This window comes from Pseudomonas sp. DE0157 (genome assembly GCF_007678615.1).
Classification (GTDB): Bacteria; Pseudomonadota; Gammaproteobacteria; order Pseudomonadales; family Pseudomonadaceae; genus Aquipseudomonas; species Aquipseudomonas parafulva_B.
Genome location: NZ_VEJN01000005.1, coordinates 1 through 115343, shown reverse-complemented (window position 1 = coordinate 115343; position 115343 = coordinate 1). Strand labels below are relative to the sequence as shown.

Below are 115343 nucleotides of genomic sequence, written 5' to 3'. Positions count from 1 at the left end.
TGTGGCCAGACACAGTCAGTGGGCTGGTTGCCGATGGAGCCGAAATCTATGAGCCGAGCCTTGCCGCCGGTATCGAGCATCACGTTCCATACCCGGACATCGTCGTGATAGAAACCATGCTGTTCCAGCAAGGCCAGCTGCCTGAGTACATCCAGCAATACCGCCTGCTTGTTCAGCGGCTCACCTCTGGCAATCACGTCGAGTAGCAATTGCCCCTGGATCCGGTCAGTCACCAGCCAGCTTTCTGTAGCGTTCGCGCCACTGACATGATGGGCCGGGGCGTCGAACCCTGCAGGCGGATGCAGAAGAAACTGCGCCTCGCGCTCCAGTTCAGTTCGGTTTCGAGCACCGAATGTGCCATCGACCCGAAAGACTTTGACGAAATAGTCATCACTCTCGTAATAACGGCGTGCGCCCTGGTGCGCACCATCTGCCAGTGCGTGAGAGTCGGGGGTCCAAGAGCTGATACGCTGACCGATCCCTTCGAGGTACCAGATCTGGTTACTGGCAACATAGAGGGGGCGCTGGATCTCGGCCAGGTGGGTGGAGTGTCGCGCAAGCTCATGCAGGAAGGCGCTGTTTTCGAGCAAATAGCGTGGGTCTTCCGGTTGGGCCGGGCCCCAGTACAACGGCTCTTCAGCCACTGCAAACTCACCCACGAAAACCACGACTTTGTGCAGCAACTGCTCAAGCAGCGCCTTTATGTGCTCTTTGCCCAAGTCGTATACCAAATGGTGGAACACACTCAGGCCCAACACCATATCAAACTGCCCAGGCTCGACCGTTTCGAGGAAGTCCTGCACCTTGCCGAACGTGAACTGAGCCTTGTACTCGGGGTGTTCGGCCAACAGGGCGCGACATACCTGGACGTTCTGCTCCAGATAGTCGATGCCGTGCACCTGCGCGCCCAGAGCTGCCAGGTTGAGGCTGAAAAAACCTTGTGCACAGCCCAGGTCAAGCACTTTCAGCGGGCGGCCCTGGATACGTTCCACCACCTTGTAGATACCCACTATATGCGCCAGGCGGTCATGGCTGGTGCGCGAGCTGCCTTCGGATAATTCGGGGTGGCCAAAAATGGGCTGATACAGCTCCGGCAGACTGGCTACCTGCGACTCGATAGTGCTCATTTGGAGGGTACCTCAAGGTGCTTTCCGCATTCTGAGAATGCAGATTGCATATCAACAATTCCTGAAAACTGCATTGGCCTGGTGACATTCAGCAAAACAGAATCGTAACGGCGGTCCAGCGGTTGCAAGTCATGCAGCGGATCACCGGCCGAGACGCCGAAGGACACCAGGTAGTGACCTGCATTCAGGTGCATGGGCACCGAGAAGCGAAACACCTTGATGTCACCGGCACGTGCGCGAATGGTGTCGGCACTTTTACCCGCCAGGAAGGAGTTCGTGCCGTACAGGAAAATGCCTTCCAGCGTTTTGAGCAGAAAGCCCGGGACTACGCTGTCGTAGTCCTGATCGAAGCGAACCTTGAAATAGAAGTCCACCGGGCTGTTGCTTTCAATCTGCGAAGGGTACTGCACGCCATCGGCGACTATCAGGTAATCGAGAATGGTCGCGCCCGTGTGCCCCCACCGGTATTCTTCCTTGCGGTAACCAGGACGGGTATGGAAGTCGTCCGTTGCGCCTTCGAGCATCTTCGAGCTCAATTGCTGTTCCACTTCTGCGCTCACCGCCTTCAGCACTGGCGCTTTTCCGAACAACTCGTCCAGGTAACGGTTGGTGACGTCGCGCGCACTACCGTCCATCTCGACGCGGCCGTCCTTGAGCATGATGGCACGCTCGCAGTGCTTCACGACGTCGCCTGGGCTGTGCGAAACAAGAATCAAGGCCGTGCCCTGCTTCTTGAATTCGGCAATGCGCGTGTAGCACTTGGCCTGGAAGTAGGCATCGCCCACCGAAAGTGCCTCGTCCACGATCAACACATCAGGGCGAAACGCCGTGGCCACTGCAAAGGCGATACGCATCTGCATGCCACTCGAATAGGTGCGCACGTGGGTATCGAAGTATTCGCCAATTTCGGCAAACGCTTCGATCTCGGGCATCACGCGATCGATTTCTTCAGAGCTGAAGCCCATCAGGCCGGCCACGTGCCGCACGTTCTGCCGCCCCGTAAGCTCGGGGTTGAACCCCATGCCCAATTCCAGGATAGCGGAGATGCGCCCGTTGATGCGCACTTCACCCTGCGTGGGTTGGAGCGTACCTGTGATCATTTTCAGCAGGGTCGACTTACCGGCACCGTTCTTGCCGACAATGCCGATAGCTTCGCCCGCTTCGATCGTGAAGCTGACGTCGTTCAGGATCCAGTGCTCGGCCGAGGGCTTGAGCGGCACAAAGAACCAACGGGCAATACGCTGCCATTCGGAGCGGTAACTTCTGTAGGCTTTCCCCAGGTTACTGACTTTCACAAGGCTCATAGGGAATCCACCATCTCTGCCGACGCACGCCGGAACATGAACAGGCCGATGACCATCAGGCCCACGGCGACGGCGGTGATCATGCCGGTTTCATCCAGGTTCGGTGTACGGTTGTAGACCAGTACGTTGTGATACCCGGTCACGATCGGGTACATCGGGTTCATTTGCAGCACGCCCTTCATGTACTCCGGGATGATGTTCACCGAGTAAACGATCGGGGTAAACCAGAACCAGACCTGCAGAATGATAGGCACCACTTGCCCGATATCCCGCAAAAACACGTTGAGCACACCAAGAATCAGGCCAATGCCCACAGCCAGGGCCACCACTGCAAACGTCAAGGGCAGCAACCACAAGGCTTGCAACGTCGGCGGCTGGCCAAATGCAGTGAACACCGCGACCACTGCAACGAACAGCAACAGGTTGTTGAGCAACGCCGTACCTACCACGATCACTGGCAAGGTAATGCGCGGGAAGCTCATTTTCTTCATCAGGTTGCCCTGCTCGATAAAGAGCGTGAGGCATCGGCTGACAACCTCAGCGAACAGGTTCCACGCCAGCATCCCTGCCATCAGATACAGGGCGTACGCGTACTTGTTGTCTAAGCCGGGCAGCTTGGCGCCTAGTACATTGGACAGAATCAGCGCATAGATCGCCACTTGCGCCAGTGGATGAATGATCATCCACAGACCGCCTAACTTCGATCGCGAAAAACGAGCGATAAATTCGTTGCGGATCGACGTAACCACGAAGTTACGGTAGCTCCACAAACCTCTCAACATGCCTAGCATGGTTACTCCTGAATCAGACGCTCGATTTCCGCAACACGCTCATCCACCAGCGCCTGTTGGGCACGGCTTTCTACGTTCAGACGCAATAGAGGCTCGGTATTGGAGCCACGCAAACTGAATCGCCAGTCGGCAAACTCCACACTGATGCCATCGGTCCTGTCGACCGTCGGCTGTTGTGGCAGGTAGTACGCCAGGATCTTTTCGATGCTGCTGTTGACGTCATCGACCTGGTAGTTGATTTCGCCGCTGCACGGGAAGGCGGCGATGCGCTCGTCCACCAACTGAGCGAGGGTCTTGCCGGTCTGCGACATCAAGGCTGCTACGAGCAGCCAAGGGATCATGCCACTGTCGCAGTAGGCAAAATCACGGAAGTAATGGTGTGCGCTCATCTCGCCGCCATAGACGGCGTCTTCTGCACGCATGCGCTCCTTGATGAAGGCGTGACCGGTCTTGCTCTGGATGGCAATACCGCCGGCAGATTCGACTTGCTCGATAGTGTTCCAGGTCAGGCGAGGGTCGTGAATGATTTTGCTGCCTGGCTGCTGCCTGAGCAGCATTTCGGCCAGCAGGCCGACCAGGTAATAGCCCTCGATGAACCGCCCGCTGGCGTCGAAGAAGAAGCACCGGTCAAAGTCACCGTCCCAGGCCAATGCCATGTCGGCACCTGCGTCAAGCAGCGCCTGGCGGGTAAGCTCACGGTTTTCTGGCAGCAAGGGGTTAGGCACGCCGTTGGGGAAATGGCCATCGGGCTCGGCGTTGATCATCACCCATTCGATGGGCAAGCGCGCAGCCAATGCCTGCACCACCGGCCCGGCGGCACCATTGCCTGGGTCGGCGACAATCTTCAGTGGCTTGAGCGATGCCACATCGACGTAGGTAAGCAGGTGGTCTAGATAGGCAGTCTTGTCGAACGCTTCACGCACGCTACCTGATGTCGGGCTGACCTGGCCCAGGTCGCCGGCTTCAACACGCTGTTTCACGGCGCCAAGACCAGTGTCGCCACTGATCGGGCGTGATTGGGCCCTGACCAGTTTCATGCCGTTATAGCCCTTAGGGTTATGACTGGCTGTAACCATTATCCCGCCATCGGCCTGGTAGTGGCTGGTGGCAAAGTAAACCTCTTCGGTGCCACAAAGACCGATGTCGATGACATCAGCACCGGCATCGACGATACCGCGGGTCAGCGCCGCCGCCAGGCCTGGGCTTTCCAGGCGCATGTCGCGGCCAACGACAAAGGCCTTGCCGCTCAATTCCAGCACCAGCGCTCGACCGATGCGGTAGGCAATATCGTCGTTCAGTTGAGAAGGAACCTGGCCTCGGATGTCATAGGCCTTGAAGCATTGGGTCTGGATGGGATCGAACATTGTCTTCCAACTCAAGTGCCGAGGCCACCCTTAGGTGGCCATCGGTGGAGAATGAAACGCGAGCCGTCCCCGCGCCGTTGCGAGCCCGTATGGCAACAAAGATCGGCGCAGGTTCAGTGACGGCTAGTTAGTGCAGCGGCCGTAATTGTCTTCGAAGCGGACAATATCGTCTTCGCCCAGGTAGTCACCGCTCTGGACTTCGATCAGCACCAGATCGATGACCCCGGGGTTTTTCAGGCGGTGCTTATGGCCAGCACGGATGAACGTGGATTCATTGGTGTTGAGCATCAGCTCCTGGTTGTCGTTGACCACGACGGCCATGCCACTGACCACGATCCAGTGCTCACTGCGGTGGTGATGCATTTGCAATGACAGGGATGCCCCCGGCTTGACGACGATACGCTTGATCTTGAAACGCTCACCGTTTTCCAACGTGGTGTAGGTGCCCCACGGACGGTGTACCGTCTGGTGCAGGAGATGAGCCGTATGGGATTGTGCCTTGAGCTGCCCGACGATGTGCTTGACGTCCTGGGCGTGATCCTTGTGAGCGACCAGCACCGCATCGGGTGTATCGATGACCAGCAAATCCTTTACACCAACCAACGCCGTCAGACGACCTTCGCTGTTGACGTAGTTGTTGCTAGCGCCATGAGCGAGGACTTCGCCTTCGAAACGGTTGCCGTCCTGGTCGACCGAGGTCAGTTCGCTGACCGCATTCCAGGAGCCGATGTCGTTCCAGCCGATGTCGCACGGTACTGTCGCTACCTTGCTGGAGCGCTCCATCAGCGCGTAGTCGATGGAGATGTCCGGGGCCTTGGCAAACTGCTCAGTGTCCAGCGTGAGCCAACTGTCGGCACCGCTGGTGGCCAGGCGCGAGGCTGCCAGTGTTTGCTGGGCCACTTCCAGCACCTCTGGCGCGTGCTGGTGCAGCTCGGCCAGTACGGTACCAACCCGGAAGCAGAACATGCCCGAGTTCCAGAAATAGTTACCGGCGGCGATATAGCCTTCGGCCGTTTTCAGGTCGGGTTTTTCGACGAAGCGGGCGACGGTGAGGCCGCCGGACTCACCACAGCTGTGGGAGGCCTCGATGTAGCCAAACCCTGTTTCAGGGTATTGAGGCTGAATACCGAACGTCACCAGCCAGCCCTCGGCGGCCAGCTGTTGTGCGGTGGCAACCGCGCGGGCAAATGCCTGCTCGTCCTGGATCAGATGGTCTGCGGCCAGCACCAGCATCTGTGCGTCGTCACCTTGGGCCTTCTGCAGCTGCAGCGCAGCCATGGCAACAGCGGCTGCCGTGTTACGGCCGAAAGGCTCCAGAATGTAGCTTTGCGCATGGCCGCTCTGGTTGACCGTGCGGTATTCGTCTTCAGTCTTGAACAACAGTTCACGGTTGGTGACCGTCATCACCTGGGAAACTCCTGGCAGCCGCGAGGCGCGCAGGAAGGTTTTTTGAATGAGGTTCTGACCACCAGGCAGCGTCATGAATGGCTTGGGGTGCGCTTCTCGCGACACGGGCCATAGCCGGCTGCCGACGCCACCTGAAAGAATTACCGGGACCAGGTCCATATATCTAATCCTTAGTTGCCACTCTCATGGCATCTGACAATTTACTGAAGAAGCCTGAATCATCGTGATGATAACGTTGCTTCATGTTTTTGCTTGCTCTGCCATGCGGCGAAGCGCGTAAGCCAGCACCAGTCCGTGTGCCGAAAGAATATCAGGAAACTCCCCTACCAGTCTTGCCTGCCCCGAACCATCACACCCGGTATCGCCAGGGCTTGACGACCATCCAAGGTAGGAACGGCGGGCCACCGGGGGCCCGCCATAGACAATGCTCACTGTGCAGCAGCACGCGATGATTGCAGGGCCGGATACTGCCCGCTCGGCTGCACCCTGATACGCGAAATACCCAGGCCTAAAAGGCGCTCGTCACTGCTGGCACCCAGCGCACTGGGGCTGATGGGCGAGGGAGGTAAAATTTCGATGCTGTTGCCTTGAACGCCTTCGAAGGTGATCTCGCGGGTACTTTGATCAGCGCCGAACACGACCTGGCGTTTGACACCCCCTGCACTGACCGTGACAGGCGCACCGGCGTTCGGCCCATAAGCCAAGGCGCTGATCTGGAGAACGAAGTCCCGTGGCAGAGGCTGCTCGAAGGTGAGGCTGACAGGCCCCAGATGAGCGTCGGTCCAGCGCCCCCAACTTTCAGCCTGGGAGAAGCCGGAAACCTTGGTAAGAAAGTCTGGAATGCCGGTCTTGCCCAAATCGATGCCTTGCTCCAGCGATGCCGGGTAGCGGCCCAATCGAGGCTCGATGAAAGCGGTGAAGGCTGGGAGCAACACCATGTTGCCATGCCCGCTCAGGTGGTCACCGTCAAGAAACAGCGGCTTGTCTCCATCAAAGGCACTGCAGGTATCACCCGGACACAGGGTAGGGAACGGGTCCCATACTTCGACATTAGGCAGCCGTGCGGCAATGTTGGCATAGCTGGAAAGCACTGGCGCCCTGAACGCCTCCATCATGCTTCGGGGCATTTCAAAACCTGGCGCACAAATAGGATTACTTTTGTCGAACCAGTCGGCGCAACGGAACGGTGGCGCCTTGTACAGGGGTTTCGGCCCTTCGAAAACGACGCGAACGCCTATGTCAGTGAACTCTTTGAGTACTGACACAGCGTAGTCTTCCGCCCGCTTGCGACCGGCTTCTGCCGCTGGGCCGAACATCTGGGAGCGTGCCGCCTGCTCGCCGAAGTACGCCCACTGATCAGCAAAGCGCGGCAAACGAAGTGACGCCAGGAACAAGATATCGCCTGGTTTAATGCGCTTTCGCAAGTCAGCCAACGCAGCATCGGTGTTGCGCCTGCACTCGCTGTTGTCCATATCGCGTGCGGGCTGCAGGCTGATGAACGGGCAGCCGCCGTTGTTGTACGCATTGATTTGCGTGGCGTGACGAATGGCGTACTGTTTGAACAGGCTGGAATAAGCAAGTGCATGGGAGTCGCCTATCACATAGACACTGGCGTCATTGCGCGGTCGATTGTCCTGGCACCCCAACGGGTTATAGCTCAACATCACCCCCCCGCCCACTAGGTGGAAGTCAGGGCCTGCGACGCAACCTGGGTAGTTGGGGTCGAGTGGATAGCCGTCTGGGTACCAGACGTCAGCGTGCTTGGCCACTTGGCTCAGCGAAAGCTTGGGCGCGGCATGGTTGATGCCCATGGCCAGCCAGCACGACAGGCCGATGACGGCAATACCACCTACGATGATGCCCGACTGCGGGACCTTGCGCATGGCGCCGGACTGGCGCACAGGCGTTTCAACAAAGCGATAGGACAGCCACGCTAGAGCGAAGGCGATCACAACAGCGCTCATCCATTGGGCCGGCGCATCCAGGCCGTAGGTCCAGCGGAACAATACGAATACCGGCCAATGCCACAGGTAAAGCGAATAAGAGATGCGCCCTATTCCTACCATCGGTGCACTGCCAATCAGGCGATGCATGAGGCGCAACTCAGGATGATGGTGCAGGCTGTAGATCAAGCCAAGCGTTCCCAACACCGCCATCAATGCACCGGGCATGGGGAAATGTTCGGGCCGGGAAACCCAGAAAGCGACAAGCAGCGCTGCCAGAGAAACTACAGCCAGCACTGCGCGCCACCATTGGACAGGGCTTTGGGCTGTGAGCTCAACAGGTTTACGACTGATGAACTGGTACAGCAGCACCCCGCTTGCCAGCTCCCAGAACCGGCCTGGGCTCAGGAAGAACGCCTGAGTAGGGTTGACCTGACTTTGCCAGGCCGAATAGATAATCGAGGCTACCAGCCCGATACCGAATAACGCTGACGAGCGCCAGCGTGTGTGAGTACCTCCCAACCATGCCAGGTAGAGAATCGGGAACACGAGGTAGAATTGCTCCTCGACTGCCAAGGACCAGGTATGTGTATAAGGGTTGAACTCGGTGGTGGGAGCAAAGTAATTGCGCCCGGTACTGGCCAGTACGAAGTTACTCAAGCCCAGGAATGCGTACAGCCCGGTCCGCTGATTGACGTCGCTGAGCCATGAGGACGGGATAAACAGCGCCGACATGTAAGCGGTGAACAGCAAACAAACGATGAGCGCAGGGAAAATGCGCTTGATACGTCGGGCATAGAAAAATGCGAAGAACTGTAAAAATGAGCTGCTTCGGTAATTCGCGATGGAAGCGCTTACAATGAAGCCCGAAATGACGAAAAAGACGTCAACGCCGACGAAACCGCCGGGAAGCCATGCGGCATGCAGGTGATAGATCACTACCGACAAAACGGCAAATGCACGTAAGCCGTCTATATAGGGGTAGTAGGAACCATGAGCGCTTTGCCCCGGCACTTTCTGGATCATGTTGTGTCCTAAACTGCTGAATCGTCTGTGAGGAGAGAAATTGGCGTCTTGTTCTCATACGGCCGGGCTGGTCCCAAGCGGTGCTTAAAATAGCACGGGGGCTGGTTTTTTGGACGGCAACGGCCCATGGATGAGCCCCGCACGATGCACCGGCTAAGGTGGACTGCGCGCAACCCTCGCAAATACTCACCTGCGACGTGACTGCAAACCGTGCCATCAGAGTTCAAACCCAGAAAATAATTCACCCCTGTCTGCCTAATCTTCCGGAATGCTGATCTTCGTGGGCCATTGCAGGCGCCGATAGCAGCGTGCCAGTGCCTTGGACAAGGCAACCTTTGCTGTGCGCTCGCCGTGCACCAGCACCACCGCATGGGGTGCTTGCATCATCCCCGTTGCAAACGCCACTAACCCCGCCTGGTCGGCATGCCCCGAGTACCCCGACGCGTTCAGGACTTTGGCTGCGATAGCGTAACCCCGCCCCTCCAGTTCCACCTGCACCACACCCGGCGCCCTACAGCTGGCCTGAATCACCGCCCCAGGCGTCCCCTTGGCCTGGTGGCCTACGAACATCACTTCATGCCTGGGGTCGCCCAGCATGCCCTTGAGGTAATTGACGATGCGCCCGCCCGAGCACATGCCATTGCCTGCAATGACGATGGCGGGCCGGCCGGTGCTTTTGAGGTAGTTGACCACCTGCTGGTGACGGGCGTGGGTGTCTACGCTGATCAGCTGGCCGAATGCGAGCGGATCGCGGCCACCTGCCAAGCGCGCCCTGGCCTGCTCGTTCCAATAAGGGTGCAGGTCGCGGTAGGCCTGGGTGATGCGCTGGGCCAGGGGCGAATCGAGAATGATCGGCAGCTGCGACCAATCCACGGGTTCGCCTTGTGGCGAGGGGCCCGTCTTGCCCAGCAGGGCCTTGCGGTGCAGGACATCTTCAAGATCATGGAGCAGTGCCTGGGTGCGCCCCAGGCTGAAGGCCGGGATCAGCAAGGTGCCGTGATCGGCCAGCGCGCGGTCGATGGCCGCTTCCAATCGCTGAATGCGATCACCCGTGGGTGGGTGAAGGCGGTCGCCATAGGTGCTTTCCAGCACCAGCACATCGGCACGCTCCGGGGGCTGCAAGGGGCGCAGCAAGGGATCGTTGCCGGGGCCCAGGTCACCTGAAAATACATAGCGCGTGTTGTTTGGCCCGTGCTGGATGTCGCATTCGACGTAGGCAGAACCCAAAAGGTGACCGGTACGCTGCAAGCGGATGGCGCAGGCCACCTGCGGGTGCTGAACCACGGCGTGCCAGTGCCCGAAGGGCAAGGGCACGATCAGACTATGCACCAGGGCGATGTAGCGGGCTACCTGGGCAGGTGCGCTGTCGATGCCGAGTTTGAAGGCGTCTTCGAGCACCAGGGGCAGTAACTTGGCAGAGGGCTCGCTGCAATAGATAAGGCCGCGGTACCCCTTGGCCAGCAATGCCGGAATGCGGCCTACGTGGTCCAGGTGCACGTGCGTGACGATCAGGGCCTGGATGCCGGTGATGTCGAACCCAAGCGCGCTGCCCTGCGCGCCCGGCATCACATCGGCGCCCTGCTCGGCACCGCAGTCGACCAGCAGGCTGACGCCAGGGCCAAGATGAAGCTGATGGCAGGAACCCGTCACGCCGCGTACAGCGCCATGGTGGGTTAGGCCGGGGTAATCCATGCTGCGCACTCTCGCCGGGGCTAAAACGAAGTGGGCAATTAGTCCATGGTGACCGTGGCTTTAATAGGCAGACATTTCCTAAAGCACTATAAGAAAAATCCTCACCTGCCGCTCAGCGCCGCTTCGCGGGCCGAAGCCCGGATTTTGCGCTTGCTGCGCTGCACACCATAGGCGCCCAGCAAAGGCCCAACGGCCAGACCAATGATCAACGCGGCCAGCACCACCACTGCCACCGGCACCTGTGGCGCAACCCAGCCAAACAGGGTCAAGGCTACGGTCTGCTGGTTTTCCAGCACGAAGAACAGCACTACAGCCGCCAGCAGCAGGACGAAGACAGCTGCCAGTGCACGCTTGAGGTTACGCATCGGGTTGCTCCTAGGGAATCAGGTATGGGCCTCGTCTTCTTCATTGACCCGATCACGCAATTCCTTGCCGGGTTTGAAGTGCGGAACGAACTTGCCTTCGAGGCTGACCGACTGGCCGGTCTTGGGGTTGCGACCTACCCGTGGTGCCCGATAATGCAGCGAGAAGCTGCCAAAACCGCGGATCTCGATGCGATCACCGGTAGCAAGGCATTGTGACATCTGTTCAAGCATGGTCTTGATGGCCAGCTCTACGTCCTTGGACGAGAGTAGCCCTTGATGGGTGACAATACGTTCGATCAGCTCCGACTTCGTCATGATTTTCCCTTCGTTATCAAGCAGCTAGATCATTGCTTAACCAGTTTGTAGCACGGTGCGAGGGATTTGAACAGGTCGGTTCTTGACTTATTCGAAGAATGTTGGTCCAGCCTGCCGGGCAAGAGTGGACAGCAACGCGTCGTGCCTGGGCGCAGCCAAAGGCCTGGGACCGATGTGCAGCATATAGATAGCACCGAGTGCCGTGGCACGCTTGGAACATTGTGGAAAGAACCCACAAGGAGCTCCACGCATGCCCTCTGCCCTCCCCTCTCCACCTGCACATGACCTCAATCGTGCCGTCGCCCTGCGCTTTGCAAGCCGCCCCACCTTGCGCCAGGTGGTAGGTGAGCAACTGATGAACCTTATCATCGCGCATTACCCCAAGGTGGCTGTTCACCGCCCCGACATGAAGTGTGCTGAGCCACTGAAATTTCTTCGCTGGCACATTGACGGCTACTGGACAGTCACCCCGCTTGTCGACGTTGTACTGCAACACTTTCTTGATAATGCGCCGGTGGACTTTTCCAGCCAGGACCGCTTCAGCCTTAAACCACCGCTTCGTTTTTTTGCCATCCCCGACGCGTGCGAAACAGCCGATGATGACCTCGTCGACCCCGGCACGCTGAACGACGCATTCAACGCGTTTCTACCGACCCTTCATGCGTGCTTTGAACAGGCTCAGATCGATTACTGGAATGCAGGCAACGGCAATGATCACGACACTTGGGTTCAACAGGTGCTTCGCGCTGGGCTTCTGAGTGGGCTGACCGATCAGACATTGACCGCCGATGAGCGCCGGTGCTTGAACGATCTGCTTCTCGAAAGAACTGAAGGTTTCGCTGTGCACGCCGTACGCATACATCGGCGCCTCGACCAAGGCAGCACCCGTGAACTGCTGCCTGGGCTGCTGGTGAGCGCCAGTAGCGAAGTGGCCAACGTGACACTCTGGTGCACGAGCGCAGGCGGTGTGAAAGGCTTCAGTTCACTAGACGCTTTTGGTGCCTACTTGCAGACGCAACACAGGCTGACGGAGACCGACGACGGTTTTTCGTGGGCGCTTTACGAAGCCGACGGCAACGCGTTTGCCTTGTTGTCCAGCGTGCTGCTCGAAATCCTGTTGTCGCGATTGAACCGCGTACGGTTGAGCGATCTGAACACGGTAGATGAGTTGGCCTCGGCCTACCAGGCCGTGGTCGACCCCTCGCCGTTCTTCGCCCAATTGGCCGATCTGCCCATTCAGAAGCTGGCCATAGAGTTGCCTGAGAAGCTCTTGAACGCCGACTTCAACGGGCAGAGCCGCTATCTGCAGGCGCTGCTGGACGTCTGTGTGTTACAAGCTTCCCAGGGCAATGCCCAGTGCCCCACAGAACCGGACGACCTGCATACCTACGCACGGCACACGTTGCGTGAACAGATGCTGGCCGATCATCCTGCTGACGGCGCCTTCGACGCGGACGAGTTGATACTGACCGTCAATACCTACGCCAATGACGGCCATGGGCTGGGGTTCCCACAGCTGATAGAAAGCAAAACGCTGACCTTGACCGAGTACGCCATCGGTCGCCTTGAGGCAACCGGCGCGAGCCCTGTGGCAGCTGTAGCACATCGCACTCATGAAGAGCTCCCTGCCTGGCTTGACCCCGAGTACTTGCGCCAATTGGTTGCCACTGTTGACATAGGCGGCAACTACCCGCGCTACCTCGATGGCTTGCTTGGGGATGAACAGTACAAAGCCACGCACCTCGCCGCCTTTACCGCGCAATGGCGAAGGGGGCTGATGCTCGATGCCGCCTACGCACTCTGTGCCCGGCATATCGACCCACACAGCTATGAGGCAGTGGCCAGTTTCTGCCGTGTACCCGCAAGCGATGAGCAAGCATTGGCCATCGCGCCCCTGGCCTTCAAGCGCTCGCCCGACTCGCAGCTGATCGACAAGGCGCACGGTTTCTTTGTCATTCAGGTGGCCGATAGCGGCGCGCTGTTGCTGTATTGCCCGATGTACAAAGGTGCGCTCAAACAGTTCAAGAACCCGCAAGCCCTCATGCAGGAGATTGCCCGGCCCGGCCGCGTGCAGGAAGGCGTGCTGGCTTGGCTGGACCAAACGCACCGCGACGTGTACGACAACGGTGGCTTCAAAGAGCCTCACCTGCCGCACTGGGTGTTCGACCCGTATGAGCACCTGGACAAACCGGCCCCGGTCGAACCCGCCCTGACGTTCTGGACCGATGACATTGATGCGAACCTGTTCGAAGCCAGGCGCGCGATGCTGCTCGAACTGGCCGATCGCAGTGCCATGAGCAACAGTGAGGTACGCTGGCGGTCGATCAAGACGTTCGCCTGGCAATTGCTTAACGTGGTCGCGCCCGTGCTCCCGGGGCCGATCTCTTCGATTGCTTTGCTGTACATCGGTATAAATGCCATAGCCGAAGACCTGAAATTGCTGCTTGAAGGCAGCGCTACGGATCGAACCCAAGCTGTGGTGGATCTGCTCAACAACACACTGATGGTGTTGATCCATGCACAGCTGCCCAAAACCGAGCCGCCGCATGCCGGGGCAACTGCACTGACGGTCGATGCAGCTTCGATCCGCTTGGGCGGCGATGCCGATCCGTTGCCGCTGCCTGAGCCGGGCAGTGTGGCTCCTGTCGAGGCGCTGCAGGCCCAAGCGACCACTCAACTCGATTTTTCGTGGCGGGGCGCTCAGGGTTTCGACGCGCTGTCCGGCGCTCAACGCACGCAACTGCACGCCATGGCGGCCTCGGTAAGCCTGGAGGGCCAATCGGCGATCGAGCAAGGGCCTCTCGACGGGCTGTATGAACTTGAGCATGGGCTCTATGTGCGGCTGCAAGGACAAGTTTATGCGGTCGAGTCTGCCGATGGGCTTACCCGCATCATCGGCCCGGATGGCAGGCAGGGGCCACCGATCAGGCGTGACTCACAAGGTTGGCGTATCGACACGCGACTGCGAGGCGGCGGGGACCGACCCGGCTCAAGCACCCGGCAGCGATTGCGCGAACGCTTGGTAACCCGGATCCGGGCGGCGCAGCAGGCAGTCGAACAAAGTCTCGACAACGCTGACAGAGGCACCGCTGAATATGAAAGCTTGCGCCAACGTATCGAGGCTGCTCGTGCGCAATGGCTGAAAGTGGAGGAGCGGCTCAAGCAACCGCCGCCGCAAGATCCTGAACAGCGTGCTCAGTTCGAGCGGGCAACCAGTCTGTTTGCCAAACGGCATACGGAGTTGCTGGACCAGATAAAGGACTTGCGTCACCAGCGTATCGAATCCGCTGTAGGCATTTTCCAGAACTTCCTTGAGGCCGAGCGCAACATGATTGCGCTGCTTGATGACCGTAGCTATATGGCAAGCACCCGCAATGCACCAGAACAGCGGCGAGCGTTGGCAGATGTAAGGCGCAATTTGATTGGTTATGCGCAGTTCATCATCGAAGAGCAGCTGTATACCGGCAGGTTCGCCGAGTACGATCGACTGACCACGGCGCTCAATGACGCCTTGCCGCAGGAGCGGCAAGCTGCGTATGAGCAGTACCGTGAAGTACTTGAAAGCATGGTTATCGACCAGCCTTTGATCATTGAATATACAGCGGCGCTTGATCGGCTGCTTGCCGTTACCGATCTGGACATGACGGCACCGAGCATTCGAAAAACGGACAGGACCGTTGCCCAGATCATCGAAACGCGCACCACTACCACGGTAAACATACGGTTCTTCCAGGCCATGGGTTTGGTTGAGCTGGCGCTGCGTTTTGAAGCCTTGCAAGACTATTCGCACTATGCGGTGTTCAGGGCTGCACTCGCTGGGGAGCGCCTGCGGGTGGCCGCTAATTCTCACCACCTGTCCATGTTCGCCGATCTGCAGACTGCTCAGCGTATCGACATTCTGCAGAGTGCCTGGGATGAATATTCGGCGGCCATCCTCAACAGTCAGCGCATTGCCCAGCTGGGCAGCGAACTTGTGGATATCGGGCGCCTGGAGGCGTATCGGCAGCAAATGGTCGAGCTCAAGACCATGGCGGGCGACGCGCTGGTTACCGCATTGCGGGAGCAGGCCGTCGGCCAGCAGCACTCCACCACCCGGCCGGTCTATCCCCGCCAGGCGTTACAAGTGGCTACAACAGCGAACGGCCAGACGGTGATCGGTTCGGAGTCGATCGTAGAGGGGCGGCCTGTGCTGCAAGTTCGCGGGACCTTCAGCAAGACTGTACTGCATACCTTTACCCGGGAAAGTGGCACGTGGGTCGAAAGATTGCCAGCTGCTGGCACCTCATCGCCACCCAGAGCGCCTACACCGGAGAGCGAGCGTCAGGAACAAGCGCTGGCTGAAGGCATGCTTGCTCAGAATCAGAACGTACTTGCCAACGCGCGCAAGCTGGTTGAAGAAGATGTCGATAGCCATTCATTGACGTCAATGCTCGATGCCCAGATCGGGGAAGTGCAGACACTGCGGGATCAGCTCGCCGACAGCGAAGCTGAATCTGAACTGCTGCAGCGCCTGGACGATGCCCTGGTGAGCTTGCGCGAGGGTAAACGCGAGATGCTGGTCAAACTGCACAGCACCACACGCTTTCCTAGCGCAGAAGGCTTGCACTACTTGCACAAGCAAGGGCTGTTACGTGTGACCTATCAGGGGCCGCGGCAGCCACTGGCCGAAGATTATCTTGATGAATACCGCATCGATGTGCTCGAAGCGCCGGGCAGCGAGCGCGGCAAGCCGCTGTGGGCCGCGCACTTTCACTTCAATGATGCGGGTGCCGCGCCGACGGCGTTCGGCAAAGGTCATCTGAAACTGTGGCGGCAGCGCAAGCTGGGTTACAGGGAACAGGTCAGAAGCGCTGCCATGGGCGAGGAGTTACGTATTCACCGTGGCAACCTGACCTACGCTCAGGCACGTGGGGTGATTCCTTTCAACTGACCAGTCGCCGACGTGCCTTGACGGCTGCGAGCAATCGGGGCTAGCGCGCAGCCAGTTCGGCGCCCCGGCAAAGCCGCTTAGCGGCCGGTGGATGCTGCTGGGCCGGAGAGCCTTGATAGGCACGACGCTCTGCTAAACCCGCAAATGCTTGACGAAATTGCAAGGCCGATGCCGGGCGTCGAGCTGTTCGGCAAGAATGCCTTCCCAGGCAGTACGACAGGCCCCGGTATAACCTGACAGACAACAGACCAGCGTGCGATTGCTCAGCCCTGCCAAGGCGCGGCTGTGCACGGTCGAGGCGCCGACATCCAGAATGGACAGCGCACGGAACAACTCGCCGAACCCGTCCACGCGCCGTTCGAGCAGGCATTCGACCGCCTCCGGGGTGCTGTCCCTGCCACTAAAGCCTGTTCCACCGGTGATCAACACTGCCTGCACCTGCTCGTCGGCAATCCAGGTCGCCACCTGGGCGCGTATCTTGTAGACGTCATCCTTGAGCAGAACCCGTGCAATCAGGCGGTGCCCCACCTGCACCAAGCGATCCGCCAGCAGTGCACCTGATGTGTCGTTCTCGACAGTGCGGGTATCGCTGACGGTCAAGACAGCGATGTTGAGCGGCACGAAAACCGCATTGGGTTGAACACGCACAGCACAGCTCCTTGCAGTGGGGTTACGGCCACGCTAGTAACAGGCGCTGCCAGCGTCCAATCGATAGCGCAAACGGCTCGATCGATGGCATCTATCGCCACGGTACGTTACTGTCGGCGTAACCCTTTAGCAGGCGCAGGCATGGATATCAAGCAACTGAAGTTTCTCATCGCCCTGGACCAGACTCGCCATTTTGGCCAGGCGGCTGCGTTGTGCCACATCACCCAGCCCACGCTGTCCATGCGCCTGCGTAACCTGGAAGACGAACTGGACCTGGTGCTGGTCAAGCGCGGTCAGCGGTTCGAAGGGTTCACCGAGGCGGGCGAACGCATTCTGGCCTGGGCGCGGACCCTGCTGGCCGCCCATGACGGTTTGCACGCCGAAGCTGCCCATTGCCGCGGTCAGGTGGTCGGGAGCCTGCGCCTGGGCACGGTGCCGCTGGCCAGTTTCAACCCGATGCAACTGCTGTTGCCGTTGCGGGCCAAGTACCCGGGCCTGCACTTCGAACTCAGTTCCCTAAGCTCCGAGCAGGTGATCGACGGTCTGAGCCGTAATCAACTGGACTTGGGCATCTGCTACCTGGACCAGGTCAACACGCAGTTTTTCGACGTCATCGAGCTGGGTACCACTACCATGGGCCTGCTGCACGATACCCGGCATTTTCAGTTCGAGGTCCAAAGCCTGCGCTGGGACCAACTGGGCGATACTCCGCTGGGCCTGTTGAGCAAGGGCATGCATTACCGGCAGTCGCTGGACTTGAGCTTCCGTAGCCGCGGCCTGGAACCGAATGCTGTACTGGAAAGCGACTCCAGCTTCCAGCTGATCCAGGCCATCACCACTGGCCTGTGCTGCGCCATCATGCCGCTGGGGTGCGGCCTGGAAGGCCTTAGCGAGCACCTGCGCATCGTGCCGGTCACCGATGCTGCCATCCACAGCCCGGTGGGCCTGTTATTGCGCCGCAGCGAGCCCCGCTCGGCGATTGCCGAGCAGTGCTTCGCCGAGGCGCAGGAGGCACTTCAAACGCCCTGACCGCGACCCTTAGCGATACCGTTCAAGCCAGTGTGCATAGGGCGCTGGCAAGGTCCATGCAGCTTTCTCCACCCCCAGCTCCTTGGCCGCGAAATAAGCCCAGTGCGGGTCAGCCAGATGCGCACGCCCGACCGAGACCAGGTCCAGTTGTTCGGCACGTACGGCCGCTTCTGCCAATTGCGGTTTGCCAAAGCCCCATGCCGAGGTGACGGGGATACCCGCTTCGCGGCGCACGCGTTCGGCAATCGGGCCCATGAAGGCTGGGCCCCATGGAATGTTGGTGTCGGGGATGGTGAAGCCCACGCTTACGCTGAGCAGGTCCAGGCCGCCCGCCTTGAAGCGGCGCGCCAGCTCGATCGACTCTTCCAGGGTTTGCTCGTCACGACCATCGTATTCCAGCACCCCGAAGCGAGCGGTCAACGGCAGGTGCTCAGGCCACACTTCGCGTACCGCTGCCAGGGTTTCGAGCAGGAACCGACTGCGGTTCTCGAAGCTGCCACCGTAGGCATCGGTGCGCTGGTTGGAGTGCTCGGAGAAGAAGCTCTGGCCCAGGTAACCATGAGCAAAGTGCAGCTCGATCCACTCAAAGCCGGCGTCGCGCGCGCGGCGCGCTGCATCGACGAAGTCCTGCTTGACCCGAGCGATGTCGTCCAGGGTCATGGCGCGCGGCACCTTGGGCAGGTTGGCACCGAAGGCGATGGCCGACGGGGCGATGGTTTCCCAGCCGCGTGGATCATCGACCGCGATGTGATCATCGCCTTCCCATGGGCGGTTGGCGCTGGCCTTGCGTCCGGCGTGGGCGATCTGGATGCCTGGCACGGAGCCCGCCGCCTTGATCGCCTGCACCACAGGCACGAACGCCTGGGCGTGGGCATCGCTCCAGATACCGGCGCAGCCTGGGGTAATGCGGCCTTCGGGCGATACTGCCGTGGCCTCGACTACCAATAGACCGGCACCGCCCCGGGCCATGCCAGCCAGGTGCACGTGGTGCCAGTCGTTGATCATGCCGTCTTCAGCGCGGTATTGGCACATCGGCGGGATGGCGATGCGGTTGCGCAGGGTGACGTCTTTGAGGGTATAGGGTTCGAACAGGGCTGCCATGGAACACTCCAGGATCATTGAATACTGTAGTTCGATCATAATCGAACTATGGCAATAATGAAAAGCCCCGGTATCATGCAGACCATGCGAGCCTACAAACATCCCAATCCTGATGATCTAATTCTCGAACGCGTGCTGTACGCCTTGAGCGACCCAGTGCGCCTGGGCATCGTCCGCCATCTTGCCGGGGTGACCGAGGCCAGCTGCGGCGAGCTGGACGGAGGGCGGCCCAAGTCGAGCATGTCCCACCATTTTCGTGTGTTGAGGGACGCCGGGCTGGTACACACCCGCAACGTGGGCACCACGCACATGAACTCACTGCGCAGCAAAATGCTCGACGAGCGTTTCCCGGGGTTGCTGGACTGCATTTTGCGGCAGGCCTGAGTGACCTGCGCCCTGCCCAGGTTTCCCCAAGCGATCGCCTCGCGCACCATCAAGGCTGCCGAGTGCCTGCGCGGGCGCGATCTTGGCCAAGCCCTGCCTGTCTAACCGCGCAAAAAAAAACCACGAGGTCACCCCCGTGGCTTTCGATTACGTCAGGGCCGTGAGTTACAGGGCCATGTCGTTCTCAGGCTTGCTTTCAACCGGCTGGCTTGGCGCAACGACGCTGGTGCCGACGCTTTCGTCGATGACCGGCGGCTTGGCCAGCTGCAGCACTTCGGCCGTGTAGTTCCACTCTTTCTGCGTAGCAGCGGCCGAGTCGTTCAGCTTGGTGCCGTAGCTCGGGATGATTTCCTTGATCTTGGCCTGCCACTCTGGCGTAGCGACCTTTTCCTTGAACACGGTTTCCAGCACGTTCAGCATGATCGGCGCAGCAGTCGATGCACCTGGCGAGGCGCCCAGCAGACCGGCAATGGTGCGATCCTGAGAGGCCACCACTTCGGTGCCCAGCTTCAGCACGCCGCCCTTCTCTTCGTCACGCTTGATGATCTGCACGCGCTGACCGGCTTGCCACAGTTTCCAGTCTTCCTTGTTGGCATTCGGGAAGTAGGTGCGCAGGGCGTCGAAACGGTCGTCGTCAGACAGCATCAGCTGGCCTGCGAGGTATTCCACCAGTGGGTACTGGTCGATGCCCACGCGGGTCATTGGCCACAGGTTGTGGGTGGTGGTGCTGCTGAGCAGGTCCAGGTACGAGCCGTTCTTCAGGAACTTGGTCGAGAAGGTCGCGAATGGGCCAAACAGAATCACACGCTTGCCGTCGAGCACGCGGGTGTCCAGGTGGGGTACCGACATGGGCGGCGCACCGGTGGAAGCGATGCCGTAGGCCTTGGCCATGTGCTGCATGGCAATGGTTGGGTTCTCGGTCACCAGGAACGAGCCACCCACAGGGAAGCCTGCATATTCCTTGGCTTCCGGAATGCCGGACTTCTGCAGCAGCTTCAACGCGCCACCGCCAGCACCGATGAACAGGAACTTGGCATCGGTAGCCGACTTGCTACCGTCCTTCAGGTTCTTGTACTCGACGTGCCAGGAGCCGTCCTTGTTGCGGCTGATGTCCTGCACTTCGCTGGACAGCTTCAGGTCGAAGCCTTTTTGGGTCTGCAGGTGACCGACAAACTGGCGGGTGATTTCGCCGAAGTTCACATCGGTGCCGATTGGCGTCCAGGTGACAGCCAGCTTCTGGGCCGGGTCACGACCTTCCATCATCAGCGGGACCCACTTGGCGATCTGCGCGTGATCTTCGGAGTACTGCATCGGACGGAACAGCGGGCTTGCCTGCAGCGCTTCATAGCGCTTCTTCAGGAACTTGATGTTGTCGTCGCCCCACACGAAGCTCATGTGCGGCGTGGTGTTGATGAACGCGCGCGGGTTCTTCAACACGCCCTGGCGTACCTGCCAGGACCAGAACTGACGGGAAATCTGGAAGGCTTCGTTGATTTCGATGGCCTTGGAGATGTTGATGTTGCCGTCTTTGTCTTCGGGGGTGTAGTTCAGCTCGGCCAGTGCGGAGTGACCGGTACCGGCGTTGTTCCAGCCGTTGGAGCTTTCTTCGGCCACGCCGTCGAGGCGCTCGACCATCTCCATCGACCAGCTCGGCTCCAGCTCGTGCAGCCAGACGGCCAGGGTGGAGCTCATGATGCCGCCGCCGACCAACAGTACGTCGACTTTCTTGGTTTCAGCGGCGTGTGCGTGCATGACAGTTGCAGCGACAGCCAGACCCAGCAAGGTCTTGCCAGCTTTCTTGAACATTGATCAATTCCAGTCAGGAGAACGGAGGTGGGCCTGTGGCTGACCCAGGTAACGCGTGTTCTTCAGCGCAGGCTTGTTATTGATCATTGTTCAGCAGCCAGAGAACCGGAAAACGAATCAGGCTTTTGTCGCATTGACCTACATCACTGAATCGTTTTTCCGATTGTAACCGAAATGCCAGCACAAACAAATTGCGCGGCCGAGCGCAAGACGACAGGTTGTCTCAGGCTGAAGGCGCTTCAGGCATTGATCGACTCGAAGGCGTGCATGGGCGCTGTCTTGGGGTAGAACTGAGGAAACTCCTCCTCCACGATCCATGGCTCTTTCATCACCAGGTACACATCGAGGTATTCGGAATACCCTTCCCAGATGTGCAGGTCGTTCGTCTCGGCCACGGCCCGCGACAGCACGCCCATGCCGCCGAAGCTCTTGATCATCGACACGCTGACGATCTCACTGCCGGAATGGAACACGGTAGCTGCCTCGAGCCCGCCGCCCTGGTGATTGGCAAAGCGCGAGAAGATGGAAGCGTACGGGCATTCGGGCAACGGCTTGATGACCACCGAAGGGACGGTGTCGGCACTGACTGAGCAGGCCACCACCTCGATGCGCAGGCCCTTGAGCGAGACCGAGTAGAACCCCTCGGGCATGCTGTCGCCCAGGATCACCACCATGTCGGCTTCGCCCTTGGCCAGCTTGGTGAGGTTGTCGGGGGATTCGGAACAGCTGAAGATGGGGCTGCACCCGGTCAGGTTGCTGGCCACACCGGCCATGATCTGCTGGTTGATTTCCATCGACAGGGTGCTGTTCAGGGCGACCCGCAAGGGCTGGCTCTGGCGCTCGCGCAGCTGTTTGATTTTCAGTTGCATGCGCTCGGAGCAGCGCACGATCTCCAGCACATGGGGCAGGATCCCGACCCCTTCCTGCGTCAACGACACGCCTTTGTTGGTGCGGTCAAAGAGCTTGAAGCCGCAATGGTCCTCCAGCTTTTTCAACTGCGCCGCCAGTGCCTGCACCGTGACGTGGACCTGCTCGGCGGCATCGGTGATCGACCCCGTCCTCGCGACATTGGCGATGTTTCGCAGCACCTTGATATCCATTCGACACCCCTCCCAAGACGTGCTCAAGCCCGCATGCAACAAGGCCTGGAAGGATAACGCACAACCGCCGCCGCTGTCTGCTCGGTACGTCGGCTGGCAACAAGCGGCGGTTGAGGCACCACAAAAAAAAGTGAAGTTTCTGCCATCTTTTCGCCTGCTAGATTGGCGCCCAGATTTCAACGGGAAGAGATGCCAATGCTTACACTCAAACGGAATGTTGATGACGCACTGCGCCTGAACAAGACAGTCAACGTGCTGGGCAACGACTTTGCACTCAACGGCGGTTTTGGCCATTTCGTGGCGTTTTCCAAGAGCTGGGAAACCATGGGCGTAGACAAGTACTACGGCCAGGCCGACAAGGGTACTCGCTACCGCCGCTACAGCGATTTCGACTTCAACCCGGCGACCGGCGAGCTGCAGCAGCTCGAACACCGTGCCTATGAACAGTCCGAGGCCCATAACCAGTATGTGGGCGGCGTGCGGCGCCACTTCGACGATGTGTCCAGCGATGTCTTCAACTCGCCGGTGCTGCGCGCCCTGATCAAGCTGGACTTCGACGTGTACAAGGCCGTGCTGCCTGAAGAACTGCACAACGTGCCTTGGCAGTGCCAGGTTCACCAGATCCGCATCGAGGTCAAACCCGGCGAGCAAATCGAAATCACGCCCGAAGGCATCCATTGCGACGGCTACCCTTTCAGCGGCGTGCACTTCTGGGGCCGTCACAACATCGAAGGCGCCACCAGCAAGGTCTACGACAAACAGTCGAACGTGATCGACTCCGGCACCTACCAGGAAATTCTCGACACCACGTATTTCCTCGACCGCGAGCTGCAGCACTACGTGACACCGGCCACCAACCCCAGCGAATCGGAAATGGGCTATCGGCAGATCATCGCCATCTCCTTCTCCCGGCCGGGGACCGAACATGACATTGTCAAATAGCCTTGAGCAGGCAACGCGCAGCGTTGCCGTGCCCGACCGCATGAACGGCCTGACCATCAAGAAGGCCACGCCGTTTCATGCCTCGCGCCTGGTCAATTTCCTTAAGCGGTTCGACGAGATTGCGTTCTGTGACTGGCAAAACGAGGACCTGCTCAAGGGCCTGTTGAGCCATGACAACACGTTCTGCTACCTGGCGGAAAACCACAGCGGGGCGATCATCGGTGCCGTGGCCGGGGGGTCGATGGGTACGCGCGGTACCATCAACCACCTGGCCGTGTCGCCAGACTATCGCCACAGCCGCATCGGCACGTCGCTGACCACCTCGATCCTCAACGACTTCCGTCAGCATGGCATCCGCCGGGTGTTTCTGTTCATCGACCAGGACAATGCGTCGGCGGTGCGCTTCTGGAACCGGCAGGGCTTCAGCCAGACGCGCGGCGAGATCACCTGCGAGGTCGATCTATGACCGACCTCGCCTTGCACCCGGTCTCGCGCAGGGAAAGCTTCGTCGATGCCTTGCCGGTAATTACCGGCTACTTCGTGGTGAGCTTCGTGTTTGGCGTGATGTGCATCAATGCCGGGCTGCCCTTGTGGCTCCCGGTGGCGATGTGCGTGTTCGTCTACGCAGGCGCCGCGCAGTTTGCGGCGCTGGCGTTGATCACCTCGGGTGCGCCGTTGCTGACCATCGCGTTGTCGACGCTGCTGATCAATTCGCGGCACATGCTCATGGCCATGTACATGGCCAAGCAGAGCGATGGGCTGGGCATCTCCCGGTCGCAAAAGCTGATGTATGCCTTTGGCCTGACCGACGAATCGTTCGCCTTGCACAGCCAACGGCTACAAGCCGGCAAGTACACCCCGCCTGGCTATCTGCTGCAGTTCAACACCTGGTGCCATGCCAGCTGGATTGCCGGCGCCCTGCTCGGCGCCGTGGCCTCCGATGCGCTGAGCCGCTTCTCCGCGTTCAAGCTGGACTACGCGCTGACCGCCATGATGATCTTCGTGCTCGTGTCGCTGTGCAACAGCCGGCCCAAGCTGATCGTCGCCCTGGTGGTGATTGCCGCGACCTGCCTACTCAACGCGCTATACCCCTCCCCTTTGAATGTGTTCGTGGCGACGGCCGTGGGCTGTGGAGTAGGCCTATGCCTGAAGAAAAATACCTGATCGGCGCGGTGGCCTTGATGATGGCCATCACCTACTTCACCCGGGCCACGCCCCTGCTGTTCCGAATGCAGGGCACGCCCAAGGTGTTCAACGATGTCATCGAGTACCTGCCTGTGGCGATCATCGCCAGTATCACCGTGCCTGCGTTGCTGATGGCCAAGGACGGCTCGCTGATGGCAGTGAACGCCGACATGCTGGCCGCAGTGCCGGTGGTGATCGTGGCCTACTTCACCCGAAGTTTGATTTTCAGCGTGGCGGCAGGCATCGCCGCGCACGTCGCCATCACGCTTGTGGCGTGACGTCGACCTCAATTGCGCCTGTGCCTGAGCGCATCGAATCTACAAGGACACCGGCATGAGCCCTGCTCGTAAACACGTGACACTGGAAAACCTGAGCGAGTTTGCCCGCCTCATGCCCAAGGGCTTGCCACAGGAGCAGGTGATCGCGGCACTGGGTGAGCTGTCGCTGGAATGCTCGCTGAACTACCAGCTGAGCAAGACGTTTCTGGCCGACGGCTGGATCGTGGAGTACCGACACCTGCGCGCTGCGGCCCGGCTGAGCACCATCAACGACCTGCTTTTGTTCGCAACCGCCGGTGGCTTGAGGGTCATCAAGGCCGATGGCACGCAGCAGATGATGAAAAGCGGCGACCAGCTTCTGCTGGCAGCGGATACCCAAGTGACGGTATGGCCGGAGGGCGAGGATGGAAATGCGAGTCTGATTGCATTGTCTGTTGAGCTGGATTTGGGGCAGGTGCTTGAGGATGTGGGGGATGAGCGGGTTTGGTAGATGAGTGACGCCCAGGGGGGTAACGGCCGCGATAGACCGCAACGCGGTCTCGGCAATGTTAGCGGCGAGGCTCCAATCCTGGGGCTGCCGCGATGGGGCCGTGAAACGGCCCCGGCATGCTTGCGGTTTGCACAAGGCCCGCCCCGACAACGTCCTAGTTCGTCTCCAGCTCATACGCCTTGCTCACGAACAACGCGGCGTACAGGCTCTTGCCTTCCTTGAAGGTGTAGGTTTCCTCGAAGTCGTCCCCGGCCGCCAGCTTCTGCGCAATGGCGCATTCCGAATCGCTGTGCTGCTTGGCCTTGGTGCCAAAATCGCTGCTCCAGGTTGAAAGCCCTACTTCTTGGCAGAAGTCGGCAAACTTGGCGTTGGGCGTGGTGTGCTGGAAGGCTTCGAATGCCGTACGCATGGGCTTGAACCCGCTATAGCTGACCTCATAGCGCTCCACCTTGGCCTTGCGCGCCAAGTCCGATACTGCGCCGCTGAACATGGCCAGGCCAGATGGCGGGCTGAAGGCGGCGACGATCTGGCCGCCCAGGGCTGCCTTGAACTGTTCCTGCACATCATCGAGTTCGGGCATGGATTGCAAGGTGGCCTTGCGCACGATTTCGCCCACCTTCGAACCGTCGTTGCGGTGAGTGACCACGAACGTCATAACGCCCTCGCCATCGCTTGAACGCTGCAGCGTGAGGTCAAGATCGATCTTGGTCCCGAATTGCCCCGTGCTGTTGACCAGGAAAGCGCCCGTGACCGGCTGGCGCGCCGCCAGGTTCACACCCCAAGGCAGCTTCGCCTGGGACGCGCGCCCGTTGGCCGTCAGCTCGACGCCCGGCTGGATTTCGTCGCTCACATCGCAGACACGGACGATGTCCTGGCCCTGGGCCGCGATATACGGATCGGCCATCTGCATGCCCAGCAACTGGACATGGATTTCGCCGTCCTTGCTGTCACCGCTGTGCGACAGTTTTAACGCATCAGCCTTTAGAAAAACGCCGGTCACGTAGCGTGATTCGAGTGCGTTCATCTGGTACTCGGCCCAGTTGCCCAGGCCCTCCTGCATGTCCATGCCCCGCATCGAGGCCACTAAGCCGGCCATGCTGCGCATGAACTGTTGCGCGCCGTTGGTCTGCACGGCGGCCACACGGATCTCCGGGTCGGCCACTGTCAGGTTACCGGAAAGTGCCGAGTACGAAATGTCGCCTTCAGATAGCACGTCTTCGAGGAAGTAGCGTTCCTTGAAGTCTTCGTAGTAGGCCATGGCTTGCTTCTTGCCACTGCTCGAAACCACGGCATAGGTGACGCCGAGCGCTACCGCCACGACCGCCACACCGCCAATCAACTTCTGCTTTGCGTTCATCTGCTTGATCATGGGTTATGCCTCACTGGACCTGTGCCGACGCGTTGTTCCAGTCGTTCACAAACTGTTGGGAGACTTCGGGCGTCCAGTTGGAGTCGATGCCTGCATTGGGGAATTCCTTGGCCAGCACGGCGCCATAGGACACGCGGTCGGCGCAGCGCTCCTGCTCGCAGGCCTTCGGCTCGCCCACGCTGTAGGCGCGGTAGGTAGGGATGGCGCGACCGTCTTCGAGCGGGTAGTAAGGGGTAGCGTTGGCCACCTGGGCCACGTACCAGCCTTCGGGGTACTGCTGCTCGGCAACCAGACGCCCTTCGCCTGGGTAGTCGAGGGTGTAGAACTCGCTCTTCTTGCCGGTGACATGCACCATCATCGGCGTTACGTTCTGCGACGACGTAGGGTCCTGCTGCTGCAGCGGCGAAGGGTAACGCACCTTGATGCCGGCCATCTGCGCCAGTGCCTCGGTTTCACGCCCCTTGAATTCCCCCATGCGCTCCTGCAATTGCTGGTAACGCTCAAGCACACGGGTGTGTTCCCAGGCCAACTGCTGCTGACGATTGCGGGCTTCCCGCACGCGCTGCTTCTCACGCTGCTGCGCCCAGTTGGCGCCGCTGCGCACATCGAAGTACAAGCCCTGGCGGCTCATGCCGATGCGGTTGCGCACGATCTTCTGGTCATCGTTGCCCCAGATTCTGTTGGAAATGGCCGACAGGTCCTTGACGATGAGCAGGTCTGCCACGTCGGTGGTGCTCGGCGATGCGTTCTTGATCAGGTCGAAAACCTGCAGCGCAGTCTCCTTGTACTTCACCGGGTCCAGGGCGAAGGCGTCGTCCGGGGTTACGGCGACGTAGTACGGGTCGGCGAGGAAAGGCCCCACAGCGCCGTAGGTAGGCCGGGAGAACGCCAGGTATACCTTCATGTTCCGGTCGGGAATTTCGCCCACCAGCAACGCCACCTGGTCCGCTTCGGCCGTGAGGTAGCTAACCGACTTATCCTTGACCGCCGCCTCGTAACGCTTGCTGAACATCAAGGCACTGGGGTGGACGTAGATACGATTCCAGTCGTTGCCGCGGTAGGTACCTTCGGCTTTCCAGCTGATCTTTTCGAAATTGCCCGCACCAAAGCCGGAAGCCGGACAGGGCATGGCCGGCGTGGTGCCGAACGTGAGGGTATCGCCCTCACTGATGATGGTGCTATTGAGCACCCACTTGCAGCCCGCCGCATCGGTGATCTGCATCAGCTTGCTGTTCTTCAGTACCACTGAGCGGCCATAGTCCGAGGTGGGGGCGGCCGCGACGGCTGCGCCGGCTACCTTGGGCGCAACGGCAGGTGCTGCCGCCGGTTCAGGTGCGGGCGTTGGGGTTGGCGTGGGGACAGCGGACGGTTCTGGCTTGTTGGCCGGCGCTGGGGCAGCCGCCACGGCCGGTGCTGGGGCCTCGACAGGCGCAGGCGTAGCGGCAGGTGCGGATGCCTCTGCGGGCGCTGGCGCAGATGATGGCGCTGGCGTTTGAGCCTGCTGGGGGGCTGGCGCCGTGGCTGCGGCAGGTGCAGCAGCCAGGTTCATCAGGCCCAGGTTGCTGGCAGTGCCAGCGCCGCTGGCATACAGCGTGCCCTTGTCATCGACCGCTTTCCAACTGACCTTGGCCGTGGAGCAGTCCTTGGCGAACACGAACGGCAACTTGTTCAGCAAGCCCGAAAGCATGTCTGGGTTGTCCCAGGCAGGCCGGGTGATGGTCAGCTCGACTTCAGGCTTGCACCAGGTCGCGGCCTCACCGGGCACTTCGACCTTGATATTGTCCTTTTTGGAAAACGCCAGCTCGTGGGCGAAAGCCTGCGGTACCAGACCGCAAGCACCGATCACGGCGAGCGCAAGGGCGTGCTTTTTCATGGAGGTTCTCAAATCAGTTCCCAGGTGCCATTGGCCTGTTTGCAGAAGGTGTTCTGTTCCTGTTCGGTCTTGCCTTCCTTGGACTTCAGGCTGACCGTCACAGGGCGACAAGCCGCTTCGGCAGCGACGGTCTGGGTAGGCAGGTTCTGCAGCGTGTCCAAGTCGAAACCTTTGGTTTCGCTACTGGTCGCCACGTCCAGCTCATCCAGGTTCACCGCCGGGGTGACGCGCTTGGCCACGGCCTGTGCCTTGGGCTCGACGTAGTCCTTGTGCACGTAACCGACCGTCACGCCTTTGCGCCCCACCAGCACCCAGTCGCCCGTTGAACCGACGGCCGTGAATTCGGTGTGGTTCTTCAGGCTGCCGACTTTTTCGCCCTTGGCGTTGGGCGCCGCACGCACATTGAGGTTATCGCTGGTGGTCACGTAGGGTTCGTTGATCAGCTTCATCGACGGAACGGCCTGGATCTTCGGCGCACGCTTGACCTCGACCTGCTTGGTCTTGGTGTAGGTCTTGCCCGTCACGATCTGCGCGGTGGCGCCGGAGTGGTCGGACTTCCAGGTCACCGGCTGTGCACTGGCCGTGGCCTGTTGCTGGCTGAGCACTTCCTGGGTGCGCAGGGCTAAGGCCTGCTGGTCTTTTTCATCGAGCATGTTGCCGATGCGGTTACCCACGTAGGCACCGATGCCGCCTGCGATCAAGGCGGCCGCCAGTTTGCCGTTGCCGCTGCCCATGGTCGAACCGATGGCAACACCCGCCAAGCCGCCGATCACGGTGCCGGCCTGTTCCTTGCTGATGCCAAGCTGGGCGCAGGCGGTGGTCGAGGCGATGGCGACGGCCAAGAGGGAGGCGATGAATTTCTTATGCACGTGGATCACTCCATTTTCCAGTGGACGCACAGCCGTGAACCGCAGCCTTCGGGCAGCAGCGTGGGCGTGGTGTGGTGGGTTTGCAGAGGGGCGCCAGTGGCAGCCGCAGAAGGCGACGCCACGGATGAGCGAACAGTGATGGGTAGGTATAGCGAAGCGCAAAGCATCCAACGAATCCATGTCAGGAAGCGTTCATCGCCCGGCGCGCGTAGTCATTACGGCGTGTTGCCCGGGCGTGAGTGGCGAACAGAGGCCGGCATTGTAGCGCAGGTGGTGAATGGCAGATCAAGACAAAATGTTGCGGAGGGTTGAGCGGCAGGGGATCGCTTTGATCGATACTTTTGGGTCTCCGAACTCAGATTAATCCCCTTACTTGTAGGCCGTTTCCGAAACATACTGCCCCGCTGCTCAAACGGTTGCGATGGAGCAGGTCGCCTTCTAGTCTCGGCGGGTCGTTGCAGATCAATGACCGGCTTTGACAGGCAGACCCTTCTCCCCACACGTGCAACCCTTATGGCGGTGGTACGTAGGGCACCTTGTGTGCGCTGAGTCTCCGGAGTCCTCGGTCTGTCAACCCGCGTATCGCTGCCACCCTCTTGTTTGACAGCAAGGCTGTAGCAGCCCGACTGACTCTGTTGAAGCGATGAGTTGTCACAATCCTTCGGTTGACCCAGCGGTGCAGGGAACAGGAATACCGACTGAGGAATTTAGGGATCCTATGAATTCAAGGAAGCCCGCTTAGAGGCTCAAACCAAATATGAACCACTCAATCAGACTCGCCAACCTAGCGGATATTGATGCGATTTTTGATATTCGAACCAGCGTGCACGAAAATCACTTATCCCGTGAGCAGCTAGCCGCAATGGGAATTAGCCCCATTACGGTAAGGCAGGCCATTTTAGAGGCCCCCTGTGCTTGGATTGCCGAGGTCAATGGCGCCCCTGTAGGTTTTTCTATGGCCGATGTCGAGGACGGGTGTGTGTTTGCCGCTTTCGTTCTACCCGGATTTGAGGGAAACGGGCTGGGCCGCAGACTCATGGAGCAAGCAGAGACGTTCCTCTTTCAACACCATCAAACGATCTGGTTAGAGACAGCTCAAGCGAGCCGTGCATGTGGCTTCTATCGGCACCTTGGCTGGCAGCCTGTGAAGAACTTGACTGAGGGTGATGTTCGCTTTGAAAAGTCTCGAAGCTAACAACCAATAAAGGTGCCCTGGATCTCATACCTGGGCGGGCATCCGCCTGATCACGCAAGCTGTGTTCGACAGACGCCTACTGGACTTGCTTGTACAGCCCGTCTCGCAAGCCTTAAAAAAGCTCTCAACAGCACCGCCACCACCCTAGTGATAAATACCATGAGACCGGGAAGCCCTAGCCCGGTTAGAGGTCTAAAAACATTGTCCTAAAATGGCCTGCTGCGTGCTGGAGGGTGAAGTTATTGCCCCAAAAAAAAACCAATATTTTCGAGCACCAATGAAAAAGCCCCCGAAAACTAACGTTTTCGGGGGCTTTGACTACTTCGCGTATGGCGGAGAGATAGGGATTTGAACCCTAGGTACTGTTGCCAGTACAACGGATTTCGAATCCGTCCCGTTCGACCACTCCGGCATCTCTCCAATGCCGCGCATCATACCAGCGAATTCTGAAAACGCAAACCTTTATTTTCAAAAAACCGCGTGGTATCAGGCGCTTGCGTGTGCGGGCGCCTTACAGCGGCACGCCCAGACGCTTGGCAACTTCTTCGTAGGCTTCGATCACATCGCCCAGGCCCTGACGGAAGCGGTCCTTGTCCATCTTCTTACGGGTTTCCTTGTCCCATAGGCGGCAGCCGTCGGGGCTGAACTCGTCGCCCAGCACGATCTGGCCGTGGAAGACACCGAACTCCAGCTTGAAGTCGACCAGCAGCAGGCCGGCGTCGTCGAACAGCTTGGTCAGCACCTCATTGACCTTGAGCGACAGCTTCTTCATTTCGACCAGTTGCTCGGCGGTGCCCCAGCCGAAGGCGACAACGTGGGATTCATTGATGAAGGGGTCGCCCTTCTCGTCATTTTTCAGGAACAGCTCGAAGGTGGACGGCTCCAGCTTGATGCCCTCCTCCACGCCCAAGCGCTTGACCAGGCTGCCGGCTGCGTAGTTACGCACGACGCATTCGACCGGGATCATGTCCAGCTTCTTGACCAGGCACTCGTTGTCGCCCAGCAGTTTGTCGAACTGGGTCGGCACGCCGGCTTCTTCGAGCTTCTGCATGATGAAGGCGTTGAACTTGTTGTTCACCGTGCCCTTGCGGTCCAGCTGCTCGATGCGCTTGCCGTCGAAGGCCGACGTGTCGTTGCGAAACAGCAGGATCAAGCGGTCGGCGTCATCGGTCTTGTAAACCGATTTGGCCTTGCCGCGGTAGAGTTCGTCGCGTTTTTCCATGATTGGGCTCCGCTTGCGTGAGGGGTGGGCTAGGCGATGGCACGCCAGTCGAGCCCGTGTTCCTGATTTGCCACCTCAAGCCAGTCAGGGTCGCACCCAAGGGTGTCGACAAAGCACTGGCGGGCCAGGTGTGGCAGGTTGTTCTTGCTGCTGAGGTGGGCCAGCACCAGATACTGCAGGGTATTCCAGCCCAGCTCATGTACCAGGCTCGCGGCCTGGTGGTTGTTCAAATGCCCGCGCATGCCGCCGACCCGCTGCTTGAGAAAGTAGGGGTAGTGACCACGCGCCAGCATGTCGCGGCAATGATTCGCTTCGATCAACAGCGCATCCAGGTCGCGATAGCAGTTCAGCAGCCGCGCGTCGTACGAGCCCAGGTCCGTCAGCATGCCGAAACGGCGTGTGCCGTCGCTGACCACGTATTGCAACGGTTCATGGGCATCGTGCTCTACGCGCGATGCCGTAACCTCCAGGCTGCCGACGCTCAGGCGCTGGCCGCAAGCCAGGAAACCGGCCACTTCCACCGGCTTTCGCAGCCCGCGCAAAGTGCCCTGACTCAGGTAGACCGGTACATTGTAGCGCCGCGACAGCAGGCCGACCCCATGCACGTGGTCGGCGTGCTCGTGGGTGACCAGCACGGCGCTCAGCTGGGCTGCCGACACACCGAGCAGCGCCAGGCGCCGCTCGGTCTCGCGCAGGGAAAAGCCGCAATCGACCAGGATGTAGGTATCACCACTGGCGATCAGCGTGCCGTTTCCCTGGCTACCGCTTCCAAGTACGGCGAAGCGCACTTAACCCAGGTGGTCCTGAATGGCGCTCAGCACACGGCGAGCGACATCGGCCGGAGCCACGGTGTTGATGTTCTTCTCGACCGTGACCTGCACGTTCTCACCCACTTTGCTCAGGCGCACCTGATAGCGCTCGGCACGGGCTTCGCGCTCTTCCTTGGTGGGCTCGCTGCCGAACACACGACCGAAGAAGCCAGGCTTGTTCTCTTTGTCCTCGGGTTTTTCGGACAGGTTGATGTAGTACAGGCCCAGGCTGCGGTTGATGTCCTCGACCCGCCACTGGCCACCCTGCTCCAGGGCACGGCCCACACTGGACCAGGCGCGATCCAGGTCGGCGCCAACGTTCAGGACCGGGTTGCCGCTGCCGTCTTCGCTCAGGCTGACGCGGTTCGGCACATCGAAATCACGTTCGGCCAGCAGCGACACCGAACCGCCCTTCTCGGCGCTGCGGTTCATGCTGGCGAGCAACTCGTCGACCAGCAGGGCGTCGGCGCCGGTGTTGGTGGAGCTGGACGGGAAGTCAGGTTCGGCGCTGCTGCCAGCCGGACGCTCGACGGTGACCACGTATACCTCGGAGGTGTTGCGCTGCACGCCGGGCTCCATGCGCACACGCACGCGCACTTCGCTGTCGCTGCTGCTGGCAGTGCTGGCCAGGCGCTGGCCAAGGGAGGCCGAGAGCTCGTCGAAACGCTGCCAGGTGGTGCTGAATTCGCCCGTCTGCGGGCGCTCCTCAGCAATACGGAAGCCGTTGTCCTCGAAGAACTGACGCGCCACCGGCCAGACTTCAGCCGGGGCGTGCTGGGCCAGTACCCAACGGTTGCTGCCGCTGCGCTGCAGGCTGTAGTCGTTCGCCTGGCCCGCACCGCCGGTCAGCGGCTGAGGGCGCGGCACTTCGTACTCGCCGCTGACGTTGTCGTCGGCAACATTGCGCGGGATGGGCAGCAGGGGGTCGAGGCGCTTGACGCCGCTGACGTCCGAAGGCAACTGCATGGGCGCGGTCGAGTGCGCCTGCAGGTAATCGCTGCCGCGGTCGCGGAAATAACCATCCTCGCCCCACAGCCAGCCGCACCCACTGGTGCTGGAGATGATCAGGGCAAGGGCAGAAAGGCCAGCCAGTCGCTTCATGCAGGGTACTTCCTCTTAAACCAGTACGCCGGACTGGCGCAGGGCAGTACGGACTTTGTCGTGGCAGCCTTCGCTAAGCCAGGTCAGTGGCAGGCGAATGCCTTTTTTCATCAGGCCCATCTCGACCAGCGCCCATTTGACGGGGATCGGGTTGGACTCGCAGAACAGGTCTTTGTGCAGGGGCATGAGCGTGTCGTTGATTGCGCGGGCCTTCTCGGCATTGCCCTCAAGGGCGGCCTCGCACAGGTCGGCCATTTGCCGCGGGGCGACGTTGGCCGTGACGGAGATGTTGCCCTTGCCGCCCATCAGGATCAGCTCGACGGCGGTTGGATCGTCACCGGACAGCACGATGAAGTCGCTGGCAACGCCCTCGAGGATGGCCTTGGCGCGGGCCATGTCACCGGTGGCTTCCTTGATGCCGATGATGTTGGGCACCGTCGAGAGGCGGATGACGGTTTCGGCCTGCATGTCGCAGGAGGTGCGGCCTGGCACGTTGTACAGGATCTGCGGGATGTCGACCGACTCGGCAACGTGCTTGAAGTGCTGGTACAGGCCTTCCTGGGTCGGCTTGTTGTAGTACGGCACGACCAGCAGGCAGGCATCGGCGCCGGCATTCTTGGCGTTCTGGGTCAGGTGCACGGCTTCGGCAGTGGAGTTGGCACCGGTGCCGGCGATGACCGGGATCGGGCTCTTGCTGCGCTTGACGCGCTCGACCACGTGCTTGATGACCAGGATGTGCTCTTCGACATCCAGCGTGGCGGACTCACCGGTGGTGCCGACGGCGACGATGGCGTGGGTGCCGTTTTCCAGGTGGAAGTCTACAAGTTTGTCGAGGCTGCCCCAGTCAACACGCCCTTGTGCATCCATGGGAGTGACCAGTGCCACCATACTGCCCGCAATCATGTATCTGCTCCTGCCGGAAAAAGAGAGCGGTAATGGTACTGGGGGCATCGGCCTTGCACAAGCGAAGCAGGCGGGCGGAGCATTCCCCTCGGCGCCTTATTTCGCTACCCTTGATGCTTTGATCGGTGCAGCACGGCCCGCCGGGCCGTAGACCCTGCTCCCGGCCAGCGCCCCGGCCCTCGCCTGCGAGTGCCGAGCGCTGCCTACAGGAGGCTTTCGCCCGTCCTGCATCGACCGCTCATCGCTTTAGGAATGCTGCATGTCCACCCCCACTGTCCGCGAACAATTCCTCGTCATCAGCGCCTTGGGGCCCAACCCCATGGAGCTGGCCAATGTACTGAGCCGCGCTGCCTTCGAAAACCGCTGCGCGGTGGTCACCTCGCGCCTGAGCCGCCATGGCGAGACCAGCGCACTGGTTTTGCAGGTCGGCGGCAGCTGGGATGCCCTGGCGCGCCTTGAGGCCATGCTCCCCGGCCTTGGCAAGAAGCACGGCCTGACCCTTGACGTGGTGCGCAGCGCCGACCAGGAAGTACGCCCGCAGGCCCTGCCCTACGTGGCCTATGTCAGCGCCGCCTACCGGCCTGACATCATCAACGAGCTGTGCCAGTTCTTCCTTGACCACCGTGTCGAGCTCGAAGCCATGACGTGCGACACCTACCTGGCACCGCAGACTGGCAGCAGCATGCTCAATGCCCAGTTCACGGTGATCCTGCCGGCCGGCACCCAGATCAGTTGGCTGCGCGACCAGTTCCTGGATTTTGCCGACGCGCTGAACCTCGATGCCCTGATCGAGCCCTGGCGCCCACAAAACCCTGTCTGAGGAGGTTCCCATGGCCGTTGCACTCGACCAACCTGTCCCCGACTTCACCGCCCAGGCCACCAGTGGGCAGACGGTCAGCCTGTCCGCGCTCAAGGGCCGCCAGGTGGTGGTGTATTTCTACCCCAAAGACAGCACGCCAGGCTGCACCACCCAAGGCCAAGGCTTTCGCGATCAACATGGCGCCTTCGAAGCCGCCAATACCGTGGTGCTTGGCGTCTCGCGCGACGGCATGAAGTCCCACGAGAACTTCAAGGCCAAGCAGGGTTTCCCGTTCGAGTTGATCAGCGACAAGGACGAGGCCCTGTGCCAGCTGTTCGATGTGATCAAGCTGAAAAAACTGTACGGCAAGGAATACCTGGGCGTGGATCGCAGCACCTTCCTGATCGATAAGGAGGGCGTGTTGCGCCAAGCGTGGCGGGGGGTGAAAGTGCCTGGCCATGTGGATGCCGTGCTGGCAGCGGCCCAGGCCCTTAACGAGGCCTGATCGGATCAGGCTGCGTCGGTCATCGGCGCAGCCCTATGGCTGTCAGAGCAAGGGCGATACACTGGGCTCCTGACGCGGCCAGGCATCCAGCACGGCCTTGATCAGGGTCGCCAACGGAATGGCGAAGAAGATGCCCCAGAACCCCCACAGCCCACCGAACAGCAAGACCGCGCAGATGATCGCTACCGGGTGCAGGCTGACGGCCTCGGAGAACAGCAGCGGCACCAGCACGTTGCCATCGAGCGCCTGGATGATCGCGTAGACCGTCATCAGGTAGATGAACTGGTCTCCCCATCCCCATTGAAACAACGCGATCAGTGTCACCGGCACGGTCACCACCACCGCCCCTACATAGGGCACGACCACCGATAGCCCAACCAACAGTGCCAGCAACGCGGCGTAGTTCAGGCCCAGGGCGATGAATGCGATGTAGGTGGCAATGCCACAGATCAGAATTTCGATGCCCTTGCCCCGGATGTAGTTGGCGATCTGCCGGTTCATCTCGCTGCCCACACGGTTGAGCAAGGTGCGCTGACGCGGCAGGTAGCCACTGACCCAGCGGCCGATCAGCTCGCGGTCCTTGAGGAAGAAGAACACCAGGATCGGCACCAGTACCAGGTAGATCATGGCGTTGACCAGCAGCGGCAGGCTGGACAGGGAGAACGTCAGGGCCCATTGCCCGAACTTGCCGATCTCGCCACGGACCGACTCGATGGCATGCAGCACCTGCTCGTCCGACACCAGGTGCGGGTAGCGCTCTGGCAGCAGGAGCAGCAGTGACTGCCATTTGCCAAGCATGCCCGGCAGCTCGTTGAACAGGGTGATCAGCTGGTGCCACAGCAGCGGCACCAGCACCAGCATGAACACCGCCAGCGCGCCCATGAACAGGGCAAATACCAGCATGACCGCCAGTCTCGAAGGCACTCGCAGACGCTCCAGGGCGTTGACCAACCCCTGCATGAGAAATGCCAGCACCATGCCGGCCAACACTGGCGCCAGCATCCCGCCCAGCGTGAGCACCGCCGTGAACGCCAGAAACAGCAAGACCGCCAGCACCACCGCTTCTTCATCGGAGAAGTAGCGCTGGACCCAGTCGCGTAGCACTTTGAACATGAACGATCCTTGTAGGACTCAGGCCTTGCGCAGCCAGTAGGTGTAGGTACCGGCCTCGGCCGTTTCGTGCAACAGGCTATGACCGGCCAATTTAGCGAAGGTGCGAAGGTCGCGTTGGGAACCTGCGTCGGTCGCGATGATCTTGAGCACGGCACCACTGGCCAGGCCATTGAGCGCCATCTTGGCCTTGAGCAGCGGTAACGGGCAGTTCAGCCCGCTGGCATCGAGTTCGGCGTCACAGGTCAGGGGGGTGCTCATCAACGGGGCTCTCCAGGGCAATGCCGGCCTACGGCCTGATCGGCCGCCTAGGATAGCGCCACTGGTCGCCAACGTGTGAGCCCGCTACAGTAGCAATCTTTGACCGACGCGAGCTTCGTGCATGAATCTACTGCGCCCTACCCTGCTGACGCTGGCCTGCCTGATGGCCCTGCCTGGCCATGCTGACGACTTGCCGTCGCTGGGTGACGCCAGTTCGGCGATCGTTTCGCCACAGCAGGAACATCAGCTTGGCCGCGCCTGGCTGAGCCTGCTGCGCGGCCAGGTCAACCAACTCAACGACCCGCAGCTCAAGGACTACGTGGAGACCAGCGTGTACCGTCTGGCCGAAACCAGCCAGCTGCAGGATCGTCGCCTGGAGTTCATCCTGATCGACAGCCGCGAACTCAACGCGTTTGCAGCGCCAGGCGGCATCGTGGGTGTCAACGGCGGGTTGTTCCTCAATGCGCAGACCGAAGGCGAGTACGCGTCGGTGCTGGCGCACGAACTGGCGCACTTGTCCCAACGGCACTTTGCCCGGGGCATCGAGGCCCAGCAGCGCATGCAGTTGCCGATGATGGCAGCGTTGCTCACCGGTATCGTGCTGGCGGCCGGTGGCGCCGGTGATGCCGGCATCGGCATGATTGCCGGCACCCAGGCGGCGGCGATTCAGGAACAGCGCAGGTTCTCCCGGCAAAACGAACAGGAAGCCGACCGCATCGGCATCCAGAACCTGGAAAAGGCCGGCTACGATCCGCGCAACATGCCGACCATGTTCGAACGCCTGGCGCGTCAGTACCGTTATGACGCCAAGCCGCCGGAATTTCTTTTGACGCACCCGGTAACCGAGTCGCGGATCGCCGACACCCGTAACCGGGCAGAGCAGGCGCCAAAAGGCGGTGTGGAAGACAGCCTGCGCTATCAGCTGATCCGCGCCCGGGTAGCGCTGACGTATGAAGGTACGCCGGGGCTAGCGGCCAAGCGTTTTCGCGCCCAGCTCGACGAAGACCCCAAACTCGATGCGGCGCGTTATGGGTTGGCGCTGGCGCAGATCAAGGGCGGTCAGCTCAACGAAGCACGGGAGATGCTCAAGCCGCTGCTGGCCAAGGCGCCCAACGACATTACCTACAACCTGGCGCAGATCGACCTGGATATCACCAACAATCGCCTGGCCGATGCACAGCAGCGGGCCGAGCGCATGCAGGGGCTGTACCCAGGCAATTACCCGCTCAAGCAGGTGCGCGCCGACCTGCTGGTCAAGCAGAACAAGCCGGCCGAGGCGGAGAAGGTGTTGAACGATCTGATCAAGAGCCGCCCGGATGATCCGGACGTCTGGTACGACATGGCCGAGGTGCGCGGGCTGTCGGGCAATACCATCGGCCTGCACCGGGCGCGGGCGGAATACTTCACCTTGGTGGGGGACTTTGATCAGGCCATTCAGCAGCTCGACTATGCCAAGCGCCGCGCCGGGGGGAATTTCCCGCTGGCCTCGCAGATCGACCAACGCCAGCGAGAGGTGCTGGAGCAGCAGCGCATGGTGCGGGAGATGATGGGGCGCTGAGGCGTTTCAGGGTCTGGGGCGGGACCGTTTCCAATGTTGAACAACATGCCTGAGCGGTCTCGCCGGGGCGCCGGACCGGCCGCGCCGGCCTGTGATGCGGGGCTGACACCTGAGGGCTGCTGCGCAGCCCATCGCGGCGCGAGGCCGCTCCCACACAAGATCCTCTAGCTCACCGATTCGGCGCAATGTAGGAGCGTCATCTGCCTCGGGCATGGCACCAGGACCTGCATTTCAGCCAGCGCTTACCTCACGCGTTCCCGGAAAGCTTCAACCTGGCCGCCTGGGTGAAATCCAGCATCCGGTTCAGCGGCTTGATGGCCTTGGGCACCAGGGCTGGGTCGACGAAGATCTCGTCCCCGCCACTGCGCAGGCAATGCAGCACGCGCTCCAGGGTGTTCATGGCCATCCACGGGCAGTGGGCACAGCTGCGGCAGGCCGCGCCGTTGCCGGCAGTGGGCGCCTCGATGAAGACCTTGTCGGGGCATAGCTGCTGCATCTTGTAGAAGATGCCGCGGTCGGTGGCGACGATAAAGGTCTTGTTAGGCAGCGTCTGGGCAGCCTTGATCAACTGGCTGGTGGAGCCCACCGCATCGGCCAGGTCGATCACCGACTCCGGCGACTCGGGATGGACCAGCACCGCGGCGTCCGGGTACAGGGCCTTCATGTCGGCGAGCTGACGCGACTTGAACTCCTCATGAACGATGCAGGCACCGTCCCACAGCAGCATGTCGGCACCGGTCTGCTTCTGGATGTAGCGACCCAGGTGCTGATCGGGGCCCCAGATGATGGTCTCGCCGTTATCCATCAGGCTTTCGACGATTTCCAGCGCGCAACTGGAAGTGACCACCCAATCGGCCCGTGCCTTCACGGCAGCGGAGGTGTTGGCGTAAACCACCACGGTACGCTCGGGGTGCTGATCGCAGAAGGCAGAGAATTCTTCGATGGGGCAACCCAGGTCAAGCGAACAGGTCGCTTCAAGCGTGGGCATCAATACGCGTTTGTGAGGAGTGAGAATTTTGGCGGTTTCACCCATGAAACGCACGCCGGCTACTATCACCGTCTCGGCCGGGTGCTGCTTGCCAAAGCGGGCCATTTCCAGCGAGTCGGACACACAGCCGCCGGTTCCCTCCGCCAGGGCCTGGATCACCGGGTCGCAGTAGTAATGGGCAACCAGCACGGCATTCTGCGCCTTGAGCTCGGCAGCGATGGCCGCACGGTATTCGGCCTGCTGCTCGTCCGTCAGCGGGTTGGGCTGCTTGGCGTCGAGGTGAGCCTGTACCAACAGGCGTTCGGAAATCTGGGTCATGATCGCTGGACCTGCAAGCGCGTGCGCGCATCAAATCGAGTGTATCACCCGGCCCTGGCAGATCGGCTAAGGGCGCCGGACGGCGCAGGCCGCCACGGCCCTCTGCGGGCGCGGATTATTATGGAGGCCGAAGGCTACAGAGAAACCCAAGATTTCTAAAGCGGTTTTTATCCAGCCCTTACCCGCCCTCGTACCAGCGGCTCAAGAGCAGGTAAAGCCGGGCACTCAGCGTTGCGGCGAGAGCATTGCCAGCCGTGTATTGACGAACGCGGCAAAGGCTTCGAGCGTCATTTTCTGGCCATTGAAATCGACCATGCCATCGGCATAGTGCAACGAGCTGATCACCTTATCGCCTTCCACCGTAGCCAGGCCGCTCTGCACGCCCATCAAGCCGACCATCTCTCCTGCCTGGCCAGACTGCGTGGCGATGGCCTGGGCATCGGTCTGACCGTCGAGCAGGGCCTGCAAGGTCGCCAGGTCTCCTAGCATTGGCTTGGACAAGGACAGTTTGCTGGTGACCTGCGTCACCATCTGCTTCAACGCCTGATCTTGTGGCAAGTCGAAGGAAGACGGCGCGTCGAAGTCCATGGCCAGGTTGAAGTGGCTCTCGCCATTGGCGGTCTTGAGGCTCAAATCTTCGAGCGCCACCTTGGGTTTTGCGGCCAGCAGCGTGCGCAAGTCACCTTGGAATTTAGCCTTTTCAGCTTCGGTCATGTTGATCTGTGGCGCCGACTGCCCGGCAGCTGCCGCTGCCTCGAACTCAGGCAAATGCGCCGCATACCAGTTACTCAACGCCTGCAGCGCGGGCGCATGAATGGACTTGAAGCCGACGATCATCTGGACCTTGCCGACCGCTCGCCCATCCCAGGTGATGTCCCCAAGTTTGTATTCGACACGCCCGCCAAAGGTGTCGGGACCTTCGAGGCTTTGCAGGGTACTGAGCTCTCCCCCCTTGATGACCAGCGCCTGCTGCCTGGGCCCGAGGATAATCTTGGTCTCGGCCAGATAAAGGTCAGCGTTGCCCGAGAACAGGTTGTCATGCGCAGTCGCCGCCAGCTTGCCACCCAACTTCAGCCCATTGAGCTCGAAGATGACGGGAGGTTGGTCTTCGCTCACCAGCTTCATCAGAAAGTGATCGGCTTCGCCATGGAAGCGCGAATCCTTGCCGTCGCGATCCCCGCTGACCCCAAGCTCCATGCCCGAGAACGCCAGGCTGGTGCCGTTGGCATCGTCGAGCTTGACCGGCGCCAGGCGAACCTGGCTGTCGACACTGCCGCCGTACCCCATGCTGGTCTGGGCGCTGAACGGCACGCGGTCCCCGGCTGCTGCGTACCAGGGCGCCGTGACATCGTCCTTGTCCAGCGTGGTGTTGCTCAGCGCCAGCACTGGCAAAAGCTTGAAGGTCTTGACGCGGGACCATGGAAACGGGCCGTGCTCGATCTGATCGGTCACGCCCACGTCAAAATTCATGACCTGCTGGCTGCTGGCACGCACATCGCGAGCGATCACACGGTAGTGTGCCGTACTGCTGAACCAGCGCTGGTCCAGCGATACCAACTCGATGCGTACGCTGCCACCTGTGTTCACCAGCGACTTTTGCAGCTGCGCGTTGCTCAGGGCCAAGGCATGGTCCAGCTCACTCGGCAGTCGCTTGCCGGTGTACCAGGCGCCGCCAATGACCACTGCGGCAAAGGCCACCGCTACGCCGGACAGAATTGCTACTGAAGTCTTCTTCATGAATAAAACCGATTGATGTCCATAAAGGCTCGCACATCGCCTGCGCAGCCAGGAAAATGCAGCATATCACCGAAGGCCAGGCAGGTTGGCGGCAGTTCCAGGCAGGAAATCGTGCAACCCGTTGCACAGGCCCACTTCAAAGATGTCAATTTTTACGAACACGCTTATGGCCTTAGCAGTGAAAATAAAGACTACAGAGACGCTCGAATGCGTTGATTCCTCGATAAAAAGCGGACCCTCGAAACACCTTGTCACGTTTAACTTGACACCCGAGACCCTATCGTTTTTTATTTTGATCACTTGCGTGATCCCGTCACGCCTCTGCTGCTCCTACATAAAGGTGAACAATATGGAGCCCACCCGCTCGCCGCTGCTGCTTGCGCCCTTCGCTGTGCCTGTCTTTCAAGCCCTCGCCTTGGAGCCACGCCAGCATGCAGCCTGAATCCTACGCACCCGAAGCCGGCCAACTGCGCAAGACCTTGCGTCTGTGGCATGTAATCATCATTGGCCTGGCGTACCTGACGCCCATGACCGTGTTCGACACCTTTGGCATCGTGTCAGGCATCACCGCAGGGCACGTACCGAGCGCCTACATCCTGGCCCTTGCCGGGATCCTGTTCACGGCCGTCAGCTATGGCACCCTGGTCAAGCGCTTTCCTCAGTCGGGCTCGGCCTACACATACACCCAGCGTGCCATCAATCCACACGTGGGCTTTCTTGTGGGCTGGTCCTCTTTGCTGGACTACCTGTTGCTGCCCATGGTCAACGCCTTGCTGGCCAAGCTGTACCTGTCTGCCATGTTTCCCGAGGTGGCGCCGTGGGTCTGGGTCGTGGCCTTCGTGTCCCTGATCAGCCTGATCAACATGCGCAGCGTCAATCTGGTTGCGCATTTCAACCTGCTGTTCGTCGGCGTGCAGGTGGCGATCATCGCAGTGTTCATCTACCTGTGCATACGCGGCCTGGACCAGGGCGAAGGGCTGGGCACGGCATGGAGCCTGTTGCCCTTCGCCGACCAGCAGACCCACCTGAGCGCCCTGGCGGCAGGCGCAACCATTCTGTGCTTCTCATTCCTGGGTTTCGATGCGGTCACGTGCCTGTCCGAAGAAACGCGCGACCCGGGCAAAACCATACCGCGGGCCATTTTCCTCACGGCATTGATCGGCGGCGTTGTATTCATCACCGTTTCCTACTTCATCCAGGCTTATTTCCCCACGATGGCACGCTTTCACGATCAGGAAGCGGCGCTGCCGGAAATCGCCCTGTACGTGGGCGGCAAGCTGTTCCAATCGGTGTTCATCGCGTGCACGGTAATCAACACCATCGCCTCGGGGCTGGCGTCGCAAACCAGCGTGTCGCGCCTGCTGTATGTCATGGGCCGTGACAAGGTCATACCCGCGAGCGTGTTTGCACGGTTGCATTCGCGCTACAAGACACCCGTACTGAACATTGCCGTGGTAGGGGTGATTTCGCTGTCGGCGATCTTCTTCGATCTGGTCACCGCCACCTCCATCATCAACTTCGGTGCATTGGTAGCGTTCAGCTTCGTCAACTTGTCGGTGATTAATCACTGCTACCTGCGAGAGGGCAATCGCCGAGGGCTGGCTAACCAACTTAAGTACCTGGTACTGCCCACCACTGGCTTCTGTATCATCGTTTCGCTGTGGCTGGACCTGAACATGCACTCGCTGCTGTTCGGCGGGATCTGGGCCACGCTAGGCCTGGTGCACCTGGCCTGGTTGACCAAGGCGTTCCGTGCGGCGCCGCCCAACTGTATCGCCGAGGGATGACGCATACCGACCATGCACAGCTCAACCACAACCGGTTTCTTCGACATCACCACTGAGCAGGGCCTGCTGCGCACCTCGATCGCGGTCACGCTGTTCATTGCCAGCATCGGCATTGCCTTTGGCTTGGCGTCGGGCTCGTTTTCCATCGTGTTCGACGGCGTCTACTCGCTGGTCGATGCCAGCATGAGCGGGCTGTCGCTAATGGTGGTCAGGCTGATCACCTCCCATGCCAGCAGCCTGCAGATGTCGCGCAAACTGCGTGAGCGCTTCACCATGGGCTTCTGGCACCTGGAGCCAATGGTGCTGGCACTCAATGGCATCCTGCTCAGCGGGGTCGCCATCTATGCCCTGATCAACGCCGTGAGCAGCCTGCTGGAGGGTGGCCGTCACTTGGAGTTCGGTATCGCCATGGTCTATGCGGCGCTTACCGTCACCGCCTGCGTGACCATCGCGGTGATCGAGGGCAAGGCCAACCGCAAGCTGCGCTCTGATTTCGTCGCCATGGACGTCAAGGGCTGGGTGATGTCCGCCAGCATCACGGCGGCGCTGCTGATCGCCTTCTGCTTTGGCTATGCCGTGCAGGGTACATCGCTTGAATGGGTATCGCCCTACATCGACCCGGCGGTGCTGGCACTGGTCTGTCTGGTGATCGTGCCGCTGCCGATGTCGGTCGTTCGCCAGGCGTTGGCGGATATCTTTCTCGTCACGCCGGGCGATCTCAAGCAGCATGTGGATGTGGTTGCGCAGGCTTTCGTTGAACGCCATGACCTGCAGTCCTACCGCGCCTATGTGGCCAAGGTGGGGCGCTCACGGGAGATTGAGCTGTACTTCATCGTGCCGCCGCAAATGGCGGCCAAGACCATCGAGCAGTGGGATGCCTGGCGCAACGAGATCGGCGAGGCCATCGGCGGCGAAGGGCCCAACCGCTGGCTGACGGTGGTGTTTACCGGCGACCCCGAGTGGGCCGAATAGACATCAGCACTCAGCCACGCAGGCGTTCGATCAGCGGCAGCGCTTCGATTTCAGGCCGGGCGAAATAGTAGCCTTGCATCAGCTCGATACCCAGGGCTGCCAACGCCTGGCACTCGGCTTCTGTTTCCACGCCTTCGGCGACCAGCAGAATGTTCAGCCGCTGCGCCACCAGCACGATGCCTGCCACAATCACCTGGCGCACCGGGTCGGCCCCAAGGTTGCGTGTCAGCGCCATGTCCAGCTTCAGCAGGTCCGGTTGAAACTCGGCAAGCAGGTTCAAGCCCGAGTAGCCTGACCCGAAATCGTCAATGGCCGTGGTGAATCCCTGCCGGTCGTACTCGCGAAAGATGGACTTCAGGTGTTCGGTGTCCTCGACCCGTTCGCCTTCGGTCACTTCGAAGATCAGCCTGTCGGCCGGAAAATCGAACTGCCTGGAGGCCTCGAGCGTTGCACGAATACAGGTGGCGGGACGGTACACGGCGTTGGGCAGGAAGTTGATGCTGAGCTTGCAATCCTGCACCCGATTGAGCCCAAGCTCGGAGGCTTTTTCGATGGCCTTGACCCGGCAGGCCTGGTCGAAGCGATACAGGTTATCGGGTGTGACCTTGGCCAGCACCTGCGCAGCCCCCTCCCCCGCTACACCTCTGACCAGCGCCTCGTAGGCGTACGGTTTACCCGAAGGTTGGTGAACGATAGGTTGGAAGGCCATGGTGATGCCGAAGCCGAGGTCCGCCATCTCACGGCATTGCTTGCAACCCACAGCTTCGAAAGGCTGCGCAAAGATCAAATCAGCCATGGTGTCTCCGGCAGCTTGATGAAGAGAAAGTAGCGCTGGAATAACACGATCGTTAGAACGTCAGGGCAGCGTTGTTGGCACTTTGACAGCATGCTTGCCCAGAGGTGCGGTGCGCAAGGTGAAGACCAGACAAAAAGGCCTGGCAGCTCGGATTCATTGGGCTTGAGCGGGCAACTCGGTACACTGGCGCCCGATATAACAGCTGACGACACGGACAACTTCGACATGACTGTCTTCAACCACCGGGGCGGCGAGTACCTCACCGTCGGTGATGCACGCCTTTATTACGAACAGCTGGGCGCACCTGACGCACCAGTACTAATCCTGCTGCATGGCGGGCTTGGACATATCGAAACCTTCAACGCCATTACTCCGCATTTAGTCCACCGCTGGCGCGTAATCGGCATCGACAGCCGCGGCTAGGGCATGTCCACCTTGGGCAGCGCACCACTCACCTATGAACGCATGCAGCACGACGTAGAGCGGGTGATCGAGCATCTGGCCCTTGAACGCGTCAGCCTGATCGGGCACAGCGATGGCGGAATCGTCGCGTTGCGCATGGCTGCCTCGCAGGCTGTGACGGTCGATAGGCTCGTCACCATCGGGGCTCACTGGGCGCTGGGCGAGAACGACCCTGCGCGGGCCCTCTACGAGGGTATTACCGCCGCGAAGTGGAGCGGCCTGTTTGCCGAAGATGTGGCTCGCTATGAGGCGATCAACCCGCAGCCGGACTTTGCAAGGTTGCTGGAGGCCGTGCGGGGGATGTGGCTCGATGACAGCGAGCACGGTTATCCCGCAGCCAGCGTGGGTGGCATTACCGCGCCATTGCTGGTAGTGCGTGGCGATCGTGATCGCCTGGTTTCACGCGCCAATGCCCTGGAGCTGGTAGAGCAAGTGCCTGGGGCGCAGCTGTTGAACCTGGCGCTGGCTGATCACTCACCTCATGAAACGCACCCGCAATGGCTACTGCCTGTGGTGGAAGCTTTTTTGAATCAGTGATGACGAGAGGCGAAAGCGGTCATCGCTTAACGCCCCTTTGCCCGGTACCTGCTTCCCACTACCGGGCTACGCCTTGGGCGCCATGTCGATGACCGCACAGCGACCATTGGCCCTGACTTTCTGCACCACGTGCGCCCTGTCGACAAAGACGTTGATCTCGCAACTGCCTGAATGCTCTACATCCTGCCAATACTCGCGGTGTACCAATTGGCCATTTTCAGGGCCGGTGTAGGTGCCCGCAGCCTCCCGGGAGATATACGTGCTGTCGCGCACGTACCTGAGCACAACCATGTCCTGATCAGGTGCCACCATGATGACCCTGGGCACACCGAAATAGTCGATCAGCTCACCGACCGGGCGGCCTTTCCACGCACTGGTTGCCTCAAGTGACGAGCAACCGCTAAGCAGGACAGCGCCCAGGCAAAACACGAGCAGACGGATCATGGCTTCTCTCCTTGGTGGCCAGTTACTTGGCAGGCATCTGTGTGAAGGCGTGGTCGATCTGCCTGATGACCTCGGCCCTGAGCGCTTCGCGGTTCGTTATCTCAAATAGCTGGGGGCCAGCGCGGCTCAACTGCGAAGCTGACATCACACCCAGGTGCTCCATTTTGAGCGCTTGGCGCTCAGCTGGCTTGCAGATGAAATTACGGCTTTGCGCCAACCACGCTTGTTGATCGCCCTGCCATTGATTGGAGAACTTGGCCCTGCGCAAGGTATTGGCCACGCTGCTGAAGTCGAGCGCCCCTGTGACACGGGCCCGCTTGTTCTTGCAATCGACTTCGACGTCGTAGACCGTGAAATCGGGCTTGCCGGGCTGCTGGTCAAACAGGTAGACGCCCACGGATTTGGCGCCGCCGGGGCGCTCGTAGATGTTACTGGGGTCGCCATCTGCAAGGTACACCTTGCTCTTGCCCAGGCTGGCTTGATGATGCACTACCCAGTAATCGCCCTTTTGGGCATTGTCCGCATGGACGGATAAGGCACCCAACAGGAGTGCAAGCGACAGCAGTTGTTTCACTGGGGAGCGCATGACTGGCCATCTCTCTGCCATTACTTAGACGGAACATTTTCCCATCCGCAGTAGTGGGCAAAGGGCTATCTAGTACACCTGGAGTAGGGGTCGCCTGCTGAGACTTCATCAGAGGCCACCTTGCACGTGAAACACTGCCCATGAATGAGGCAGTGTCACTGCAGACAGACTACGGCCCAGTACTTTGACCAGAAACGAAAAAGCCCGCCGATGAGGGCGGGCTTTTCGTACAGATTTCACACAGAAGCGAACTGACTGTTCGATCCATACAATTGCTTTACCTGACGCTGACCCGGTGGTCTAGCTTAAGTATTCGCAACCGCTGCGAAGATGGTGGGTCGTGTAGGATTCGAACCTACGACCAATTGGTTAAAAGCCAACTGCTCTACCAACTGAGCTAACGACCCGCTGGATGGCGCGTATAATACTGATTTCTATAGAGAAATCAACACCCCACAATAAAATTTCTTAAAAATAGCGCGTCGGGTCCGCCACGGCGGCTGCCTTGAAGCCGTCAGCGCGCAAGCGGCAGCTGTCGCACTTGCCACAGGCACGCCCGTCGTCATCAGCCTGGTAGCACGACACAGTCAAGCTATAGTCGACCCCATGCGCCACGCCGGCCTGGACGATCTGGGCTTTGCTCATGTTTTGCAAGGGCGCCTGAATGCGGAACCCCTGCCCTTCGACCCCTGCCTTGGTAGCCAGATTGGCCATGCGTTCGAAGGCTTCGACGAATTCGGGGCGGCAGTCCGGGTAGCCGGAATAATCCACGGCATTGACACCGATGAAAATGTCACGGGCTTGCAGCACTTCGGCCCAGCCCAGCGCCAGCGACAGAAACACCGTGTTGCGCGCTGGTACGTAGGTCACCGGGATACCCTCCCCTGGCGTTTCCGGCACATCGATGCTGCTGTCGGTCAGGGCCGAGCCACCGATGCCGTCCAGGTTCAGCCCGATCACCTTGTGCTCTACCACGCCCAGGTCCTGGGCGACCCGTGCCGCGGCGTTGAGCTCGGCGCGGTGACGCTGGCCGTAGTCGAAGCTCATGGTATAGCAGGCATAGCCCTGGGCCTTGGCCATGGCCACTACCGTGGCCGAGTCCAGACCACCGGACAGAAGAATTACTGCGCGTTTATCAGTCATGTCTCACTCTCTTTCTCAGCGGCCAGGTTCGTCGTTCCACAACAGTTTGTGCAGCTGAAGCTGGAAACGCACAGGCAAGTTGTCGGCAACGATCCAGTCGGCCAAATCAGTGGCACTCACTTGGTGGTGGCTGGGCGAGAACAATACTTCGCCGGCGCGCTCGGCCAGGTTGTACTGAATCAACTTGGACACCGCCCAGTCGTAGTCTTCGCGGGAGCAGATGACGAACTTGACCTGGTCGTTGCGCGTCAGGTGCTCGATGTTCTCATAGCGGTTGCGGTGCGATTCTTCCGAACCTGGGGTTTTCAGGTCGACGACGCGGCTGACACGGGTGTCGGTGCCGGCGATATCGAGCGCTCCGCTGGTTTCCAGCGAGACTTCGTAACCGGCGTCGCACAGGCGCTGCAACAGGGGCAAGGCGTTAGGCTGGGCGAGGGGCTCGCCGCCCGTCACGCAGACATAGCGCGGCTTGAAGCCGGCCACCTGTTCAAGGATCGAATCCAGGCTGCGAAGGGTGCCGCCACTGAAGGCATAGGCGCTGTCGCAGTATTGGCAGCGCAGGGGGCAACCGGTGAGCCGCACGAATACCGTGGGCAGCCCAGCCGTTCGTGTTTCACCCTGCAACGAGTAAAAGACTTCGGTGATGCGTAATGTATCTTGCATGATCGCCACGGGCGTGACAGCAAAACAGGCTGCCCGCCTCCGTCAGGCACTGGCACAGACTCGACATAGCGTTATCCGTGACAGCGTGTTTACGAAAAAAGGGCGGTGATTCTAACGAAAAAACCCGCGCCAGGCGCGGGTTTCTTTCGAACGGGGGGCAAGCGCCGCATTACTTCACAGCTTTTGCAGGTCTCGCTGCGCCAGTTGCGCAGCCGATGTGCCCGGGTATTGGGTCACCACCTGCTGAAGAATGCCCTTTACCTTGTCCGTGTGGCCGAGACGACGCTCGACGTCGGCCAGTTTGTACAAGGAGTCTGGCACCTTGCTGTGTTTGGGGTACTTCTGGCTTACCTGGGCAAACGCCTGGCTTGCGCCCTGCAGGTCACCCTTGGCCAGGTTCACTTCGCCCAGCCAATACTGTGCGTTACCGGCATATTGGCTGCTGGGGTACTTGCGCAGGAAGGCGTTGAACGCCTGGCTGGCTTTGTCGAAGTCTTTTTGCTTAATCAGGTCGAAGGCAGCATCGTAGTAGAGCTTCTCCTTGGCCGGATCACCGGGCTCGCTACTGGCGGCCGGTTGTTGGGCAGCAGCACCGGCTGCAGCCCCCGCGGCGGCGCCAGAGGCACCACCGGCGGAAGAATTGTCAGGGGTCGCGGCAGGCGCGGCGCCACTGTTGATGCGACGGTCCAGGTCCTGGTATCGCTCCAGGTTTTCCTGCTTCATGCGAGACACATCGTTTTGCAACTCTTCGATGATGCCTTGCTGGCGGGAAAGCTGATCCTGCATCTGTTGCAGCTGCATGAACAGCTGGCCCTGTGCAGAGGCAGGGGCCGAAGCCCCTGACCCGGCATAGGCGCCGCTCGTGCCATAACCCGCAGGCGGATAGCTGCCTGTGTTGTCATCTACTACAGGGACTGCAGCCCACGCCGAAAGGGGCAGGCTGAGTGCGAGGACGGTTACTGCACGGCGGCACTTGCGCATAGGAACTTACTTACGCAGTTCTACGCGACGGTTTTGAGCCCAGGACTGCTCGTCGTTGCCGGTAGCAACTGGACGCTCTTCACCGTAGGAAACCAATTCCAGCTGAGCAGGGGAAACGCCCTGCAGAACCAGGTAGCGCTGAACGGCCTTGGCACGACGCTCACCCAGAGCCATGTTGTACTCGCGGGTGCCGCGCTCGTCGGTGTTGCCTTCCAGGACAACGCGGTTGCCGTTGGCTTTCAGGTCCTTGGCGTGAACGTCCAGAGCGCGCATGGCTTCTGGCTTCAGGTCCGAGCTGTCGTATTCGAAGTAGAAGGTGGTGATTGCGCGCAGAGCGGCTTCTTCGCTCAGGGAACCGTCGACTGCGCCGGTGTTGGCACCGTAGCCAGCGTTCGGGTCAACGGCGCCAGCGCCTTCACCTGCGTTGTCACCGCCCTTGGAGGAGCAACCTACAGCCACAGCCATGGCCAGAGCCAGCGCAGCGAATTTACCAAACTTCAGCATTTCCATCGTGAAACTCCTAATGAAACCCCAGTGTGTTAAGCAAAACGTATTACGCCGCAATCAGTTCAGGTAAGGGGACCAGGACGGTTCTCTGACTTCGCCTTGAGCGGTAGGAAGTGGGAGCCTCACGCGGCCATTAAGCGACACGAGCATCAAGACTCCCCGGCCCTGCTGGCGGGTGGCGTAGATTAGCATGGTGCCGTTGGGCGCAACAGTGGGAGACTCATCAAGACTTGTTTCCGAGAGAATCTTTACACTTCCGCGTTGCAAGTCCTGGGCGGCAACTTTGAAGTTGGTGAAACCCTGTTGGCGGTGAATCATCACCAGGGTCTTTTCATCCGCCGAGAGTTTAGGGTTGGCGTTGTAGTTACCCACGAAGGTTACGCGCTCGGCGCTGCCGCCACTGACCGACTGTTTGTAGATCTGCGGCTTGCCGCCACGGTCGGACGTGAAGTACAGGGTGTTGCCGTCTTTACCCCAGAATGGCTCGGTATTGATGCCAGGGCCGGCGGTCACGCGGCTGATCTGACGCGAAGCCACGTTCATCACGTAGATGTCCGGGTTGCCATCCTTGGACAGCACGAAGGCCAGGCGCGAACCATCGGGCGACCAGGCAGGTGCGCCATTGAGGCCCTCGAAGTTGGTGACCTGTTCACGGCGACCGGTATCGATGTGCTGGACGAAGATACGCGGGCGCTTCTGCTCGAACGACACATAGGCGATGCGTTTGCCATCGGGCGCAAAGCGCGGCGACAGGATGGGCTCGCGGGACTGCAGCAGGGTCACGGCGCGGGCACCGTCATAGTCCGAACGCTGCAGGGTGTAGCGCGTGTTGTTGGTGGAGAAGCGCTCGGCCGTCACGTACAGCATGCGCGTGGAGAAGGCACCCTTGATACCGGTGAGCTTCTCGAACGACTGGTCGGCGATGTAGTGCGACATGTCGCGCAACTGGTCGGTGCTGCCAGCGACGCTGCCGGTCAGGACCTGCTGCTCGGTGGCGACGTTGAACAGGGCGTATTGCACCTGCAAGCGCCCACCGGAGGGCACGATGCTGCCGACCATCACGTACTGGGCACCCAGCGCCTTCCAGTCGCGGAAGATGACTTCACTGGCCTGGGATGGCTGGCTGATCATGTTCTGGCGCGGGATAGGCGAATAGTAGCCGGAGTTGCGCAGGTCGTTGCCGATGATGTCGGCCATGTCTTCAGGCAGCACACTGCCACCCTGAACAGCGAACGGCACCACCGCAATTGGCGTTGCCCGGTCACTGCCACTGGTGACCAGGATGTTCTTTTCCTCTGCTACGGCCATGCCTGCCACGCAGCACAGCATGACCAGCAGTCCTCTCAGACGTTTAATCACAACGCTAGATCCTCAGGTGTAAATGTCATCTTGAACGAGCGATATTGGTTGAAATCGCTCGGCTTCATGCCCTGCATTTCAGTCAGGCGACCGATGTTTTTCACCGCTGCCACCGCCGAGCTGTCGTAGGGGCCGTCACCGCTTGACCGGGCCACACTGACGCTGGTGATGGTGCCATCGGGCAACATGCTGATCTGCAGTACCACCGTCATGCCTTTACGCGCCGATGGCGGGCGAGCCCAGCCTTCTGCCGCGCGCATGCGGATCAAGTCGTCGAAGTCGCCGGCCACCTGGTCACCCTGCTCATCGGCCAGCGCCTGCTGCCGCTCGGTGGTGTCGGACAAGAGCTCGGCCAGGGCCTGTGCCTTCTTGTCTTCAGCCGCCTTGCGAGCCGCTTCCTGTGCCTTTTTCTTCTGGGCATCGGCCGCGGCCTTCTTCTTGGCGTCTTCGGCTGCCTTCTTCTTCGCTTCTTCGGCCGCTGCCGCCTTCTTCTTGGCGTCTTCGGCCGCTTTTTTCTTCGCATCCTCGGCGGCCTTCTTCTTGGCCTCCTCGGCAGCTTGCTTCTTCGCCTCTTCAGCGGCCTGTTTCTTGGCCTCTTCTTCGGCTTTTTTCTTCGCTTCTTCCTCGGCCTTCTTCTTGGCGATGTCAGCCTGCTGTTTCTCGGCCGCTTTCTTGGCCTCGGCGGCTTTGGCAGCTTCAGCGGCCTTGGCGGCGTCCTCGGCTTTCTTGGCCTCGGCTGCCTCGCGTGCCTCCTGGGCCTTTTGAGCAGCGTCGGCTTTCTTTTGTTCCGCAGCTTTCACCGCTTCCTGCTCGACCTTCTTCTGCTCAAGCTGCTCGACCTCGGTCTGGCGCGAAGCGGTTTTCTTGGCTTCCCCGGCAATCTTCTGATTGGTCTGAGTGGTGGCCTGGCTCTTGGACTTGAGCTGATACAGCGTAGCCTGAACGATCGGCTTGGACGGCGGCAGTTCGGGCGTCATGGCAAAGCTTACGAACAGCATGCCGAATACCAGCACATGCAGGCCGATGGCCCAGATACTGGGCCAGAAGTAGCTTTCCGAGGCAGAGGGCTCGCGCTGTTGCATCAGGGCGCCTCGGTAATCAGGCCGACGTTACCGACACCGGCTTTCTGCAGCCCGCCCATGGCGCCCATGACCGCGCCGTAGTCCACCGCCTTGTCGCCGCGGATGAATACCTGGGTCTGCTTGCCCTGGTCGCGGCCGGCCGCGATGATCTTGGTGACGGCGTCGGTCATGGCCGGCAGGGTCATGGCCTTGTCCATCTGCTTGTCGGTATCGACTTCGCTGCCAAGGTTCCAGTAGTAGGTCTTGTCGGCCTTGATGGAAATGGTAAGGATCTGGACGTTGTTGTCCTGCGGCAAGGCTTCGCTGGAAACCTTGGGCAGGTCGACCTTCACGCCCTGGTTGAGCATGGGCGCCGTCACCATGAAGATGACCAGCAGCACCAGCATCACGTCGATGTAGGGCACCACGTTCATCTCGGCGACGGGCTTGCGTTTGTGGCGAACTCGGGCCATGGGCTTCTACCTGATTACTCTTCGCTGGTGTGCACTTTGCGGTGCAGGATCGCCTGGAATTCGTCGGCGAAGGTGTAGTAACGGCCGATCAGCGTCTCGCTGCGGGCCGCGAAGCGGTTGTACGCAATCACCGCCGGGATGGCCGCGAACAGGCCAATGGCCGTGGCGATCAACGCCTCGGCGATGCCCGGTGCAACGGTGGCGAGCGTGGCTTGCTGGGCGCTGGCCAGGCCGCGGAAGGAGTTCATGATGCCCCATACGGTACCGAACAGGCCGATATAGGGGCTGGTCGAACCCACGGTCGCCAGGAACGGCAAACTTTGCTCGAGCTTTTCTTCTTCGCGGGAAATGGCAACGCGCATGGCACGGCCAACCCCTTCCATCACGGCATCCGGGTCAACGCCGGGTTGCTGGCGCAGGCGGGAAAATTCCTTGAAGCCTGCACGGAAGACCTGCTCCACACCCGAGTCCGGGTCCGGGTTGCTACCGGCCTGGCGGTACAGCTTGGACAGGTCGATACCCGACCAGAAGCGCTCCTCGAAAGCATCGAGCGCACGACGACCGGCGCGCAGCATGGTGCTGCGCTGGAAAATCATGATCCACGAGGTGACCGAGGCGGCCACCAGGGTCAGCATCACCAGCTGCACCACGACGCTGGCGTTACTGACCAGACTCCACATGGAGGTATGGTCGACGACGTTAGCTTCCACGCTTATTCTCCTGCATTCGATTGATTACCCGAGCCGTCTGCCGCAAAGGCGTCGCGCAGCTGGGGAGGTATGGCTCGGGGTTTGAAAGTGTCGGCGCGCACAGCGGCTATCAGGAACCGCCCTTCGCAGAGCAGCGTGTCGTCCCTTTCCCGCCACACTTGCTGCACGAAGTGCAAGCTGGCGCGATTGAGTTCAAGTACGTGCGCGGTCACCCGCAATTCATCGTCCAGCCGCGCCGGCGCGTGGTAGCGCGCTTCGCTGGAATGGACCACGAACAGCAGGTTGTCGTCAGCCAGTTGCGACTGGGAAAAGCCCAGGTGCCGCAAGCGTTCGGTGCGCGCGCGCTCCATGAATTTCAGGTAGTTGACGTAATACACCACGCCACCGGCATCGGTATCTTCGTAATAGACGCGACAACGGTGTGTGAACGGTTCCAGGCCTTTTTGCGCGCGCATACTCTAGTGCTTACTCCTCGGCTTGCCAATCCGCTCTGGCAACTGTTTTTCAACATTCATGTCCAGGTGCCAACGCCCCCGCTGCATGCCAGCGGTAGGACCACGAAAAGCGTGTTTCGATCTGTCATTCATCACCCGGCTCGGAAAAATCCGCGCCCTCCCCCAACCGCCCGGGAACATTCAGGCCGAAGTGCAGGTAGGCGTGCCGAGTCACCACACGGCCACGGGGGGTGCGCATGATGTAGCCCTGCTGGATGAGATAGGGCTCGAGCACGTCCTCGATGGTGTGACGTTCTTCGCTGATGGCGGCGGCAAGGTTGTCGACACCGACCGGGCCACCGTCGAACTTCTCGATCATGGTCAGCAGCAGGCGCCTGTCGGAATGGTCGAAGCCGCGCTCATCGACGTCCAGCAGGTTGAGCGCCATGTCGGCCACGGCCTTGGTGATCTGGCCTTTGCCGCGCACCTCGGCGTAGTCGCGTACCCGCCGCAGCAAGCGGTTGGCAATGCGCGGCGTGCCACGGGCACGGCGTGCGATCTCGTAGGCACCGAGGTCCTCGATGACCAGCCCCAGGATGTTGGCCGAACGGCTGACGATGGTGGCCAGGTCCTTGTCGCTGTAGAACTCCAGCCGCTGCACGATACCGAAACGATCGCGCAGCGGGTTGGTGAGCATGCCGGCGCGCGTCGTGGCCCCGACCAGTGTGAAAGGTGGCAGGTCGAGCTTGATCGAGCGGGCCGCCGGGCCTTCGCCGATCATGATGTCGAGCTGGAAGTCTTCCATGGCTGGGTAGAGCACTTCTTCGACGATCGGCGACAGCCGGTGGATCTCATCGATGAAGAGCACGTCATGAGGCTCAAGGTTGGTCAGCATGGCGGCCAAGTCGCCAGGGCGCTCGAGAATCGGCCCCGAGGTGCTTTTGACCGACACACCCATTTCGTGGGCGATGATGTTGGCCAGGGTGGTCTTGCCCAGGCCTGGCGGCCCGAAGATCAGGGTGTGGTCGAGCGACTCGCTGCGCCCACGCGCCGCCTGGATGAACAACGCCATCTGCTCGCGCACCACGGGCTGGCCGATGTACTCCTCCAGCCGCAATGGCCGGATGGCGCGATCCTGGACTTCTTCGCGGTCGCGGCCACTGGCAGCGATCAGGCGGTCGGCTTCGATCACTTGGTAATCATCCCCTTGAGGCTGCGACGAATCAGCTCTTCACTGGAAAGCCCCGACTTGTCCTTGATCGCGCCGATGGCCTTGCTCGCTTCCTGAGGCTTGTAGCCCAGGGATACCAGGGCGCTGACCGCATCCGCCTCGGCGCTGGACTCGCTGGCGGCCGGCAGTGGGCCATCGGACACCAGCGTGAACATGGCCGGTGACGTTTCCCAGGCCTTGAAGCGGTCCTTGAGCTCGACCAGCAGGCGCTCTGCTGTTTTTTTGCCTACGCCGGGTACGCGTACCAACACCGAGGCGTCCTGGGCCTGCACGCAGCGCACCAGCTCATCGATCTCGAGCCCGGACATCAGTGCCAGGGCCAGCTTGGGGCCTACACCGTTGAGCCGAATGAGTTCGCGGAACAATTCGCGCTCGCGCTTTTCGGCAAAGCCATAGAGCAGGTGGGCGTCTTCGCGCACCACAAGGTGTGTGTGCACTGTCACCGGTTCGCCGACCTTGGGCAGGCGATAAAGCGTCGTCATGGGGACTTCCAGTTCGTAGCCCACGCCATTGACGTCGATGATGAGGTGCGGCGGCTGCTTTTCCGCCAGGGTGCCGCGCAAACGTCCGATCACGTTTCGATCCTTTTCACGGGGAGCTGCTCGATGGCCGCTCAACCCTATCAGCAAATACGGCAGGCGGACGCTCCACCTGCACAAAATGTGTATCAGCGCATGAAGCGCTTACAGACGCAAGCGCCCACCGCGCCGACGCGCCGTCGACAGCCCATGGGGCACCAGACTCGAACGGGTGTGGGCATGGCACAAGGCGATGGCCAGCGCGTCGGAAGCATCGATCTGGGGCTTCTGGGTCAGCTTGAGCAGGTGCATGACCATCATCATCACCTGGTCCTTGTTCGCCCCGCCGGTACCGGCCACCGCCTGCTTGACCTGAGTGGCGCTGTACTCGGCGATTTCCAAGCCTGCTTCAGCCGCGGCGACGATGGCCGCGCCTCGGGCTTGTCCCAGTTTGAGGGCGGAATCGGCGTTGCGGGCCATGAACACCCGCTCGATACCCATGGTCACCGGGCCGTGCTGGCCGATGACTTCGCTGACCCCCCGAAACACGATCTGCAAGCGCTCGTGCAGTTCACCACTGCCTGTGCGGATGCAGCCTGAGGCCACGTACTCGCAACCACGTGCGGTCTGGCGGACGACGCCATAACCTGTGATGCGCGAGCCGGGGTCGATACCTAGAATCAGAGTCATAGCGCCTGTCGTTGAAGTGAAGCGGTGTGCAAACAGTACAGGCCCTTTCGCAGATCAACCCCCTGGCCAGGTCGCATGTGTCGCCACCTGTACCACGGGTGCCCTGCGAAAGGGCCTGTACGACGCCCGGAAGCGTCAGTATGGCGCGCCGGAAAGCCCTCAGCCGAGGTTTTCCATGATCTCGTCGGAAATCTGCGCATTGGAGTAGACGTTCTGTACGTCGTCCAGGTCTTCGAGCATGTCGATCAGCTTGAGTACCTTCTCGGCGCCCTCCTGATCAAGTTCGGCGCTGGTGGTCGGCTGCATCACGATTTCGGCGTCGGCCGCCTTGAAACCGGCCTCTTCCAAGGCATTGCGCACGGCGTAGAAGCTGTTGAACGAGGTGAACACGTCAAACGAGCCGTCCTCGTGGGCCACCACGTCGTCGGCATCGGCCTCCATCGCCGCCTCCATCAAGGCATCCTCCTCCAGGCCCGGTGCAAAACTGATCTGCCCCTTGCGCTCGAACAGGTAGGCGACCGAGCCATCGGTGCCCAGGTTGCCCCCGCACTTGGTAAAGGCATGGCGCACGGCTGCAGCTGTGCGGTTGCGGTTATCGGTCATGGCCTCGACCATGATCGCTACACCGCCCGGCCCGTAACCTTCATAGGTGAGCTCTTCGACGTTGTCGCTTTCGTTCGTGCCGGCGCCACGGGCCACTGCGCGATCGATGATATCGCGGCTCATGTTGGCGCCCAGGGCCTTGTCCAGCGCCAGGCGCAGGCGCGGGTTGGAGGCAGGGTCCGGGCCGCCTTGCTTGGCAGCGACTGTCAGCTCGCGGATCCACTTGGTGAATACCTTGCCCCTCTTGGCATCCTGGCGCTCTTTGCGGTGCTTGATGTTCGCCCACTTGGAATGACCCGCCATAACGACTCCCGATCCGTGTAACAGAAACAGGTTCCGCCCCGAAGGGCGGAACGTGGAAAGACTGCGCCAAAGCGCGTGGGCGCAACCGCCGGCTGCGCCCGGGCCGATTACTCGACCTTGGTCTGCTCGCGCAGACGGATGTGCAGCTCACGCAATGCCTTGGCATCGACCATGCCCGGCGCCTGGGTCATGACACACGCGGCGCTCTGGGTTTTCGGGAAGGCAATCACTTCACGAATCGACTGGGCGCCGGTCATCAGCATGACCAGGCGATCCAGGCCGAAGGCCAGGCCACCGTGAGGCGGTGCACCGAACTTCAGGGCATCGAGCAGGAAGCCGAACTTCTCTTCCTGTTCCGCCGCCTCGATACCCAGCAGGCGGAACACGGCCTGCTGCATTTCCTTGCGGTGGATACGGATCGAGCCGCCACCGAGTTCGGTGCCGTTGAGCACCATGTCATAGGCACGGGACAGGGCCGTGGCCGGGTTGGCTTCCAGTTCCTCGGGCGTGCACTTGGGCGCGGTGAACGGGTGGTGCAGCGCGGTGAAGCTGCCGTCTTCGTTTTCTTCGAACATGGGGAAATCGACGACCCACATCGGCGCCCACTCGCAGGTGAACAGTTCGAAGTCGTGACCCAGACGAATACGCAGGGCGCCCAGCGCTTCGCTGACCACCTTGAACTTGTCGGCACCGAAGAACACGATGTCGCCGTCAACGGCGCCCACGCGGTCGAGGATGGTGTTGAGATTGGCCTCGGGGATGTTCTTGACGATCGGCGACTGCAGACCTTCAACGCCCTTGGCACGCTCGTTGACCTTGATGTAGGCAAGGCCACGGGCACCGTAGATGCCGACGAACTTGGTGTATTCGTCGATCTTGCTGCGCGGCATGCTGGCGCCGCCTGGCAGGCGCAGCGCGGTGACGCGGCATTTAGGATCGTTGGCGGGGCCGGCGAATACCTTGAAGTCCACGTCCTTGAGCTGGTCGGCGACGTCAACCAGCTCCAGCGGGATGCGCAGGTCTGGCTTGTCGGAGCCATAGCGACGCATGGCTTCCTCGAAGGTCATGTGCGGGAATTCGCCGAATTCCAGGTCCAGCACTTCCTTGAACAGCTTGCGGATCATGCTCTCGGTCAGGCCCATGATCTCGGACTCGTCCAGGAAGCTGGTCTCGATGTCGATCTGGGTGAATTCCGGCTGGCGATCGGCACGCAGGTCTTCGTCGCGGAAGCACTTGGCAATCTGGTAGTAACGATCGAAACCGGCGACCATCAGCAACTGCTTGAACAGCTGCGGCGACTGCGGCAGGGCGAAGAAGCTACCGGCGTGGGTACGGCTTGGCACCAGGTAGTCGCGCGCGCCTTCAGGGGTGGCGCGGGTCAGGATCGGCGTTTCCACGTCGAGGAAGCCGTTTTCGTCGAGAAAGCGTCGAATGCTGCTGGTGATGCGCGAACGCAGGCGCAGCTTGTCGGCCATCTCAGGGCGACGCAGGTCGATGAAGCGGTAGCGCAGACGCGTTTCTTCACCAACGTCGGAGTATTCGTTCAGCGGGAACGGCGGGGTTTCGGCTTCGTTCAGCACATTGAGCTGGTAGCCGAGGATTTCGATGGCACCGGAGGCCATGTTGCTGTTCACCGCACCTTCCGGGCGACGGCGGACCTTGCCGGTGATCTGCACGACATACTCGCTGCGCACACGGTCTGCTGCGGCGAAGGTGTCGGCGCGATCCGGATCGAAAACGACCTGGGCCATGCCCTCGCGGTCACGGATGTCGAGGAAGATCACCCCGCCGTGGTCCCGGCGACGATGGACCCAGCCGCAAAGGGTGACTTCCTGGCCGTCCAGGCTCTCGTTCAGTTGGCCGCAATAATGGCTGCGCATCATGATGGTGGTTTCGCTTCTCGTGATTCGTGTATTCGATGGAGGCCTTGGCCGCCCGGAGGGCTAATACTGCAAGACCCGGTCATAGCATTCAACTCAGTCGGCCTTGTCGCCGCCTGCCAGATTCTTTTTCGCACCGGTCTTGAAGTCGGTTTCGTACCAGCCGTTACCGCTCAGGCGAAAGCCGGGTACCGACAGCAGTTTCTTCATCGCCGGCGCCTGGCAGGCCGGGCAATCGGTGAGCGGCGCGGCGCTGATTTTCTGCAGCACTTCCATACGGTGCTCGCAGGACGCACATTGATAGTCGTAAAGGGGCATGGATGTCTCTCGTCAACCATAACGCTGGCTGCCTGGGCAGCAAAAGGCGGGATTATATATGGTTAACCAGCGCTGCGCAGCCCGCCGGGCAATCAGTGCGACGTCGGTGGCTGCTGCAACCAGGCAACGCAGATCACCCGTATCAGCCCGCTGAAGTTGCGCACGCCCCCCTGGCGCAGGTGCACCTCACGGTCGACGTAGGACAACACCGCACTGACCGAGCACTGGTTGGCAGCGGCAATGCGCTCGAGGATACCCCAATACACGGCTTCAAGGCGCAGACAGGTGGAAAAACCATTGAGCCGCACCGAGCGGGAAACAGGCTGGGTCTGCAACATGTCGAAATCTGCCGTGAATGGGTCGACGCATTGTTTGCCGGGCCAGCGCCCCTGACCTGCCGTCCGCTTGCCAGACTGAGCCATCTGCACACCTCCTGATGATTGAACCAAGGGGTGTATCAAGCGCCGAACGCGCCAGTGCAGAGCAGCGGCAAACCCTTCCCGCACAGAAACCGGCAGGCCGGCCCAGTCACCCTGGGCAGGCCTGCCGGCACGGTCCGGCTATTTCTCGTCGAGCAACACGCGCAGCATCCATGCAGTCTTTTCGTGGACCTGCATGCGCTGGGTCAGCAGATCGGCGGTGGGTTCATCGCTGACCTTGTCAACCGCTGGGAAGATACTGCGGGCGGTGCGCACTACCGCTTCCTGCCCTTGCACCAGTTGCCGGATCATCTCGTCGGCTGGGGGAACCCCCTGCTCTTCCTTGATCGAAGAGTGCTTGGCGTAGAACGCGTAGGACCCAGGCGCCGGGAACCCCAGGGCGCGGATGCGCTCGGCAATGGCGTCCACCGCCAGCGCCAGCTCGTTGTACTGCTCCTCGAACATCAGGTGCAGCGTACGGAACGAGGGCCCGGTGACGTTCCAATGGAAGTTGTGGGTTTTCAGATACAGCACGTAGGTATCTGAAAGCAGGCGGGAAAGCCCATCGACGATGGACTTGCGATCTTCTTCACTGATGCCGATATCGATTGCCATGATGCTCCCCTTCGGAAAACGTGAAACCCAAGCGGGTGCCGACCACTTTAGCAACACTCTGAGCGCCGCGCCTCTGTCAGGTGGCCGCAGGCACAGGGCGCCGGGTGCAGTTTGAGTAGCCTGCAGGTTTACGGTTAAATAGGCAGCGTGCCATTCGTGCGGACTGCAATTGCCGAATGCATAGGCTGAAGGCCACGTGTTCGCGCCAACACTTCATGCGCACCGGGCCGTCAGCTCTTCCCGTGATCAGCTTCAATCAATGTGAGCCAATCCCATGTTCAAGATCGTCCACCTGGTGACAGGCGCGGCAGCCTTGCTGCTAGCGTTCATACCCAGTCTTAAAACCGAGGCAACGCCTTTCCTGCAACAACCCGACGCGGTCTACCTGGCCCTGTTCGGCTTGCTCAACCTGATCCTGGCGCCTGTCCTGCCGCTGTACTACCGAGGTGCCAGGCAGCAGCTGCAATACCTGGCCTGCGCCCTGCTGGTGGTGGCCGTGGTGCTGCAGACCCTTACCGTGCTGGCTCGACCGGAGCTTGGCAACCTCGCGGCGCTGGTGTGCGCCGCTCTGGCCGTGGTCCTGCACCTGGGCGCAGGCTTTGCCCAGGGCACGCGCAAGGTACGCAGCAGCCAACAGCCACTGACGGAGGCCGGCAACCGAGATATGGGCACGGTCAAGTGGTTCAATACGTCCAAGGGGTTCGGGTTCATTTCCAGGGACTCAGGCGATGACATCTTCGTGCACTTTCGCGCCATCCGCGGCGAGGGCCATCGCGTCCTGGTAGAGGGTCAACGCGTCGAGTTCTCGGTCATGCACCGCGACAAGGGCCTGCAGGCCGAGGATGTGGTCCCCGTCACGCGCCGCTGACAGGCGAGCAGGCTTCAACACGTTGAAACCAGGCCTGTCGCTTCGCCCATGGGTGCGACAGGCCTGAGGACCAGATGATCAATAGTGAGGCGGCGGCGCCTCTTCACCCTCGCTGCCATACTGACCTGCTATCTCTTCGTAACGTTTGATCAACTCGGCCATCTGCAACTGCAGCCGCTCGATCACGCGCCCTTGCTCGACCACCACATCGTTGAGCGCCTGCAGGGTGTCGTCCTGGAATGCCTGGCGCGTTTCCAGCTCGATCATTCTCGGCTCAAGCGACATCGGCGGCCTCCTGGAAACCTTCGAGGTGTAGATTTCGTACGCGGGCGCGTATCGCCTGTACTTGTGCGTCGGTATAGGCCACGGCCGGGCATTTGCCCCAGACCGGTGCAGGCCAGGCCACATCATCGTGCTGGCGAACGATCACGTGCATGTGCATTTGGCTGACCACATTGCCCAGCGTCGCCACGTTCATCTTGTCAGCCCCGTAGCTGCGCTTGAGCGCCTCGGCAAGCTGCGTGGTTTCCTGCCAGAGCAGGTGCTGGTCATCCAGGCTCAGGTCGAACAGTTCGCTGACCTCGGCACGGCGCGGCACCAGGATGAACCAGGGGTAGTTGGCATCTCGGCTCAGCAGCAACTGGCACAGGGCGAAATCGCCCAGCACCCAAGTGTCCTGCTGCAAGCGTGGATCAAGAACGAACACGGCGTACCTCCTTCAGGCAAAGCGACCCGCACGGGTGGCGGTAAAAACGGCAGCAAGGATACCTTGCGCAATTGCGGTAACACAGCGCTACTTTTCGCACCAATAAGGTGCTTCGCCACGTCAACTGACTCCCTAGCCCACCACAATTGACACCGCATTAACATGTTGCGGTAACACATTGACTTTGATAGCAAGCTAGCCAACTGAATAGCCCGGCCGGGCGGGCTTGAGGTGCAGTCCGACCAACCCCCGTGTTTACGGCGGTTGAAACGAATTCCTGAAAATTTTGTGAAAAATTCATCAATGCCAGCCCAAGTTGAGCACGCTTGTTGCATTGCCTTCACCCCAAGTCGGCATGCTCTCTAAAACACCTGCACACCGGGCGTCACCACCCTCGGATGCGACGCTGAACTGCCCGACAGCGACACGGCCAAAAAGTTCCATCAAGAGTGCTTTACGCCATATCGCCAACGACCTTCAGCGTGCTATACATTTTCGCCGACATAACAAGAAAGAGCTGCACCCTATAACTAGAACACCTGGATGCAGCGGTACTCTTCCTAAAAAAACCAAAGGAGCAAGTCACGATGCGCGTGATGAAGTGGAGCATGATCGCCCTGGCCGTTTCGGCGGGGTCCTCGCAGATGGCACTGGCCTCTTCGCAGGATGAGTCCAAAGGTTTCATTGAAGACAGCAAGCTGAGCGTCAAAACTCGCATGCTGTATTTCAGCCGTGATTTCCGCAACAACGAAGGCGGCCAGAGCCGCCGTGAAGAAACCGGCCTCGGCTTCGTGGGTACTTATGAGTCGGGCTTCACCCAGGGCACCGTGGGCGTGGGTATCGACGCCATTGGTATGCTCGGCCTGAAACTGGACAGCGGCAAGGGCCGTGCTGGCACCGGCCTGTTCCCGAACGGCTCGGACGGCCGTGCACAGGATGACTACTCCAAGGGTGGCGGCGCGGTTAAATTCCGTATCTCCGACACCGTACTGAAAGTCGGCGACCAGTTCACTGCCCTGCCAGTGTTCGCCACCGACGACAGCCGCCTGCTGCCGGAAATCGCCCAGGGCGCGTTGCTGACCAGCAACGACATCAAGGGCCTGACCCTGCACGCGGGTCGCTTCACCAGCCTGACCGGTCAGGAACAGACCAACCGTGACAGCCTGCGCCTGAAAGAAGCCGACGTATTCGGCGGCACCTATGCCTTCACCGACAGCCTGTCCACCAGCCTGTACTACTCCAAGGTCGAAGACTACTGGCGCAAATACTACGCCAACGTCAACTGGGCGCTGCCGCTGTCGGACAAGCAAGGCCTGGTGTTCGACTTCAACTTCTATGACACCAAGAGCGACGGCCAAGGCCTGCAGCGCGCCGAAAAAGACGGCGTGACCAAGCTCGACAACCGTGCGTTCAGCCTGTCCGGTGCGTACAACATCGGCGCCCATACCTTCACCCTGGCCTACCAGAAAGTGACCGGCGACGGCGACTATGGCTACGGCGTCGACGGTGGCGGCACCGTGTTCCTGGCCAACTCCGTGGCCCGTTCCGACTTCAACGCCGAAGGCGAGAAGTCCTGGCAGGCTCGCTACGACCTGAACTTCGCCGAGTACGGCATTCCAGGCCTGAGCTTCATGACCCGCTACGTGCGTGGCAGCGGCGCCGACACCGGCACCACCAGCAACGGCAAGGAATGGGAACGCGACATCGACATCAAGTACGTGATGCAAGAGGGCCCTGCCAAGGACCTGAGCTTCCGCGTTCGTCAAGCCACCTACCGTTCTTCCGATGGCGTCTACTACGGCTCCCCATCGCTGGACGAGCTGCGCCTGATCGTGGAGTACCCGCTGAGCATCCTGTAAGCCTGGCTTGCAACGCTGCGCACCTGAAAAGCCCGGCCACCGCGCCGTAATGCAGTTCACTTAGGGCCGCTTCGCAGCCCATCGCGGCACAAGGCCGCTCCCACACTGACCGCGTGATGCCCTAGTTGGGGTACTCACAGGGCTTGTAGGAGCGGCCTTGTGCCGCGATGGGCCGTGAAACGGCCCCAGCGGTATTGAGTGAACAGCCTTACGGCGACCGTGCCGGGCTTTTTCTTGGCTGACAAGCAGGACGCCCTGGGGCATCCTGTACGCCTTGGCTTCACCCCCGTACAATGCGGGGCTATTTCAACGTCTTAGGCAATCGACACGGCTAACCATGCGCACCAGTCAATATTTGCTCGCCACCCAAAAAGAAACCCCTGCCGACGCAGTGGTCATCAGCCATCAGCTCATGCTGCGTGCCGGCATGATCCGCAAACTGGCTTCGGGCCTATACACCTGGCTGCCGATGGGCCTGCGGGTAATGCGCAAGGTCGAGAACGTGGTGCGCGAGGAAATGAACGCCGCCGGTGCCCTTGAAGTGCTCATGCCCAGCATCCAGCCTGCCGAACTGTGGCAGGAGTCCGGCCGCTGGGAGCAGTACGGCCCCGAGCTGCTGCGGGTCAAGGACCGGCATCAGCGCGATTTCTGCGTGGGCCCAACCCACGAAGAGGTCATCACCGACCTGGCGCGCAACGAGCTGTCGAGCTACAAGCAGCTGCCGTTGAACATGTACCAGATCCAAACCAAATTCCGCGATGAAATCCGCCCGCGCTTCGGCCTGATGCGTGGTCGCGAGTTCATCATGAAAGACGCCTACTCCTTCCATGCCGACCAGGCTTCCCTTCAGGAAACCTATGACCGCATGCACCAGGCGTACACCAATGTGTTCACCCGCCTGGGGCTGGATTTCCGTCCGGTGCAGGCCGACACCGGTTCCATTGGTGGCAGCTACTCCCATGAATTCCACGTCCTGGCGCAGTCCGGTGAGGACGATGTGATCTTCAGCGATAGCTCCGACTATGCTGCCAATATCGAAAAGGCCGAGGCCGTGCCGCGCGAAACCGTGCGCCCTGCTCCAACCGAAGAGCTGCGCCTGGTCGATACGCCCGATGCCAAGACCATCGCCCAGCTGGTCGAAAACTTCGGTCTGCCGATCGAAAAGACCGTCAAGACCTTGATCGTACGCGGCGCCGAGGAAGGCAAGCTGGTCGCCCTGATCGTGCGCGGCGATCACGAGCTCAACGAAATCAAGGCCGCCAAGCTGGAACAGGTGGCTGACCCCCTGGTCATGGCCACCGATGCCGAACTGCGCGAGGCCATCGGTGCTGGGGCAGGCTCGCTGGGCCCGCTGAACCTGCCGCTCGAGTGCGTGATCGACCGTTCGGTCGCCCTGATGAGCGACTTCGGTATCGGTGCCAATATCGACGACAAGCACTATTTCGGGGTCAACTGGGAGCGTGACTTGCCAGTGCCCCAAGTGGCCGACCTGCGCAACGTGGTCGAAGGCGACCCGAGCCCCGATGGCCAGGGTACCCTGGTCATCAAGCGTGGCATCGAGGTGGGTCACATCTTCCAGCTGGGTACCAAGTACAGCGAAGCCCTCAAGTGCCAGGTTCTGGGCGAAAACGGCAAGCCGGTCATGCTGTCCATGGGCTGCTATGGCATCGGCGTATCCCGCGTGGTAGCGGCTGCTATCGAGCAGAACCACGATGAGAAAGGCATCATCTGGAACGACGCCCTGGCGCCCTTCCAGATTGCCCTGGTACCCCTGCGCTATGAAACCGACGTGGTTCGCGAAGCGACCGACAAGCTGTATGCCGAGCTGACGGCGGCAGGTTACGAAGTACTGCTCGACGACCGCGACAAGAAGACCAGCCCCGGCATCAAGTTTGCCGACATGGAGCTGATCGGCATTCCACATCGCATCGTCGTCAGTGATCGCAGCCTGGCCGATGGCAACCTGGAATACAAACACCGTACCGAGCAGGATGCCCAGGTGTTGCCACTCGAAGAAGTGCTGACCTTCCTGCAGGCCCGCGTTCGCCGCTGATAATCAATGCACGAGTGATCATGTCCAAGCGAAGTACCTATAAGCTCAAGGGCGCCGCACTGTGCGGCGCCCTGCTCGTCAGCGGCTGCGCCAACCAGATGCCCCAGCGCAGCGACCACGAGGAGCGCGTCGAGCGCAAACTGCTCGAACACACCCTGCAGATCGACGTTGGCGAGCCGAAGGTGATGGAGCTGCCGCAACGACGTGTACGCGTACATGAGCAGAAGCGTTTCGAGGTCACCGAGTTCGAGGTGACGCGCCACTACGACCGCTACACGCCTTACCAACCCTGGCGGGAAATCTACGAGATTCCGCTGGGCGCCGTGGCGGTTGTAGCAGGCGTGGGTGCCAACGTGGTCAACGTCTTCGCCTTGGGCAACCTGCCCCAGAGCATTACCCACGATTGGCTCAGTTATGGCGTGGACGGCCTTAATCCGTTCATGAACGTGCCTTCCAACGGCCGCGCCCAGCAGAACCTGGCAGGTATCAGCGAAGTGCAGAAAGCCAAGCGCGAAGAGGCCACGAGCATGCCGTGGAGCGAGCGCCTGGTGGAGGTCAAGGCCGGCAAGAACACTTATGAGCTGACCACCGACCGTGCGGGCATCCTGCGCCTGAACCTGCTCGACAGCCCCTTCTCGGAGCAGAACCTCAACCATGTCGGCACCTTGCATCTGCAAGTGGTCGATGAGGACAACGCCGTGCGCGGTGACGCCAGTTTGTTGATCAGCGCCACGCTGCGCAACAAGTTGCGCGAAGCTCACGAGCTGATTTTCGACGACCTCGAAGATGATGAGGTGAGCCAGTGGGTGCACCGAGTCAAGCGGCTGTCCGAGCTGGGCCTCGAGGAGGAAGCCAGTGAGTTGGAGCAGAGCCTGATCGAGCTGACGCGCAACGATCCCGAGTTGCAACAGGAGTTCTTGCAGTCCCTGACCAAGGCCACTGGCCGGCTGGTGGCTGATCCAGGGCATTGACGCCCGCCTGTGACTGACCCGCGCTGGACCCGTGAGGGGCTCAACGCGGGCAACTGAGCACTTTTCTTGCGAGCTATAGCGGCGGAAAAAGCTCCAGCTGTTCATGCGCACCGCGCAAGTCCCGCAATCTCACCCCTACACCTAGCAATCGCACAGGTTTACCACCGCGCGCGAACGCTTGCGCCACCAGCTGCCGGTAACTGTCCAAGTCCCTGCCGGCGCCTGCTTGCTCAAGGGTGGTCTGGGTAAAGTCATGGAACTTGACCTTGACGAAAGGCTTTTCCGGCCGGTAGGTGCTGTCCATCCGCTCGATGCGCTCGTTCAGGCTCTGCAGCAATTCCGGCAACCGTGCCAGGCAACTGGGCAAATCCGGCAGGTCGGTGTCGTAGGTATTCTCGACGCTGACCGACTGCCGCCGGCTGTCGTTTTGAACCACGCGATCATCGATACCACGCGCCAGTCCCCACAACCGCTCGCCAAAGGTGCCGAACTCTCGCACCAGCGCCAGGCGAGACCATTCACGCAACTGCGAGCAGGTCTCGATCCCCAGGCGGGTCAGCTTATCTGCTGTGACCTTGCCCACACCGTGCAGACGGGTGACCGGCAGCGTCGCCACGAACGCTTCTATTTCATCAGGCCTGATCACGAACAGGCCATTGGGCTTTCGCCAGTCGCTGGCGATCTTGGCAAGAAACTTGTTGGGCGCCACCCCGGCCGAGACGGTGATATGCAGGGTACGGGCCACGCGCCGACGGATGTCCTCGGCGATGCGTGTAGCGCTGCCGGCATACCATTGGCTTTCGCTGACATCCAGGTAGGCCTCGTCCAAGGACAGCGGCTCGATCAGGTCGGTGTAGTCACGAAAGATGGCATGTATCTCTCGAGAAGCCTCACGGTAAGCCTCGAAGCGAGGCTTGACGATCAACAGGTCCGGGCACAACTTGAGGGCGTGACGGGACGACATCGCGGAACGTACCCCGTAGGCACGCGCTTCATAATTGCATGTGGCGATGACCCCACGCCTTTCGGCCGACCCGCCCACTGCCATGGGGCGACCTGCAAGACGAGGGTCGTCGCGCATTTCGATGGCAGCATAAAAGCAGTCGCAGTCGACGTGAATGATCTTGCGCAGGGACATGGATGACCATAGGCACTGTAAATTCATACAGATAATAGCGCATGGTTTGGTGTTCAAACAGCATGGACATAGGTTAGACAGCGCCGGCGTTCACCGTAGGCGCGCTACCCCAGCCCACGTGCTACAAGGCTAAAGGTCTGAACAAAAAGGGCTTTTCACACTATTTGCTTGACACGGGGAAACAAATCCGTAGAATTCGATCTCACAGGCGCGGGATGGAGCAGCCTGGTAGCTCGTCGGGCTCATAACCCGAAGGTCGTCGGTTCAAATCCGGCTCCCGCAACCAGATTCGAGAAAAGGCCACTGTTAACGCAGTGGCCTTTTTCTTTGCGCGCGTGCAAAGCAATTCGAAAAAACCTCGTTAAATCAATGAGTAGCACTTGACACCACCTGCTAAGACTGTAGAATCCACCCCACAGACGCGGGATGGAGCAGTCTGGTAGCTCGTCGGGCTCATAACCCGAAGGTCGTCGGTTCAAATCCGGCTCCCGCAACCAACTTCAAGAAAAGGCCACTGTTAACGCAGTGGCCTTTTTCTTTGCCTGTCATACGGCGGCAGGATTAGCACGGATGCGCCCTGCCCTGTTCGAGTGTTGGCCGCGCGCTTCATTGAACACTTGACATCAATGGACTTCGCTGTACAATGCGCACCATCTGACGCGGGATGGAGCAGTCTGGTAGCTCGTCGGGCTCATAACCCGAAGGTCGTCGGTTCAAATCCGGCTCCCGCAACCATATTCGTCAGAACAAACCCCGCACGTAGCGATACGCGCGGGGTTTTTCGTTTCTACCTCCCTTACTTGCAAGCGATGCCTGCATGCCTTGGCGCACCCCCGATTAGCGGCTGGCGCTGCCCTTGCGTGGATGAACTATCTTTAACCCCTGCCGGGCTGTTATGCGCCCATGGCCGGAGTAATATTGGATACGTTTTCCAAAGGGACTTTCACTTGGCCGCGCCTCTTCTTCACCTCGTGCCTGACGCCCGGGGTAATTCATGACCGCTCAGAACCCTGAACCTACGGTGCCGCTGGCCACAGCGTTGCCCGGAGCCGTGCAGCGCCTGCCCTTGCTTGAACGGATAAGCCGCTATCGTCAGCCGATCGGGCTGGCGGTGACGCTGGTGCTGTTCACCATGGCCTTGATCGCCTGCCGCCACCTGCTGAGCGAGCTGGACATCTATGCCTTGCACGATGCCATGCTCGAAGTGCCGGTGCAGTCACTGCTTGGCGCGCTGCTGGCGACCGTGATCGGATTCGTGATTCTGCTGGGCTACGAGTGGTCAGCCAGCCGCTACGCTGGGGTCAAGCTACCTGCGCGAACGTTGATACTGGGCGGTTTCAGCGCCTTCGCCATCGGCAATGCCATCGGCCTGTCCATGCTGTCGGGCGGCTCGGTGCGCTACCGGCTGTATGCACGCCAAGGCGTGGGTGCGGGCGAGGTAGCGCGCATGACCGTCTTCGCGAGCCTTTCACTGGGTTGTGCACTGCCGCCGCTCGCAGCATTGGCCACCCTTAGCAATCTGCCCGCCGCTTCGGCTGCCCTGCGGTTGCCGCAAGGCTTGCTGGCCGGCATCGCGGTTGCCGTCCTGGCCGCCTGCGCACTGTTGGCGGTAGGCCTGTACCGCAAGCGGCTGGCCGAGCAGCCAGTGCCTGACAACCTGCTGGTGCAACTGGGTCGGCGTACGCTGCGACTGCCCGGCGCCCGGCTTACTGGCCTGCAGCTGCTGATCACGGCACTGGACGTCGCCGCCGCCGCTACCGTGCTCTACCTGCTGCTGCCCGAAGCACCCCCGTTCGGTGCCTTCGTACTGGTCTACCTCCTGGCGCTGGCCGCGGGCGTGCTCAGCCATGTACCGGGTGGCGTTGGTGTGTTCGAGGCCATCCTGCTGGCCGCCTTCGCCGATCAATTGGGCGCTGCGCCATTGGCGGCCGCGTTGCTGTTGTACCGCATCATCTATGTGGTGCTGCCGCTTCTGCTGGCCTGCGTGCTGCTGCTGGCCAACGAAGCCCGGCGCTTGCTGTTCGCGCGGCAGGCCATGAAGGCTGCCTCCGGGCTGGCAGCGCCTATCCTGGCCATCATGGTATTTCTCTCCGGGGTGGTACTGCTGTTTTCCGGCGCCACGCCCGAGATCGATACCCGCCTTGAGCACATGGGCTTTCTGATCCCTCATCGGCTGATCGATGCCTCCCACTTCGGCGCCAGCCTGATCGGCGTACTGTGCCTGCTGCTGGCCCAAGGCCTGCGTCGGCGCCTGTCGGCCGCGTGGCTGCTGACCACGGTGCTGTTGCTGGTGGGTGCATTGCTCTCGCTGCTCAAGGGGTTCGACTGGGAAGAAGCCTGCCTGCTGACCTTCACCGCCGCGCTCCTGGCCTTGTTCCGCCGCTCGTTCTATCGGCCCAGCCGTTTGATGGAGCTGCCGTTTTCGCCGGTGTACCTGGTGGCCAGCGCCTGCGCGGTGGGCGCCTCGGTGTGGCTGCTGTTGTTCGCCTACCAGGATGTGCCCTACAGCCATCAGCTGTGGTGGCAGTTCACCCTGGACGCCGATGCCCCCCGTGGGCTGCGTGCGGCGATGGGCAGTGCCTTGCTGCTCGCAGCGCTGGCGCTGACCTGGCTGCTGCGCACCGCACCGCCGGTGATCCACCTGCCCGATGAAGCCGAATTGCAACGTGCCCATCGCATTCTGCAGGCATCCGACCAGCCCGATGGCGGCCTGGCCCTGACCGGCGACAAGGCGCTGCTGTTCCATCCCAGGGACAACGCGTTCCTGATGTATGCCCGCCGTGGTCGCAGCCTGGTAGCGCTCTACGATCCGATCGGGCCGGCCCAGGAGCGTGCCGAGATGATCTGGCAGTTCCGCGACCTGTGCGACCTGCACCACGCCCGACCGGTGTTTTACCAGGTGCGTGCGCAGAACCTGCCGTTCTACATGGATATCGGCCTGACCGCCTTGAAGCTGGGTGAAGAAGCCCGTGTCGACCTGCGCCGCTTCGACCTCGACGCCAAAGGCAAGGAGATGAAAGACCTGCGCTACACGTGGAATCGAGGCGGCCGTGACGGGCTGAGCCTGGAAATCCATGAGCCAGGCCATGCGCCGCTGGCTGAGCTCAAGGAAATTTCCGATGCATGGCTAAGTGGCAAGAACGTTCGCGAAAAGGGTTTTTCGCTGGGCCGTTTCAGCCCGGATTATCTGCAACATTTCCGTATCGCCCTGATTCGTTTCCAGGGCCAACCTGTGGCCTTTGCCAACCTGCTCGAGACCCACAGCAACGAGTTAGCCAGCCTCGACCTGATGCGCGCACACCCGCAGGCGCCCAAGCTGACCATGGAGTTCATGATGGTCGGCTTGATCCTGCATTACAAAAGCCATGACTACGGCCGCTTCAGCCTGGGCATGGTGCCGCTTTCGGGGCTGCAACCACGGCGCGGTGCGCCCCTGACCCAGCGCCTGGGCTCGATGGTGTTCCGCCGTGGCGAGCAACTCTACAACTTCCAGGGGCTGCGCCGGTTCAAGGACAAGTTCCAGCCCGACTGGGAACCTCGCTACATGGCCGTGCCTGCCGGGCTCGACCCGCTGGTGGCTCTGGCCGACACTGCTGCCCTGATTGCCGGTGGCTTGACTGGATTGGTGAAACGCTGATGACCCGACGCTTTTGGCTTTACCTGTTGCTGACCCTGCTGCTGGCCGCCCTGGCCGGCGCCACGGCGTTCTGGTTCTGGACGCGCCCGGCGCCTGATGCACAGCTTGAGCAACTTCAAATCAACGATGCCAGCATCACCCGCGTCACCCCAGGCGTGCATCCTACTGCCTGGGTGGCGATCGGCGTACCGCAGGACCAGGCCCTGACCCACAAGCAACTGCTGGACCTTGCCCAGGCGGCCGAGGCGCAATTGGTGCAAGTGGTGCTGCCTGCCGGTGATTGCACCAAGCAGCAGCAAGCCATGGACACGGCCCTGGCCCAGTTGCCGAGCAAACCGACCCTGGTTGCCGGCATTGGCCCGGGTGCCACCCAAGCCTGGCGCTGGCTGGCCAGCCAGAACGACGACAAGGCCCGGGCCATTTCCGTGGGCTTTACGGTCGAGCAGCCAGGGTGCCAGGCCCCCTTGCCCAAGACCGCGCCCCACGGCCACTGGAGCGTGGCGTGGAACGATAACCCGGACGATGCCAGTGCGGCCTTCGTGCGCGACCAGAGCAATGCCGAAACCAGCATCAGCGACTATGACATCCACCTGCCGCAGGTGCTCAAGGCACAGCTGACCCAGGCCTTGGTGGGCCAGGATGGCAACGCATTGGCGATCCCCGTGGTCGAGGTACCTGCCGGTCAAACCACCGATACCGTCACGTTGTTCTTGTCCGGCGATGGTGGCTGGCGCGACCTGGACCGCGACGTGGCCGGCGAGATGGCCAAGCTGGGCTATCCGGTGGTGGGCATCGATACCCTGCGCTACTACTGGCAGCACAAGACACCGGAGCAGAGCGCTGCCGACCTGTCCGAACTGATGCATCACTACCGGCAGAAGTGGGGGACCAAGCGTTTCGTGCTGACGGGGTACTCGTTCGGTGCAGACGTACTGCCTGCCATCTACAACCGCCTGCCGGCGGAAGACCAGCAACGGGTGGACGCTGTCATGTTGCTGGCCTTTGCCCGCAGCGGCAGCTTCGAGATCGAAGTCGAAGGCTGGCTGGGCAAGGAAGGTCAAGAGGCACCCACCGGGCCTGAGATGGCCAAGCTGCCGGCTGCGAAAGTGGTGTGTGTGTACGGGGTGGAGGAAAGCGACGAAAGCGGCTGCACCGACAAGACCGCCGTGGGCGAACGCCTGAAACTGCCGGGCGGGCACCACTTCGATGAAAACTACCCGGCCTTGGCCAAGCGGCTGATCGATGAGATCGAGACGCGTCAGGGCAAGTCGAGCGTGGCTGAGCAGAACTGAGGGCTATTGGACGTACAGTTTGCAAGGGCCAGGTCGAGCGCTCGGCACTGATAGCGCGGATCGGGGGTTACCCAGCGCCCTGCATGACCTCATGCCGCGATAAGCTGCACAGCAGCCCCAAGATTTCAGCTTCGCAGCGCATATTGCCGGGGCCGCGCTGCGGCCCATCGCGGCACGAGGGCCGCTCCTACAAAGCCCTGTGAAGCTCCTGACTCAGGCGTTATGCGGTCAGTGTAGGGGCGGCCTCGCCGGGGCGCCGGACCGGCCGCGATGAGCTGCGCAGCAGCCCCAGTACCCTCGCGTCGCCGCAAACATCACCAGGCCCTAGGGGAATCCCCTCAGCCGCTCCCCTACCCTGTTTCAGATCTCAACCTGAGTCCCCAACTCGATCACCCGGTTGAGCGGCAGGTTGAAGAACCTCAAATTGCCGTTGGCATTCTTCAGCAAAAACGCGAACAGGTTGCCTCGCCAGCGCGACATGCCTTCAAGCCTGGAGGCGATCACGGTTTCGCGGCTGAGGAAGTAGGTGGTGCGCATGGGCGTGAAGTCCAGCTCGTCCAGGTGGCAGAGTTTCAGCGCCGCCGGCACGTCCGGCTCATCCATGAAGCCGAAATGCAGCACCACCCTGAAGAAGCCATCGCCATAGGCCTCGACCTCGAAGCGCTCCTGCTCAGGCACGCGGGGTCGATCTTCGCTGAGCACCGTCAGCAACACGACCTGGCTATGCAGCACCTGGTTGTGCAGCATGTTGTGCAGCAATGCATGGGGCACGGCATCCGAGCGCGCGGTGAGAAACACTGCCGTGCCCTCCACCCGATGCGGCGGCTGGATGCGAATACTGCTGATGAACAGCGGCAGTGGCAGCGCCCCTTCGTCTATACGTTCGACGAGAATTTGCTTGCCACGTTTCCAGGTGCTCATCAGCAGGAACAGCACACCGCCCGCCAGCACAGGGAAGGCCCCACCCTGGACGATCTTCGGAACGTTGGCGGCAAAGAACAGCCCATCGACGAACAAGAAGCCGAGCAGGAGCGGCACGGCCAGGACCGGTGGCCACTTCCACAGCAACAACATCACCGCCGCCACCAGAATGGTCGTCATCAACATGGTCCCGGTGACAGCCACGCCATAGGCTGCCGCCAGGGCGCCCGAGGACTCGAAGCCGATCACCAGCAGCACCACGCCCACCATCAACGTCCAGTTGACCGCCGCCACGTAGATTTGCCCTTGCTCGTCACTGGAGGTGTGCTGGATGTGCATACGCGGGATGTAGCCCAGCTGGATAGCCTGTCGGGTGAGCGAGAAGGCGCCGGAGATCACCGCCTGCGACGCAATGACGGTGGCCAGCGTGGCAAGGCCGACCAGCGGCAGCAAGGCCCAGCTAGGGGCCAACAGGTAGAACGGGTTGCGCGCGGCCTCGGGGTTTTGCAGCAGCATGGCGCCCTGGCCGAAGTAGTTGAGCACCAGTGCCGGCAGCACCAGGGCGAACCAGGCCCGTGCGATCGGCTTGCGGCCAAAATGCCCCATGTCGGCGTATAGGGCTTCGGCACCGGTCAGCGCCAGCACCACCGCGCCAAGGATGGCCACCCCCATGCCGGGGTGGACGATGAAGAAATTGACTGCCCAACCGGGGTTGAAGGCGCGCAGCACTTCAGGCGTCTGTGCGATGCCATGAACCCCCAGCGCGGCCAGCACCATGAACCAGATGACCATGACCGGGCCGAACAGCTTGCCGATCTTTTCAGTGCCATGGCGCTGCACCAGAAACAGCGCCACCAGCACCACCAGCGACACCGGGACCACCCAATGATCGATGCCATCGAAGGCCAGGCCCAGGCCCTCGACGGCCGAGAGCACCGAAACGGCCGGGGTGATCATGCTGTCGCCATAGAACAGCGAGGCACCGATCAAGCCGCAGATCACCATGAGGGTCCGCAGGCGCGGATGCGCCGCCGTGGCGCGCCGCGCCAGCGCGGTCAGGGCCATGGTGCCGCCCTCCCCCTGGTTGTCGGCACGCAGGATGAACACTACGTACTTGAACGACACCACCCACAGCAGCGACCAGAGGATCAACGACAGGATCCCCAGCACACCGTCGTGATTGACCTGCACCCCGTAACCGCCCGTGAACACTTCCTTCAAGGTATACAGCGGGCTGGTGCCGATATCGCCATAAACCACCCCGACCGCCGCCACCAGCAGGCCCAGCGACCGGGTCGCCCCCTGCTTCGCTGCGTGCCCGCCCTCGGCGTGACTGCTTGCCTGAACCATCGACCACTCCCGCAAAAGGCCCTCACGGCCACTGTTGTCAGCGTGCATGCCAGGTCGCCCATCCGGGCCTGGCGTAACGGCGCGAAGCATAGCGCAGCGTTCGTCGTATTTGTGCTGGTCAATCGACCCATCGCTCGCTAGAATTGCGCACTTTTTGATCAGAGGCGCCAAAAGCGCCCGTCAAGATCGCCCCCGATCACCGCTGGGCGACCTGTATTCAATGCCGAGGTTAGTCATGTCCACCACGCCCGCCACCCCCAAGGTCGGTTTCGTCAGCCTGGGTTGCCCCAAAGCCCTGGTCGATTCCGAGCGCATCCTGACCCAGTTGCGCATGGAAGGCTATGAAGTCGTGCCAACGTACGAGGATGCCGACGTGGTGGTGGTCAACACCTGCGGTTTCATCGACAGCGCCAAGGCCGAATCGCTCGAAGTGATCGGTGAAGCCATCAAGGAAAACGGCAAGGTGATCGTCACCGGCTGCATGGGTGTCGAGGAAGGCAGCATTCGCGATGTGCACCCAAGCGTGCTTTCGGTGACCGGTCCGCAGCAGTACGAGCAGGTGGTCAACGCCGTGCACGAAGTGGTGCCGCCGCGTCAGGACCACAACCCGCTGATCGACCTGGTGCCGCCGCAAGGGGTCAAGCTCACGCCGCGCCACTATGCCTACCTGAAGATTTCCGAAGGCTGCAACCACAGCTGCAGCTTCTGCATCATCCCGTCGATGCGTGGCAAACTGGTCAGCCGCCCGGTGGGCGAGGTGCTGAGCGAGGCCGAGCGCCTGGTCAAGGCCGGGGTCAAGGAAATTCTGGTGATTTCCCAGGACACCAGCGCCTACGGCGTAGACGTCAAGTACAAGACCGACTTCTGGAACGGCCGCCCGGTCAAGACCCGCATGCTCGAGTTGTGCGAGGCCCTGAGCAGCCTGGGTGCGTGGGTGCGCCTGCACTATGTGTATCCGTACCCCAATGTAGACGACGTGATCCCGTTGATGGCTGCCGGCAAGATCCTGCCGTACCTGGACATTCCGTTCCAGCACGCCAGCCCCAAGGTGCTCAAGTCGATGAAGCGCCCGGCCTTCGAAGACCGGACCCTGGCCCGCATCAAGCAGTGGCGCGAGCAGTGCCCGGAGCTGGTCATTCGTTCGACCTTCATCGTCGGCTTCCCAGGGGAAACCGAGGAAGACTTCCAGTACCTGCTGGACTGGCTGACCGAAGCCCAGCTCGACCGCGTGGGCTGCTTCCAGTATTCGCCCGTCGAAGGTGCACCGGCCAATGACCTGGGCCTGGCCGACGTCCCGGACGACATCAAACAGGATCGCTGGGACCGCTTCATGGCCCACCAGCAGGCCATCAGCGCCGCCCGCCTGCAGATGCGCATCGGCAAGGAAATCGACGTGCTCATCGATGAGGTCGAAGAGCAAGGCTCGGTGGGCCGCAGCTTCTTCGACGCGCCAGAAATCGACGGCAGTGTCTTCATCGATGGCAACCATGGCTTCAAGCCTGGCGACAAGGTGCGTTGCCGCGTGGTAGACGCCGACGAATACGACATGTGGGCAGAGCCCATCTGACAGGGCGCCACGCCGGCCTCCTGTCGCAGTGGCGCGGCCCGCCCCGGGTCGCGCCCTCCCCCAGCATCTATCCTTGGTTTGACGGCCACTGGAGCAGGGACCCGATGCATACCTTCTCGACCCTGGAAACGCCCCATCTCAGCGACTACCCCAAGCTGGTCAGCGTGTGGGAAAACGCGGTACGTGCAACGCACGCTTTCCTGCCCGAATACTACATCGTGCTGCTGCGCGACAAGGTGCTGCGGCGCTACCTGGACGCGGTGATGCTGGTCTGTGCCCGTGGGCCTGATCGCAGCATCCAGGGCTTTGTGGGTGTGGCGGGCGGGCGCATCGACATGTTGTTCGTGGACCCGCAATGGCATGGCCGGGGTATCGGCAAACAGCTGCTGCAGCATGCTGTGCAGGCGTTGGACGCCCTGACCCTCGACGTCAACGAGCAGAACACCCAGGCGCTGGGCTTTTATCTGCACCAGGGCTTCGAAATCGTGGGCCGTTCGCCCAAGGACGGCCTGGGCCAGCCGTATCCATTGCTGCACATGCGCCGACGCGGCACGGCCTGATTGACACAGATTCCCGCCCCTCGCCCGGCGGGAAGGGTACAATGCAGCCTTTCATTGCCTTTGCGAATCGTCGTCATGTCCGAACCCGTCCGTCTGTCCAAACGCCTTGTCGAGCAGCTTGGCTGCTCCCGCCGCGAGGCTGAGTTGTATATCGAAGGAGGCTGGGTGACGGTCGATGGCGTGGTGGTCGAGCAGCCGCAGTTCAAGGTCGAGCAGCAGCATGTGGAGCTGCTGCCCGGCGCGCGCGCCGAGAGCCTGGAGCCGGTTACGCTGTTGCTGCACCAAGCTGCGGGCATGGACACCGAAACCGCCCGGCTTGGCATGAGCATGACCAGCCTCAGCGAGGCCCATCGCGAAGGCGTGCGCCCCTTGCACGGGCATTTCACCCGCCAGGCTTGTATAGCACCGCTGGAACCGGGTGCCAGCGGCTTGCAGGTGTTTACCCAGGACTGGCGGGTTACCCGCAAGATCAACGCCGACCTGCGCAAGCTCGAACAGGAATTCGTCGTCCAGGTGCGCGGTGAAGCCAGTGCGCAGATGCTCGAGCGTCTGGCCCGCGGTGTGACCCGCAATGACCGCGAGTTGCCCAAGGCCAAGGCCAGCTGGCAGAACGAAACCCATTTGCGCCTGGTGCTGAAGAACCCGCAACCCGGCCAGATTTCCGAACTGTGCGCCTATCTGCGCCTGGAGTTGCTGGGCATGCGCCGCATACGCCTGGGTGGCGTTTCGATGGGCAAGCTGGCGCTGGGCCAATGGCGCTACCTGATGGGCACCGAACGTTTCTAAGTGAGATGCCGTGCGATGACGTGCGGCACAAGAACAGGATTTTGCAGCAATGAACCACAATGACGTCCTGCGCAGCCTGCGCTACATGTTGAAAGTCAATGACGCCAAGATGGCCGAGATCATCGGTTTGACCGGCCTGGACGTGAACCCTGTCGTCCTGGCGACCTATGTGAAGAAAGAAGAAGAGCAAGGCTTTGTGCGCTGCCCGGACCGGGTCATGGCGCACTTTCTTGACGGCCTGGTCATCTACCGTCGCGGCAAGGACGAAAGCCGTCCGGCACAACCTGTCGAGCTGCCGGTTACCAACAACCAGATCCTGAAGAAGCTGCGCGTGGCCTTCGAACTGAAGGAAGACGACCTGCACGCGATCTTGAAATCGGTCGATTTCCCCGTCAGCAAACCTGAGCTCAGCGCACTGTTTCGCAAGGCCGGCCATGACAACTACCGCCCGTGCGGCGACCAGTTGCTGCGCAATTTCCTCAAGGGCCTGACCCAGCGCGTGCACGGCTGAATGGTCATGCAGCATACGGTGGCGCCGGTGGGGATCGTGCGCTCCTGCTTCATGGAGAAGTTCGCCATTCCGCGCCAGCCGCAGCTGGCACCAGCCGCACGCGGTATGCTGGAACTGCTGCCACCCTTCGACCAACCCGAGGCAGTCGAAGGGCTGGATCAGGTCAGCCACGTCTGGCTGCTGTTTCTGTTCCACCAGGCCCTGGAAGAAAAACCCAGGCTCAAGGTGCGCCCACCGCGCCTGGGGGGCAACAAGAGCATGGGCGTGTTCGCCACCCGCGCCACTCACCGGCCCAACGGCATCGGCCAGTCGGTGGTGCGGCTGGAGAGTGTTGAACCTGGCCGCTTGCTGCTGTCAGGCATCGACCTGCTTGACGGCACGCCGGTGCTGGACATCAAGCCTTACGTACCCTATGCCGACAGTGTCGAGGGTGCCCATAACCACATGGCCAGCGCTGCGCCAGTCGCCATTCCCGTGCAGTGGGCCAACAGCGCCCTGCCCCAGGCCCGCGAGCATGCGTTGCGGCTGGGCGAGCCCCTGGTGGCACTGATCGAGCAATGCCTGGCGCAAGACCCACGGCCGGCCTATCAGGTGCCTGTGGCCGAACGGGTGTATGGAGTGAAGTTCTGGGATGTGCAGGTCAGGTGGCACTACCCGCAGACGGATGTGATCTGCGTGCTTGAGGTGGTGCTGGCTTGAAGGTGCAATAGGGCCGCACCTGGAGGTTGTGCTGCCGCCATCGGCCGCAGGCACGAACTGCCGCCCATGAAAAAGGCGACCCGTCGGGTCGCCTTTTTTTGTGCCGTTACGTTGCGATCAACGCGCAGGACCTTCGGCAACGCCCAGGTCATCGGTTGGACGGGTGTCGATCAGCGGACCGCCACCGGAAGCCAACTCCGACGCCAGCGTGTCGTTGTCCATCTCCTTGACCCACTTGGCCACGACCACGGTGGCAACGGCGTTGCCCACCAGGTTGGTCAAGGCACGTGCTTCGGACATGAAGCGGTCGATACCCAGGATCAGGGCCAGGCCGGCAACCGGCAAGTGGCCAACAGCCGACAGCGTGGCCGCCAGTACGATGAAGCCCGAACCGGTAACACCGGCGGCGCCTTTGGAAGCGACCAGCAGCACCAGCAGCAGGGTGATCTGGTGGGTGATGTCCATCGGGGTGTCGGTGGCCTGGGCGATGAACACCGCAGCCATGGTCAGGTAGATCGAGGTGCCGTCCAGGTTGAACGAATAACCGGTCGGGATGACCAGGCCTACCACGGACTTCTTGGCACCCAGGCGCTCCATCTTGGCCAGCATGCGCGGCAGCGCGGACTCGGACGAGGAGGTGCCCAGCACGATCAGCAGTTCTTCACGGATGTAGCGGATCAGCTTGAGTACGCTGAAACCGTGGGCGCGGCAGATGCCACCGAGCACCACCAGCACGAACAGCAGGCAGGTGATGTAGAAGCACGCCATCAGGTAGCCGAGCTGCACCAGCGAGCCCACGCCGTACTGGCCGATGGTGAAGGCCATGGCGCCGAAGGCACCGATCGGGGCCAGCTTCATGATCATGTTGATGATGTTGAACATGACATGGGCGAAGCGATCGATCATGTCCAGGAACGGCTTGCCGTAGCTGCCCAGGCGATGCAGGGCGAAGCCGAACAGCACCGAGAACATCAGTACTTGCAGGATGTCGCCGTTGGCGAAGGCACCGACCACGGTATTGGGGATGACGTTGAGCAGGAAGCCTACGGTGGTCTGCTGCGCGCCGGCGGCAGCATAGGCGGCCACGCTGCTGGCATTGAGGGTGCTGACGTCGATGTGCATGCCCGCGCCGGGCTTGACCACGTTGACCACCACCAGGCCGATGATCAGCGCGATGGTGGAGACGATTTCGAAATACAGCAACGCATAGCCGCCCGTCTTGCCGACGGATTTCATGCTCTGCATGCCGGCGATACCGCTGACCACGGTGCAGAAGATGATCGGGGCGATGACCATCTTGATCAGTTTGACGAAGCCATCACCCAAGGGTTTGAGGGCAACACCCGTTTCCGGGTAGTAATGGCCGAGCAGAATACCGATGGTGATGGCAACCAACACCTGGACATACAGGGATTTGTAAAGCGGCTGACGTGTCGTCATGGCTGTTTTTCCTCAAGTGTGCCGCGCCACCCTGTTCCAGGGGTGCAGCACCTGAATCGCTAACCCTCCTGCACTTGGAGGGATTTGTCGTTGTGGTAGAGCTGCCTGTTGAGGCCTCTGCCAATAGCGATAGCAAGGGTGATGCCAAAATGCCCAAACCGGGTGCAGGCTGGGCTATTGCTGGCTTTCCATGCCCAACGGCGGGGCGAAACCTGAGCAAGGGTGGCGGGTTTCCGCCCGCTGGCGGAACTGGAGCGGCCCAGATGGCGGAAAACCGCCTGGGCTCATTCCAGATTGAAGGTGATACGGAAGGCGGCGCCACCAAGCGTCGAGTCATCGAGGCTCAGTTCGGCATCGTAGCTGTCGATGATGTCCTTCACCACAGCCAGGCCAATGCCTTGCCCCGGGTGCTGGCTGTCCAGCCGCTCGCCGCGCTCCAGAATGCGCTGGCGCTGATCGGCGGGCACGCCTGGGCCGTCATCTTCGATACACAGGGTCAGCCGTCCGGCTTCTCTGAACAGGCTTACCCTTATCTGGCCCAGGCTCAGGCGGTAGGCGTTTTCCAGAAGGTTACCCAGCAGTTCGAGCAATGCGCCCTGCTCCACGGGCACCCGTGCCTGGTCTGGCACCTGCAAGGTCACCTCCACGTGCTTGTCGCGATAGACCTTGGCCAGCGTGCTGCACAGGCTGTCGAGCAAGGGGCGTAGCACCACGCTATGGCGCACCAGGCCGCTCTTGCGCAGGCTGGCGCGTTGCAGTTGATAGTCGATCTGCTGGCTCATGCGTTCGATCTGGCTCTGCAGGACCCTGGCCTGCTCGCGCTCGCCGTTGTGCTGCTGCAGGCTTTCGCCCACCCCCTGCAACACGGCCAAGGGCGTCTTCAGGCTGTGCGCCAGGTCGTCCAGCGAGTCCCGGTAACGCTGGCGTTGCTCGCGCTCGCTTTGCAGCAGGCGGTTCAGCGAACCGGTCAGGCGCAGCAGTTCGCGGGGGTGCTGGGTACTCAGGCCGTCCCGCGCGCCGGATTCCAGATCGTCGAGCTCGCGGCTGAGCCGGCGCAGCGAGCGCAACCCCCAGGTCAACCCTGCCCAGAGCAGCGCCAGCAGTGCCAGCAAGGCAGCGCCGAAGCCCAGGTAGAGTTTTTCACGCAGGCCGTCGAGGGTGCGCTGGTAGTCGCGTACTGGCTGCAGGGCCACGATGCTGAAGGCAGCACTCTTGCCGCCCAGCAGCTTTATCTCGACGTCATAGACGAAGAATTCCTCACCGTTGGCCTGGTGGATGCGGGCGAACTCGTTTCCGCGGCCATCGTAGCGAGGCTGGTAGTTGATGTTCTGCGCTGCCGTGGCCCGGGACTGCCAGACCAGGTGGCCACTGCGGTCGAAGATGTACCCCAGCAGGCCGGTATAGGGCAGGTTGAAGCGCTCGTCAGGCAACAGCGCCGGCATCTGCAGCTGCCCGTTTTCGATACGCGCCGCCGAGATCAGTGTAGTCACGTCCGAGGCTAGGCGTTGCTCGATCGATTCCTGCAAGGCAAGGCTGAAGGCTTTCTGCAAGGCTGGCAGCAGCGCCAGCATGAACAGCACCGCCAACACGGCAGCGGCCAGCATCAGGCGCACGCGCAGGGATCGAATCATCGGCAGCGCTCGGTGAACAGGTAGCCAAGCCCGCGCACGGTATCGATGGGCTTGAAGCCGCATTCGCCTTCGAGCTTGCGCCGCAAGCGCCCGATGAGCACTTCGATGACGTTCGGATCACGCTCTTCATCGCCAGGGTAGAGCTGCTCCATCAGGCGATCCTTGGCCACCACCTGCTGGTGATGACGCATCAGGTACTCAAGGATGCGGTATTCATAGGCGGTCAGGCCCAGTGGCTGCTCGTCGAGCGTGGCCTGCTTGCGATTGAGGTCCAGGACCAACGGGCCGGCGGCGATGGTTGACTGGGTAAAGCCGCTGGAGCGGCGCAGCAGCGCATTGAGGCGCGCCTCCAGTTCTTCGAACTGGAACGGCTTGACCAGGTAGTCGTCGGCGCCAGCGGCCAGCCCTTCGACCTTGTCCTGCCAGTTGCCGCGGGCAGTGAGGATGAGGATGGGGAAGGTCTTGGCCTGGTTGCGCAGGCGCGTGATCAGCTCCAGACCACTGATGCCCGGCAGCCCCAGGTCGACCACTGCCAGGTCGAAGTGGTACTGCTCGGCCTGGTACAACGCCTCCTCGGCATTGGCGACCGCCTCGACCACGTGGCCACTTTCCCCCAGGCGGGTATAGAGGTGATGGCGAAGCAAGGCTTCGTCCTCGACCACCAGCAGTTTCATGTGCAGCTCCTTGATGGATGTGCCTGTACGGTGCCCAATGCTGACAAGCCAGCCCCACCGCGTGCGCCTACCGGCCCGATGGCCCAGCATGGCACTGGTTGGAGCTGGCTTGCCAGACCTGGGTCGCTACAGGATAACGCGACGGGCAGGTCAGAACTTGTAGGAAGCCGCCAGATAGGTCTGCGCGCTGCTACTCAGGCGCAATGTACCGGCCTTCGGCGCGCCGTGGGGGCTGACTTCGGTGGCGGCATTGGTGCGCAGGTAACGGTAGCCCAGTTCGACCGAGGCCTTGTCGGTAATGTCCTGGATGACGCCTGCCTGCAGGCCGTAGGCGTAACCGTAGTCGGTGTCGCGGCTCAGGCCTGGCGATTCCTGGGACAGCTTGGTCATGCCCAGGGTACCGCCGCCGAACAGCTTGGTGGTATCGCCTACGGGCAGGAACAGGTCATAGCTGCCCAGCAGGTTTTCCTGGCGAAGTTTCAAGCCGCTGTGGTCACCGGAGACGTTGTCGTAGGTCATGTAGTAGCGACCTTGGTCATTGATACGGCCCAGGCGCACGCCCCAGGTACCGTCCTTGGCGATCACGCCGTCGGTGTTGAGGTGGTCGGTGTTGCGCTGCAGCAGGCCTGACTTGCGAACCTTGTCGCTGGTCTGGCCGTAGGTGAGGCTGGCGAAGTTTTCGTCGGCCGCCTGGGCGCTGGTCATGCCAGCGGCGCAGACGGCTACGGCGGCAAGCAGGGTGTTGAATGTTTTCATGGTGAGGTTACTCCAGTCGAGTGCGCTGTTGAGGTCTGGAAGCTAGAGTAAGCAGGGCACACTGAACCTCGACTGAACCCCTGCTGAACATTGACTGAACGAACCGATCGCAATCCAGGAGTAGTCACCATGCGCGCCTTGCTGGCCTTGACCTTGATGTGTACCGCCGCCTTCGCCCAGGCGGCGGTACAGACCCGCGAGATTCCTTATCAGGATGCCGACGGCAACCGGCTGGTGGGCTATTACGCCTATGACGACGCCGTCACCGGCAAGCGGCCTGGCATCGTGGTGGTGCATGAGTGGTGGGGGCTCAATGACTACGCCAAACGGCGCGCCCGGGACTTGGCAGCGCTGGGCTACAACGCCCTGGCCATCGACATGTACGGTGACGGCAAGCACACCGAGCACCCTCAAGACGCCCAGGCGTTCATGGCGGCAGCACTCAAGGACCCCAAGGCTGCTGCCAGGCGTTTCGACGCCGGGCTGGCGTTGCTCAAGCTGCAGCCCAACACCAACAAGCATGACCTGGGCGCTGTGGGGTACTGCTTTGGCGGCAAGGTGGTACTCGATGCCGCCAGGCGCGGCGAGAAGCTTGACGGGGTGGTGAGTTTCCATGGCGCCCTGGCTACCGCTACTCCAGCAAAGCCTGGGGTGGTGAGGGCGGCGATTCTGGTGGAGCACGGCGCGGCAGATAGCATGGTGACGGCCGAACAAGTGCAGGCCTTCAAGGCGGAGATGGACGCGGCGAAGGTGAATTACCGCTTCGTCAGCCTCGATGGGGCCAAGCACGGGTTCACCAACCCTGATGCCGACCGACTGAGCCATGGGGATCACGGCGGCCCGGACATTGGTTATGACAAGGCAGCCGACGACCGCTCCTGGGCAGACATGCAGGCGTTCTTCAAGCAAGTGTTCAATGAGTGATCACACGGGGCAGCCATGATGGGATGCCAGCGCTCACCGTGACAGGTAGGCAACACTGGGCGCGTCTTCATGCTTGTGTTGAAAACTTCGCCCATGTGCCGGGCAGCATCGCCCTGCACCTCCCGCAACCTGTGCTCAGCTGGCACAATACCGCGCATGACTACCCTTCCTGCCTGCTGTACCTCGCTTCGGCAACACTGGCCCTTGCCCCGCCCCCTGCCTGGCGCGGTGCTGGTCAGTTGCGCCTTCGACCCCACAAGCATTACCCCGGACGATTTCGCGCGTGCTGGCATCGTACCCAGTGCGGGCCTGCTACGTTCAGTCGCCAAGCGCCAGGCTGAATATGTCGCCGGACGGGTATGCGCGCGTGCTGCATTGCAGCAGTTGGATGGCCGGGACTACGTGCCCACCACCCACCAAGACCGCTCCCCCATCTGGCCTGCCGGTATCCGGGGCTCGATTACCCACGGTAAAGGCTGGGCGGCGGCGGTGGTTGCCGCCCAAAGCAGCTGTCGCGGGCTGGGGCTGGATCAGGAAGCGCTGCTCGATGACGAGCGCGCCGAGCGCCTGATGGGCGAGATCCTCACGCCGATGGAGCTGGAGCGCCTGGACCACCGGCAATTGGGCCTGGCCGTGACCCTGACCTTCTCGCTGAAGGAAAGCCTGTTCAAGACGCTCTACCCCCTCACTGGTCAGCGCTTTTACTTCGAACATGCCGAGCTGCTCGAATGGTCCGCTGAAGGGCTGGCCACGCTGCGCCTGCTCACCGACCTGTCCGCCCAATGGCGCAAGGGCGATCAATTGCAGGGGCAATTCTGCCTGCAGGACGGCCATTTGCTGAGCCTGGTCAGCGCCTGAGGCCTACAACGGCGCCTGTTGCCGCGGCCAGGCGAGGCTGAAACAGGCGCCTCCCAGGGCCTTGCCATGGCCTACCGTGGCACGGCCTGCGTGCCAATAGATGATACGGCGCACGATCGACAAACCCAGGCCATGGCCACCGGAGGCCCGGGTCCGGCTGTCGTCCAGGCGCATGAACGGCGTGAAGATGCGGTCCCACACCCCTTCCGGGATGCCTGGGCCGTCATCTTCCACATCGATACGGCAGACCTGCGGGCCTAGCTGGTAGCGCACGCGCACCTCATGCTCGGCATGGCGCAGGGCATTGCTCACCAGATTCTGCACGGCGCGGTGCAGGTAGCGGGGTTCTGCCTCGACCCAGGAGGTCTCGCCTTCGACGCCCTGGCAATCGCCTCGCAGCAGGCGTATCTCACGGCGCAGTGGAGCCAATTCGGCAATGACCTGATCGAGTAAGGCATCCAGGTCGATACGCTGGAATGTCAGCGCCGGGGCGCCCTGCTCGAGGCGCGCGTAGGTGAGCATTTCGTCGACCAGCTTGTCCAGGTCCTGGATGTCGCCGTCCATGCCGGCAAGGTGCTTGGCGCGGGCCTGCTCGGTGGCGGCGCTTTCGACCATTTCCAGACCGAAGCGCAAGCGGGCCACGGGGGTGCGCAGCTCGTGCGACACGGCACGCACCAGCTCGCGCTGCATGGACAGCGAGCGCTGCAAGTGCTCGGCCATGCCATTGAATGCAGCGGCCAGGCGCCCGACCGAGTCGGCATCGCCTGCGGGGACGCGTGTGTCCAGGCTGCCCTGGGCGATGCCCGCCGCGGCCAGCGCCAGGCCGGACACGCGCCGCTCCAGTTGGCGCACCAGCAGGTAGACCACCAGGCCAATCAGGCTCAGCCCAACCAGGGTGATCAATACCAGCAACTGGGGTGGGTAAGGGTTGAGCTGGTGCAAGGGCCCGATCTCCAGTACCCACGGCGAGCCGGAGAGCCCGGCGAACACGCGTATGGAATCGCCATCCATGCCCAGCGCCATCACCGTGTCACCCTCCTCCACCCGGCGCCGCTGATCGTCATCCAGGCTGGCCCGCTCGATGCGCTGCAGGGCAACCCCGAACCCGAAGCCCTTGTCGCGCTTGATCTGCTCCAGGCGCTGCTGCTGTTCGGTCACCGGGTAACGCACCAACTCGTCGGCCAGCAAGTAGAGGGTCGCGCGGGCCAGTTGCTCGCTGATCTGCCTGACCTGGGCGACCAGCAGCAGGTCCTGCTGCCCTACCCTGCGCAACACCCGAGCCGCATGCGGGCCGGTCTTTTCGACCACCACGAGGCTGCGGTACAGGCGCGCGCGTTGTGTGCCATCGAGGGCGAAGGCCGACATGGGCTGCAATTGCAGCGGCACCCCCAGCAGCCGCCCCCACAGCAGCAGGGAACGCTTGCGCTCGGTGTCGCTCTGCAAGGCCAGGTTGTCTGCCATGAGGCTGAACGTGCCTTGGGCCAGGCCCTCGCGATGCTGGGCGGCACGTACTTCGTTGACCAGGTGCAGGCTGAGCACCCCCAGCAGCGCCACCAGCACCAGCACCGCCAGCATGCCGCCGTAAATGCGCAGGAAAATGGAGTTCACGGGCATTGGCCCACAAACAGATAGCCTTTGCTGCGCAGGGTCTTGATCAACCGGGGTTGGATGGGGTCGTCGCCGATGCGAGGGCGGATGCGGGAAATGCGTATGTCGATGGAGCGGTCCTGGCCGTCATAGCCGACACCGCGCAGCGCCGTGGATATCTGTTCGCGGGTCAGTACCTTGCCAGCGTTGCTGGCCAGCAGCCACAGCAGGTCGAATTCGGCGCCCGTAAGCTCGATCTGCCGCTCGCCGAGCCACGCCTCACGCACCCGGCTGTCGATGCGCAGCGCGCCGAAGGTCAGGTCCTGGCGCTTGCCCGCAGGCGCCTCGCTGCGACGCAGCAGGGCCTGGATGCGCGCCAGCAACAGCCGGGGGCGTACGGGCTTGCACACGTAGTCGTCTGCGCCGATGTCCAGCCCTTGCACCTGATCCAGCTCGTCGGTGCGTGCCGTGAGCATCAGGATGGGCCCAGGGTATCGGCTGCGCACGCGGCGACAGATGCTCATGCCATCTTCCCCCGGCAACATCACATCCAGCATGACCAGGTCCGGCTGGGTATCGATGATGCGTCGCGCTGCACGCGCACCATCGCCCTCGACACTGACCGCGTACCCTTGGGCGCTCAGGTATTCGGCGGTCAGCTCGGCCAGACGCTGATCGTCTTCGACAATGAGGATGCGCGGTGGCGTTGGATCCATGGCGTAGGGCCTGTTGGTGCTGTTTTTCCCTGGATAGTACGACCAGCGCCCTGCCGAGCCAACCCACTGGATGGTTCTGCGGACAAAGATCCGAGTGCGTTGGCAGCCCCTGAAAAAAACTGCCCAGCGGCAAGCAGACGCAGAAAAATACTTCAAACCAGTGGGCACAAGGCCTACAGCGAATACTTACGTTTCACTCACAAAGTACCCACAAGATATCCACAGCCGCTCGCCTTGCAAACACCCCCATACCGCATTATCTTGTATCGCGATCGCGACGAACCACTAGATATAGGGGTTCGCGCAAAATCACTTACAAAAGTCAACCCGCAAAATCATCGGATTTTTCGGCTGAACTTACGGTGGTTTCAGCAGCCAAACCGCTCCTGCGGAGGCGACCGAGGCAAGCCCTGCCAGGGCCTTGTTCGGGCATGGGTGCACCAGGCGAGCCTGGCACTCATCAGCAACAGATTCCGGCAACCCGGAACTTTTGACTTCGGCCAGGGAGCGGCAAGCCATTGCCCTTATTCCTGAGTCTGTCCCGAAGTCGGTACGCCCGCGCGGACGGATGCGCTTGCGTTGCGCATCCCCGCCAGGCAATCGAGCAAGTGGACGGAACGGTGGGCGCCCAATTGGGCGCCTGATCAATATAGAAACTGTGGAGACACCCACCCATGCAAACCGACACGACTCGCGAGAACCCGCAGGCCAAGGCCCCGCAGGTTGCCGAATCCAATCAGGATCTGGCCGCCACTGCCCCTGGCCAACTGCGCGTGATCAAGCGTAACGGTACTGTCGTCCCTTACACCGACGACAAAATCACCGTGGCCATCACCAAGGCGTTCCTCGCAGTTGAAGGCGGTACCGCCGCCGCTTCGTCGCGCATTCACGACACCGTCGCGCGCCTGACCGAGCAGGTCTCGGCCACGTTCAAGCGTCGCATGCCATCGGGTGGCACCATCCACATCGAAGAAATCCAGGACCAGGTCGAACTGGCCCTGATGCGCGCCGGCGAGCAGAAAGTCGCCCGTGACTACGTCATCTACCGTGAGCAGCGCGCCAAGGAGCGCGCCACCCGCGTCAGCACCGACGCCGTGGTCGAGCCGCACCCAAGCATTCGCATCACCCTGGCCGACGGCAGCCTGGCGCCGCTGGACATGGCGCGCCTGAACACCATCATCAGCGAAGCCTGCGAAGGCCTGGCCGAAGTCGATGGCGACCTGATCCAGCGCGAAACCCTGAAGAACCTGTACGACGGCGTGGCCATCAAGGACGTCAACACCGCCCTGGTGATGACTGCGCGCACCCTGGTCGAGCGTGAGCCGAACTACTCGTTTGTCACCGCTCGCCTGCTGATGGACACCCTGCGCGCCGAAGGCCTGGCCTTCCTGAACGTTGCCGACAGCGCCACGCACCACGAAATGGCCGACTTGTATGCCAAGGCCCTGCCGGCCTACGTCGCCAAGGGTGTGGAGTTCGAGCTGCTCAACCCGGCACTGGCAGCCTATGACCTGGAGCGCCTGGGCAAGGCCATCGATCACGAGCGTGACCAGCAGTTCACCTACCTGGGCCTGCAAACCCTGTACGACCGCTACTTCATCCACAAGGATGGCGTGCGCTTCGAGCTGCCACAGGTGTTCTTCATGCGTGTGGCCATGGGCCTGGCACTGGAAGAAAAGGACAAGGAAGCGCGCGCGATCGAGTTCTACAACCTGTTGTCGTCCTTCGACTACATGGCCTCGACCCCGACCCTGTTCAACGCCGGCACCCTGCGCCCGCAGCTGTCGAGCTGCTACCTGACCACCGTCCCGGACGACCTGTCGGGCATCTACCACGCGATCCATGACAACGCCATGCTGTCCAAATTCGCAGGTGGCCTGGGCAACGACTGGACGCCGGTGCGTGCACTGGGCTCCTACATCAAGGGCACCAATGGCAAGTCCCAGGGCGTCGTGCCGTTCCTCAAAGTCGTGAACGACACCGCTGTTGCGGTCAACCAGGGCGGCAAGCGCAAGGGCGCTGTGTGTGCCTACCTGGAAACCTGGCACCTGGACATCGAAGAATTCATCGAGCTGCGCAAGAACACCGGTGATGATCGCCGTCGTACCCACGACATGAACACTGCCAACTGGATCCCTGACCTGTTCATGAAGCGTGTCTTCGACGACGGCAAGTGGACCCTGTTCTCGCCCTCGGAAGTGCCAGACCTGCACGACCTGACCGGCAAGGCCTTCGAAGAGCGTTACGAGTACTACGAAGCCCTGACCGAGTACAACAAGATCAAGGTGTTCAAGACCATCCAGGCCAAGGACCTGTGGCGCAAGATGCTCTCGATGCTGTTCGAGACCGGCCACCCGTGGCTGACCTTCAAGGACCCGTGCAACCTGCGCTCGCCTCAGCAGCACGTGGGCGTGGTGCACAGCTCGAACCTGTGCACCGAGATCACCTTGAACACCAACAAGGACGAGATCGCGGTCTGCAACCTGGGCTCGATCAACCTGCCGAACCACATTGTCGATGGCAAGCTGGACACCGCCAAACTGCAACGCACCGTCAACACGGCCGTGCGCATGCTCGACAACGTGATCGACATCAACTATTACTCGGTGCCGCAAGCGCGTAACTCGAACCTCAAGCATCGTCCGGTGGGCCTGGGCATCATGGGCTTCCAGGATGCGCTGTACCTGCAGCACATCGCCTATGGCTCCGACGCTGCCGTCGAATTCGCCGACAAGTCGATGGAAGCGGTCAGCTACTTCGCCATCCAGGCCTCCTGCGACCTGGCCGACGAGCGCGGTGCCTACGAGACGTTCCAGGGCTCGCTGTGGTCCAAAGGTATCCTGCCGCTGGACTCGCAACAGATCCTGATCGAGGCCCGTGGCCAGAAGTACATCGACGTCGACCTGAACGAAACCCTGGACTGGGCGCCGGTCCGTGCCCGTGTACAGAAAGGTATTCGTAACTCGAACATCATGGCCATCGCGCCAACCGCGACCATCGCCAACATCACCGGCGTGTCGCAGTCGATCGAGCCGACCTACCAGAACCTATACGTGAAATCGAACCTGTCGGGCGAGTTCACCGTGATCAACCCGTACCTGGTTCGCGACCTCAAGGCCCGTGGCCTGTGGGACTCGGTCATGATCAACGACCTGAAGTACTACGACGGTTCGGTACAGCAGATCGAGCGTATTCCACAAGAGCTCAAGGAGCTGTACGCCACGGCCTTCGAAGTGGAAACCAAGTGGATCGTCGACGCCGCTTCCCGTCGTCAGAAGTGGATCGACCAGGCTCAATCGCTGAACCTGTACATCGCCGGTGCTTCGGGCAAGAAGCTGGACGTGACCTACCGCATGGCCTGGTACCGTGGTCTGAAAACCACCTACTACCTCCGTGCCCTGGCCGCTACCAGCACCGAGAAGTCGACCATCAACACCGGCAAGCTTAACGCCGTGTCCAGCGGTGGCGACAGCGCCCCGGTCCAGGCAGCCGGCCCTGCGCCAGTGCCCAAGGCCTGCGCGATCGACGAGCCGGACTGCGAAGCCTGCCAGTAAGGCCAGGCCGAGGCTTCCTGCGGGAAGCCTCTTTTTTGTAGAGCTGTATGCAAGCCTGCGGGTATGGCGCTGCCGCCCCGCTACTCGATACAAAAGCCGCAGCCGCGCCGCTGGGGCCAGCCCGCCACGGGCACCGCTGATTTGCGTGCACCGCACCGCAACCAAGATCTACCGGCCATACTCCACAGATGGCCCTCGAGCAGGAGACTCTCACCATGCTGAGCTGGGACGAATTCGATAAAGAAGATGACGGCGAAATCGCCGCCAAAGGCAATACCCCTGCGCAGGCACACGCCGCCGCCACCCTCGACAAGCTCGACAGCGCCGGCGGTGCCGCGGCCCTGGAAGCTCGCGCCGCCACGGCCTCGGACTCCGAGGCCGTCAAGCGCGCCAAGGCGGCCCTGGACGCCCTGGACGTTGCCGAAGGCCTGGCTGAGCTGGAAGGCTCCTCTGCCCGTGTGGCGGTGGATGAGAAGCGCATGATCAACTGCCGCGCCGACCTCAACCAGCTGGTCCCGTTCAAGTACGACTGGGCCTGGCAGAAGTACCTCGACGGCTGCGCCAACCACTGGATGCCGCAGGAGGTCAACATGACCGCCGACATCGCCCTGTGGAAGAGCCAGGACGGCCTGACCGAGGACGAGCGCCGCATCGTCATGCGCAACCTGGGCTTCTTCTCCACGGCCGACTCGCTGGTTGCCAACAACCTGGCCCTGGCCGTATACCGCCTGATCACCAACCCCGAGTGCCGCCAGTACATCCTGCGCCAGGCCTTCGAGGAGGCGATCCACACCCACGCCTACCAGTACTGCATCGAGTCGCTGGGCATGGATGAAGGCGAGATCTTCAACATGTACCACGAGATCCCGTCGGTCGCGAAAAAAGCGGCCTGGGGCCTTAAGTACACCCGCGCCATCTCCGATCCGGAATTCAACACCGGCACCGTCGAGACTGACAAGGAACTGCTGCGCAACCTGATCGCCTACTACTGCGTGCTGGAAGGCATCTTCTTCTATTGCGGCTTCACCCAGATCCTGTCCATGGGCCGCCGCAACAAGATGACTGGCGTGGCCGAGCAGTTCCAGTACATCCTGCGTGACGAGTCGATGCACTTGAACTTCGGTATCGACGTGATCAACCAGATCAAGATCGAAAACCCGCACCTGTGGGATGCGGCGATGAAGGAAGAAGCCACCCAGATGATCCTGCAAGGGACCCAGCTGGAGATCGAATACGCCCGTGACACCATGCCACGCGGGGTATTGGGCATGAACGCAGCGATGATGGAGGACTACCTCAAGTTCATCGCCAACCGTCGCCTGACGCAGATCGGCCTGAAGGAAGAGTACCCAGGCACGACCAACCCGTTCCCGTGGATGAGCGAGATCATGGACTTGAAGAAGGAGAAGAACTTCTTCGAGACGCGGGTGATCGAGTATCAGACCGGTGGGGCGTTGAGCTGGGATTGATCCTCAAGCGCGTAGGTTTTCACTTCCGGCTGAAGTTTTTTAACCAACACTAAACTGAACCCTCCTGCTACAAGCGATGTTGATTGAGTGCACAAGGCCCGGATGAGCTCATTGTGCACTCAATCCCTCTGAAATTTTCTTATTCAGCTTTTGTACTGAAATCCAGTCAACGCTGAACCCTTCACTGCACCTCCGACACGTGCTACAGCAGGCGGAAAGTCTACGGCCGATGTAGCGGAGGTCGCTCACCTGTTGCCTGGCGACAAAAACGTTATCTGGTGCCAACGCGGGTTGTACCGGCGTGGAGAAGCAGCCGGAGCCTGGAAAAAGACCAGTGATCTGACAAATCTGCGGCTGAAAATCGGTTCTTTCGTCAAACGATGACCTTTGCGAATGGGTACAAGCGCCTGTTAGCTCTCGTGTCGCGTGAGTGCGCCCTGCGCTGCAGTGATCAGAATGTTTCATTAAGCATTTCAGGATGTGTCCAGCATAATCGAGGCGCTTGACCGCTCAAAAACGAACAGATTTATGCTGGAGAACCGTCTATGCCCGCTTCGCCTCCCGCCCGGTCCAAGGCCGCGGCGGTTCTACGTGTTACATCTGGTAACTTCCTCGAACAATTTGACTTCTTCCTGTTCGGTTTCTACGCCACCCAAATCGCTTCAGCTTTCTTCCCAGCCTCCAGCGAATTCGCCTCGCTGATGATGACCTTCGCGGTGTTCGGCGCCGGTTTCCTCATGCGGCCACTGGGGGCGGTGATTCTGGGCGCTTACATCGACGATGTGGGCCGCCGCAAAGGCCTTATCGTCACGCTGTCAATCATGGCGAGTGGCACGCTGCTCATCGTCCTGGTCCCTGGCTTTGCCACGATCGGCTATTGGGCACCCGCACTCGTACTACTTGGCCGCTTGCTGCAAGGCTTCTCCGCCGGTGCGGAATTGGGCGGCGTGTCGGTCTACCTAGCCGAAATGGCTACACCAGGTCGCAAAGGGTTCTATACCAGCTGGCAATCCGGCAGCCAACAGGTCGCCATCGTGGTCGCCGCTGCGTTGGGTTACGGGCTGAACCAAAGCCTGGCGCCGGCCGAGATCAGCGAGTGGGGCTGGCGAATTCCGTTCGCCGCTGCCTGCCTGATCATCCCGTTCATCTTCTTCCTGCGCCGTAACCTGCAAGAAACCGAAGCGTTCGAGAAGCGTCAGCATCGCCCGACCATGAAGCAAGTGATCGCCACCCTCGGCCGCAACTCATCGGTAGTCATCGCGGGCATGTTGATGGTCGCCATGACCACCAGCGCTTTCTACCTGATCACCGTGTACGCGCCGACCTTTGGTAAGACTGTGCTCAACCTGAGCGCAAACGACGCGCTGCTGGTGACGCTTCTGGTAGGCGTGTCCAACTTTATCTGGCTACCCATCGGCGGCACGCTCAGCGACCGTTTCGGTCGTAAACCAATCCTGATCGCCATGACCGTACTCACCTTGTTCACCGCTTACCCGGCACTGTCTTACCTGGCCCATGCGGCAAGCTTCGCGCACATGCTTGAGGTACTGCTGTGGTTCTCCTTCCTCTATGCGATGTACAACGGTGCGATGATCCCGGCGCTCACGGAAATCATGCCAGTCGAAGTGAAGGTAGCGGGCTTTTCCCTAGCCTACAGTTTGGCTACGGCTCTGTTCGGCGGTTTCACACCGGTCATGTCGACTTGGTTGATCCATGAAACCGGTGACAAAGCAGCGCCTGCTTACTGGGTCGCATTTGCTGCACTGTGTGCGCTGTGCTCGACGGTTGTGTTGTATCGTCGAATGGCAAGGAAGGATCGGGTTCCAATTTGAACCATCGTGAGCCATGAGTTGCCAGGGACCCGTGTCCCTGGCAGTGCCGTTATCCGCCCAGAGTGGGTCGAGCGCTCAGGCCACGCAAGTGGAAAGCAGATGGAAGCGCTAATGGCACCAGAGAGACCGGTGTCACTCCCCCTCAGTCCGCTGTTCACCTTATGGTTGCAGCGCAAGCCGTCACCCACGTCAGTGATCACCACCCGGCTCCACCCGCTGCACGGCAACCTGCTGGCGGGTGGTCATGTCGGCCAGTATCACCTCCCCTTCCTGGTGCGTCGGGGTGATCATCAGCGAGCGGACAAAGTGCTCGTTGCCGCCCTTGCGCTCCTGCACGTTCTCGAACGCCACAACGACCGTATCGTTGCGCCAGTTGCTGATATCGAAGCCGCCGGCGGCAATGAACTCGCGGATGTCGCGCACGTCGTTGAAGGTGTTAGCGGGCAGGATCAGCAAGCGGTCTTTGAGAAATACCTCGTAGTACTGGCGAGACCCAGCAGGCCAGTTGTGCGCTACCACGTGCTCGATGCGCCAGTGATGGACGTCGTTTTCATACACCACGACGCGTTCGACCTTGTGCCCGTTGCAGGCGGCGAGCAAGGGCAACAGCAAACCGCCAAGCCAGGTACGCTTTTGGCGCAGATTCATTCAGATAGCCTCGTTACATCAACACAAAGGTGTCATTTACCGGCTTTCGCTACCCGGCGGTTGAATTTACGGATGTCCCGATACTCCATCAGGCGAACACGCATGTCCCGGTAGCGCTGGCTGTTGATGATCAGCAGAGCCAGCAAACCGAACACCAGGACGGAAATATACCCCCCCATGTGCGGGCGATAACCGTAGCTGGGCAATGCGGCGAGCAAGGCAACCACGAGGATGCCGACCACACCGCGCACGCCCCAGGCAAAGCCACGCACCATGGCGATATGCGAGGCGGCGCTCACTACACCGGCTGCCGCCAGCACCATCACCGAGAGTTCAGGGTCTGAACCGCGCATATAGGTGGAGAACACCAGCGAGACGGTACCGCCCAGCGCCATGCAGGAAAAGAAAAACTCGGCAATGAACACGCCGAAATAACGGGAAAGGAATGCTTGCAGTTCCTGGCCATGGGTCATTCGTCAATTTCCTCATAAAGCCCCACGGCAACCGACTGCACGAAGCTACTGCTGGCAAAACCCGACAAGCCGCCAATCGAGTCCTTGATCAAGGTATGCGTGGCGTGCTGGATTTGGGTGGGGGTGAAACGCTTGATCGCGGTACCCGCCGCCTGCTTCAGTTTCAGCTGCTTGGCGGTGAGCGACGGGTGCTTGATCTGCAGAAGTTCCTCGGCCAGGGCCTTGCGCTGCTGCCGCGACAGGCTCTGGAACAGCTCTCTCCAGCCCTTGCCGGTCGCCGCTTTGCGTGCCTGCAGGAAACGCACGGTGGTCAGGCTCGATGCGCCCACACCGGCCAGCGCTACGCCGTCGAGTATGCTCATTACCGTCTGGACCGTGTCATTACTGTCGAGCCAGTCGTTCTGCCCAGGGTCGAACACTTCGTTGAACACCCGATACCCGCCCATCATGCACTGCCCGGTCCCTGCCGCTGCGGCGGCATAACCGACCGCCGTCAACACCATGCTGGCGCCGCCAGTGAAAGGTACGGCAATGGTGCCGCTGAACATGACGACCCAACCCAGGTAGGCCGACAGGCAACTCAAACTGGCGTTCACGGCCTTTGCCATCACCTTGCGCTCACGAGCGCCGGTCTGCAGCTGGGTCATGAACTGTTCAGGTGACTTGTAAGGTGGCGCCTCCTGCAAAATCACGCGCTTGGGCGCTATGCTGCAGATCGGCTTGAATTCGCGCAGGACGATCACGTTGTACTGGGCATCGATGTAGACAACACCCGCGCCAACGATACCCGGGTCGGAATCAATGGCCCTGAATAGCTTCTGCTGGTCGAGGGTCAGCAACAACCGCTGGCGTGCCATTTGCTGCCGGTAGCCGCCGAGCACGTCGGTCATCAGGTCTGTCACAACAACTCTCCTAGTTTCAAAAAGCCGCTGCGCCGGCGCAACCGCGGCCCAGGCAGGTCAGGCGACCTGCACACGGGCTGCGGGTGCAGCGGCGCGAGCGCAACGCAGCGTGGGATTACACGTTCGGGCACGGTACCGGCGCCCAGTCACCCATGTCGGGGCTGCGGCACATCTTGTTGACCTGGTCCACGCCAGCGTTGGCCACCTGTTGGGCCTCGGCCTTCTTGGTGGCGGCCTTCTGCAGGGTCTTCTCGGTGGCTACGGCCTCTTGCGGCACGGCCTTGTTGACCTTCTTGGCCTGGGTCTTCTTGCCGGTGGTCTTGGCCGGTGCGGCCACGGTGGCGACTTCGGTACGCGCCACGCCAACCTGCTTGAAGTCCTGCTCGTAGGCCTGGGTGTAGCTGTCGAGGTTTTCCGCGACGCGGCCATTGACGGTGGCCAGCAGCTTGTTCGACTCCTGCAGGCCCGAGACGATCTCGGCCAGGCGCTTGCGCCCTTCGGTGTCGTTGATGCGGTTGGCCTTGCGGCCTGCGATCAGGCTGGTGAACTCACGCTGGTAGCAGCTTTGCGAAGCCTTGGCATAGGCCATAGTGCGATCCTGGTCGGCGGCGCTCTTGTCGATGTCGGTGGCGTACGAGGCGATGCGCTGCTTGTCGTCGCTGATCTGCTTCTGGCGCTCCGTGTAGTAGCCGGCGGCGCCACCCACCAGGGCACCACCTGCTGCACCGATGGCGGCATTGCGGCCGCGGTTGTCGCCGTCGATCAGGGCGCCGGTCAAGGCACCGCCGAGGGCGCCGATGACCGCACCGCTGGCCACCGAGCGGGTCATGTCACCGTCGGTGGAACGCAAGTGCTGCACCGGCTCGTAGCAGCTCGGGTAGTACTCGACCTTGGTCGTGGCACCCACCTTGGACACCGGCGAGCTGGAGCAGCCGGCGACCAGGACTGTGCTGAAACGGGTTGCCGTGGCGCAGCAACAACAGCAACGCCTCGTCGGCATTGGGGGCGAATTTCAGCGGGTTGTTCTGCACCGGGGCAATGGTGGTCTGCTGCATGCGGAACTCGCCCTTCAGACTACTGCGCGCACGCAAAACATCGATCAGGCCCTCTACCATCAGGCGGTAGCTACGGCCGATGGCCTCCATCTGCGCGGCGGCATCGGCGGCGTCGATGCGCAGGTGCTCGATGCCAGCGCCGCGCAGGAACGCCTGCAACAGGGCGTCGCTGGCCATGGCCGGTGCGGGCGCAGCGGCAGGCGGCGCGACCGCTGCCGCTGTCACCGGCGGCGCTGACGGTGGCGATATCATATCCGCAGCCGCAGCCGCAGCCGGGGCCACTGCCGCCGGCGCTGCAGCCGGCGTCGAGCCGAGCAGGTCCCAGTCTTCCGGAATCAACCCCGGGGTGGCCGGGGCGGCAGTCGGTGCCGGCGGAGCCAACGGGGTTGGTGGGCGAAAGTCATGCTGCTGGGCAGGGACGTGGTCGGGCTGGCTGACCGGCGGCACGCTGGCCGGGCCGAGGAAATCGAACAGGTCAGGCAGGGTGTCATGGCTCGAAGCCCCCTGCAGGAGCGCAGCCGGCGCCCCGGAAATCGCCGGGGCAGGCATGGTCGGGGCGGCCATCTGGTTGGCCATCAGCGCTTCGAAACTGTGCGCCTGGGGCTCGCTTTCAAGGCTGCCAGGCAGGCTCGCGTCGATCCGCGCCTGTATCTCGTATTCACCAATACGGATAACTTCGCCATCCATCAACGGCTCACTGTTACCACGACGCAAACGAATACCGGCACAAACTAACTCGACACCATTGGTGCTGTCGTCGGTCAAGTAATACTGGCCATTCTTGGACTGGATCACACAATGCCGAGACGATACCAACCGTTCCGGGTCGGGAAGTACCCAGTCATTGTTAGCCGCGCGACCAATAGTGATGGCACCGCTCTCCAGCCGCATTTCCGGACATTGTCCAGGGGTAATCTTGTGATAGCTGGTGATAGTTAGGCAAAGTGCCATCATGCCTCCTTGCATCCGTTTAGAACGTCGATCCATCCATTCGAGTTAGTGTGCGAAGCCACTCGAACACCGCTGCAACGCTTGATTCACGTAGCCCAGGCAAAAACCAAAAATATATGAAGGGTATGTAACGCCAATGCCGTAGCCAAACCAGAATCCATGACGAGCGGTGCCTGGCTACTGCCAACAGCGTCACAGCAGGCACTCGGCGGCGCGTAGCTTACCTTGACACCTGCAAATAGATAAACCATAAATGCGCAACTTCGAAGTGCCAAAATAATATCATCGTGATACCACTTCGACACGCGTTAAAAGTTTGTGCGCCAGTTCACATTTGCAAATTCGCACAAGAACACGCCCTCATCAAGGGCCGATAGGGAGATCGAATTCTGGTGTACGCATCGCCGTTGCTCGCCGCTGTTTCTGCTGACTTCCCCTGCGGCGAAGACCTCGAATATGACGCTGAGTTTCCAACCTGGCCGCGCGCCTGCCGTATCTGTTCGCCACCTGCCGCTTCGCGCACTACCTCAAGTGCATCGTTCGCGACAAGATCGGCTTGTTCAAGGAAAAGGACGAGATGCAGCGCTGGCTGCAGGACTGGATCCTCAACTACGTCGACGGCGACCCGGCGCACTCCACCGAGACCACCAAGGCCCAGCACCCGCTGGCAGCGGCCGAGGTCGTGGTCGAGGACGTCGAAGGCAACCCGGGTTACTACAACTCGCGCTTCTACTTGCGCCCCCACTACCAGCTCGAAGGGCTGACCGTGTCGCTGCGCCTGGTATCGAAGCTGCCTTCGGCCAAAGGGGCCTGACCGCCCCCGGGCTGTCTGACAGCCCTAACTGCACCCAACCGCCAACCTGACGCGTAATACCGAGGACATCATGGCTGTAGATATTTTCATCAAGATCGGCGACATCAAGGGCGAGTCCCACGACAAGGCCCACAAGGACGAAATCGACGTGCTCAACTGGAGCTGGGGCATGTCCCAGTCCGGCAACATGCACACGGGCAGCGGCGGCGGCTCGGGCAAGGTCAACATCCAGGACCTGTCGATCACCAAGTACATCGACAAGTCCAGCCCCAACCTGATGGCCCACTGCTCCAGCGGCAAGCACATCGACAAGGTCAAGCTGACCGTGCGCAAGGCCGGGGGCGAGAGTCAGGTCGAGTACCTGATCATCAACCTCGAAGAAGTCATCATCAGCTCGCTCAGCACCGGTGGCTCGGGCAGCGACGACCGCCTGACCGAGAACGTGACCCTGAACTTCGCCAAGGTCACCGTCGATTATCAGCCGCAGAAAGCCGACGGCAGCAAGGAAGGCGGCCCGATCAAGTACGGCTGGAACATCCGCTCCAACGTCAAGATCTGACCGACTGCGTCCGCGCCGCCTTGGCTGGCGTGGGCGCCCTTCCCTCACCTCACCCGCTTACGGTGAACCCATGGCCAAGCCTTCTTTCATCAACCTGTGGAATGCCTACCCGACTGACTCGTCGCCTTGCGACGGCGGCTGGGACAACCAGTGCGCCATTCGCATGAGCATTGCGCTCAATGGCGAACACACCATCAAGGTGAACGCCGGCAGCTACAGCGAACCGCGCTGTGCTCATGGCCATGCCCGGGGCGCCGAGTCGCTTGCCAACTGGTTGTGGAAGTACCATCTCGGCGCACCCCTACAACTGAGCGGCAGCGCCGACGACCGCCTCAAGCTCAGCGAGAAGCGCGGCATCATCTTCTTCAAGGATTGCTTCGCCCGTGCCGGGCAGGCATTCGACAACCGTACCGGCGACCACATCGATCTGTGGGACCGAGGCCGGGTCACGGGCTATTTCGCCGACCAGGCGCACCGATCCAAGGCTGTCTGGTTCTGGGAGCTCAAATGAGACCTGCATGCACAACCCTGCTGCCGGCGCAGCTGCTCGCATTCGCCTTGAACGCGTGTGCCCAGGCGCCCGCTGCCCCGTCGGGCGCGGCGCCTGAGGTGAACTTGGGCGGCCACACCCTTGCGCTGGTTAACCACCAAGGCCGCTGCGCGCTGCGCAAAGCCGATGCCTCGCTGCTGCAACTGGACATGCCCTGGCCCTGCCAGCTCAGCCCAGGGCGCGACAGCGGCAAGCCACGCGTCGAACAATTCAAGGGGGCGCAGATCATCATTGTCAGCCATGTGCAGCCAGACCCGGCGCAACCTGGCCGTTGCGACAGCCAGTTCCAGGCCGTGCGTCAGCTCGGCACGCGCCTGGAGCCCTCCATCCTGGCCCGTGGCGGCAGTTGCTCGCGTGGCCCTGTGGACCAGAAGAACTTCGTGGGGCTGTTCGAGTGGTAGCCGAGATCGCCGCCCGCGACCGCCTGCAGCCGTCGCTGCTGGACCGCCTGACCGACGACAACCCGGGCAACCCGCAGGAAGCCCCGGACAAGCGCGTGCTCAGCCTGCACCAGCTCAAGGCCTCTGTGCTGCGCGACCTCGCCTGGTTGCTCAACACCACTTCGCTGCTCGACAGCGTCACCACCCTGGACATCCCGGCCGGGGCCTCGGTGGTCAACTATGGGCTACCGGCGCTGGCCGGCAACAGCGCCTCGAACATTGACCTGGCCGCCCTGGAACGCATCATCCACCAGGCCATCGCCACCTACGAGCCACGCATTCTCCCCCACACCCTCAAGGTGCGGGCCCAGGCCGCGCCCGGCGAGATGAACGCCAACGCCTTGAGCTTCGAGATCGAAGGCGACCTGTGGGCCCAGCCAGCGGCGCTGCCGTTGCTGCTGCAGACCGACATCGACCTTGAGTCCGGGCATGTGCGTGTGGCCCCCGCCGAACGCCGGAGGCGTGCATGAACCCGCGCATGCTCGAGCTGTACAACCAGGAGTTGCAGCACATTCGCGAGAGTGCCGCGGAGTTCGCCAGGGAATACCCGAAAATTGCCGGGCGCCTGACGATGTCCGGCATCGAGTGCGCCGACCCGTATGTCGAGCGCCTGCTCGAAGGCTTCGCCTACCTCACCGCCCGGGTGCAGCTCAAGCTCGACGCCGAGTACCCGACCTTCACCCACAACCTGCTGGAAATCGCCTACCCACACTACCTGGCGCCGACCCCATCGATGACCGTGGTGCAACTGCAGACCGACCCCGACGAGGGTTCGCTGGCCAGCGGTTTCCGCCTGCCGCGTGACAGTGTGCTGCGCGCCAACCTGGGGCGCAACTCGCAGACCCCGTGCGAGTTCCGCAGCACCCAGGACGTTACCTTGTGGCCGTTGCAGGTGGCCGCCGCCGAGTACTTCGGCAACCCGGTGCGGTGCTCGGGCGCCTAGCCGGCAGCGTGCCGCAGGCCCGCGCCGGCATGCGCCTGACCTTGCGCACTGGCGCCGAGGTGCCGTTCGCCAGGCCTGGGCCGGCAAGAACTGGGGTTCGATGCAGATCCCGCGGATCGGCCAGGAGGTGATCGTCAGCTTCCTCGAAGGCGACCCTGACCGGCCGATCATCACCGGCCGCGTATACAACGCCGAGCAGAGCGTGCCTTACGACTTGCCCGCCAATGCCACGCAAAGCGGCATGAAGAGCCGTTCGAGCAAGGGGGGCAGCCCGGCCAATTTCAATGAAATCCGCATGGAGGACAAAAAGGGCGCCGAGCAGCTGTACGTGCATGCCGAGCGCAACATGGACACCGTGGTCGAGCAGTGCGAGACGCTGGCGGTCGGCATCAACCGCACCCAGACGGTCGGCATGCTGGAAACCATCACCATCGGCCAGGACCGCATCCGCGCCGTGCGCCGCGACGACATGCTGCTGGTCGGCGCTAGCAAGACTGACAGCGTCAGCACCAGCTACCTGATCGAAGTGGGTGAAAACCTGCGCCTAGTGTGCGGCAAGAGCGTGATCGAGCTCAACGCCAGCGGCCAGATCAACATCAGCTGCGAGCAGTTCAGCTTCCATGCCAAGCAGAACGGCGAGATCAATACCGACGGCACCCTCGACCTGAACGTCGGCAGCGGTGCGCAGACCGCGCCTGACAACCAGGGCGTGAAACAGACCATCGATAGTTCGGTGAAGGCGATCTTCTCCGGCTCTGACCAGTAACGAGACCAGCTATGAGTTATCGCATCAACGAATTCCTCCTGACCCTGCCCGATGCCGCCGTGCAGGACAGCAGCATCAACATCCTGCGCTTCGAGGCGCTGGCCACCTCGCTGATCATCAGCCGAAGCCAGCTGGCCGAAGGCGAGACCTTGCAGAGCAATTTCGATGGCCAGCTGCAGCGCCTGCAACAACAGGTCAAGGACTTGCGCATGCAACCGGCCCAGGCCGTGCAGGTGGGTGCCGCCCAGGCGATCGCCGCCATCGAGCTGAGCAGCCAATTTAGCAAGGGCCAGGAAAAGGTCCACCAGTACCAGCTGGCCCTGGTGCTGCCCGGCACGCGCAAGATGTTTGCCCTGAGTTACGTCAAGGCCAGCCCGCTGGGCGCAGCAGACGCGGCGCACTGGGCAACCATCAAGCAGTCGCTCGATTTCGACAACCTGGGCTGATCGCGCACCATGTCCGACGCCCTGTGGGCCGCCCGCGAAGGCGACGCGCTGATGCACACCTCGATGCTGGCAGACATCGTCGGCGGTGTACTGGAAATCGCTGCCACCGTGGCCATCGGTGCCCTGGCCACTGCCGCCGTGGCGGCGGCGTTCGGCCTGACCGTGGCCACCGGTGGCCTGGGCTGCTTCGTGCTGGGTGCGGTGGTCGGCCTGGTAATCGGTGTGGTCATGGCCAAGACCGGCGCCGATACCGGCCTGAGCCGATTATGCGAGGGTATCGGAAATTTCCTGTTCCCGCCGTCGGTGCAGGCCACCATCATCAGTGGCTCGCCGAACACTCGCACCAACGGCATGCGCGCGGCACGTGCTGCCGGCATCGTCACCGGCCCGCCGGCACCGCTGGAGCCGGCCGGCGCCGAGGCTGGCGAGGCGAAGGAAGAAAGCTTTCTGGACATGGCCAAGGGCTTCTTCTCGCAGATGTGGCGGCCGACCGTGGCCACGCCAGCCGCCAATACTCTGCCAGCCCCGGACGACAAAGTACTGTGCAGCAAGCACCCGCCCATGCCACCGCAATATCTGGCCGAAGGGTCAAGCAAGGTACTGATCAATGGCCACCCGGCCTGCCGCAGCGGTGACCGCAGCACCTGCGAAGCGGTGATCGTCGAAGGTGGCCTGATATCGAGCAACGTGCGCATCGGTGGAGAGCCGATCGTAGTGCGCGAGATACGCAGCGGCAAGACGCCGGGCATCGGCCTGGCGGTGACCGCGCTGATGCTGCTGCGCGGGCGTGGCGGCAAGTTCTACAGCAAGTTCGGCTGCATGCTGGTGGGCGGGGTGAGCAGCGTCGTGACCGGGCAGGTGACCGGTGCCCTCACCCAGGCCATGGCCGGTTCGCCCAACCCGGTACATGCGGCGACCGGCGGCAAGGTCCTGTGTGGCGATGAAGACCTCGACTTCACCGTGCAGGCCACCCTGCCGATCGCCTGGCAACGCTTCTACAACAGCCACGACGAGCGGATCGATGGCTTGTTCGGCGCGGGCTGGAGCCTGCCTTACGAAGTTTCGGTAGAGGTTGGCGAAGACGATCACCTGGTGCTGGTCGACGAGCAGGCCCGCCGGGTGGATATGGGCATCATCACCTTGGGTGATGCGGTGTTCAGCGTCGGTGAAGGGCTGAGCGTACGCCGGGCGCACAACGGCGAGCTGCTGACCGAAAGCCGCGAAGGCGAGTACCGGTTGTTCCAGCCGACCCCGGGGCGGCCTGACCGACTGCGCCTGAGCCAGATCGGTGATCGCAACGACAACCGGATCTACCTGGATTACGACGACCAAGGCCGTCTTTGCCAGTTGCGCGATACCTTCGATCAGGTGCGTGTCCGGCTCGGCTACAGCCAGCAATGGCCACAGCGTGTGAGCCACGTCGACTTCCACGCGGCGAGCGGCGAATCGCAACGCTTGGCCAGCTATGGCTATGACGTAAACGGTGACCTGGCTCAGGTGCTGGATGGCGCAAGTCAGCCGCTGCGCAGCTTTGCTTACGACGCCGCCCGACGCATGATCGAACACCGTACTGGGGGCGGTCTGTGTTGCAATTACGAATGGGCGCAGCATGAGGACGGTTGGCGGGTAGTACGACACTGGACCAACGGCGGCGACAGCTACGCCTTCGAATACGATGTGGCCGCTGGCATCACGCGGGTGACCGACAGTCTTGGCCGCGTCGCCGTGCGCCACTGGAACCCGCAGTATCAGATCACCGCCTACACCGATGCACTCAAGCGGACCTGGCGCTTCGAATGGAACGACGAGCGCCAGTTGCTCGAGGCAAGCGATCCCATGGATGGACGCTGGCAATTTTTCTACGATGAGTCGGGCAATCTTGCCGAAACGGTCGACCCGCTGGGGCGTAGCGAGTCGAGCGAGTGGCTCGAGCATTGGTCGCTGCCGCGCAGCCAGACCGACCAGGCCGGCCACCGCTGGACATTCGCCTACGACCAACGTGGCAACTGCACGCGCGAAACCGACCCGCTGGGCCAGCACACACGGTATCGCCACGACAGCCAGGGAAACCCTGTCGAAATCATCGATGCCAATGGTTCCAGCCGCCACCTGCGCTGGAACGAGCAAGGACTGCTGGTCGAACAGCGGGACTGCTCCGGCTATCTGACCCGCTTCGCCTACGATACATTGGGCCACCTGCAATCGATCACCGACGCCCAGGGCGAGCGCACCGGCTACCAGCATGACAGCAAGGGTCGCTTGCGCAGCGTGACCTTGCCCGATGGCCGCAGCGAAGCGTTTGTCCTGGATGCCAGCGGCTTGTTGGCACAGCACATCGACACAGCAGGTCACGTTACCCAATACCGGCGTAACCGCCGCGGGCAGCTGGAACTACGCACCGATGCGCTCGGCCGACAGGTGCGCTACCAGTACGATAACCATGGGCGCCTGCTCGCGCTGTACAACGAAAATGGTGAAGCATACGGTTTCGAATGGGATGCAGGCGACCGGCTGATCGCCGAACGCGACCTGGACGGCGGCTTGCGGCGCTACCAGTACGACTTACTGGACAACCTTGTCCAGGTGACCTTCATGCCTGCGCCGGGCAGCGAGGAGGCGCCCATCATTCATCGCATGGCGTATGACGCCGGCGGTCGCCTGCTGACCCGCCATACCGATGAGGGGCGCACCGACTACTGCAACGACCCCCTGGACAACGTGGTTGCGGTCCGCCGTACCGCCGTGGATGGCCAGGTCGAGGAACTTGGCTTCGCCTTCGATGCACTTGGCCAGTTGCTCGAAGAACACAGCGCGCAGGGCCGCGTGCAGTATCAGTACGACCCGCTCGGCAATGTCACCCGCACGCGAGTCCCCGACGGCCGCTGGATCAACCGCCTGTACTACGGTAGCGGGCACCTGCACCAGATCAACCTCGATGGCAAGGTGGTGTGCGATTTCGAGCGAGACCGCGTACACCGGGAGACGCTGCGCCTGTAGGGCAACCTGGCGGTTCAACGCCAGTACGACCGTGGCGGGCGCGTGCGCACCCTGCTGCGCCGCCCGGCAACCCAACCCCGCCAGCTGCCGGCGCCAGACCAGCAGCGGTACCAATTCGACGCGGCCGACCAACTGGCCGTACGCGAAGTGCAGCATCCGGGCACCGGCTATTTGCAGGCTTATCAGCATGATGGCTGCGGCTATGTGCTGGGGCGCCAAGACAGCCCTGTCGGCCAGCGCGAAGCATTCCGCTACGACCCGGCCGGCAACCTGCTCGACCCGCGGACAGCAGGTGCCGGGCTGGTCCGGCACAACCGCGTGCTCACTTTCGAGGACAAGCGCTATCGCTACGATGGCTTCGGTCGCCTGGTGGAAAAGCGCAGCCGTCGCCGCGGTACGCAGCATTTTCGCTACGACGCCGAGCACCGGCTGGTCCAGGTGCGCAACTTGCAACCCGGGCGGGAGCGCATCATCGACATGCGCTACGACCCGATGGGCCGGCGTACCGAGAAGATCGAATCGACGCTCGACGGCCAGGTGGTTGGCCGCACGCGCTTCAGCTGGAGTGGCCTGCGCCTGCTCGGCGAGCAGCACAATGGCCGGCAGGCGTTGTACTTGTACGAGGACGATGGTCATGAACCGCTGGCCCGGGTGGATGGCCTGGGTGCTCACCAGCAGGTACTGCATTACCACAATGACATCAACGGCCTGCCGGAGCAGTTGACCGACGACGCTGGCGAGGAGGTGTGGTCGGCGCGCTACCTGACCTGGGGCGCAAGCTGGGATGAACAGCGGGCTACCCGTCTGCCGGAAAAACAGAACCTGCGCTTCCAAGGCCAGTACCTGGACCGCGAAACCGGCCTGCACTACAACTTGTTCCGCTTCTACGACCCGGAGATAGGCCGCTTTACCCAGCCTGACCCGATTGGTCTGGCCGGTGGTTTGAACCTTTACGAGTATGCGCCCAACCCGTTTACTTGGATCGACCCATGGGGTCTATTGAAGGAAGGCGAGACCGCGGGGTATGGTGCCAAGGCGCACCGAGGCGATGGCCTTGAAGCTCATGAGATTCTGCGTAACAAGTTCTTGCAGGACGCCGGTATTGCACCGAAAAACCGCAGGTTGCGCGGCAACCCTTCGATTGCCCTGACGCCGAAGCACCATGATCAGGTGCATGCTGCAGAGAACCGGTTACGCAAGGCAATGGGCCTCAAGCCTAACCAGATGCTCAAAAGCGGCAAGCTTGAAATCCGCTTGATGTCCAAGGCGATCTACCAATCGTTAGTCAGCCAGGGGGATGTCACAATCCAGCAACTCAGAACGGCACGACGCTACGCCAAATCGTTCGCCAAAAGCAAAGGGTGTTACTAGCCATGAAGAAAATCGTGTTGTCCCAACAAGATCACGGCTACGGCCAGATCGGTGGTGCGCCTTTGCTCAAGGATCTCTCCCTGTGGCCGGCCAACCCGCAAACCGGTGGGCTGATGACTCCCATCATGACCCTTACCGAACAATTCCAACCGGCCCGGTTCGTCCCACCAGGCATGGCTATCACCGTTTTTCTTGCAGTCGCGCAACAGCAGGATGGTAGCTTCAACCGCCCACTTCAACGTCGCTATACGGTCAATCAGCAGTCTGAACTGCAGAGCGTGCTCAGCGGTGGCTTTGCCCGGGTCATTCTGCATGAACTCGCCAGCCATCCACTGGAGCCCAGCACCCCGCCCTTGCTGCTGGAGCGAGCGTTCATCGATTTCGAAGAAATGACCGACGAGGAGCATGACGAGGAGCATGAGGATGAAGACAGCGGGATCGGGCTGAGCAAGCCCAGCGGTCGCCCTTGCTGGCTGCAGGATCCGATCTACGAACCACCGCGCTACATGTTCATGATGCAACTGGTAGACGCCGACGTGGCCCAAGCCAGTCCGCCACATGGTGGGCTGTTTGGCGAAGGTAACGGCTACCTGTTCGTGGACATGCAGGCGCGCCGTGGCAAGGAAGGCGATGACGCCGGGTTCTTCTTCATTCAGTTCACCTGAAGGGCTGCTGACTCAAGGCGATCACCCGAGAGGGGCAAGGGCTGAGGAGATTCACGTGAACATCTGTCACTTGGACAACGCGCCGCCCCTTGGGGAGACTTGGGCGAAGATACCGATGTAGACAGCATCAAGCGCGCCGGCCCACACACCCCAGCCGCCTAGCCCATTACCGACTACCTCGATCTGGAAGGCGGGCCGACCTCTACAATCGATTCACTGCCGCATGACCCTGGCTTGCCGCACGTATGCCCGCGTACCGGCAAGCAGTCGTGGTGGGCAAGCTCAACCTGCACAAGGACCTGCAGCACGAACCACCCAGGTTGCTTTACATTCACCCTGCTCAGTTAAATCAGTCCAGCTGTCGAGCCTTCAGCGCCTGCGCCAGCATGTCAATGAAGGCCCGGACCTTGGCTGAACCGTACTTGCTCTCCCGGTGCAATATATGGATTGGCCAAGGCGCCTCTTCGTAATCGGCCAGAACCACCTGCAGCTGCCCGCTGGCCAGTTCATCCGCGACCTGATACGACAGCAGGCGAGCAATGCCCAACCCGCAGCTGGCCGCAGCGATGGCGCCGTCATTGCTGGTCACAGTCAAGCGGGGTTTCATGCGCACCAAGGTCGGTTCACCGATTACTCCGAAACGCCAGCCGGCTCGCGGCGACAGGTTGGTGGTACCAATCACTGCATGCTCCGCCAAGTCGGACGGGTGCTTTGGCACGCCATGACGCGCCAGATATTCGGGAGAGGCGCACAGCATGCGTCGGACCCTGCCCACCCGCAGTGCTTTGAGCCCGGAGTCGGGCAAGGGCCCGATACGAACGGCCACATCCATGCCCTCTTCGACCATGTTCACGATGCGGTCGAGGAAGTAGGCGGAGACGTCAACCTCGGGGTACTGCTGCAGGTAGCGGACGATGCACGGCATGACGAACTTCTTGCCAAACAGGATGGGCGCAGTAACGGCCAGGTCGCCCTTGGGTGTGGCGTTGATGCCGGCAGCGGCTTCGTTGGCCTCATGGATGCTGGCGAGAATGTGCCGGGTGTCCTCCAGGTAGCGGCCGCCGGCTTCGGTCAGGCGCACACTGCGCGTGGTACGCAGCGCCAACTTCACCCCGAGTTGTTCTTCCAGGGCGACAACAGCGCGGGTGACGGCCGCCGGGGAGATATCCGGGCGCCGGGCAGCGGCGGCGAAGCTTTCCAGTTCGCCAACGGCGACGAACACCTTCATCAGGTGGATCTGGTCCATGCGGGCTCCTGGGGGCGGGAATGCGGGCATTATGGTTGATTCGAGGCGCTGGTGCTGCCTGTTCTGGCCGATCAGATATCAAGCATCAGCGCCTGCCCCGGCTCATCCATGTTCGCTGGCACCGCGCAACAGATCAGCGCGGTCCCGCTCTCCGGCATTTCGGCCGGGAGGTTAGGGTAATGCACCTGGCCACTGAGCAACCGCGTTTTGCAGGTGCCGCAGGTTCCACCCCGGCAACTGAATTCCGGCGACAGGCCATGTGCTTCGGCCAGCTCCAGCAGTGTGCCGCTGGAGGGTGACCACTGTGCCTGCTTAGCTGATGCTGCAAAATGCACCGCCACTGGCTCGCTGGCAGCAGGCGGCTGCTGCAGCGTCGGCTGGCCGGCGTCGAGGTGGCGGCGAAGGCTTGACGGGCCGAACGCTTCGGCATGAATCCGCGCGTCCGGCACATGCAGGCCACGCAGCCCCTGGTAGAAGTCCTGGGTGAAGTTGCCTGGGCCACACAGGTAGAAGTCGTAGTCATCGAGTGTCAGTGTGGTTTTGACGTGCTCGATACCCAGCCGGCCGGCAAACTGATAATCACGGCCTGGCTGGGCGTGGTCTTCGGGTTGGCTCAGGGCGCGGTACACGTGCAGCAGCCCTGCGGCGTAATGTTGCAAGTGGGCCAGTTCCTTGTGGAATGCCAGATCAGCCAAGCTACGGGCACCTTGGAAAAGATGAATGACCCGCGCCTGCCCCTGCTTCAACTGCTCGCGCAACATGGCCAGCAAAGCCGTGATACCCACGCCAGCGCCAATCAGTACCAGCGGCCGGGTGCTGTTCAAATCGAGCGTGAAACTGCCTACGGGCGGGCGCACCTGCAGTACATCGCCTGCCACGACGCGCTCATGCAAATATCGCGAAGCGGGCCCCTGGGCTTTGACGCTGATACGCACATGGCCGTCGGAGGGTGCGCTGGACAGGCTGTAGGTGCGGATCAGAGGCTTATGCGGGTCCAGCGGGATTTGCACGGGCACATGTTGCCCTGGCGCGAACGTCACTGCGGTAGCGCCAGGTGGCTCAAGGTAGAACGAGCGGATATCGCCGCTTTCCTGCTCTACCCGCAGCACACGCCAAGGTTGCCATTGCGCCTGTTGCGAAGGTTGCAGCAGGCGGGGCCAGGTGCCGGTCGCCAACGTGGTTGGCGCGTAGTCCTTGAATGCCCAACGCAGGCCAACTGCGCCCGGACGCCATACCACCTGCTCGACATCCAGCGTCCATAGACGCTCGGCACCCTCGAACAGGGAAGTGTCGGGGCTGTCCAGCACCAGCTCGGCACGCCCATACAGTTGCAGTACGTTGCCGTTGCTGAAGTCGATGAACAATAGCCCAGCCCGGGGGTTTGCCAGCAGGTTGCCCAGGGTATTGAAGTGCAGGTTCCCGGCGTAATCGGGGATGGTCAGGAGGCTGCCTTCAACCCTGACGAAGCCGGGTCGTCCGCCACGGTGGGAGACGTCCACCGCTCGCTGGCCGTCGGCGTGCTCGACATAACTGGCAACGAAGAAGGTATCGGCTGCCTGGATCAGGCTGACGGCATCGGCATCCAGCGCTGTGGAATCGACGCGCCCTTGGAGCAGTTGCGCAACCCGGGTGTAGTCGCGCCGTTGGATGTATTGCGGGCAGTTGCCGAATGACTGAGCCACGGTCACCTGCAACTGCCCCTGGGTGGCCTGTTGGATGTGGCCGTTGAGGCGATTGCGCCGACGGGTGTGCAGTTCTATACCCAGCAGACCGACTGCCTGTCCGTCGGCCAGCCCTGGCGTCGCCGGATCGTCGGCTGGCGGTTGGGTATCGATTATCAGCTCACGTGGATGGGGCGAGCGGATGAAACCTTCCGGCCCCTCCAGTAGGGTCGCCCATGGACGGCCCTGCGAGTCCACGCTGGCGGCAACAATGAACGGCAGCTGGTGGTAGAAGGTGCGGTGCTGATCGGGCATGTAGTCGCGAATGACCTTATGCCCCACCGCCTCCATGCGCGCTGCAACACCCACCTTTTCCTGCAGGGTTTTCTCGCCTGGGTGCCAAGGCGATGGGCGATGGTCGAGTGTGTGCTGCATGGCGACGTCCTCGGGGCGGCAAAGTGTCAGGCGTTGTTCTGCAGCCCGATCTGAGTACGTGGCATGGCCACGAAGCCGGGCAACGCTTCGATTCGCATCAGCCAGTCGCGCACATTGGCGTAGGGCTCCAGCGACACATTGCCTTCAGGTGCGTGGGCGATGTACGAGTAGTTGGCGATGTCGGCGATGGTTGGGGTATGGCCTGCCAGGAACGGTCTTTCGGCCAACTCGGTATCGATCACCTTGAGCAGCGCATGGGCGCGAGCAATGACCTCGTCGGTATTGAATGCCGCGCCGAATACGGTTACCAGGCGCGCGGCGGCCGGACCGAAGGCCAGCGGGCCGGCCGCTACCGATAACCAGCGTTGCACAGCAGCCGCTGCCACTGGATCTTCGGGCAGCCATGCACCGTTGTCGTATTTCTTGGCCAGGTACACCAGGATGGCGTTGGAATCAGCGATCACCGTACCGTTGTCATCGATCACCGGCACCTGACCGAAAGGGTTCAGGGCCAGGAACTCGGGTTGCTTGTGCGCACCTGCTGCCAGGTCCACGAAAACCAGTTCGGTGGGCAACGCAAGCAGGGAAAGCATGAGCTCGATGCGGTGCGCGTGACCGGACTTGGGGAAGTTGTAGAGCTTTATTGGGTTGGACATTGGCATGGCTCCTAGTCAGCGCCGGCATAGCGCTGGTGGAGCCATACTGCATGTATCGACGTAGAAGCAGAATCAGCGCCTGGAGCAAGCCTCAATTTCGCTGATCGAAACAATGGGCCTGCGTGGCGCCCGCGACAGAAGGTGATTGGAGGTAGAGCCTGTGCTGAGCCTATACAACGTGGGGACTGTGGCACCGTATGGCTGTTTGAACCCCAACTTGCTCAGTTCATCAAATTCGCGGTCTTCGATGGCCTTACCGCTGCCTTGAATAGAAGCGATAGAGCTGGCGAACGGCATCGATGACTTGGGGCACGCACTGCTGGATATCCTGTTCGGACATCTGATCCAATAGCTCGACGTTATCTTCCAACCCATGTAGCGAGATAGTCTTGAGCAGCGCATCCTGTTCTGTAGGCAGGGCAGCCCACCCAGCGACTTGAGTGCCGCGCATGTAGCCAAAGCACCACTCCTCCATGACGACTTCGGTACCCTGATCGCCCTCGCCTTGCTCAAAAAGCGGTTCGAAGCCATCAACATCGTCTTCCAGGTCTTCGGCAACCTGACTGGCGTAGCGCAACATTAATGCCGTATAGGCCTCTTCGTCAGCAGGCTTCTTGAACTTGGGAACGTGACCGCCGGCTACCGCTGGCAGCCATTCCATAGGCTGGACGGTATTGGGTGAGCTAGCCAGGGCGGTGAAGAAGCCGTTGAGCTCTGCCAGATTGATGACCGAGTAGTCATTGCCGTAGACGATCAACATGTCTTCAAGGCGATTGAGCTCTTTTTCTGTAAGCGGTAAAAACATGCAGTAGGGTCCTGGCAGTCGGGTATGCGTGCACCCTAACATAAACACCTCCTGCAGAGCGCCTGCGCGCTTCATACGCATCATGTGGGTATGCCTGAATAGCGTGCTCACTTCCTTAGCGGCATGGCCGCATGCAGGCGATAACCGAGCGTCACATCATAAAGATCTGTACGCCGATCACGGGGGGCGTCATTCAAGGTATTGCAGGGGGCCGAGCGAGCACTGCTCAGGTCTATATCGGCATAGACGATGGTCTGCTCTTGTGCACTGGCCACTTCGCCAATAGGCCAGCCGTTGGTTCCGGCAATCAGTGAACATCCCAAAAACCGCCTACCTCGCTCGTCACCGATACGATTGGCAGCGGCAATGAAGATATTGTTGACGTGGGCGGCCGTCATGGTCAGGTAGTTGGCCATGCACCGGTCTGCCTGATCGAATAGCGGTGGTGGTGTCCAGACCCAGTTATTGAGGCTGCAGATCAGATCGGCCCCTTGGGCTGCCAGCAGTCGTGGCACTTCCGGGAACCAGATATCACCGCCAATCAACAGACCTATGCGGCCTATCGATGTGTCAAACACTGGAAAGCCCAGGTTACCTGGGGCACACCACAAGTTTTCCTGGGCCCCTAAGTGAGCCTTGCGGGAATGCCCGAGCAAACCGCTCGGGCCGAACAGCACCGCACTGTCATACAGTTTCAATCCATCCTGTTCGACGAATCCGGCAGCCAAGTAGACCTGGTATTGCTCGGCAAGGTCTGCCCAGGCCTGCACGCTAGAGCCGTGCTCAAGTGTTTCGGCATGAGCAAAGGCCTCTGCCCGCGACACAAAGGTGTAGCCCGTGTTGGTGAGTTCGGGCAGCACGATGAGGTTGGCTCCAGCACGCGCGGCGCTGCGTGCCAATGCCACGCTCTTGGCGAGGTTACCAGCGCAATGTTCAAGCCCCACCTGAGGCGCGAACTGGATGACGGCAATGCGTGCCGGGCTGAATGCGGCCATGATGCCTTCCCTCTTTTGATCGTTTAGAAGGAAGCCAGTAGAGCCGGCTTTCGTTAACCGGATACAGTCGGGCGTTTCTGATAAGTCGGTAGGATTCTACGATTCAGATGGTAGGCATGACCTTACAGATCAAACCATCTATTCAGCTGCAATAATTTTGGGTAGTCCCAAAGACAAAACCCCTACCTGCATACGCAGATAGGGGTTTTGCGAAATGAATCTTGACGATGACCTACTCTCACATGGGGAAACCCCACACTACCATCGGCG

At 61.4% G+C, this 115343-nt stretch carries 103 protein-coding genes, 5 tRNA genes and 4 pseudogenes (1 of these 112 running past the window's edge); 46 read left to right on the top strand and 66 right to left on the bottom strand.

The annotated features are described in order from the left end of the window. The 9 genes from FS777_RS08690 to ihfB all read right to left on the bottom strand — a co-directional run. On the bottom strand, window positions 1-1127 hold the 5' portion of the coding sequence (locus FS777_RS08690) for a methyltransferase domain-containing protein (protein ID WP_058638469.1). The gene continues 1015 nt to the left of window position 1, outside the view; the window shows 1127 of its 2142 coding nt (coding positions 1-1127); it begins with the start codon at window positions 1125-1127; its stop codon lies beyond the left edge, outside the window. Beyond that, window positions 1124-2431: an ABC transporter ATP-binding protein gene (locus FS777_RS08685; protein ID WP_078478152.1), complete on the bottom strand. Its 1308-nt coding sequence runs from the start codon at window positions 2429-2431 to the stop codon at window positions 1124-1126. The genes FS777_RS08690 and FS777_RS08685 overlap by 4 nt, the downstream gene beginning before the upstream one ends. Next, a complete protein-coding gene (locus FS777_RS08680) occupies window positions 2428-3222 on the bottom strand; it encodes an ABC transporter permease (RefSeq protein WP_145255036.1) in 795 nt (264 codons plus the stop codon). Before FS777_RS08680 ends, FS777_RS08685 begins: the two co-directional genes overlap by 4 nt. A 2-nt stretch (window positions 3223-3224) precedes the next feature. Then, on the bottom strand, window positions 3225-4586 hold the full coding sequence (locus tag FS777_RS08675) for a phosphomannomutase/phosphoglucomutase (RefSeq protein ID WP_058638472.1): 1362 nt from the start codon (window positions 4584-4586) through the stop codon (window positions 3225-3227). Between the two features lie 123 nt (window positions 4587-4709). Further along, the gene (locus FS777_RS08670; RefSeq protein WP_058638473.1) at window positions 4710-6152 is read right to left on the bottom strand and encodes a mannose-1-phosphate guanylyltransferase/mannose-6-phosphate isomerase; all 1443 of its coding nucleotides are present in this window, start codon (window positions 6150-6152) and stop codon (window positions 4710-4712) included. A gap of 269 nt (window positions 6153-6421) precedes the next feature. Next, entirely contained in the window at window positions 6422-8962 is a 2541-nt protein-coding gene (locus FS777_RS08665; protein ID WP_058638474.1) for an acyltransferase family protein, read from the bottom strand. Between the two features lie 255 nt (window positions 8963-9217). After that, window positions 9218-10654 carry an MBL fold metallo-hydrolase RNA specificity domain-containing protein gene (locus tag FS777_RS08660; RefSeq protein ID WP_145255033.1) on the bottom strand — a complete coding sequence of 479 codons (1437 nt, stop codon included), beginning with the start codon at window positions 10652-10654 and terminating at the stop codon, window positions 9218-9220. A 101-nt stretch (window positions 10655-10755) separates the two neighbouring features. Next, on the bottom strand, window positions 10756-11019 hold the full coding sequence (locus FS777_RS08655; RefSeq protein ID WP_078478149.1) for a lipopolysaccharide assembly protein LapA domain-containing protein: 264 nt from the start codon (window positions 11017-11019) through the stop codon (window positions 10756-10758). Between the two features lie 18 nt (window positions 11020-11037). Beyond that, window positions 11038-11334 carry an integration host factor subunit beta gene (gene ihfB, locus FS777_RS08650; RefSeq protein WP_056807345.1) on the bottom strand — a complete coding sequence of 99 codons (297 nt, stop codon included), beginning with the start codon at window positions 11332-11334 and terminating at the stop codon, window positions 11038-11040. 250 nt (window positions 11335-11584) lie between these two features. On the opposite strand from ihfB, the gene FS777_RS08645 reads away from it, so the two are divergent. Continuing rightward, the gene (locus FS777_RS08645; RefSeq protein ID WP_145255030.1) at window positions 11585-16264 is read left to right on the top strand and encodes a dermonecrotic toxin domain-containing protein; all 4680 of its coding nucleotides are present in this window, start codon (window positions 11585-11587) and stop codon (window positions 16262-16264) included. 132 nt (window positions 16265-16396) lie between these two features. Here FS777_RS08645 and moaB read toward each other — a convergent pair whose 3' ends face one another. Beyond that, window positions 16397-16912 carry a molybdenum cofactor biosynthesis protein B gene (gene moaB / locus FS777_RS08640; RefSeq protein ID WP_078478147.1) on the bottom strand — a complete coding sequence of 172 codons (516 nt, stop codon included), beginning with the start codon at window positions 16910-16912 and terminating at the stop codon, window positions 16397-16399. A 141-nt stretch (window positions 16913-17053) separates the two neighbouring features. Between moaB and FS777_RS08635 the strand changes: the two genes are divergently transcribed. After that, entirely contained in the window at window positions 17054-17941 is an 888-nt protein-coding gene (locus tag FS777_RS08635; protein ID WP_145255027.1) for a LysR family transcriptional regulator, read from the top strand. Window positions 17942-17950: 9 nt separating this feature from the next. Here the strand turns inward: FS777_RS08635 and xenA are convergent, their stop codons facing one another. After that, on the bottom strand, window positions 17951-19042 hold the full coding sequence (xenA, locus tag FS777_RS08630) for a xenobiotic reductase XenA (protein WP_145255024.1): 1092 nt from the start codon (window positions 19040-19042) through the stop codon (window positions 17951-17953). 48 nt (window positions 19043-19090) lie between these two features. Here xenA and FS777_RS08625 point away from each other — a divergent pair, with 48 nt between their 5' ends. After that, window positions 19091-19426: a helix-turn-helix transcriptional regulator gene (locus FS777_RS08625; RefSeq protein ID WP_078478144.1), complete on the top strand. Its 336-nt coding sequence runs from the start codon at window positions 19091-19093 to the stop codon at window positions 19424-19426. Window positions 19427-19591: 165 nt separating this feature from the next. Here the strand turns inward: FS777_RS08625 and mqo are convergent, their stop codons facing one another. Both mqo and FS777_RS08615 read right to left on the bottom strand, forming a co-directional pair. Beyond that, window positions 19592-21232, bottom strand: coding sequence for a malate dehydrogenase (quinone) (gene mqo, locus FS777_RS08620; RefSeq protein WP_145255021.1), 1641 nt, complete (start codon window positions 21230-21232; stop codon window positions 19592-19594). A 239-nt stretch (window positions 21233-21471) separates the two neighbouring features. Then, window positions 21472-22332, bottom strand: a complete 861-nt coding sequence (locus FS777_RS08615; RefSeq protein ID WP_058605469.1) for a LysR family transcriptional regulator — start codon at window positions 22330-22332, stop codon at window positions 21472-21474. A gap of 195 nt (window positions 22333-22527) precedes the next feature. On the opposite strand from FS777_RS08615, the gene FS777_RS08610 reads away from it, so the two are divergent. From FS777_RS08610 to FS777_RS08590, 5 genes are read left to right on the top strand one after another with little or no spacing between them, the layout of a single operon-like run. After that, the gene (locus FS777_RS08610) at window positions 22528-23274 is read left to right on the top strand and encodes a 2OG-Fe dioxygenase family protein (protein ID WP_058638484.1); all 747 of its coding nucleotides are present in this window, start codon (window positions 22528-22530) and stop codon (window positions 23272-23274) included. Further along, window positions 23258-23740 carry a GNAT family N-acetyltransferase gene (locus FS777_RS08605; RefSeq protein WP_145255018.1) on the top strand — a complete coding sequence of 161 codons (483 nt, stop codon included), beginning with the start codon at window positions 23258-23260 and terminating at the stop codon, window positions 23738-23740. Before FS777_RS08610 ends, FS777_RS08605 begins: the two co-directional genes overlap by 17 nt. Next, on the top strand, window positions 23737-24438 hold the full coding sequence (locus tag FS777_RS08600; protein ID WP_027914243.1) for an AzlC family ABC transporter permease: 702 nt from the start codon (window positions 23737-23739) through the stop codon (window positions 24436-24438). Before FS777_RS08605 ends, FS777_RS08600 begins: the two co-directional genes overlap by 4 nt. Beyond that, window positions 24417-24737: an AzlD domain-containing protein gene (locus FS777_RS08595; protein ID WP_023536306.1), complete on the top strand. Its 321-nt coding sequence runs from the start codon at window positions 24417-24419 to the stop codon at window positions 24735-24737. The genes FS777_RS08600 and FS777_RS08595 overlap by 22 nt, the downstream gene beginning before the upstream one ends. Before the next feature lie 55 nt (window positions 24738-24792). Continuing rightward, window positions 24793-25227 (top strand): hypothetical protein, encoded by a 435-nt coding sequence (locus tag FS777_RS08590; RefSeq protein ID WP_100851046.1) that lies wholly within the window; start codon window positions 24793-24795, stop codon window positions 25225-25227. A gap of 154 nt (window positions 25228-25381) precedes the next feature. On the opposite strand, the gene FS777_RS08585 is transcribed toward FS777_RS08590, so the two are convergent. Genes FS777_RS08585 through FS777_RS08575 form a run of 3 tightly spaced genes read right to left on the bottom strand, consistent with a single transcriptional unit; the run spans window position 25382 to window position 29338 of the window. Further along, window positions 25382-26596, bottom strand: coding sequence for a hypothetical protein (locus FS777_RS08585; RefSeq protein WP_145255015.1), 1215 nt, complete (start codon window positions 26594-26596; stop codon window positions 25382-25384). A gap of 10 nt (window positions 26597-26606) precedes the next feature. Further along, window positions 26607-28469: a hypothetical protein gene (locus FS777_RS08580; RefSeq protein ID WP_145255012.1), complete on the bottom strand. Its 1863-nt coding sequence runs from the start codon at window positions 28467-28469 to the stop codon at window positions 26607-26609. Window positions 28470-28477: 8 nt separating this feature from the next. After that, window positions 28478-29338 carry an SH3 domain-containing protein gene (locus tag FS777_RS08575; RefSeq protein ID WP_145255009.1) on the bottom strand — a complete coding sequence of 287 codons (861 nt, stop codon included), beginning with the start codon at window positions 29336-29338 and terminating at the stop codon, window positions 28478-28480. Between the two features lie 757 nt (window positions 29339-30095). Between FS777_RS08575 and FS777_RS08565 the strand changes: the two genes are divergently transcribed. Then, entirely contained in the window at window positions 30096-30533 is a 438-nt protein-coding gene (locus FS777_RS08565; RefSeq protein ID WP_058638488.1) for a GNAT family N-acetyltransferase, read from the top strand. A 330-nt stretch (window positions 30534-30863) separates the two neighbouring features. Here the strand turns inward: FS777_RS08565 and FS777_RS08560 are convergent. From FS777_RS08560 to dapA, 5 genes are all read right to left on the bottom strand, one after another. After that, window positions 30864-30953: transfer RNA gene (locus FS777_RS08560), tRNA-Ser, on the bottom strand. A 91-nt stretch (window positions 30954-31044) separates the two neighbouring features. Next, window positions 31045-31755 (bottom strand): phosphoribosylaminoimidazolesuccinocarboxamide synthase, encoded by a 711-nt coding sequence (purC, locus tag FS777_RS08555; RefSeq protein ID WP_016498342.1) that lies wholly within the window; start codon window positions 31753-31755, stop codon window positions 31045-31047. A gap of 29 nt (window positions 31756-31784) precedes the next feature. Further along, the gene (locus FS777_RS08550; protein WP_145255006.1) at window positions 31785-32543 is read right to left on the bottom strand and encodes an MBL fold metallo-hydrolase; all 759 of its coding nucleotides are present in this window, start codon (window positions 32541-32543) and stop codon (window positions 31785-31787) included. Then, window positions 32544-33665 carry an outer membrane protein assembly factor BamC gene (gene bamC / locus FS777_RS08545; RefSeq protein ID WP_145255003.1) on the bottom strand — a complete coding sequence of 374 codons (1122 nt, stop codon included), beginning with the start codon at window positions 33663-33665 and terminating at the stop codon, window positions 32544-32546. Between the two features lie 15 nt (window positions 33666-33680). Next, the gene (dapA, locus tag FS777_RS08540; protein ID WP_058638491.1) at window positions 33681-34568 is read right to left on the bottom strand and encodes a 4-hydroxy-tetrahydrodipicolinate synthase; all 888 of its coding nucleotides are present in this window, start codon (window positions 34566-34568) and stop codon (window positions 33681-33683) included. Window positions 34569-34827: 259 nt separating this feature from the next. Between dapA and FS777_RS08535 the strand changes: the two genes are divergently transcribed. Next, window positions 34828-35388, top strand: a complete 561-nt coding sequence (locus tag FS777_RS08535; protein ID WP_023536329.1) for a glycine cleavage system protein R — start codon at window positions 34828-34830, stop codon at window positions 35386-35388. Between the two features lie 10 nt (window positions 35389-35398). Next, window positions 35399-35872 (top strand): peroxiredoxin, encoded by a 474-nt coding sequence (locus tag FS777_RS08530; protein WP_058638492.1) that lies wholly within the window; start codon window positions 35399-35401, stop codon window positions 35870-35872. Window positions 35873-35914: 42 nt separating this feature from the next. On the opposite strand, the gene FS777_RS08525 is transcribed toward FS777_RS08530, so the two are convergent. Both FS777_RS08525 and FS777_RS08520 read right to left on the bottom strand, forming a co-directional pair. Next, window positions 35915-36985, bottom strand: coding sequence for an AI-2E family transporter (locus tag FS777_RS08525; RefSeq protein WP_058638493.1), 1071 nt, complete (start codon window positions 36983-36985; stop codon window positions 35915-35917). 18 nt (window positions 36986-37003) lie between these two features. Beyond that, entirely contained in the window at window positions 37004-37243 is a 240-nt protein-coding gene (locus tag FS777_RS08520) for a sulfurtransferase TusA family protein (protein WP_058638494.1), read from the bottom strand. A 121-nt stretch (window positions 37244-37364) separates the two neighbouring features. Between FS777_RS08520 and FS777_RS08515 the strand changes: the two genes are divergently transcribed. Next, a complete protein-coding gene (locus FS777_RS08515) occupies window positions 37365-38801 on the top strand; it encodes a M48 family metalloprotease (protein ID WP_058604302.1) in 1437 nt (478 codons plus the stop codon). A 247-nt stretch (window positions 38802-39048) separates the two neighbouring features. Here the strand turns inward: FS777_RS08515 and nadA are convergent, their stop codons facing one another. Further along, window positions 39049-40107 carry a quinolinate synthase NadA gene (nadA, locus tag FS777_RS08510; protein WP_145255000.1) on the bottom strand — a complete coding sequence of 353 codons (1059 nt, stop codon included), beginning with the start codon at window positions 40105-40107 and terminating at the stop codon, window positions 39049-39051. A gap of 225 nt (window positions 40108-40332) precedes the next feature. Then, window positions 40333-41844 (bottom strand): YdgA family protein, encoded by a 1512-nt coding sequence (locus tag FS777_RS08505; protein ID WP_145254997.1) that lies wholly within the window; start codon window positions 41842-41844, stop codon window positions 40333-40335. Between the two features lie 431 nt (window positions 41845-42275). Between FS777_RS08505 and FS777_RS08500 the strand changes: the two genes are divergently transcribed. Together FS777_RS08500 and FS777_RS08495 are read left to right on the top strand one after the other, a co-directional pair. After that, window positions 42276-43631 (top strand): APC family permease, encoded by a 1356-nt coding sequence (locus tag FS777_RS08500; protein ID WP_145254994.1) that lies wholly within the window; start codon window positions 42276-42278, stop codon window positions 43629-43631. 12 nt (window positions 43632-43643) lie between these two features. Next, window positions 43644-44603: a cation diffusion facilitator family transporter gene (locus FS777_RS08495; RefSeq protein WP_145254991.1), complete on the top strand. Its 960-nt coding sequence runs from the start codon at window positions 43644-43646 to the stop codon at window positions 44601-44603. A 10-nt stretch (window positions 44604-44613) separates the two neighbouring features. Here FS777_RS08495 and FS777_RS08490 read toward each other — a convergent pair whose 3' ends face one another. Further along, window positions 44614-45399 carry an EAL domain-containing protein gene (locus tag FS777_RS08490; protein ID WP_058638499.1) on the bottom strand — a complete coding sequence of 262 codons (786 nt, stop codon included), beginning with the start codon at window positions 45397-45399 and terminating at the stop codon, window positions 44614-44616. A 225-nt stretch (window positions 45400-45624) separates the two neighbouring features. On the opposite strand from FS777_RS08490, the gene FS777_RS21560 reads away from it, so the two are divergent. Both FS777_RS21560 and FS777_RS08485 read left to right on the top strand, forming a co-directional pair. Next, window positions 45625-45822, top strand: a complete 198-nt coding sequence (locus FS777_RS21560; protein WP_218570382.1) for an alpha/beta fold hydrolase — start codon at window positions 45625-45627, stop codon at window positions 45820-45822. A 3-nt stretch (window positions 45823-45825) separates the two neighbouring features. Next, complete coding sequence (locus FS777_RS08485; RefSeq protein ID WP_218570381.1) at window positions 45826-46398, top strand: alpha/beta fold hydrolase; 573 nt, start codon at window positions 45826-45828, stop codon at window positions 46396-46398. Between the two features lie 66 nt (window positions 46399-46464). On the opposite strand, the gene FS777_RS08480 is transcribed toward FS777_RS08485, so the two are convergent. The 20 genes from FS777_RS08480 to FS777_RS08385 form a co-directional block, all read right to left on the bottom strand. Then, complete coding sequence (locus tag FS777_RS08480) at window positions 46465-46842, bottom strand: hypothetical protein (RefSeq protein WP_058638501.1); 378 nt, start codon at window positions 46840-46842, stop codon at window positions 46465-46467. Window positions 46843-46864: 22 nt separating this feature from the next. Continuing rightward, window positions 46865-47428 carry a hypothetical protein gene (locus FS777_RS08475; protein ID WP_058638502.1) on the bottom strand — a complete coding sequence of 188 codons (564 nt, stop codon included), beginning with the start codon at window positions 47426-47428 and terminating at the stop codon, window positions 46865-46867. A 331-nt stretch (window positions 47429-47759) separates the two neighbouring features. Further along, window positions 47760-47835: transfer RNA gene (locus tag FS777_RS08470), tRNA-Lys, on the bottom strand. Between the two features lie 61 nt (window positions 47836-47896). Continuing rightward, the gene (queC, locus tag FS777_RS08465; RefSeq protein WP_145254988.1) at window positions 47897-48571 is read right to left on the bottom strand and encodes a 7-cyano-7-deazaguanine synthase QueC; all 675 of its coding nucleotides are present in this window, start codon (window positions 48569-48571) and stop codon (window positions 47897-47899) included. 15 nt (window positions 48572-48586) lie between these two features. Continuing rightward, a complete protein-coding gene (gene queE, locus FS777_RS08460; RefSeq protein WP_023536244.1) occupies window positions 48587-49234 on the bottom strand; it encodes a 7-carboxy-7-deazaguanine synthase QueE in 648 nt (215 codons plus the stop codon). Between the two features lie 174 nt (window positions 49235-49408). After that, window positions 49409-50215, bottom strand: coding sequence for a tol-pal system protein YbgF (gene ybgF, locus FS777_RS08455; protein ID WP_058604311.1), 807 nt, complete (start codon window positions 50213-50215; stop codon window positions 49409-49411). Between the two features lie 6 nt (window positions 50216-50221). Further along, entirely contained in the window at window positions 50222-50725 is a 504-nt protein-coding gene (pal, locus tag FS777_RS08450) for a peptidoglycan-associated lipoprotein Pal (protein ID WP_145254985.1), read from the bottom strand. Window positions 50726-50779: 54 nt separating this feature from the next. Beyond that, complete coding sequence (gene tolB / locus FS777_RS08445; RefSeq protein ID WP_058604312.1) at window positions 50780-52051, bottom strand: Tol-Pal system beta propeller repeat protein TolB; 1272 nt, start codon at window positions 52049-52051, stop codon at window positions 50780-50782. Window positions 52052-52077: 26 nt separating this feature from the next. Further along, entirely contained in the window at window positions 52078-53163 is a 1086-nt protein-coding gene (gene tolA / locus FS777_RS08440; RefSeq protein WP_145254982.1) for a cell envelope integrity protein TolA, read from the bottom strand. Then, the gene (gene tolR / locus FS777_RS08435) at window positions 53163-53615 is read right to left on the bottom strand and encodes a protein TolR (protein ID WP_003254760.1); all 453 of its coding nucleotides are present in this window, start codon (window positions 53613-53615) and stop codon (window positions 53163-53165) included. Before tolR ends, tolA begins: the two co-directional genes overlap by 1 nt. Before the next feature lie 14 nt (window positions 53616-53629). Further along, complete coding sequence (gene tolQ, locus FS777_RS08430) at window positions 53630-54325, bottom strand: protein TolQ (RefSeq protein ID WP_023536305.1); 696 nt, start codon at window positions 54323-54325, stop codon at window positions 53630-53632. Window positions 54326-54327: 2 nt separating this feature from the next. Next, window positions 54328-54780: a tol-pal system-associated acyl-CoA thioesterase gene (gene ybgC, locus FS777_RS08425; protein WP_058604314.1), complete on the bottom strand. Its 453-nt coding sequence runs from the start codon at window positions 54778-54780 to the stop codon at window positions 54328-54330. Between the two features lie 124 nt (window positions 54781-54904). After that, entirely contained in the window at window positions 54905-55951 is a 1047-nt protein-coding gene (gene ruvB, locus FS777_RS08420) for a Holliday junction branch migration DNA helicase RuvB (protein ID WP_145254979.1), read from the bottom strand. Beyond that, entirely contained in the window at window positions 55948-56565 is a 618-nt protein-coding gene (gene ruvA / locus FS777_RS08415) for a Holliday junction branch migration protein RuvA (protein ID WP_058604315.1), read from the bottom strand. The genes ruvB and ruvA overlap by 4 nt, the downstream gene beginning before the upstream one ends. A 108-nt stretch (window positions 56566-56673) precedes the next feature. Next, complete coding sequence (gene ruvC / locus FS777_RS08410) at window positions 56674-57198, bottom strand: crossover junction endodeoxyribonuclease RuvC (RefSeq protein WP_023536229.1); 525 nt, start codon at window positions 57196-57198, stop codon at window positions 56674-56676. Window positions 57199-57357: 159 nt separating this feature from the next. Further along, window positions 57358-58104, bottom strand: a complete 747-nt coding sequence (locus tag FS777_RS08405) for a YebC/PmpR family DNA-binding transcriptional regulator (protein WP_058604316.1) — start codon at window positions 58102-58104, stop codon at window positions 57358-57360. Window positions 58105-58211: 107 nt separating this feature from the next. After that, window positions 58212-59987, bottom strand: coding sequence for an aspartate--tRNA ligase (gene aspS / locus FS777_RS08400; RefSeq protein ID WP_027914214.1), 1776 nt, complete (start codon window positions 59985-59987; stop codon window positions 58212-58214). A gap of 93 nt (window positions 59988-60080) precedes the next feature. After that, window positions 60081-60302, bottom strand: a complete 222-nt coding sequence (locus FS777_RS08395; RefSeq protein ID WP_023536249.1) for an FmdB family zinc ribbon protein — start codon at window positions 60300-60302, stop codon at window positions 60081-60083. A gap of 92 nt (window positions 60303-60394) precedes the next feature. Beyond that, window positions 60395-60724: a ribbon-helix-helix domain-containing protein gene (locus FS777_RS08390; RefSeq protein WP_027914213.1), complete on the bottom strand. Its 330-nt coding sequence runs from the start codon at window positions 60722-60724 to the stop codon at window positions 60395-60397. Window positions 60725-60862: 138 nt separating this feature from the next. Next, entirely contained in the window at window positions 60863-61336 is a 474-nt protein-coding gene (locus tag FS777_RS08385; protein ID WP_058638506.1) for a Dps family protein, read from the bottom strand. A gap of 274 nt (window positions 61337-61610) precedes the next feature. On the opposite strand from FS777_RS08385, the gene FS777_RS21775 reads away from it, so the two are divergent. Beyond that, on the top strand, window positions 61611-62204 hold the full coding sequence (locus FS777_RS21775; RefSeq protein ID WP_058638507.1) for a cold shock domain-containing protein: 594 nt from the start codon (window positions 61611-61613) through the stop codon (window positions 62202-62204). Window positions 62205-62282: 78 nt separating this feature from the next. Here the strand turns inward: FS777_RS21775 and FS777_RS08375 are convergent, their stop codons facing one another. Together FS777_RS08375 and FS777_RS08370 are read right to left on the bottom strand one after the other, a co-directional pair. Next, complete coding sequence (locus tag FS777_RS08375) at window positions 62283-62489, bottom strand: SlyX family protein (RefSeq protein WP_058638508.1); 207 nt, start codon at window positions 62487-62489, stop codon at window positions 62283-62285. Beyond that, a complete protein-coding gene (locus FS777_RS08370) occupies window positions 62479-62910 on the bottom strand; it encodes an HIT domain-containing protein (RefSeq protein WP_145254976.1) in 432 nt (143 codons plus the stop codon). Before FS777_RS08370 ends, FS777_RS08375 begins: the two co-directional genes overlap by 11 nt. A gap of 587 nt (window positions 62911-63497) precedes the next feature. Between FS777_RS08370 and FS777_RS08365 the strand changes: the two genes are divergently transcribed. The 3 genes from FS777_RS08365 (at window position 63498) to FS777_RS08355 (ending at window position 67793) form a co-directional block, all read left to right on the top strand. Then, window positions 63498-64769: an OprD family porin gene (locus FS777_RS08365; protein ID WP_058604319.1), complete on the top strand. Its 1272-nt coding sequence runs from the start codon at window positions 63498-63500 to the stop codon at window positions 64767-64769. A gap of 337 nt (window positions 64770-65106) precedes the next feature. Then, a complete protein-coding gene (locus FS777_RS08360; protein ID WP_100851028.1) occupies window positions 65107-66822 on the top strand; it encodes a proline--tRNA ligase in 1716 nt (571 codons plus the stop codon). 20 nt (window positions 66823-66842) lie between these two features. Further along, window positions 66843-67793: a hypothetical protein gene (locus tag FS777_RS08355; protein WP_058604321.1), complete on the top strand. Its 951-nt coding sequence runs from the start codon at window positions 66843-66845 to the stop codon at window positions 67791-67793. Window positions 67794-67866: 73 nt separating this feature from the next. Here FS777_RS08355 and dinB read toward each other — a convergent pair whose 3' ends face one another. After that, window positions 67867-68925, bottom strand: a complete 1059-nt coding sequence (dinB, locus tag FS777_RS08350; protein ID WP_372239215.1) for a DNA polymerase IV — start codon at window positions 68923-68925, stop codon at window positions 67867-67869. Window positions 68926-69140: 215 nt separating this feature from the next. Between dinB and FS777_RS08345 the strand changes: the two genes are divergently transcribed. The 5 genes from FS777_RS08345 to FS777_RS08325 all read left to right on the top strand — a co-directional run bounded on the left by FS777_RS08345 (window position 69141) and on the right by FS777_RS08325 (window position 73860). After that, window positions 69141-69217 (top strand) — tRNA-Met (locus FS777_RS08345). Window positions 69218-69351: 134 nt separating this feature from the next. Beyond that, window positions 69352-69428, top strand: a tRNA-Met gene (locus tag FS777_RS08340). Between the two features lie 161 nt (window positions 69429-69589). Beyond that, window positions 69590-69666 (top strand) — tRNA-Met (locus tag FS777_RS08335). Window positions 69667-69925: 259 nt separating this feature from the next. Further along, window positions 69926-72568 (top strand): bifunctional lysylphosphatidylglycerol flippase/synthetase MprF, encoded by a 2643-nt coding sequence (mprF, locus tag FS777_RS08330; RefSeq protein ID WP_145254973.1) that lies wholly within the window; start codon window positions 69926-69928, stop codon window positions 72566-72568. Then, window positions 72568-73860 carry a virulence factor family protein gene (locus FS777_RS08325; protein WP_058638512.1) on the top strand — a complete coding sequence of 431 codons (1293 nt, stop codon included), beginning with the start codon at window positions 72568-72570 and terminating at the stop codon, window positions 73858-73860. The genes mprF and FS777_RS08325 overlap by 1 nt, the downstream gene beginning before the upstream one ends. A 360-nt stretch (window positions 73861-74220) precedes the next feature. Here the strand turns inward: FS777_RS08325 and FS777_RS08320 are convergent, their stop codons facing one another. Beyond that, window positions 74221-76131, bottom strand: a complete 1911-nt coding sequence (locus tag FS777_RS08320) for a potassium transporter Kup (protein ID WP_145254971.1) — start codon at window positions 76129-76131, stop codon at window positions 74221-74223. Window positions 76132-76366: 235 nt separating this feature from the next. On the opposite strand from FS777_RS08320, the gene rimO reads away from it, so the two are divergent. From rimO to tsaA, 5 genes are all read left to right on the top strand, one after another. Beyond that, complete coding sequence (gene rimO / locus FS777_RS08315; protein ID WP_058604326.1) at window positions 76367-77698, top strand: 30S ribosomal protein S12 methylthiotransferase RimO; 1332 nt, start codon at window positions 76367-76369, stop codon at window positions 77696-77698. Window positions 77699-77802: 104 nt separating this feature from the next. Continuing rightward, window positions 77803-78258, top strand: coding sequence for a GNAT family N-acetyltransferase (locus tag FS777_RS08310; protein ID WP_058638513.1), 456 nt, complete (start codon window positions 77803-77805; stop codon window positions 78256-78258). Between the two features lie 75 nt (window positions 78259-78333). Then, window positions 78334-79044: an rRNA pseudouridine synthase gene (locus FS777_RS08305; protein ID WP_058638514.1), complete on the top strand. Its 711-nt coding sequence runs from the start codon at window positions 78334-78336 to the stop codon at window positions 79042-79044. Window positions 79045-79093: 49 nt separating this feature from the next. Then, window positions 79094-79555 (top strand): DUF1456 family protein, encoded by a 462-nt coding sequence (locus FS777_RS08300; RefSeq protein WP_058604329.1) that lies wholly within the window; start codon window positions 79094-79096, stop codon window positions 79553-79555. A gap of 6 nt (window positions 79556-79561) precedes the next feature. Further along, window positions 79562-80254, top strand: coding sequence for a tRNA (N6-threonylcarbamoyladenosine(37)-N6)-methyltransferase TrmO (gene tsaA, locus FS777_RS08295; RefSeq protein ID WP_145254968.1), 693 nt, complete (start codon window positions 79562-79564; stop codon window positions 80252-80254). Between the two features lie 117 nt (window positions 80255-80371). Here the strand turns inward: tsaA and FS777_RS08290 are convergent, their stop codons facing one another. The 4 genes from FS777_RS08290 to FS777_RS08275 form a co-directional block, all read right to left on the bottom strand. Then, complete coding sequence (locus tag FS777_RS08290) at window positions 80372-81694, bottom strand: dicarboxylate/amino acid:cation symporter (RefSeq protein WP_058604330.1); 1323 nt, start codon at window positions 81692-81694, stop codon at window positions 80372-80374. A 284-nt stretch (window positions 81695-81978) separates the two neighbouring features. After that, window positions 81979-83325 (bottom strand): ATP-binding protein, encoded by a 1347-nt coding sequence (locus FS777_RS08285; protein ID WP_058638515.1) that lies wholly within the window; start codon window positions 83323-83325, stop codon window positions 81979-81981. Then, window positions 83322-83999 (bottom strand): response regulator, encoded by a 678-nt coding sequence (locus tag FS777_RS08280; protein ID WP_023536231.1) that lies wholly within the window; start codon window positions 83997-83999, stop codon window positions 83322-83324. The genes FS777_RS08285 and FS777_RS08280 overlap by 4 nt, the downstream gene beginning before the upstream one ends. A gap of 150 nt (window positions 84000-84149) precedes the next feature. Then, the gene (locus tag FS777_RS08275; RefSeq protein ID WP_023536250.1) at window positions 84150-84755 is read right to left on the bottom strand and encodes an outer membrane beta-barrel protein; all 606 of its coding nucleotides are present in this window, start codon (window positions 84753-84755) and stop codon (window positions 84150-84152) included. Window positions 84756-84884: 129 nt separating this feature from the next. Between FS777_RS08275 and FS777_RS08270 the strand changes: the two genes are divergently transcribed. Next, a complete protein-coding gene (locus FS777_RS08270) occupies window positions 84885-85679 on the top strand; it encodes a dienelactone hydrolase family protein (protein ID WP_058604332.1) in 795 nt (264 codons plus the stop codon). Window positions 85680-85835: 156 nt separating this feature from the next. Further along, the gene (locus FS777_RS08265; RefSeq protein WP_058638517.1) at window positions 85836-86537 is read left to right on the top strand and encodes a 4'-phosphopantetheinyl transferase; all 702 of its coding nucleotides are present in this window, start codon (window positions 85836-85838) and stop codon (window positions 86535-86537) included. 3 nt (window positions 86538-86540) lie between these two features. On the opposite strand, the gene FS777_RS08260 is transcribed toward FS777_RS08265, so the two are convergent. Together FS777_RS08260 and FS777_RS08255 are read right to left on the bottom strand one after the other, a co-directional pair. Then, window positions 86541-88112: an ATP-binding protein gene (locus tag FS777_RS08260; protein ID WP_182139888.1), complete on the bottom strand. Its 1572-nt coding sequence runs from the start codon at window positions 88110-88112 to the stop codon at window positions 86541-86543. Between the two features lie 29 nt (window positions 88113-88141). Then, window positions 88142-88840, bottom strand: a complete 699-nt coding sequence (locus FS777_RS08255) for a response regulator transcription factor (RefSeq protein ID WP_058638519.1) — start codon at window positions 88838-88840, stop codon at window positions 88142-88144. A 674-nt stretch (window positions 88841-89514) separates the two neighbouring features. On the opposite strand from FS777_RS08255, the gene FS777_RS08250 reads away from it, so the two are divergent. The 3 genes from FS777_RS08250 to FS777_RS08240 all read left to right on the top strand — a co-directional run bounded on the left by FS777_RS08250 (window position 89515) and on the right by FS777_RS08240 (window position 95695). Further along, complete coding sequence (locus FS777_RS08250; RefSeq protein ID WP_027914193.1) at window positions 89515-92394, top strand: ribonucleoside-diphosphate reductase subunit alpha; 2880 nt, start codon at window positions 89515-89517, stop codon at window positions 92392-92394. Between the two features lie 215 nt (window positions 92395-92609). After that, window positions 92610-93863: a ribonucleotide-diphosphate reductase subunit beta gene (locus FS777_RS08245; protein WP_058604336.1), complete on the top strand. Its 1254-nt coding sequence runs from the start codon at window positions 92610-92612 to the stop codon at window positions 93861-93863. 545 nt (window positions 93864-94408) lie between these two features. After that, the gene (locus FS777_RS08240; RefSeq protein ID WP_058638520.1) at window positions 94409-95695 is read left to right on the top strand and encodes an MFS transporter; all 1287 of its coding nucleotides are present in this window, start codon (window positions 94409-94411) and stop codon (window positions 95693-95695) included. 189 nt (window positions 95696-95884) lie between these two features. Here the strand turns inward: FS777_RS08240 and FS777_RS08235 are convergent, their stop codons facing one another. The 5 genes from FS777_RS08235 to tagH form a co-directional block, all read right to left on the bottom strand. Continuing rightward, window positions 95885-96343 (bottom strand): hypothetical protein, encoded by a 459-nt coding sequence (locus tag FS777_RS08235; RefSeq protein WP_058638521.1) that lies wholly within the window; start codon window positions 96341-96343, stop codon window positions 95885-95887. A 32-nt stretch (window positions 96344-96375) separates the two neighbouring features. Then, window positions 96376-96816 (bottom strand): hypothetical protein, encoded by a 441-nt coding sequence (locus FS777_RS08230; RefSeq protein ID WP_058638522.1) that lies wholly within the window; start codon window positions 96814-96816, stop codon window positions 96376-96378. After that, window positions 96813-97706 (bottom strand): hypothetical protein, encoded by an 894-nt coding sequence (locus tag FS777_RS08225; RefSeq protein WP_058638542.1) that lies wholly within the window; start codon window positions 97704-97706, stop codon window positions 96813-96815. The genes FS777_RS08230 and FS777_RS08225 overlap by 4 nt, the downstream gene beginning before the upstream one ends. 127 nt (window positions 97707-97833) lie before the next feature. Continuing rightward, window positions 97834-98634, bottom strand: coding sequence for a type VI secretion system-associated lipoprotein TagQ (tagQ, locus tag FS777_RS08220; protein WP_306107206.1), 801 nt, complete (start codon window positions 98632-98634; stop codon window positions 97834-97836). Then, on the bottom strand, window positions 98549-99724 hold the full coding sequence (gene tagH, locus FS777_RS08215) for a type VI secretion system-associated FHA domain protein TagH (RefSeq protein WP_078478125.1): 1176 nt from the start codon (window positions 99722-99724) through the stop codon (window positions 98549-98551). Before tagH ends, tagQ begins: the two co-directional genes overlap by 86 nt. A gap of 469 nt (window positions 99725-100193) precedes the next feature. Here tagH and FS777_RS08210 point away from each other — a divergent pair. The 11 genes and pseudogenes from FS777_RS08210 to FS777_RS08165 all read left to right on the top strand — a co-directional run. Next, window positions 100194-100538, top strand: a pseudogene (locus tag FS777_RS08210) (type VI secretion system contractile sheath large subunit); the annotation flags it as partial. A 70-nt stretch (window positions 100539-100608) separates the two neighbouring features. Further along, complete coding sequence (locus FS777_RS08205) at window positions 100609-101097, top strand: type VI secretion system tube protein Hcp (RefSeq protein ID WP_058638525.1); 489 nt, start codon at window positions 100609-100611, stop codon at window positions 101095-101097. A 70-nt stretch (window positions 101098-101167) separates the two neighbouring features. Beyond that, the gene (locus FS777_RS08200) at window positions 101168-101608 is read left to right on the top strand and encodes a type VI secretion system amidase effector protein Tae4 (protein ID WP_058638526.1); all 441 of its coding nucleotides are present in this window, start codon (window positions 101168-101170) and stop codon (window positions 101606-101608) included. Further along, window positions 101605-102048, top strand: a complete 444-nt coding sequence (locus FS777_RS21405; protein WP_178091253.1) for a hypothetical protein — start codon at window positions 101605-101607, stop codon at window positions 102046-102048. Before FS777_RS08200 ends, FS777_RS21405 begins: the two co-directional genes overlap by 4 nt. Continuing rightward, complete coding sequence (gene tssE, locus FS777_RS08190) at window positions 102042-102557, top strand: type VI secretion system baseplate subunit TssE (RefSeq protein WP_058638527.1); 516 nt, start codon at window positions 102042-102044, stop codon at window positions 102555-102557. The genes FS777_RS21405 and tssE overlap by 7 nt, the downstream gene beginning before the upstream one ends. After that, window positions 102554-103098: pseudogene (locus FS777_RS08185) on the top strand (type VI secretion system baseplate subunit TssF); the annotation flags it as partial. The gene tssE and the pseudogene FS777_RS08185, both read left to right, overlap by 4 nt. Beyond that, window positions 103095-103796, top strand: a pseudogene (locus FS777_RS08180) (type VI secretion system Vgr family protein); the annotation flags it as partial. The pseudogenes FS777_RS08185 and FS777_RS08180, both read left to right, overlap by 4 nt. An 11-nt stretch (window positions 103797-103807) precedes the next feature. Then, window positions 103808-104242: a DcrB-related protein gene (locus FS777_RS08175; protein WP_145254962.1), complete on the top strand. Its 435-nt coding sequence runs from the start codon at window positions 103808-103810 to the stop codon at window positions 104240-104242. Window positions 104243-104251: 9 nt separating this feature from the next. Then, window positions 104252-107113, top strand: a pseudogene (locus FS777_RS08170) (DUF6531 domain-containing protein); the annotation flags it as partial. 168 nt (window positions 107114-107281) lie between these two features. Further along, window positions 107282-108610 (top strand): RHS repeat domain-containing protein, encoded by a 1329-nt coding sequence (locus FS777_RS21875; protein WP_372239213.1) that lies wholly within the window; start codon window positions 107282-107284, stop codon window positions 108608-108610. Window positions 108611-108612: 2 nt separating this feature from the next. Further along, window positions 108613-109275 (top strand): hypothetical protein, encoded by a 663-nt coding sequence (locus tag FS777_RS08165; protein WP_058638532.1) that lies wholly within the window; start codon window positions 108613-108615, stop codon window positions 109273-109275. A gap of 349 nt (window positions 109276-109624) precedes the next feature. On the opposite strand, the gene FS777_RS08155 is transcribed toward FS777_RS08165, so the two are convergent. The 5 genes from FS777_RS08155 to FS777_RS08135 form a co-directional block, all read right to left on the bottom strand. Next, complete coding sequence (locus FS777_RS08155) at window positions 109625-110521, bottom strand: LysR family transcriptional regulator (protein WP_145254959.1); 897 nt, start codon at window positions 110519-110521, stop codon at window positions 109625-109627. Window positions 110522-110592: 71 nt separating this feature from the next. Further along, window positions 110593-112617, bottom strand: coding sequence for a pyridoxamine 5'-phosphate oxidase family protein (locus FS777_RS08150; protein WP_145254956.1), 2025 nt, complete (start codon window positions 112615-112617; stop codon window positions 110593-110595). A 26-nt stretch (window positions 112618-112643) separates the two neighbouring features. After that, the gene (locus FS777_RS08145; protein WP_078478117.1) at window positions 112644-113273 is read right to left on the bottom strand and encodes a glutathione S-transferase family protein; all 630 of its coding nucleotides are present in this window, start codon (window positions 113271-113273) and stop codon (window positions 112644-112646) included. A gap of 253 nt (window positions 113274-113526) precedes the next feature. Then, a complete protein-coding gene (locus FS777_RS08140; protein ID WP_145254953.1) occupies window positions 113527-114078 on the bottom strand; it encodes a UPF0149 family protein in 552 nt (183 codons plus the stop codon). Window positions 114079-114185: 107 nt separating this feature from the next. Then, on the bottom strand, window positions 114186-115073 hold the full coding sequence (locus FS777_RS08135) for a nitrilase family protein (protein WP_145254950.1): 888 nt from the start codon (window positions 115071-115073) through the stop codon (window positions 114186-114188). Window positions 115074-115343 lie beyond the last annotated feature (270 nt).

Bases quoted from the DNA above. Each gene is read 5' to 3' on its own strand.
- FS777_RS08605 (WP_145255018.1), top strand. From the start codon at position 23,258: ATGACATTGTCAAATAGCCTTGAGCAGGCAACGCGCAGCGTTGCCGTG.
- FS777_RS08140 (WP_145254953.1), bottom strand. From the start codon at position 114,078: ATGTTTTTACCGCTTACAGAAAAAGAGCTCAATCGCCTTGAAGACATG.
- ybgC (WP_058604314.1), bottom strand. From the start codon at position 54,780: ATGCGCGCGCAAAAAGGCCTGGAACCGTTCACACACCGTTGTCGCGTC.
- FS777_RS08300 (WP_058604329.1), top strand. From the start codon at position 79,094: ATGAACCACAATGACGTCCTGCGCAGCCTGCGCTACATGTTGAAAGTC.
- FS777_RS08155 (WP_145254959.1), bottom strand. From the start codon at position 110,521: ATGGACCAGATCCACCTGATGAAGGTGTTCGTCGCCGTTGGCGAACTG.
- FS777_RS08525 (WP_058638493.1), bottom strand. From the start codon at position 36,985: ATGTTCAAAGTGCTACGCGACTGGGTCCAGCGCTACTTCTCCGATGAA.
- bamC (WP_145255003.1), bottom strand. From the start codon at position 33,665: ATGAAGCGACTGGCTGGCCTTTCTGCCCTTGCCCTGATCATCTCCAGC.
- ruvC (WP_023536229.1), bottom strand. From the start codon at position 57,198: ATGACTCTGATTCTAGGTATCGACCCCGGCTCGCGCATCACAGGTTAT.
- FS777_RS08485 (WP_218570381.1), top strand. From the start codon at position 45,826: ATGTCCACCTTGGGCAGCGCACCACTCACCTATGAACGCATGCAGCAC.
- FS777_RS08515 (WP_058604302.1), top strand. From the start codon at position 37,365: ATGAATCTACTGCGCCCTACCCTGCTGACGCTGGCCTGCCTGATGGCC.
- FS777_RS08600 (WP_027914243.1), top strand. From the start codon at position 23,737: ATGACCGACCTCGCCTTGCACCCGGTCTCGCGCAGGGAAAGCTTCGTC.
- FS777_RS08530 (WP_058638492.1), top strand. From the start codon at position 35,399: ATGGCCGTTGCACTCGACCAACCTGTCCCCGACTTCACCGCCCAGGCC.
- FS777_RS08625 (WP_078478144.1), top strand. From the start codon at position 19,091: ATGGCAATAATGAAAAGCCCCGGTATCATGCAGACCATGCGAGCCTAC.
- FS777_RS08270 (WP_058604332.1), top strand. From the start codon at position 84,885: ATGCGCGCCTTGCTGGCCTTGACCTTGATGTGTACCGCCGCCTTCGCC.
- FS777_RS08240 (WP_058638520.1), top strand. From the start codon at position 94,409: ATGCCCGCTTCGCCTCCCGCCCGGTCCAAGGCCGCGGCGGTTCTACGT.
- mqo (WP_145255021.1), bottom strand. From the start codon at position 21,232: ATGTTCAAGAAAGCTGGCAAGACCTTGCTGGGTCTGGCTGTCGCTGCA.
- tsaA (WP_145254968.1), top strand. From the start codon at position 79,562: ATGCAGCATACGGTGGCGCCGGTGGGGATCGTGCGCTCCTGCTTCATG.
- FS777_RS08365 (WP_058604319.1), top strand. From the start codon at position 63,498: ATGCGCGTGATGAAGTGGAGCATGATCGCCCTGGCCGTTTCGGCGGGG.
- FS777_RS08635 (WP_145255027.1), top strand. From the start codon at position 17,054: ATGGATATCAAGCAACTGAAGTTTCTCATCGCCCTGGACCAGACTCGC.
- FS777_RS08355 (WP_058604321.1), top strand. From the start codon at position 66,843: ATGTCCAAGCGAAGTACCTATAAGCTCAAGGGCGCCGCACTGTGCGGC.
- FS777_RS08250 (WP_027914193.1), top strand. From the start codon at position 89,515: ATGCAAACCGACACGACTCGCGAGAACCCGCAGGCCAAGGCCCCGCAG.
- FS777_RS21560 (WP_218570382.1), top strand. From the start codon at position 45,625: ATGACTGTCTTCAACCACCGGGGCGGCGAGTACCTCACCGTCGGTGAT.
- FS777_RS08310 (WP_058638513.1), top strand. From the start codon at position 77,803: ATGCATACCTTCTCGACCCTGGAAACGCCCCATCTCAGCGACTACCCC.
- FS777_RS08280 (WP_023536231.1), bottom strand. From the start codon at position 83,999: ATGAAACTGCTGGTGGTCGAGGACGAAGCCTTGCTTCGCCATCACCTC.
- FS777_RS08535 (WP_023536329.1), top strand. From the start codon at position 34,828: ATGTCCACCCCCACTGTCCGCGAACAATTCCTCGTCATCAGCGCCTTG.
- rimO (WP_058604326.1), top strand. From the start codon at position 76,367: ATGTCCACCACGCCCGCCACCCCCAAGGTCGGTTTCGTCAGCCTGGGT.
- FS777_RS08660 (WP_145255033.1), bottom strand. From the start codon at position 10,654: ATGGATTACCCCGGCCTAACCCACCATGGCGCTGTACGCGGCGTGACG.
- FS777_RS08205 (WP_058638525.1), top strand. From the start codon at position 100,609: ATGGCTGTAGATATTTTCATCAAGATCGGCGACATCAAGGGCGAGTCC.
- FS777_RS08500 (WP_145254994.1), top strand. From the start codon at position 42,276: ATGCAGCCTGAATCCTACGCACCCGAAGCCGGCCAACTGCGCAAGACC.
- FS777_RS08585 (WP_145255015.1), bottom strand. From the start codon at position 26,596: ATGATCAAGCAGATGAACGCAAAGCAGAAGTTGATTGGCGGTGTGGCG.
- queC (WP_145254988.1), bottom strand. From the start codon at position 48,571: ATGACTGATAAACGCGCAGTAATTCTTCTGTCCGGTGGTCTGGACTCG.
- FS777_RS08245 (WP_058604336.1), top strand. From the start codon at position 92,610: ATGCTGAGCTGGGACGAATTCGATAAAGAAGATGACGGCGAAATCGCC.
- ihfB (WP_056807345.1), bottom strand. From the start codon at position 11,334: ATGACGAAGTCGGAGCTGATCGAACGTATTGTCACCCATCAAGGGCTA.
- FS777_RS08395 (WP_023536249.1), bottom strand. From the start codon at position 60,302: ATGCCCCTTTACGACTATCAATGTGCGTCCTGCGAGCACCGTATGGAA.
- FS777_RS08595 (WP_023536306.1), top strand. From the start codon at position 24,417: ATGCCTGAAGAAAAATACCTGATCGGCGCGGTGGCCTTGATGATGGCC.
- ybgF (WP_058604311.1), bottom strand. From the start codon at position 50,215: ATGCGCAAGTGCCGCCGTGCAGTAACCGTCCTCGCACTCAGCCTGCCC.
- FS777_RS08505 (WP_145254997.1), bottom strand. From the start codon at position 41,844: ATGAAGAAGACTTCAGTAGCAATTCTGTCCGGCGTAGCGGTGGCCTTT.
- tolR (WP_003254760.1), bottom strand. From the start codon at position 53,615: ATGGCCCGAGTTCGCCACAAACGCAAGCCCGTCGCCGAGATGAACGTG.
- FS777_RS08645 (WP_145255030.1), top strand. From the start codon at position 11,585: ATGCCCTCTGCCCTCCCCTCTCCACCTGCACATGACCTCAATCGTGCC.
- purC (WP_016498342.1), bottom strand. From the start codon at position 31,755: ATGGAAAAACGCGACGAACTCTACCGCGGCAAGGCCAAATCGGTTTAC.
- aspS (WP_027914214.1), bottom strand. From the start codon at position 59,987: ATGATGCGCAGCCATTATTGCGGCCAACTGAACGAGAGCCTGGACGGC.
- FS777_RS08360 (WP_100851028.1), top strand. From the start codon at position 65,107: ATGCGCACCAGTCAATATTTGCTCGCCACCCAAAAAGAAACCCCTGCC.
- queE (WP_023536244.1), bottom strand. From the start codon at position 49,234: ATGCAAGATACATTACGCATCACCGAAGTCTTTTACTCGTTGCAGGGT.
- FS777_RS08230 (WP_058638522.1), bottom strand. From the start codon at position 96,816: ATGACCCATGGCCAGGAACTGCAAGCATTCCTTTCCCGTTATTTCGGC.
- tagH (WP_078478125.1), bottom strand. From the start codon at position 99,724: ATGGCACTTTGCCTAACTATCACCAGCTATCACAAGATTACCCCTGGA.
- FS777_RS08235 (WP_058638521.1), bottom strand. From the start codon at position 96,343: ATGAATCTGCGCCAAAAGCGTACCTGGCTTGGCGGTTTGCTGTTGCCC.
- FS777_RS08260 (WP_182139888.1), bottom strand. From the start codon at position 88,112: ATGCTGGCGGTGCTGGTGCTGGTGGCGCTGCTGGGGGTGCTCAGCCTG.
- FS777_RS08255 (WP_058638519.1), bottom strand. From the start codon at position 88,840: ATGGATCCAACGCCACCGCGCATCCTCATTGTCGAAGACGATCAGCGT.
- FS777_RS08680 (WP_145255036.1), bottom strand. From the start codon at position 3,222: ATGCTAGGCATGTTGAGAGGTTTGTGGAGCTACCGTAACTTCGTGGTT.
- FS777_RS08475 (WP_058638502.1), bottom strand. From the start codon at position 47,428: ATGCGCTCCCCAGTGAAACAACTGCTGTCGCTTGCACTCCTGTTGGGT.
- FS777_RS08265 (WP_058638517.1), top strand. From the start codon at position 85,836: ATGACTACCCTTCCTGCCTGCTGTACCTCGCTTCGGCAACACTGGCCC.
- FS777_RS08480 (WP_058638501.1), bottom strand. From the start codon at position 46,842: ATGATCCGTCTGCTCGTGTTTTGCCTGGGCGCTGTCCTGCTTAGCGGT.
- FS777_RS08675 (WP_058638472.1), bottom strand. From the start codon at position 4,586: ATGTTCGATCCCATCCAGACCCAATGCTTCAAGGCCTATGACATCCGA.
- FS777_RS08225 (WP_058638542.1), bottom strand. From the start codon at position 97,706: ATGACCGACGTGCTCGGCGGCTACCGGCAGCAAATGGCACGCCAGCGG.
- FS777_RS08150 (WP_145254956.1), bottom strand. From the start codon at position 112,617: ATGCAGCACACACTCGACCATCGCCCATCGCCTTGGCACCCAGGCGAG.
- FS777_RS08175 (WP_145254962.1), top strand. From the start codon at position 103,808: ATGAGTTATCGCATCAACGAATTCCTCCTGACCCTGCCCGATGCCGCC.
- FS777_RS08685 (WP_078478152.1), bottom strand. From the start codon at position 2,431: ATGAGCCTTGTGAAAGTCAGTAACCTGGGGAAAGCCTACAGAAGTTAC.
- FS777_RS08385 (WP_058638506.1), bottom strand. From the start codon at position 61,336: ATGGCAATCGATATCGGCATCAGTGAAGAAGATCGCAAGTCCATCGTC.
- FS777_RS08285 (WP_058638515.1), bottom strand. From the start codon at position 83,325: ATGATTCGATCCCTGCGCGTGCGCCTGATGCTGGCCGCTGCCGTGTTG.
- nadA (WP_145255000.1), bottom strand. From the start codon at position 40,107: ATGACCCAGATTTCCGAACGCCTGTTGGTACAGGCTCACCTCGACGCC.
- FS777_RS21405 (WP_178091253.1), top strand. From the start codon at position 101,605: ATGAGACCTGCATGCACAACCCTGCTGCCGGCGCAGCTGCTCGCATTC.
- FS777_RS08655 (WP_078478149.1), bottom strand. From the start codon at position 11,019: ATGCGTAACCTCAAGCGTGCACTGGCAGCTGTCTTCGTCCTGCTGCTG.
- xenA (WP_145255024.1), bottom strand. From the start codon at position 19,042: ATGGCAGCCCTGTTCGAACCCTATACCCTCAAAGACGTCACCCTGCGC.
- FS777_RS08135 (WP_145254950.1), bottom strand. From the start codon at position 115,073: ATGGCCGCATTCAGCCCGGCACGCATTGCCGTCATCCAGTTCGCGCCT.
- FS777_RS08580 (WP_145255012.1), bottom strand. From the start codon at position 28,469: ATGAAAAAGCACGCCCTTGCGCTCGCCGTGATCGGTGCTTGCGGTCTG.
- FS777_RS08610 (WP_058638484.1), top strand. From the start codon at position 22,528: ATGCTTACACTCAAACGGAATGTTGATGACGCACTGCGCCTGAACAAG.
- FS777_RS08495 (WP_145254991.1), top strand. From the start codon at position 43,644: ATGCACAGCTCAACCACAACCGGTTTCTTCGACATCACCACTGAGCAG.
- FS777_RS08290 (WP_058604330.1), bottom strand. From the start codon at position 81,694: ATGACGACACGTCAGCCGCTTTACAAATCCCTGTATGTCCAGGTGTTG.
- FS777_RS08670 (WP_058638473.1), bottom strand. From the start codon at position 6,152: ATGGACCTGGTCCCGGTAATTCTTTCAGGTGGCGTCGGCAGCCGGCTA.
- tolB (WP_058604312.1), bottom strand. From the start codon at position 52,051: ATGCTGTGCTGCGTGGCAGGCATGGCCGTAGCAGAGGAAAAGAACATC.
- FS777_RS08390 (WP_027914213.1), bottom strand. From the start codon at position 60,724: ATGGCTCAGTCTGGCAAGCGGACGGCAGGTCAGGGGCGCTGGCCCGGC.
- FS777_RS21775 (WP_058638507.1), top strand. From the start codon at position 61,611: ATGTTCAAGATCGTCCACCTGGTGACAGGCGCGGCAGCCTTGCTGCTA.
- dapA (WP_058638491.1), bottom strand. From the start codon at position 34,568: ATGATTGCGGGCAGTATGGTGGCACTGGTCACTCCCATGGATGCACAA.
- FS777_RS08520 (WP_058638494.1), bottom strand. From the start codon at position 37,243: ATGAGCACCCCCCTGACCTGTGACGCCGAACTCGATGCCAGCGGGCTG.
- FS777_RS08665 (WP_058638474.1), bottom strand. From the start codon at position 8,962: ATGATCCAGAAAGTGCCGGGGCAAAGCGCTCATGGTTCCTACTACCCC.
- pal (WP_145254985.1), bottom strand. From the start codon at position 50,725: ATGGAAATGCTGAAGTTTGGTAAATTCGCTGCGCTGGCTCTGGCCATG.
- FS777_RS08590 (WP_100851046.1), top strand. From the start codon at position 24,793: ATGAGCCCTGCTCGTAAACACGTGACACTGGAAAACCTGAGCGAGTTT.
- FS777_RS08145 (WP_078478117.1), bottom strand. From the start codon at position 113,273: ATGTCCAACCCAATAAAGCTCTACAACTTCCCCAAGTCCGGTCACGCG.
- FS777_RS08320 (WP_145254971.1), bottom strand. From the start codon at position 76,131: ATGGTTCAGGCAAGCAGTCACGCCGAGGGCGGGCACGCAGCGAAGCAG.
- FS777_RS08275 (WP_023536250.1), bottom strand. From the start codon at position 84,755: ATGAAAACATTCAACACCCTGCTTGCCGCCGTAGCCGTCTGCGCCGCT.
- tolA (WP_145254982.1), bottom strand. From the start codon at position 53,163: ATGCAACAGCGCGAGCCCTCTGCCTCGGAAAGCTACTTCTGGCCCAGT.
- FS777_RS08375 (WP_058638508.1), bottom strand. From the start codon at position 62,489: ATGTCGCTTGAGCCGAGAATGATCGAGCTGGAAACGCGCCAGGCATTC.
- FS777_RS08405 (WP_058604316.1), bottom strand. From the start codon at position 58,104: ATGGCGGGTCATTCCAAGTGGGCGAACATCAAGCACCGCAAAGAGCGC.
- FS777_RS08165 (WP_058638532.1), top strand. From the start codon at position 108,613: ATGAAGAAAATCGTGTTGTCCCAACAAGATCACGGCTACGGCCAGATC.
- FS777_RS08490 (WP_058638499.1), bottom strand. From the start codon at position 45,399: ATGGCTGATTTGATCTTTGCGCAGCCTTTCGAAGCTGTGGGTTGCAAG.
- FS777_RS08305 (WP_058638514.1), top strand. From the start codon at position 78,334: ATGTCCGAACCCGTCCGTCTGTCCAAACGCCTTGTCGAGCAGCTTGGC.
- FS777_RS08200 (WP_058638526.1), top strand. From the start codon at position 101,168: ATGGCCAAGCCTTCTTTCATCAACCTGTGGAATGCCTACCCGACTGAC.
- FS777_RS08565 (WP_058638488.1), top strand. From the start codon at position 30,096: ATGAACCACTCAATCAGACTCGCCAACCTAGCGGATATTGATGCGATT.
- FS777_RS08325 (WP_058638512.1), top strand. From the start codon at position 72,568: ATGACCCGACGCTTTTGGCTTTACCTGTTGCTGACCCTGCTGCTGGCC.
- mprF (WP_145254973.1), top strand. From the start codon at position 69,926: ATGACCGCTCAGAACCCTGAACCTACGGTGCCGCTGGCCACAGCGTTG.
- FS777_RS08615 (WP_058605469.1), bottom strand. From the start codon at position 22,332: ATGGATATCAAGGTGCTGCGAAACATCGCCAATGTCGCGAGGACGGGG.